At 46.1% G+C, this 115343-nt stretch carries 100 protein-coding genes, 1 other RNA gene and 1 other annotated feature (1 of these 102 only partly in view); of the genes, 29 read left to right on the forward strand and 72 right to left on the reverse strand.

From position 1 onward, the window contains the following. On the reverse strand, positions 1–1817 hold the start of the coding sequence (locus ACI3E1_RS02460; protein WP_405024103.1) for a PD-(D/E)XK nuclease family protein. 2008 nt of this gene lie to the left of the window's left edge; the window shows 1817 of its 3825 coding nt (coding positions 1–1817); it begins with the start codon at positions 1815–1817; its stop codon lies off the left edge, out of view. 206 nt (positions 1818–2023) lie between these two features. On the opposite strand from ACI3E1_RS02460, the gene ACI3E1_RS02465 reads away from it, so the two are divergent. Beyond that, positions 2024–3580 carry an MFS transporter gene (locus ACI3E1_RS02465; protein ID WP_405024104.1) on the forward strand — a complete coding sequence of 519 codons (1557 nt, stop codon included), beginning with the start codon at positions 2024–2026 and terminating at the stop codon, positions 3578–3580. A gap of 145 nt (positions 3581–3725) precedes the next feature. Then, positions 3726–5090: an MFS transporter gene (locus ACI3E1_RS02470; RefSeq protein ID WP_405024105.1), complete on the forward strand. Its 1365-nt coding sequence runs from the start codon at positions 3726–3728 to the stop codon at positions 5088–5090. A gap of 170 nt (positions 5091–5260) precedes the next feature. Here ACI3E1_RS02470 and ACI3E1_RS02475 read toward each other — a convergent pair whose 3' ends face one another. Together ACI3E1_RS02475 and ACI3E1_RS02480 are read right to left on the reverse strand one after the other, a co-directional pair. Next, positions 5261–6025, reverse strand: a complete 765-nt coding sequence (locus ACI3E1_RS02475; RefSeq protein ID WP_405024106.1) for a DUF1003 domain-containing protein — start codon at positions 6023–6025, stop codon at positions 5261–5263. A 44-nt stretch (positions 6026–6069) separates the two neighbouring features. Next, positions 6070–8205, reverse strand: coding sequence for a putative ornithine decarboxylase (locus tag ACI3E1_RS02480; RefSeq protein ID WP_405024107.1), 2136 nt, complete (start codon positions 8203–8205; stop codon positions 6070–6072). A gap of 244 nt (positions 8206–8449) precedes the next feature. Between ACI3E1_RS02480 and ACI3E1_RS02485 the strand changes: the two genes are divergently transcribed. Continuing rightward, positions 8450–9895 carry an APC family permease gene (locus tag ACI3E1_RS02485; protein ID WP_405024108.1) on the forward strand — a complete coding sequence of 482 codons (1446 nt, stop codon included), beginning with the start codon at positions 8450–8452 and terminating at the stop codon, positions 9893–9895. Positions 9896–9947: 52 nt separating this feature from the next. Here ACI3E1_RS02485 and ACI3E1_RS02490 read toward each other — a convergent pair whose 3' ends face one another. The 7 genes from ACI3E1_RS02490 to ACI3E1_RS02520 form a co-directional block, all read right to left on the reverse strand. Further along, the gene (locus ACI3E1_RS02490) at positions 9948–10460 is read right to left on the reverse strand and encodes a hypothetical protein (RefSeq protein WP_405024109.1); all 513 of its coding nucleotides are present in this window, start codon (positions 10458–10460) and stop codon (positions 9948–9950) included. Between the two features lie 338 nt (positions 10461–10798). Further along, entirely contained in the window at positions 10799–12451 is a 1653-nt protein-coding gene (locus ACI3E1_RS02495; protein ID WP_405024110.1) for a formate--tetrahydrofolate ligase, read from the reverse strand. Between the two features lie 96 nt (positions 12452–12547). Next, positions 12548–12967, reverse strand: a complete 420-nt coding sequence (locus tag ACI3E1_RS02500; protein ID WP_405024111.1) for an EbsA family protein — start codon at positions 12965–12967, stop codon at positions 12548–12550. A gap of 2 nt (positions 12968–12969) precedes the next feature. Next, entirely contained in the window at positions 12970–13818 is an 849-nt protein-coding gene (gene ylqF / locus ACI3E1_RS02505) for a ribosome biogenesis GTPase YlqF (RefSeq protein ID WP_405024112.1), read from the reverse strand. Between the two features lie 55 nt (positions 13819–13873). Further along, on the reverse strand, positions 13874–14101 hold the full coding sequence (locus ACI3E1_RS02510; protein ID WP_405024113.1) for a YozE family protein: 228 nt from the start codon (positions 14099–14101) through the stop codon (positions 13874–13876). 12 nt (positions 14102–14113) lie between these two features. Continuing rightward, a complete protein-coding gene (locus ACI3E1_RS02515) occupies positions 14114–14725 on the reverse strand; it encodes a DUF2140 family protein (protein ID WP_405024114.1) in 612 nt (203 codons plus the stop codon). Next, positions 14697–15626, reverse strand: coding sequence for a GDSL-type esterase/lipase family protein (locus tag ACI3E1_RS02520; RefSeq protein WP_405024115.1), 930 nt, complete (start codon positions 15624–15626; stop codon positions 14697–14699). The genes ACI3E1_RS02515 and ACI3E1_RS02520 overlap by 29 nt, the downstream gene beginning before the upstream one ends. Positions 15627–15798: 172 nt before the next feature. Between ACI3E1_RS02520 and ACI3E1_RS02525 the strand changes: the two genes are divergently transcribed. Together ACI3E1_RS02525 and ACI3E1_RS02530 are read left to right on the forward strand one after the other, a co-directional pair. Next, positions 15799–17214 (forward strand): DHA2 family efflux MFS transporter permease subunit, encoded by a 1416-nt coding sequence (locus tag ACI3E1_RS02525; protein WP_405024116.1) that lies wholly within the window; start codon positions 15799–15801, stop codon positions 17212–17214. 232 nt (positions 17215–17446) lie between these two features. After that, complete coding sequence (locus ACI3E1_RS02530; protein ID WP_405024117.1) at positions 17447–17734, forward strand: chromosome partitioning protein ParB; 288 nt, start codon at positions 17447–17449, stop codon at positions 17732–17734. 85 nt (positions 17735–17819) lie between these two features. Here the strand turns inward: ACI3E1_RS02530 and ACI3E1_RS02535 are convergent, their stop codons facing one another. The 7 genes from ACI3E1_RS02535 to ACI3E1_RS02565 all read right to left on the reverse strand — a co-directional run bounded on the left by ACI3E1_RS02535 (position 17820) and on the right by ACI3E1_RS02565 (position 23654). After that, positions 17820–18587: an alpha/beta hydrolase family protein gene (locus ACI3E1_RS02535; protein ID WP_405024118.1), complete on the reverse strand. Its 768-nt coding sequence runs from the start codon at positions 18585–18587 to the stop codon at positions 17820–17822. Positions 18588–18649: 62 nt separating this feature from the next. Beyond that, positions 18650–19408 (reverse strand): phosphate signaling complex protein PhoU, encoded by a 759-nt coding sequence (gene phoU, locus ACI3E1_RS02540; RefSeq protein WP_405024119.1) that lies wholly within the window; start codon positions 19406–19408, stop codon positions 18650–18652. Between the two features lie 12 nt (positions 19409–19420). Next, a complete protein-coding gene (gene pstB, locus ACI3E1_RS02545) occupies positions 19421–20176 on the reverse strand; it encodes a phosphate ABC transporter ATP-binding protein PstB (RefSeq protein ID WP_405024120.1) in 756 nt (251 codons plus the stop codon). Between the two features lie 12 nt (positions 20177–20188). Then, positions 20189–20974: a phosphate ABC transporter ATP-binding protein PstB gene (pstB, locus tag ACI3E1_RS02550; protein WP_405024121.1), complete on the reverse strand. Its 786-nt coding sequence runs from the start codon at positions 20972–20974 to the stop codon at positions 20189–20191. After that, a complete protein-coding gene (gene pstA / locus ACI3E1_RS02555) occupies positions 20974–21873 on the reverse strand; it encodes a phosphate ABC transporter permease PstA (protein ID WP_405024122.1) in 900 nt (299 codons plus the stop codon). The genes pstB (ACI3E1_RS02550) and pstA overlap by 1 nt, the downstream gene beginning before the upstream one ends. Continuing rightward, positions 21870–22775 carry a phosphate ABC transporter permease subunit PstC gene (pstC, locus tag ACI3E1_RS02560; protein ID WP_405024123.1) on the reverse strand — a complete coding sequence of 302 codons (906 nt, stop codon included), beginning with the start codon at positions 22773–22775 and terminating at the stop codon, positions 21870–21872. Before pstC ends, pstA begins: the two co-directional genes overlap by 4 nt. Further along, a complete protein-coding gene (locus ACI3E1_RS02565; RefSeq protein ID WP_405024124.1) occupies positions 22776–23654 on the reverse strand; it encodes a phosphate ABC transporter substrate-binding protein in 879 nt (292 codons plus the stop codon). It lies immediately after the preceding gene. A gap of 153 nt (positions 23655–23807) precedes the next feature. On the opposite strand from ACI3E1_RS02565, the gene ACI3E1_RS02570 reads away from it, so the two are divergent. Then, entirely contained in the window at positions 23808–24632 is an 825-nt protein-coding gene (locus ACI3E1_RS02570) for a DNA-binding response regulator (RefSeq protein WP_405024125.1), read from the forward strand. Positions 24633–24743: 111 nt separating this feature from the next. Here ACI3E1_RS02570 and ACI3E1_RS02575 read toward each other — a convergent pair whose 3' ends face one another. The 4 genes from ACI3E1_RS02575 to ACI3E1_RS02590 form a co-directional block, all read right to left on the reverse strand. After that, positions 24744–26426, reverse strand: coding sequence for an alpha-keto acid decarboxylase family protein (locus ACI3E1_RS02575; RefSeq protein ID WP_405024126.1), 1683 nt, complete (start codon positions 26424–26426; stop codon positions 24744–24746). Between the two features lie 29 nt (positions 26427–26455). Continuing rightward, on the reverse strand, positions 26456–27427 hold the full coding sequence (locus ACI3E1_RS02580) for an AEC family transporter (RefSeq protein ID WP_405024127.1): 972 nt from the start codon (positions 27425–27427) through the stop codon (positions 26456–26458). Positions 27428–27485: 58 nt separating this feature from the next. Next, positions 27486–28631: an NADP-dependent malic enzyme gene (locus ACI3E1_RS02585; protein WP_405024128.1), complete on the reverse strand. Its 1146-nt coding sequence runs from the start codon at positions 28629–28631 to the stop codon at positions 27486–27488. Positions 28632–29140: 509 nt separating this feature from the next. Then, entirely contained in the window at positions 29141–30070 is a 930-nt protein-coding gene (locus ACI3E1_RS02590; RefSeq protein WP_405024257.1) for an alpha/beta hydrolase, read from the reverse strand. Positions 30071–30230: 160 nt separating this feature from the next. Between ACI3E1_RS02590 and ACI3E1_RS02595 the strand changes: the two genes are divergently transcribed. The 6 genes from ACI3E1_RS02595 (at position 30231) to ACI3E1_RS02620 (ending at position 37451) form a co-directional block, all read left to right on the forward strand. Then, a complete protein-coding gene (locus tag ACI3E1_RS02595) occupies positions 30231–31529 on the forward strand; it encodes an ammonium transporter (RefSeq protein ID WP_405024258.1) in 1299 nt (432 codons plus the stop codon). 68 nt (positions 31530–31597) lie between these two features. Next, a complete protein-coding gene (locus ACI3E1_RS02600; RefSeq protein WP_405024129.1) occupies positions 31598–32323 on the forward strand; it encodes a gamma-glutamyl-gamma-aminobutyrate hydrolase family protein in 726 nt (241 codons plus the stop codon). Positions 32324–32367: 44 nt separating this feature from the next. Beyond that, positions 32368–33654, forward strand: a complete 1287-nt coding sequence (locus ACI3E1_RS02605) for an APC family permease (RefSeq protein ID WP_405024130.1) — start codon at positions 32368–32370, stop codon at positions 33652–33654. 183 nt (positions 33655–33837) lie between these two features. Beyond that, positions 33838–35505: an adenine deaminase gene (gene ade, locus ACI3E1_RS02610; RefSeq protein ID WP_405024131.1), complete on the forward strand. Its 1668-nt coding sequence runs from the start codon at positions 33838–33840 to the stop codon at positions 35503–35505. A 75-nt stretch (positions 35506–35580) separates the two neighbouring features. After that, entirely contained in the window at positions 35581–36801 is a 1221-nt protein-coding gene (locus ACI3E1_RS02615) for an MFS transporter (protein WP_405024132.1), read from the forward strand. 2 nt (positions 36802–36803) lie between these two features. Then, positions 36804–37451: an HAD family hydrolase gene (locus ACI3E1_RS02620; RefSeq protein ID WP_405024133.1), complete on the forward strand. Its 648-nt coding sequence runs from the start codon at positions 36804–36806 to the stop codon at positions 37449–37451. Between the two features lie 77 nt (positions 37452–37528). Here ACI3E1_RS02620 and purD read toward each other — a convergent pair whose 3' ends face one another. The 10 genes from purD to ACI3E1_RS02670 all read right to left on the reverse strand — a co-directional run bounded on the left by purD (position 37529) and on the right by ACI3E1_RS02670 (position 49267). Beyond that, complete coding sequence (purD, locus tag ACI3E1_RS02625; RefSeq protein WP_405024259.1) at positions 37529–38800, reverse strand: phosphoribosylamine--glycine ligase; 1272 nt, start codon at positions 38798–38800, stop codon at positions 37529–37531. 10 nt (positions 38801–38810) lie between these two features. Beyond that, entirely contained in the window at positions 38811–40355 is a 1545-nt protein-coding gene (gene purH, locus ACI3E1_RS02630) for a bifunctional phosphoribosylaminoimidazolecarboxamide formyltransferase/IMP cyclohydrolase (protein ID WP_405024134.1), read from the reverse strand. Then, positions 40356–40937 (reverse strand): phosphoribosylglycinamide formyltransferase, encoded by a 582-nt coding sequence (gene purN, locus ACI3E1_RS02635; protein WP_405024135.1) that lies wholly within the window; start codon positions 40935–40937, stop codon positions 40356–40358. It abuts the gene before it with no gap. Positions 40938–40948: 11 nt separating this feature from the next. Then, positions 40949–41989: a phosphoribosylformylglycinamidine cyclo-ligase gene (gene purM, locus ACI3E1_RS02640; RefSeq protein WP_405024136.1), complete on the reverse strand. Its 1041-nt coding sequence runs from the start codon at positions 41987–41989 to the stop codon at positions 40949–40951. Next, complete coding sequence (purF, locus tag ACI3E1_RS02645) at positions 41982–43445, reverse strand: amidophosphoribosyltransferase (RefSeq protein ID WP_405024137.1); 1464 nt, start codon at positions 43443–43445, stop codon at positions 41982–41984. Before purF ends, purM begins: the two co-directional genes overlap by 8 nt. Further along, positions 43430–45646, reverse strand: coding sequence for a phosphoribosylformylglycinamidine synthase subunit PurL (purL, locus tag ACI3E1_RS02650; protein ID WP_405024138.1), 2217 nt, complete (start codon positions 45644–45646; stop codon positions 43430–43432). The genes purF and purL overlap by 16 nt, the downstream gene beginning before the upstream one ends. Continuing rightward, complete coding sequence (purQ, locus tag ACI3E1_RS02655; RefSeq protein ID WP_405024139.1) at positions 45643–46314, reverse strand: phosphoribosylformylglycinamidine synthase subunit PurQ; 672 nt, start codon at positions 46312–46314, stop codon at positions 45643–45645. The genes purL and purQ overlap by 4 nt, the downstream gene beginning before the upstream one ends. Further along, complete coding sequence (gene purS, locus ACI3E1_RS02660) at positions 46314–46565, reverse strand: phosphoribosylformylglycinamidine synthase subunit PurS (RefSeq protein WP_405024140.1); 252 nt, start codon at positions 46563–46565, stop codon at positions 46314–46316. The genes purQ and purS overlap by 1 nt, the downstream gene beginning before the upstream one ends. Continuing rightward, on the reverse strand, positions 46565–47287 hold the full coding sequence (gene purC / locus ACI3E1_RS02665) for a phosphoribosylaminoimidazolesuccinocarboxamide synthase (RefSeq protein ID WP_405024141.1): 723 nt from the start codon (positions 47285–47287) through the stop codon (positions 46565–46567). Before purC ends, purS begins: the two co-directional genes overlap by 1 nt. A gap of 237 nt (positions 47288–47524) precedes the next feature. Then, entirely contained in the window at positions 47525–49267 is a 1743-nt protein-coding gene (locus tag ACI3E1_RS02670) for an MFS transporter (protein ID WP_405024142.1), read from the reverse strand. Between the two features lie 165 nt (positions 49268–49432). On the opposite strand from ACI3E1_RS02670, the gene ACI3E1_RS02675 reads away from it, so the two are divergent. Further along, positions 49433–49996: a TetR/AcrR family transcriptional regulator gene (locus ACI3E1_RS02675; protein ID WP_405024143.1), complete on the forward strand. Its 564-nt coding sequence runs from the start codon at positions 49433–49435 to the stop codon at positions 49994–49996. A gap of 279 nt (positions 49997–50275) precedes the next feature. Here ACI3E1_RS02675 and ACI3E1_RS02680 read toward each other — a convergent pair whose 3' ends face one another. Genes ACI3E1_RS02680 through ACI3E1_RS02690 form a run of 3 tightly spaced genes read right to left on the reverse strand, consistent with a single transcriptional unit; the run spans position 50276 to position 52466 of the window. Then, the gene (locus ACI3E1_RS02680; protein WP_405024144.1) at positions 50276–50566 is read right to left on the reverse strand and encodes a hypothetical protein; all 291 of its coding nucleotides are present in this window, start codon (positions 50564–50566) and stop codon (positions 50276–50278) included. A 49-nt stretch (positions 50567–50615) separates the two neighbouring features. Next, positions 50616–51494 carry a LysR family transcriptional regulator gene (locus tag ACI3E1_RS02685; protein WP_405024145.1) on the reverse strand — a complete coding sequence of 293 codons (879 nt, stop codon included), beginning with the start codon at positions 51492–51494 and terminating at the stop codon, positions 50616–50618. 27 nt (positions 51495–51521) lie between these two features. Next, on the reverse strand, positions 51522–52466 hold the full coding sequence (locus ACI3E1_RS02690) for an AEC family transporter (protein ID WP_405024146.1): 945 nt from the start codon (positions 52464–52466) through the stop codon (positions 51522–51524). Positions 52467–52833: 367 nt separating this feature from the next. Here ACI3E1_RS02690 and ACI3E1_RS02695 point away from each other — a divergent pair, with 367 nt between their 5' ends. Continuing rightward, a complete protein-coding gene (locus tag ACI3E1_RS02695; RefSeq protein WP_405024147.1) occupies positions 52834–55194 on the forward strand; it encodes an FAD-dependent oxidoreductase in 2361 nt (786 codons plus the stop codon). Positions 55195–55503: 309 nt separating this feature from the next. On the opposite strand, the gene ACI3E1_RS02700 is transcribed toward ACI3E1_RS02695, so the two are convergent. The 6 genes from ACI3E1_RS02700 to ACI3E1_RS02725 form a co-directional block, all read right to left on the reverse strand. Continuing rightward, the gene (locus ACI3E1_RS02700; RefSeq protein ID WP_405024260.1) at positions 55504–56898 is read right to left on the reverse strand and encodes an APC family permease; all 1395 of its coding nucleotides are present in this window, start codon (positions 56896–56898) and stop codon (positions 55504–55506) included. A gap of 324 nt (positions 56899–57222) precedes the next feature. Beyond that, on the reverse strand, positions 57223–57732 hold the full coding sequence (gene msrA, locus ACI3E1_RS02705) for a peptide-methionine (S)-S-oxide reductase MsrA (RefSeq protein WP_405024148.1): 510 nt from the start codon (positions 57730–57732) through the stop codon (positions 57223–57225). A gap of 318 nt (positions 57733–58050) precedes the next feature. Continuing rightward, a complete protein-coding gene (lepB, locus tag ACI3E1_RS02710; protein WP_405024261.1) occupies positions 58051–58632 on the reverse strand; it encodes a signal peptidase I in 582 nt (193 codons plus the stop codon). Positions 58633–58683: 51 nt separating this feature from the next. Continuing rightward, complete coding sequence (locus ACI3E1_RS02715; RefSeq protein WP_405024149.1) at positions 58684–59118, reverse strand: hypothetical protein; 435 nt, start codon at positions 59116–59118, stop codon at positions 58684–58686. A 73-nt stretch (positions 59119–59191) separates the two neighbouring features. Further along, the gene (locus tag ACI3E1_RS02720; RefSeq protein WP_405024150.1) at positions 59192–60022 is read right to left on the reverse strand and encodes a sugar phosphate isomerase/epimerase family protein; all 831 of its coding nucleotides are present in this window, start codon (positions 60020–60022) and stop codon (positions 59192–59194) included. A gap of 19 nt (positions 60023–60041) precedes the next feature. Then, a complete protein-coding gene (locus tag ACI3E1_RS02725; protein ID WP_405024262.1) occupies positions 60042–60905 on the reverse strand; it encodes a DegV family protein in 864 nt (287 codons plus the stop codon). A gap of 169 nt (positions 60906–61074) precedes the next feature. Here ACI3E1_RS02725 and ACI3E1_RS02730 point away from each other — a divergent pair, with 169 nt between their 5' ends. Then, on the forward strand, positions 61075–62796 hold the full coding sequence (locus tag ACI3E1_RS02730; RefSeq protein WP_405024151.1) for an NFACT family protein: 1722 nt from the start codon (positions 61075–61077) through the stop codon (positions 62794–62796). Next, positions 62793–63452, forward strand: a complete 660-nt coding sequence (locus ACI3E1_RS02735) for an HD domain-containing protein (RefSeq protein WP_405024152.1) — start codon at positions 62793–62795, stop codon at positions 63450–63452. The genes ACI3E1_RS02730 and ACI3E1_RS02735 overlap by 4 nt, the downstream gene beginning before the upstream one ends. A 74-nt stretch (positions 63453–63526) precedes the next feature. Here ACI3E1_RS02735 and parC read toward each other — a convergent pair whose 3' ends face one another. Together parC and parE are read right to left on the reverse strand one after the other, a co-directional pair. Beyond that, positions 63527–65917, reverse strand: coding sequence for a DNA topoisomerase IV subunit A (gene parC / locus ACI3E1_RS02740; protein ID WP_405024263.1), 2391 nt, complete (start codon positions 65915–65917; stop codon positions 63527–63529). Between the two features lie 63 nt (positions 65918–65980). Beyond that, positions 65981–67999 (reverse strand): DNA topoisomerase IV subunit B, encoded by a 2019-nt coding sequence (gene parE, locus ACI3E1_RS02745; protein WP_405024153.1) that lies wholly within the window; start codon positions 67997–67999, stop codon positions 65981–65983. Positions 68000–68167: 168 nt separating this feature from the next. Between parE and plsY the strand changes: the two genes are divergently transcribed. After that, complete coding sequence (gene plsY / locus ACI3E1_RS02750) at positions 68168–68803, forward strand: glycerol-3-phosphate 1-O-acyltransferase PlsY (RefSeq protein WP_405024154.1); 636 nt, start codon at positions 68168–68170, stop codon at positions 68801–68803. Positions 68804–68875: 72 nt separating this feature from the next. Here plsY and hslU read toward each other — a convergent pair whose 3' ends face one another. The 7 genes from hslU to ACI3E1_RS02785 all read right to left on the reverse strand — a co-directional run bounded on the left by hslU (position 68876) and on the right by ACI3E1_RS02785 (position 76305). Next, positions 68876–70300 carry an ATP-dependent protease ATPase subunit HslU gene (gene hslU / locus ACI3E1_RS02755; RefSeq protein ID WP_405024155.1) on the reverse strand — a complete coding sequence of 475 codons (1425 nt, stop codon included), beginning with the start codon at positions 70298–70300 and terminating at the stop codon, positions 68876–68878. A 12-nt stretch (positions 70301–70312) separates the two neighbouring features. After that, on the reverse strand, positions 70313–70855 hold the full coding sequence (hslV, locus tag ACI3E1_RS02760) for an ATP-dependent protease subunit HslV (protein WP_405024156.1): 543 nt from the start codon (positions 70853–70855) through the stop codon (positions 70313–70315). 26 nt (positions 70856–70881) lie between these two features. Continuing rightward, a complete protein-coding gene (gene topA, locus ACI3E1_RS02765) occupies positions 70882–73020 on the reverse strand; it encodes a type I DNA topoisomerase (RefSeq protein WP_405024157.1) in 2139 nt (712 codons plus the stop codon). Between the two features lie 64 nt (positions 73021–73084). Further along, on the reverse strand, positions 73085–73942 hold the full coding sequence (gene dprA, locus ACI3E1_RS02770) for a DNA-processing protein DprA (RefSeq protein WP_405024158.1): 858 nt from the start codon (positions 73940–73942) through the stop codon (positions 73085–73087). 62 nt (positions 73943–74004) lie between these two features. After that, positions 74005–74769 (reverse strand): ribonuclease HII, encoded by a 765-nt coding sequence (locus ACI3E1_RS02775; RefSeq protein ID WP_405024159.1) that lies wholly within the window; start codon positions 74767–74769, stop codon positions 74005–74007. Further along, the gene (gene murI, locus ACI3E1_RS02780) at positions 74753–75532 is read right to left on the reverse strand and encodes a glutamate racemase (protein ID WP_405024160.1); all 780 of its coding nucleotides are present in this window, start codon (positions 75530–75532) and stop codon (positions 74753–74755) included. The genes ACI3E1_RS02775 and murI overlap by 17 nt, the downstream gene beginning before the upstream one ends. Further along, positions 75529–76305: a DeoR/GlpR family DNA-binding transcription regulator gene (locus ACI3E1_RS02785; RefSeq protein WP_405024161.1), complete on the reverse strand. Its 777-nt coding sequence runs from the start codon at positions 76303–76305 to the stop codon at positions 75529–75531. Before ACI3E1_RS02785 ends, murI begins: the two co-directional genes overlap by 4 nt. Before the next feature lie 233 nt (positions 76306–76538). Here ACI3E1_RS02785 and ACI3E1_RS02790 point away from each other — a divergent pair, with 233 nt between their 5' ends. The 3 genes from ACI3E1_RS02790 to ACI3E1_RS02800 all read left to right on the forward strand — a co-directional run bounded on the left by ACI3E1_RS02790 (position 76539) and on the right by ACI3E1_RS02800 (position 79484). Next, on the forward strand, positions 76539–78032 hold the full coding sequence (locus ACI3E1_RS02790; RefSeq protein ID WP_405024162.1) for an MDR family MFS transporter: 1494 nt from the start codon (positions 76539–76541) through the stop codon (positions 78030–78032). After that, positions 78029–78766, forward strand: coding sequence for a DUF4811 domain-containing protein (locus ACI3E1_RS02795; RefSeq protein ID WP_405024163.1), 738 nt, complete (start codon positions 78029–78031; stop codon positions 78764–78766). Before ACI3E1_RS02790 ends, ACI3E1_RS02795 begins: the two co-directional genes overlap by 4 nt. Before the next feature lie 208 nt (positions 78767–78974). Continuing rightward, complete coding sequence (locus ACI3E1_RS02800) at positions 78975–79484, forward strand: hypothetical protein (RefSeq protein WP_405024164.1); 510 nt, start codon at positions 78975–78977, stop codon at positions 79482–79484. A 43-nt stretch (positions 79485–79527) separates the two neighbouring features. Here ACI3E1_RS02800 and ACI3E1_RS02805 read toward each other — a convergent pair whose 3' ends face one another. The 4 genes from ACI3E1_RS02805 to ACI3E1_RS02820 all read right to left on the reverse strand — a co-directional run bounded on the left by ACI3E1_RS02805 (position 79528) and on the right by ACI3E1_RS02820 (position 82094). Then, positions 79528–80661: a class I SAM-dependent RNA methyltransferase gene (locus tag ACI3E1_RS02805; RefSeq protein WP_405024165.1), complete on the reverse strand. Its 1134-nt coding sequence runs from the start codon at positions 80659–80661 to the stop codon at positions 79528–79530. 77 nt (positions 80662–80738) lie between these two features. Then, positions 80739–81114: RNase P RNA component class B (gene rnpB, locus ACI3E1_RS02810), an RNA gene on the reverse strand. A gap of 26 nt (positions 81115–81140) precedes the next feature. After that, positions 81141–81476, reverse strand: coding sequence for a cell division regulator GpsB (gene gpsB / locus ACI3E1_RS02815; RefSeq protein WP_405024166.1), 336 nt, complete (start codon positions 81474–81476; stop codon positions 81141–81143). Positions 81477–81527: 51 nt separating this feature from the next. Then, on the reverse strand, positions 81528–82094 hold the full coding sequence (locus ACI3E1_RS02820; protein WP_405024264.1) for a DUF1273 domain-containing protein: 567 nt from the start codon (positions 82092–82094) through the stop codon (positions 81528–81530). Positions 82095–82209: 115 nt separating this feature from the next. Here ACI3E1_RS02820 and recU point away from each other — a divergent pair, with 115 nt between their 5' ends. Further along, positions 82210–82809, forward strand: a complete 600-nt coding sequence (recU, locus tag ACI3E1_RS02825; RefSeq protein WP_405024167.1) for a Holliday junction resolvase RecU — start codon at positions 82210–82212, stop codon at positions 82807–82809. Positions 82810–82847: 38 nt separating this feature from the next. Beyond that, on the forward strand, positions 82848–85070 hold the full coding sequence (locus ACI3E1_RS02830) for a transglycosylase domain-containing protein (RefSeq protein WP_405024168.1): 2223 nt from the start codon (positions 82848–82850) through the stop codon (positions 85068–85070). 65 nt (positions 85071–85135) lie between these two features. Here ACI3E1_RS02830 and ACI3E1_RS02835 read toward each other — a convergent pair whose 3' ends face one another. The 11 genes from ACI3E1_RS02835 to ACI3E1_RS02885 form a co-directional block, all read right to left on the reverse strand. Then, on the reverse strand, positions 85136–86029 hold the full coding sequence (locus ACI3E1_RS02835; RefSeq protein WP_405024169.1) for an EamA family transporter: 894 nt from the start codon (positions 86027–86029) through the stop codon (positions 85136–85138). An 84-nt stretch (positions 86030–86113) separates the two neighbouring features. Continuing rightward, positions 86114–88525: a phenylalanine--tRNA ligase subunit beta gene (gene pheT, locus ACI3E1_RS02840; RefSeq protein WP_405024170.1), complete on the reverse strand. Its 2412-nt coding sequence runs from the start codon at positions 88523–88525 to the stop codon at positions 86114–86116. Positions 88526–88529: 4 nt separating this feature from the next. Next, positions 88530–89576, reverse strand: coding sequence for a phenylalanine--tRNA ligase subunit alpha (gene pheS / locus ACI3E1_RS02845; protein ID WP_405024171.1), 1047 nt, complete (start codon positions 89574–89576; stop codon positions 88530–88532). A gap of 48 nt (positions 89577–89624) precedes the next feature. Beyond that, positions 89625–89838 (reverse strand) — a binding site (T-box leader). Between the two features lie 44 nt (positions 89839–89882). Then, entirely contained in the window at positions 89883–90212 is a 330-nt protein-coding gene (locus ACI3E1_RS02850; RefSeq protein WP_405024172.1) for a winged helix-turn-helix transcriptional regulator, read from the reverse strand. Between the two features lie 16 nt (positions 90213–90228). Beyond that, complete coding sequence (locus ACI3E1_RS02855) at positions 90229–90726, reverse strand: HD domain-containing protein (RefSeq protein ID WP_405024173.1); 498 nt, start codon at positions 90724–90726, stop codon at positions 90229–90231. A gap of 98 nt (positions 90727–90824) precedes the next feature. Continuing rightward, on the reverse strand, positions 90825–91604 hold the full coding sequence (locus ACI3E1_RS02860; protein ID WP_405024174.1) for a TrmH family RNA methyltransferase: 780 nt from the start codon (positions 91602–91604) through the stop codon (positions 90825–90827). Positions 91605–91629: 25 nt separating this feature from the next. Further along, complete coding sequence (locus tag ACI3E1_RS02865; protein WP_405024265.1) at positions 91630–91950, reverse strand: hypothetical protein; 321 nt, start codon at positions 91948–91950, stop codon at positions 91630–91632. A gap of 67 nt (positions 91951–92017) precedes the next feature. After that, the gene (gene lepA, locus ACI3E1_RS02870; protein ID WP_405024175.1) at positions 92018–93853 is read right to left on the reverse strand and encodes a translation elongation factor 4; all 1836 of its coding nucleotides are present in this window, start codon (positions 93851–93853) and stop codon (positions 92018–92020) included. A 451-nt stretch (positions 93854–94304) separates the two neighbouring features. Then, positions 94305–95564: a peptidoglycan bridge formation glycyltransferase FemA/FemB family protein gene (locus tag ACI3E1_RS02875; RefSeq protein ID WP_405024176.1), complete on the reverse strand. Its 1260-nt coding sequence runs from the start codon at positions 95562–95564 to the stop codon at positions 94305–94307. A 15-nt stretch (positions 95565–95579) separates the two neighbouring features. Then, positions 95580–96845 carry a peptidoglycan bridge formation glycyltransferase FemA/FemB family protein gene (locus ACI3E1_RS02880; RefSeq protein WP_405024177.1) on the reverse strand — a complete coding sequence of 422 codons (1266 nt, stop codon included), beginning with the start codon at positions 96843–96845 and terminating at the stop codon, positions 95580–95582. A gap of 14 nt (positions 96846–96859) precedes the next feature. Continuing rightward, on the reverse strand, positions 96860–98122 hold the full coding sequence (locus tag ACI3E1_RS02885) for a peptidoglycan bridge formation glycyltransferase FemA/FemB family protein (protein ID WP_405024178.1): 1263 nt from the start codon (positions 98120–98122) through the stop codon (positions 96860–96862). Positions 98123–98258: 136 nt separating this feature from the next. Here ACI3E1_RS02885 and ACI3E1_RS02890 point away from each other — a divergent pair, with 136 nt between their 5' ends. From ACI3E1_RS02890 to ACI3E1_RS02915, 6 genes are all read left to right on the forward strand, one after another. After that, positions 98259–99611: a hypothetical protein gene (locus ACI3E1_RS02890; protein WP_405024179.1), complete on the forward strand. Its 1353-nt coding sequence runs from the start codon at positions 98259–98261 to the stop codon at positions 99609–99611. 280 nt (positions 99612–99891) lie between these two features. Further along, a complete protein-coding gene (locus tag ACI3E1_RS02895) occupies positions 99892–100023 on the forward strand; it encodes a helix-turn-helix domain-containing protein (protein WP_405024180.1) in 132 nt (43 codons plus the stop codon). A 21-nt stretch (positions 100024–100044) separates the two neighbouring features. Further along, on the forward strand, positions 100045–100221 hold the full coding sequence (locus ACI3E1_RS02900) for a hypothetical protein (RefSeq protein WP_405024181.1): 177 nt from the start codon (positions 100045–100047) through the stop codon (positions 100219–100221). Positions 100222–100244: 23 nt separating this feature from the next. Further along, positions 100245–100499, forward strand: a complete 255-nt coding sequence (locus ACI3E1_RS02905; RefSeq protein WP_405024182.1) for a hypothetical protein — start codon at positions 100245–100247, stop codon at positions 100497–100499. Positions 100500–100696: 197 nt separating this feature from the next. Beyond that, entirely contained in the window at positions 100697–100867 is a 171-nt protein-coding gene (locus ACI3E1_RS02910; protein ID WP_405024183.1) for a DDE-type integrase/transposase/recombinase, read from the forward strand. Between the two features lie 161 nt (positions 100868–101028). After that, a complete protein-coding gene (locus ACI3E1_RS02915) occupies positions 101029–101118 on the forward strand; it encodes an IS3 family transposase (RefSeq protein WP_405024266.1) in 90 nt (29 codons plus the stop codon). A gap of 57 nt (positions 101119–101175) precedes the next feature. Here ACI3E1_RS02915 and ACI3E1_RS02920 read toward each other — a convergent pair whose 3' ends face one another. Next, complete coding sequence (locus ACI3E1_RS02920; protein ID WP_405024184.1) at positions 101176–103260, reverse strand: peptidoglycan D,D-transpeptidase FtsI family protein; 2085 nt, start codon at positions 103258–103260, stop codon at positions 101176–101178. A 250-nt stretch (positions 103261–103510) separates the two neighbouring features. On the opposite strand from ACI3E1_RS02920, the gene ACI3E1_RS02925 reads away from it, so the two are divergent. Continuing rightward, a complete protein-coding gene (locus ACI3E1_RS02925) occupies positions 103511–106090 on the forward strand; it encodes a YfhO family protein (protein ID WP_405024267.1) in 2580 nt (859 codons plus the stop codon). Positions 106091–106174: 84 nt separating this feature from the next. Here the strand turns inward: ACI3E1_RS02925 and ACI3E1_RS02930 are convergent, their stop codons facing one another. The 7 genes from ACI3E1_RS02930 to ACI3E1_RS02960 all read right to left on the reverse strand — a co-directional run bounded on the left by ACI3E1_RS02930 (position 106175) and on the right by ACI3E1_RS02960 (position 115139). Continuing rightward, entirely contained in the window at positions 106175–106702 is a 528-nt protein-coding gene (locus ACI3E1_RS02930; RefSeq protein WP_405024185.1) for an adenine phosphoribosyltransferase, read from the reverse strand. Between the two features lie 15 nt (positions 106703–106717). Further along, on the reverse strand, positions 106718–109048 hold the full coding sequence (recJ, locus tag ACI3E1_RS02935; RefSeq protein WP_405024186.1) for a single-stranded-DNA-specific exonuclease RecJ: 2331 nt from the start codon (positions 109046–109048) through the stop codon (positions 106718–106720). Positions 109049–109058: 10 nt separating this feature from the next. Continuing rightward, positions 109059–109328: a lipopolysaccharide assembly LapA domain-containing protein gene (locus ACI3E1_RS02940; protein WP_405024187.1), complete on the reverse strand. Its 270-nt coding sequence runs from the start codon at positions 109326–109328 to the stop codon at positions 109059–109061. A gap of 11 nt (positions 109329–109339) precedes the next feature. Continuing rightward, positions 109340–110149, reverse strand: a complete 810-nt coding sequence (locus ACI3E1_RS02945; protein ID WP_405024188.1) for an SDR family NAD(P)-dependent oxidoreductase — start codon at positions 110147–110149, stop codon at positions 109340–109342. A gap of 11 nt (positions 110150–110160) precedes the next feature. Further along, the gene (gene rnz / locus ACI3E1_RS02950) at positions 110161–111108 is read right to left on the reverse strand and encodes a ribonuclease Z (protein WP_405024189.1); all 948 of its coding nucleotides are present in this window, start codon (positions 111106–111108) and stop codon (positions 110161–110163) included. A gap of 168 nt (positions 111109–111276) precedes the next feature. Further along, entirely contained in the window at positions 111277–112737 is a 1461-nt protein-coding gene (locus ACI3E1_RS02955; protein ID WP_405024190.1) for an NCS2 family permease, read from the reverse strand. Positions 112738–113258: 521 nt separating this feature from the next. Beyond that, complete coding sequence (locus ACI3E1_RS02960; protein ID WP_405024191.1) at positions 113259–115139, reverse strand: acyltransferase family protein; 1881 nt, start codon at positions 115137–115139, stop codon at positions 113259–113261. Between the last annotated feature and the right edge of the window lie 204 nt (positions 115140–115343).

Genomic DNA, 115343 nt, shown 5'->3' on the forward strand with positions numbered 1-115343 from the left:
TACGTTGCGGTCGCAAAACCATCCGTGAACAACTGCGCAAAGACCGATACGTCAAATTTTCGCTCTCCCAACGTAGCCACGTATTCATCCAGTAACCGGCATAGTTGGTTCCACACCTGCTGTGGCCGGGTTGGGTCCGCAGTGGCGCCCCCAAATCCAAAATGTTCTTCGGTGGTAGTCGTCACGTATTCCGCCGTATGCTGCCATCCTTCCAGTTGCGCCTGTACCCCGCTATCCACTAAGAAATCCATTAGGGCTTGGGCAAACGCATTCCCGCTCTTTGCTTCCTTAACCCGGGTAAAAAATGGTAACAACCAATTCACTACTGCCTGCCGGATAACATTCGCATTCCGGTTAATTCGGTCAGCGGCCCGGCGGTCTGCCGGATTCATCCCACTCCCTACCGGAACAACCATCCACTCCTTTTGCCAAGCTGCCAAATGGTTGATCCCCCGGGCTAACAGGTAATTTTCGACAACATCCAACGTTGCCCGAAATGTCCCAAGATTATGCTGTTTTACCGCATCATCACCGCCAAATTTCGGTACCAGTAATTCGGTTTTTAACAGCCGCATCATCGCCGAAAGCGTAAAATCATAATGCTGACCATCGTTATATATCGCTAATAGAGTCGTAATCAAAGCAACAAGGGGGTGCCCCCCCATCTGATGCTGCTGATCAACGAAAACGGGAACGTCCTGTTGCGTAAAGAAGGGTTCAATGAGATTAGCGTACGGAGCCATCGACGGCACAAACACTGCGATATCGCGGTACCGCAGGTGCTGGGTGGCAACCAGCTGACGAATTTGGCCGGCGACCCACTTAACCTCATGGGCACGATCCATCAACTGCGTTACGGTAAAGCCACATTCAGTCGCTGACGCATTACCCGCTGACGGTATTTGTCCCGTATAGCGCCGCTCCCACTGTTGAGCAATCTGCTGGAGCACCGGTGCCAGAGATCTGCCAGGAGCTACCTGCCAGGTAACCGTCACGTGGGCCTGGCGCGCACTTGCCCGAAGCCGCCGGGCAATTCGTACCGGCTGATAATACAGATAATTTGATGCCACCATTTCCTGGTCTTCCACTAATTGTCGGGCTGCCGGTGACATTACCAAACTAACAATTACTTGTCGCGTGCGGGATAGCAGCACCCGAATTAGTTCGTGTTCCACAGCTGAAAAATGATCAAATCCCAAAAAGGCAATGGTAGTCTGCTGAAGATTAGTTTGGTGCCGGAGGTGATCCACCAGCCGCTGCGTCACCGTCGTTGGGTCAACGTAGTTTTTCAGGTCAACGTGAACAAATGCAGCGTATACGGCCCCCAGATCTGCCAACTTCGCTTGAAGTGCTGGATCCGTTACTTGAGATTGGAGGGCTTGTAAGTCAGCGGGCGTAAAGCCCCCTTGTCGTAGTTCAATTAACTGGGTGGCAAGCTGCTTCGCAAATCCCGGATGGTTACGTTCCCCCGCAAAAACCCGTAGCTGGGTTGCCGGAATTTGTTGTAACAGATCGCTAACCAACATGGTTAATCCCGCATTGCTAAACATTGATCGTTGCATTGCCGGATCGTTCCGTAAAAAATACCACGCTAGCCGGCTTACCGAAAAGACTTGAACGTTCCCCGATGCAAACGGCTCCCCGGAATTTCCCGCAAGTCCCTGTAAAAAATGAACCTCCGCTTCAAACTTTACCTGGTCAGGTACCACGATAAACACCTGGCTTTGCGGATGGATTGTTCGTTCCCGCTTAATCATCGCCAATGCCGCGCGGTCATGGTCCCGGGTGGCATCACCATATACTACCGTTAATCCCACCAAAAAACCCCCTTCATTAAGTTTTTCTTTTAGTATACTATTTCCCTGCTGAGCCTCCCATTCCCGCGGCCAAACTTCACGAAAGCTTTGCCTGTATTCTTCCTATCATTTTTGTTGACTAGCAACAAAACAATAGGTATTATGGCTAATGAGCCGTGAGCGATGTTGACTTTTGCGGCTATTTTTTCAGAGAGAAAGTGATTATTATGCATAACGAAGATGTTATAAAACCGTCCCCACCCCAACAACCCCGTAAAGCTAGTTGGTTAATTCTTATTTCAATCGGATTGGGAGTTTTGATGGCAATGCTTGATGTCACCATCGTTAACGTGGCCCTCCCAACCATTCAGAAGGAATTTCACGCAAATTTTATCAGCACCCAGTGGATCGTAAACGCGTACACCGCCACGTACGCCATCAGCATCCTCATGATCAGTAAGCTTGGCGACCTCCACGGAAAGAAGCGCTTCTTTCTCCTTTCGATGGCTGTCTTCACGCTGGGTTCATTTATGTGCGCTGTAGCTCCTAATAGTTTATTTCTTAACGTTTCTCGGGGGATTGAAGGTATCGGCGGCGCCGGGATTCTTGGCCTCTCGATGGCTTTAGTCGGTGACAACTATGGGGGTAAACAGCGGACCTTCATCCTCGGAATTTGGGGGAGTATCGTTGGGTTTGGCACCTCGGTTGGTCCACTAGTCGGTGGAGTTTTTGTACAGTACTTTAACTGGCGGGCGATTTTTCTGATTAATATCCCGGTTGGCCTGATTGCAATGTATTTAGGGATTCGCCACATTACCGAAAAGTTTCACACACAAGACCGACACCTGGACTTCTTAGGGATGATCCTTAGTACCCTCACCGTTGCCTGCATCGTAATTGGCCTGCTTAATAAAGAAAACGATCTTAGTAAAAGTTGGTTCACTTTCCAAATTACCGGATGGCTGGTCGCCGGGGGCGTTTTACTGGGGATTTTCATCCTATGGGAGCTTCACGTTACCTATCCGATGATGAACCTTGCCCTCTTTAAGGAACGAACCTTTGTTGGTTCGTGTGTTGCGGCTGCCACAATTTCCTTTGGGTTATTCGCCTTCTACACCTACATGACAATTTTAATGCAGGATTACATGGGTTACTCGCCACTGGCAGTCGGATGTCAACGGTTATTGATTAGTGCCTTTCCTCTGATCCTCGGGGCGTTTGTCGGTTACCTGGTAGGACGCATTGGAAACCGCCTAATTGCGTGTGCCGCTCTTTTTCTTGAAGGAATTGGCTTTTTCCTAATGCATATAATGCTGGGGTACCACCTTACCTGGACGATTTTAATTCCCGCTTTCATCTTTATGGGATTAGGAAACGCCGGAATCAATCCCGCCATCTCAAATGCAGCGCTGGAAAACATTGCGCCACAAAACATGGGAATGGCTTCTGGAATTAACAGCGTGTTTCGCCAACTCGGAAATTGCTTTGGAATCGTTGTTCAAGGGCTGATTCTAAGTGCTGGTTACCAAAACAGCATTATGAACGGCCTGCACCATTCCGCCCTCGCCTGGCACATCGTTAACGCCGGTCCGTTTGCCGGAATGGCACTTGCCAAGCACCTATCCCGTATGCCGAATATTTTACTACTCATTCAGCACGCTTACTATGACGGAATTCACCGTCTTTTGTGCGTTATTACGGTAATCTTTATCCTGTCAACGGTAGGCTGCTGGTTCCTCTTAAAGCGGAATCCAGCAAATGACCTGCCCCTTGATCAGCAATAGGTTGCCTCGGAGCGCTATTATTGGTAGAATAACCGTGACAATTACGCGGTTACACGATGTTATCCACAAATTTCTAAGAACGCATTCACTTTTGTGTAGATGGGTTCTTTTTTGTGCTTAACACCTTACCGAGAAAGGATTTATCATGCAAAAAACAATCAGCAAACAAACCCGGATTATCGTGGCGGCAATTCTGTTGACTGCAACCTTCTTTAGCCTCGCAAGCCAGACAATGATGGTTACCGCCCTCCCGGTAATTCAACACCTCATGCACGTTACCCTTGATACCGCACAGTGGTTAACAACGGGGTACACCCTGGTAATTGGGATTGTTACTCCCCTCTCGTCCAATCTCTACGAAAAATTCACAAACCGCACCGTATTTCTCGGGATTATTGGAACGTTTATTATCGGAACCACTATGGGCTGTGGGGCCCACCAATTTTGGCTGCTCCTGTTAGCCCGCCTCGTTCAGGCCAGCGCGAGCGGCATCTTAATGACGTATACCATGACGGCCCTCATTTCGATTTATCCTTCGGAGAAACGGGGAACGATCATGGGAATTTCCAGCCTCATCATCTCCACGGCTCCGGCAATCGGCCCGACGGTGGCAGGGCTTATCCTCCAAGTCTTATCGTGGCGCTGGTTATTTATCATCGTACTACCCGTTATGGTAATCGTGTGGGTAATTGGATTCGTGAAGTTGCCCAACTTCTCCCCTACCCAAAACATCAAGATTGACATTCTTTCCGTTGGATTAGCCCTGGTTGGTGCCAGCATGGCCCTTACCAGTATCACAACGTTTACCACCAACGCTCATCAGGCGTGGTTTCTCCTGATTGGCGGCGGGATCCTCCTAAGTATTTTTGCAATCCGACAGTTTAAATTAACAAACCCGGTGCTGCAGCTTCGAATTTTTAAGTACCACTCCTTTTCAATTATGACGGCAATTTGCATTCTTGCATTCATGATCCTTCTAGGAACCGAACAGCTCATTCCGGTTTTTACTGAGGGGGTGACAGGCACCTCAAGTTTTGTCGCGGGCCTCGTAATCCTTCCGGGAGCTCTCGTTAACGCAACGGTTGCAGTTTTTGCCGGACGGTGGTATGACCATTCTGGACCGCGGTATCCCGTACTCCTTGGCGCCACGTTGATTTTGGTTGCAACGCTCCCCCTTATAGGAATGAACAAATACACGCCGCTCTGGTTAATCACGATTGATTACGCGATCCGGTTAGCAGGAAATTCCCTGATTTTCTCACCAGCCATGTCTGAAGCATTTAGGGACCTAACGCTGGAAGAAAATAGCCACGGAACCGCATTGAACAACACTCTCCGGCAAGTCGCCGGGGCCATTGCCGTTACCTTGTGCATTGTTCTGGCGGGAATTCCTCACTCTCTGACCGTGGGCACCCACCTAGCAGTGACAATAATTAGTAGCCTTGCAGTCGGGATTATCGTGCTTTTCCTGTGGTACCTACTGCAAGAAAAAAAGGCACAATCTAATTAATTAAACAGAAACATAAACAGGAGGTTGTGGCGTAGCCGCAACCTCCTTGTTATTCTTATAACCTGGCGCCAAAACAAACAGGCTAAGCGAAAGGCCACACCCTCCCGCATATCCGTACGGGTTACTCTTCCATCAAGCCCGCTTTCTTCGTTTTGGCACACCTTTTTTACCTATTCGCGTCTGCTCCGGTGCCGCGTTTGCCTTTGCCGACTCCGGACTAATTCGTCTTGGCGAACCTTCAACTGCTGGATTTCCAGTTCGATTTCATTTAAAACCTCAATCTCTGTTTTCTGAATGTCCAACAGGTGCGGCCACTGTACTTCATTCAACTGGTTAATTTTTTCGTGTAAGTTGCGAATTTCCATCTCTGATTTCATATTTGTCCGGTAGTCGTTTTCAGCGTCATACCGATCACGTTCAGCCTGCCGGTTCTGACTCATCATGATGATGGGAGACTGAAAAGCCGCCAAACAACTTAGGAACAAATTTAACAAAATAAACGGATATTCATCAAAGTGGATTCCAAAAATATGCAGCGTATTGGCTGTCATCCAACAGAACAAGAAGACACAAAAGCCGATAATGAACCACCATGATCCACCGTACTTCGCAATTAAATCAGCCAGTTTATCACCAAGAGTAACCTTCATTTCGTTGGTGTTTTTAATCACGTAGGTATTACTGTTAAGTTCCTTTTCAAGTTTATCGTTAATTTTTCGGTTTGAATCCAGATCACGGTTGATGGTTTGTTCCATCTTATGCAACCGAATCCGTTGGAGATCATTCAGGCAAATAAATGAAGACGGACGTACCTGTGGATTACGTTCCTTAATTGCTTCCACCAAGTCCCCTCCCAGACTCTTGATGAAAAAGCCTTCCAAAGCTGTATATGATTTGCCACACATTACACAGGTGGCACGGTTCTTATTTGCCATTTTCTCACCCTTCTCCTATCCGTTTTCCGCTAACCATCTTATCATCAGTCAACTGAATTGGGTAGCACTTCCCCCTCGGTCAAAACAGCACACTGGACATTAATATGCCCGTCTGGTTGCATCCGGTAATGGACCCCCTGAATTTCGGGCACAAAACCAGCAAACCGTTCCATTGCGCCGACTAATACCTGAAAGTACTGCTGATCAACCGGCCGCCACCGTTCTCCTGGCGCCACAATAAACACTCCCGGCGGATACGGCAACGCCCCTTCGGCTGCAATCCGCCCCACAACCTGGTCAAGCGTAACCAGTTCGTCGTGATTCCGTCGAAACTCCAGGTCTGCCTGTGCGGGTGTTCGGGCATATTCCTGCATCTTCTCCTTGCTAAACAATCGCTGCTGCAGGTTAAACGTTTGGTGGTCCCGGTAATACGCGTGCATTTCATCACATAGTTGACGAAGCGAATACCCCACATACCGTTGCGGGTAACGAGCCGTTAACCGCGGAAGCACCTCTTCGAGCGGTGCATTTTCATTGTACAACCGTTCAAAGGCCAACAAAGCATCAACAAGTTGATTCAAATCCACGGTTGTATCGCCAGGAGTTAATAAAAACAGGAGGGAATTGAGGTCTGCCTTCGCTTTTAAAATTCCATGTTCCGTGAGATATTCCGCTACAATATCCCCCGCAATTCCAAAGGGCGTGTACGTCTGCGTGGCCTCGTCAATTCCTGGCGTGGTAATCGTCAATTTAAGGGGATCAATCCGAGCTTGTCCTGCCGCCACCTTCTTAAAACCGTGCCATGCTTGACCCGCTGGCGTTAGTTCCCAGCATTGGGGGTCGTGCAGGAGCCGATCATCAGTAATCTGCTCCCACGGCTGGCCGTCAATTGTTGCAGGAATCAGCGGTTTAAAAAGCGTCGATTCCCGCAACAACCTCTTCCGCGCCGCAATCCCCCGCTGCATCACCGCCTGCCACCAGTTACGATTAGCGGAGCTCCCCGCTACGTACGGATTAACCGTCATTGAGGCGTAAAGCGGATAATTATAGCTCGATGTTACGTACTTTAAGTATGCGTTATTGAAATGCGTATGATCCACGTACCGCTTTTGACCCTTAATGTGCGCATCCTTCTTTAAAATTTGGGAAGCCTGCCCCATCCCAAGTTGTTGTTTATGCAGTGACTGAGTAACGAGGATTCCCGGATCTTCGGGACCAAACGTCCGTGATAGCGGTGTTAAATCTGCTAGTACATCAACAAATTGTTCGTAACCGCCCCAGGCACAATCAAATAATACATAGTCACATAACTGACCGATGCGATCAAGAAGCCACTGGGCGTTCGCAAACACCCCGTCATACGTTTCGAGTTGAACAACCGCCATCCGGAACGGGCGCGGTTGTTTGGCTCTTTGCGGATCAACTTGAGCAGCCGCAGCCCGTAATTTTTCTGGCGTCAGCAACGTCGCAACCATTCCCCCAATCAACCCGTGTGCATTCCGGTCAGTGGGAACATAAACCGGACGAGCTCCGTTCATCACCAATGCCCCGTTATACAGTGATTTGTGGTTGTTCCGGTCAAATAGAACCAGATCACCAGGCCGTACTACCGCACTCACGCAAATATCATTTGATCCGGTTGTCCCATTAGGTACAAAGTACGCCTTGTCCGCGCGGTAAACCGCCGCCGTCTTCTTCTCCGCCTCTAACGGTGTTCCCGCGTGCGTCATCGTATCACCCAGCTCAGTCACCGTGTCACTCGTATCGGCATACAGCATGTTTTGCCCAAAGAACCGATTAAAGACAACCCCGGCCGGATGAAGACCGTAATACCGCCCATTATGGTGTCCCGGCGTGGTAAAACTTACAGGCCGCCGATCAGCAAACGCCACAAGATCACGTAAAAAGCCCGGCACATTTTGATGAACATAGTTATCCGCAACGGTCGCAACCCGTTGCTGAATGGTAGCTGGTTGCGTTGCTGCATTAACCCGGACAACCGGAATGGGTAATCCCGTCTGGTTAGTTAACTGTCGAGCTGTAATAATTGAATCTTCATCCGAAACAATAATCGCTGCTAACTCCGCGGGATTAAGCGTTGGTGCTAACGCCACGGATTCCCAATCGGGAGGCACAAGCCGTTCTAACCCGGGGGTTACCGCAATCTTAAGGTACTTCATCCTTTACCCTTCTTTCAGCAAGCTACCTTTATCTTACCGCACTTACCTGCTCGTAAACCATTTCAACCGTTGCGATAGGCAAAACCATGCCGTAAAATAGGCGTTGTTTATTTTATAATCAAATTTTATTAAATAAAAAAGAGAGTGAGGAGAAGACATTGAACTGCTCGTTGTCGCGGTTTAACCACCATCCGCCCTGCATGGTTCTATTTATTCGTTACTAGGAACCATGAAAGGAAGGAAAATGGAAAACACACTACAACCTAAAAAGCATTATATGAGCTGGCCGGTTCTTGCACTGCTAGACTTCGTTACTATCATTAGCTTTGAAAACATTTTTTATCCGTTTCAAAATCAGGGATTATCAGTCGTTATCTCATGGCTGTTCCTGCTATTTTCATACGTTATTCCCTACGCCCTGATTGCAACGCAACTTGGCTTAACGTTTGATAATCAATCGGGGGGACTCGCCTCATGGATCCGCCGGGGAACCCACAGCGATCTGTTCGGTTACATTACGTCCTGGATGTATTGGACCCAAACAATCCCGTACCTGGTAGACGTTTCCAACTCCGTCGTCGTATCCATTAGCTGGATTATTCTTGGAAATAACACCCTGAATAAACACATGTCGCCAACGATGTTTGGCCTGATGACCTTCATCATCATTCTGGTATTTATCCTCTTTGAAAATAAGGTTAAAAATTCTTTGGAGATTCTGTCACTCATTGGTGGTGGTGCAATGTTCCTAATCTCAATGCTGTTCGTCTTCATGACGGGATGGGCATTACTTCACGGTGCGCACATCGCAACCCACTTCAGTTGGGGGGCATTTAAGCCCAGCTTTAGCCTCCATTACTTCTCAACAACCGGGTTATTAATCTTTGCAATGTCCGGGGCTGAACTAGCTGCACCGTACATTATCCGCCTTCGCAATCCAAAGTCAGAGTTTCCGAAAGCCATGTGGGCGTTAGCACTGATGACAGCGTTCCTAACAATCTTTGGAACGTTAGCACTAGCCGTTTTCTTCAACGCCAACCACATTCCGCACGATTTTAAGATGAACGGGCCATACTACGCCTTTCGTCTTCTCGGAGAACAGTGTGGGCTTGGAAAGTCCCTCATGTACGTCTTTGCCGTTGTTCAATTGTTCTTTATGCTTGCCCAACTGGCAATTCTAATCGATGCAGCAGCTCGGGTCTTTGCAAGTGACACGGCTAATAAATACATGCCAACGTGGTTAACAAAAAAGAATAAGAACGGCAAACCCATTAATAGTTACATTCTGACTGCGGGAATTAGCCTGTTAATCCTTCTTCTGAGCGGCACCCTCCCAAGCATTAACTCGATTTATAACTGGCTACTAAACCTCAACGGAATCGTCTCACCATACAAGACGGCCCTGGTCTTCGTAGCCTTCCTTGCTATTCGGTGGCATGAAAAAGAATTTCACTCAGATTATACCTACATCAAGAACCGAACAGGAGCCCTTGCAATGGGACTGTGGTGCTTCACCTTCACGTTTGTGTGTGCTACCCTTGGTTTTATCCCGCAGGATGCGAACCCAGGAACAGCCGCCTTCAATCACCAACTAATTATGAACTTTATAACCGTTGGCTTCCTGATTATCCTGGGATTCCTGCTGCCATTTCTGCGAAAACTGGAACTTCACCGAAAAGCAGCTAACTAATAATGTTATTATGTGACCTAAGCATCGCCGGAACTACTTCCGGCGATGTTTTTTATTTTGTCCTAAACAACTGCCGGAACATCTGTAGGTCAGCGGCACCCATCGCCAGCGTATCGCGTAACCGCCCTGCCCGTTCGCTCAATGCCATAAGCACGTCCTCATCATGATGCATAAACTGGTAATCAATGGCACCCCAAACAAGGCCAATAAATGACCGGCATAAATCAACGACAAGGTCGCGTTGGTAATGCCGACAAATTCGCTTTCCGTACGGCTGCAGGTAAGGAATTAGGCGCTGCCCCCAATCGCTAACTTTATTCACTGGGGTTAACTGGTAAACGGTAATCACCCGTTTTTGTGTAAGGTTCACAACCGCAATACACTGTTCCCGACGAAATAACCGTACCTTAGGATTATTACTTGTTGGGTCATCAATAGCCGTTGCATCCAACATAAACCGTCGCACCCACCGGTGAGCATCACTCTTAGGCACGTTAAATCGTTGATTAAGCCGCTTAACCGCGTGCTCCGTTGGGATAAATCCAGCCGCATTAATCTTTGTCATTCCGGTCCGCTCCCCTTTCATCCGCCTTTTCGTCTGGAAAAAGCATCAGCGCTAAATCGAACATACGTTCTGATTTCAGTATACCAATTAGCAAAACCCTGTCAACGAGTAAATTAGAAGAATAACATTTCTGCCATAATTTAAAAAACGTTATTATAGATCAACAACGGAACGGGTAGAAAGAATTAAAAGGTATACATTATAAATGCTTATTCGTTTTAGCAATTTAACTGAACAGCTACAGCCTTCCGCCACTAAAACCAAATCATTAAAAAAGTGGAATTTACTCTTCATCAGTAAACCCCACTTTGAACATTATTCAGTTTAACCGTCCTTGTTTAGTACAACCCACTAATCCGACCATCATTATCCACGTCAATTCCGTTTGCAGCCGGCACCTTTGGAAGACCTGGCATTGTCAAAACGTTCCCGGTCAAGGCAACAACAAAGCCCGCCCCCAGCTTTGGCATGAACTCCCGTACATGAAGCGTAAAATCAGTCGGCGCCCCGAGTAACTTCGCGTTATCCGTAAACGAATACTGCGTCTTTGCCATGCAGACCGGCAGGTGATCCCACCCATGGGCCGCAAACTCACGGAGTTGGCGCTTAGCCTTCGGCCCGTACTCAACCGCCGCACCATGGTAAATCTTCTTCGTGATCTTTTCAATCTTTGTTTGCAAATCGTCGTCAGCTGCGTAAACCGTTTCAAACGAATGCGGTTGTTCGCACGCTTCAATGACCGCCTGAGCAAGTTCCTGTGCGCCAGCACCGCCCTTGGCCCATACGTCAGCAACATGGGCCGTTGCGCCCAGTGAAGCACAAGCATCCTGAACGGCCTTGATTTCATCTGGAGTATCACTGGTGAAGCGATTTAGCGCAACCACCACGTTTACCCCATACTGCTGCATGTTCTTAATATGACGAATGAGGTTGCTGCTTCCCTTTTCAACGGCAGCCACATTCTCGGTTTCAAGCTGATCCTTAGCAACGCCACCATTCATCTTCAGTGCGCGAACCGTTGCCACAACAACAACGGCATCCGGCGTCTTTCCGAGAACCGGCACCTTAATATCACAGAACTTCTCAGCCCCGAGATCAGCACCAAATCCGGCCTCCGTAACGGCGTAATCGGCGTACTGAAGAGCTGTCCGCGTTGCAATCACACTGTTGCACCCGTGTGCAATGTTGGCAAATGGTCCCCCGTGAACCAACGCCGGCGTATGGGCGATGGTCTGCACAAGGTTCGGCTTGATGGCGTCCTTCAGGAGCGTTGCGATCGCACCAACCACGCCAAGCTGCTTAACAGTAACAGGTTCCCCATCGTAGGTGTATCCAATCACAATCCGCCCAATCCGCTTCTTCAAATCAGCCATATCAGTAGCTAAGCACAGAACGGCCATCAGTTCGGAAGCAACGGTGATTTCAAACCCGTCTTCCCGTGGAATCCCCTGCTTAAGCCCACCGAGGCCAATCACCGTATGCCGTAATGCCCGGTCGTTAATATCAAGCACCCGTTTCCATGTCACATTCCGCGGATCAATGTTTAATTCGTTACCCTGGTAAATATGGTTATCAACGAGCGCCGCTAACGTATTATTCGCCGCCGTTAACGCGTGCATGTCACCCGTAAAGTGAAGGTTAATATCATCCATCGGAAGCACCTGGGAGTAGCCTCCACCAGTGGCGCCTCCCTTCATTCCCATTACCGGACCTAAGGAAGGTTCCCGCAGAGCTAACATGGTCCTTTTCCCTGCCAGCTGTAAGGCGTCTGCCAACCCGATTGAAACGGTTGATTTTCCTTCACCTGCCGGCGTAGGGTTAATGGCAGTTACCAGGATCAACTTCCCCCGAAGCGGCCGGGTCGGATCAACCGTTAACTTTGCCTTGTAGTTACCATATTGCTCAACCTGTTCAGGTTTAAAACCAGCTCGATCAGCAATCTTCGTGATTGGATCCATCGTGGCCTGTTGCGCAATTTCAATGTCATTCATGTGCGTTCCTCCTCGGTGTGTTCCTCAACGTAACTTTATCATCACCATTAGCATACCATGATTTTAATCCTTATGTTGTATTTTTTCCGAATTTATTTAGTATTGATTGGTGATATTGTTCGTGATTTTGATAGATGGAACATGTTCGCGGATCCCATCAACAAGTTGCTGCCGGACTTTTTTATAAGCAAGCACCTTAATCGTCTGGTACCGGCCCGCAATTATAACCTGGGTCCGTAACACCGTTACCTCTTTAATCTGATCATACTTAATCCTCTTGGAATTAAAACCAATTACGGTGTGAACAGTTAGGATATCTTCACCCAAAACGACGTATCGCCCTCTAATTTGAACAACAGCAACGGCAATAAACAACAAGAATGTCAGCACTGTCCACACCTGAAAAACCGTAATTTCAAGCCACAGTAACAAACTCGTATCAAGGATCATCAACGAAAAGGCCCAACAAATTATGCTTGTCGGCCAATCTGGTTGAACATACAGCTTCTTTGTCATTTTTATCCCTTCTTTGCAGGAATTTTGTCAAGCGTGTACCGGCCCAATTTTCCCTTCCGGCAATCAAAAATTAACCGTTCACTGGCACGATCATAATCAGCCCGAAAACCCATCCGTTTGGTAAGTGCTAACAGCACCTCCACGGTTGGTTGATCCAGTTCTTCTGGCGTTAAGTGATAAACCTTTTCAAGCAACTGGGCGTGGTGGTTGACGAAATGTTCGAGCGCATACAATGCAACGTCGTCCTTAGCAAATAACGTGTCCTTAATTGCCCCGGTTAAGGCCAACTTTTTACCAACAACCGGGTCCTCGAACTTCGGCCACAGGATTCCCGGCGTATCCAAAAGTTGCAGGTTATCCCCCGCCTTTAACCATTGCTGGGACTTCGTGACTCCGGGCCGGTTCCCAACCTGAGCGATTTTTTTATGAACAAGGTGGTTTAATAACGTTGATTTACCCACATTGGGAATTCCCAGACACATCACCTTTACCCGCTGGGACTTAATTCCCCGTGCAGCCCGCTGAGCCAGCTTATCGGCTAATACCTCGCGGATCTTGGCTTCAAGGGACTGGAGGTTATCCCGGATACTATCAAACGCCATGGCTGGTTGCCCGTGTTGTTCGTAGTAATCAACCCACCGTTTTATCATCTGGGGATCTGCTAGGTCCCGCTTTGTAAGCACAATGATACTTGGTTTATTTTTTAACACCGATGCAATCTGGGGATTCCGGGAAGACTCCGGCAGCCGTGCGTCCACTAGTTCAAGTACGATGTCGACTAGCCGTAAATTTTCCTTTACCTGCCGCATCGCCTTTGCCATGTGACCAGGAAACCACTGAATACTTGCCATGCTAACCACCCTTTCTCCTTAAATGTAGATAATCATCCGCGTCCGGTAACGTTCACTACTCCATCTGAGCGAGATACTGCTGCCAGGCCTCGTCAAAAACCGTCATCCCGGAAAGATAGCTTCCGTTTAACTCAAGGTACTGGGAGAGTTCGTCATAATCGCAGGATTGCTTGGGAAAACTTTGATCATAGAAGGCCTGGTTAGCAAATTCCGCCACTGCCCGGTGATCGTCTGGATTACGCTGAGTCATCAGGTACTGATAAAAACTTTGCCGATACTTCATTAACATCCTCCTTTAATTCCGTGGTAATCCAATCAAAACGCGGTACCGACCATTCTTAAGGTCTATGTGCATTAGCCGCACACTAAACCGCTGCTTGGAGGTAAGGTGGTTTAGATTAAGGATTACTTGTTTTTTAGCCGGTTGAACAGTAAGACATGTTGGAAGAGCAATATTATTTTTAAAATACTGCATCGTTAGCTTAACGGGAACTGCTACCTGGCCAAACGTAATCTGCCTAACAACCAGCCGTAGATTTCCCTGCGGGGTTGTTATTGGAACCGTCGTAATCGTAAAAGTTACTGTCTGTCCCATCACCTTAGTGTGCCCCGTAATTAATGCTTCATTCGAAGTTAGCCGAACATGATACCGGACATCCCCAGTTGCTTGCTGATTTAAGAAATAATCTAAAATCGCCGTAAGCTGGTTATTATTCAGCGTTGTTGATAATGAAGTCCCCGTTGTCGGGACACTGGTTTCAATTTTACTTTGCGGGACACTTGGAGTCGTAATTCGCCAAAAAAGGAGGGCTCCCCCCGCAATAATCAACGCTACCAAAATGGTAAACGCCCACTTCCACGGGTTCACCTGCCGGGATTTACGGCCTTGTTGTCGTCTTTGTTCCATGATGAAGCCACCTCCTTTGTTCTTGGTTAATCCGATGGGTAACCTGCTGGGCAATATAACGATATCCCCGCTCATTAGGGTGTAATCGGTCTGTAGAGGACAGCCATGCATTCTTCCCCTGAGCGGTTACTAGCAACTGTGAAACACTCGCACTGGAAAGCAGTGGTGTATTGGCCGCTGCAAATTGGCGTAATTGACGGGATGGCTGTGTTTGCCCGTACTGACCATACCCTATCCGACTAATATTAACGTAGTACATGTTTGGTTGCTGCCGTGTAACCCGTCGAATTGTGTAATTCCAGGTTGTTACCCCGGTATTTAAAACCGAATTCGTTGCTAGTTCAACATAAAACGGGTTGTAAATTCCCAGCACAAAAACGGGAGCGGTCCTATTCAACTGCCGAATTCTTTCTAAAAGGGCCCGCAAATGTTCAGTATATGTTGCAGCTGCCGGGGCAATTAAGCGCTTAGCATCCGTCCGGGAAAGATCTTTACGAGCGGCACTAATTGCACTTAACGCATCGTTTCCTCCCGCCGTCACGGTAATAATATCTGCTTGCCGGAGGTGCCGTTGCAACTGCGGATTACCGTTGATTCGATCCATTACCCGCGAAGTTATATCACCGGCCTCCCCAGCATTCACCGTGCTCAGCCGAACCGACGCACTGTGAGAAAGAGAGCGCGCAACGAGTGGCACAAAGCCTCCGGCTGTTTGCGGATCGCCAACACCCTGGGTAAGAGAATCACCAACAGCTACCAGGCGAACCAAGCGCCGGCTTGTAGGGTGCACTGGTTGGGAATGTTGAACTGACCGCATTAGGAACCATCCAAGTGCAAAGAAAACTGCTGCCATCCCCCCGAGGATTCCTAAATATTGAGCTGCTCGTTTTACCAGCCGCATCCCGTTTCCTCCAATCAAATTATTTCCATTATAGTGGGAAAAAAACTCCTTGACTAGCCAAAGCCAATTATTTTTAAATCACCATCAAAAAACTTACATCACTAATTAATTTTTGTTATGCTAATCACCGTTGTTTTTTACGGCATAACTCGAGAAAGGAGTTTCACATAAAATGAAAAACCAACACAAACTAACTACTCACCCATGGCTTGCCCTGTTTGGGCCCATGCTGGGGGCGTTTGTTGGGATGCTTTCCGAAACATCCCTAAATATTGCCCTTCCCCAATTTTCGCGGAGTCTGGGGGTGGGAAACGACCTTCTTCAATGGATTATTACAGGTTACATGCTCGTTATCGGAATCGTTCTTCCGTTGTCTAGCCTTCTTACTAAATGGCTAACAACTCGTCAGATCATCACAACCGGACTGAGCGCCTTCATTGGGGGGGCCGTAATTTCAGCGCTTGCCCCTAACTTTTCCCTTCTCCTTGCTGGGCGGATGATTCAGGGGATTGGAACAGGAACAATTTTACCCCTCATGTTTACCGTTGCAATGAACATCTTCCCACCTGAAAAAATGGGAACGGCGATGGGAGCCTGCTCACTGGTCATCATGTTTGCCCCAGCGGTGGGCCCCACACTGACGGGATTTATCTTGGCTAAACTTTCCTGGCACTGGATTTTTTGGCTTTTCGTACCGTTCCTGCTAATTGCCCTGTTCTTTGATCTTAAGTTCTTACCCAACATCAGCAAATTAACCCGCGAGCCCGTTGACTTTATCGCAGTTATCCTCTCCGCTTTAGGGTTTGGCCTGGTTGTTATGGGCTTTAGCTTTGCCGCCCAGTTTGGCTGGACCTCCATCATTGTTTTAGGGTGTTTACTGGTAGGAATCGTGGTGCTGGGATTGTACACGCACCGGCAGCTAACCCAACAACACCCGGTTTTAAACCTACGAATCTTTGCTAACAGTGCGTTTACTAAGGGAACCCTCCTAGTAATGATTAACTTCGGGGTAATTTTATCTGCAATGTACCTGTTGCCCCAGTATATCCAAAACGGACTACTCCTCCCAGTTGCTCTCACGGGGATCATCATGCTTCCTGGCGGAATCGTTAATGCATTGGTTTCAGGATTAGCTGGTCGTCTCTTTGATAATTATGGTGCTAAGTTACTAACAACAATTGGCTTCCTGATTGCCGCGGTGGGGGCCTTGATGCTTGCTTGCGTTACTCCTCATTCCGCCGTTTGGTATGTCATTACCGCCCACGTCATCTTGATGCTTGGCTGTCCGTTAGCGATGTCACCCGCCCAAACGCACGCGCTTAACGCCCTGCAACTATTTGAATCTGCGGATGGAAGTACAATTATTAATACTCTCCAGCAAATTGTCGGCGCCATCGCCACGGCGTTAGCAACAAGCTTTCTGGGGCTGGGAACGGCAGCTTACCACGGCGTTAACCACGCTGCGGCATTCACTAATGGGGTTCACTTTGGGATGATATTTACCGTTATTTTAACGGTGATTGGGGTTTTGATCGCCCTTTCACTAAAGAGAGAACCAAAAAGTGCGGACATCCCACTTAAAAAGTAATAATTCCTTAACTAAGGAAAGAAATATAAAATTTATATTCATCGTTTCTCACAGATGATCCGCTCCTAAAACAAAATGAACTCGATGAAAATTCGTAAACCTTCTAATCCGTATTATACGATTCATTCAGTTTACTACTTCAATTACGTTTATTTTCCTTGTTTTTACACTCCATTCCCAATGGAGTGTTATATTATATGGTAGAAAGCGGTTACTGAAAGGACCTGATTACATGGAAAAATTCTATAACGTTAAGTTCCACACCGTTGATGGCGCAATGATCATTAAGCGGGGCATTGTTTCTGCCAAAACTGGCGCGGACATTTGGCACGATGCCGTTGAAAGCTACGATGATGACTTTATTTGCCTTAAAATTAATGATAAGACCCTCGTTGACCTTCGCCGCACTAACATTGTCCGGATTGTAATGACGGAGGTTGATGGTCCAATTACCAAACGTGAAAAACAGCGTGACGAGATTCGAGCTGCGGTTAACACCCTCGCTGAAATCGGACTGTAAGGAGACTATCTCCTAAATAAAGAGGAATTCGAGAAATAAATTTTCCCGAGTTCCTCTTTTATTTTTCGCCAAATTGACAATTAGTTTATTTATTTTTCTCCACAAACTTTTCAAGCAACCGCAGTGCTTCTTTCCGAGCCCCAGGAGCATGAAACCCATGGTCGCCTCCCGGAATTACGTGATACTCAGCGTGTTGGTATCCCGGCAAGTAACGCTCTGAGGCACTCCGCGGAACAACCGGGTCCGCATCACCGTGCAAAAGCAGCACTGGTCCTTGGTACTGCTTAGCCACCTCATAAATTGGCAACGTTTGCGCTGTTCGAAAATAAAAACCTCCCACCGAAAAATCGCCGTGATCCGAATGCCACACCTGAACGGCAGGAATCTGTCGGGGATCATAGTGGAGCCCCTGCATTTCACCGTGCTGGGCATCATCCTTAAGCGTGGCAGCCGGGTACATTAATACTAACTTATCAATCACATCGTGGTAATAACCGGCCAGCATGCTGGCAACCACAGCCCCCTGGGACATCCCCACTAGCATAATTCGCTGAACACCGGGTTGCTGCTGGACAAACTGAAGGACCGCCCGCGCATCATCCAGCTCGTTTAAAACCGTCATGTCCTCAAACCGCCCGTCACTCTCCCCATGACCATTAAAATCAAACCGCGCAACCGCCATCCCAGCGTTGAGTAATGTTTGGGCTGCCTGGTATTCAATGCGGTCCTTCTCCCGGCCACAGTTCCCCGTAAATCCGTGAAAAATAACTGCACAATCAAACGTTGTTTTTCCCGCAGGAACATCGAAAAAGCCACGTAGCGTTAATCCATCACGTAAAACCATCGCTTTCATTTAAGATAATTCCTCCTTCTAATTCCTAATTAGCCGTTTTCATTCATGTTAATTTTAAATGCCTATTTCTGATTTTTCCGTTTCAGCCGGGCCTTTTTCCGTTCATGTCGCATAACAGCCTCTTGTTCCTCAACCTTTAAATACTCATCCCGGTTAACTTTTCCAGGATTTAATTCCTGAATCTTCCCCGTTGTTTCATATACAACCCATTCACATAGGTTAACAATATGATCACCAATTCGCTCAAGAATTCGCGCAACCATCAAATAACTTGTTGCCGCAACGGCCGTACTTGTTTCGCGCTTCATGATTTCAACAATCATTTGATAAATATGGTAATATTGCCGGTCAATTTCAGGATCCATCTTCGCAATTTTCCGGGCGGCTTTTTCATCATCCCGGATGGCGGCATCCAACGACTGCTCTAACATGTTCCGGATATCCGCCGTCAAAGCTGAAATTAACTCTTCAATTTCCGGGATCCGGTTATTTCCCTTTAAACGAATGGTTTCCCGGGCAATTAAAACCGCATGATCACCAATCCGCTCCAAATCGGAACTTGCTTTTAAAATGCTGATAATTTTCCGAAATTCATGCGCAACTGGTTGCTGTAATGCAATTAAATCTAACGCTCGTTCTTCAAGCGCAATCTCATTATCATTAATTGCCTTGTCACGTTCAATGTTTTTTTCCGCCAGTTGCTGGTTATGGTCGATAAACGACTTAGTTGCTTGATAAATTTGCTCGCTAATATCAATCCCCATTTCGTTAAACCGGCCGTTCAGCTTTTTCATTTCATCCTTAAAAATTTCATTTACCATTTTTAATCCCCCTTAACCAAACCGGCCATTCAGATAGTCATCTGTTAATTTTTCCTTCGGTGTCATGAACAATTTTTTCGTCTCTCCGAACTCTACTAAATCACCGTTTAGAAAGAATGCGGTTTGATCTGAAATCCTAGCAGCCTGTTGCATATTATGCGTCACGATAATAATCGTATAATCCTTCTTTAATTCTACCAGCATATCTTCAATTTGAGCATTTGAAATTGGATCAAGGGCGCTCGTCGGCTCATCCATTAAAATAACTTGCGGGTGAACAGCCAGTACCCGGGCGATACAAACCCGTTGTTGCTGCCCCCCGGAAAGTGCAAGGGCACTTGTTTTAAGGTTATCCTTCACTTCATCCCAAACGGCTGCTTTTCTAAGACTCTCCTCAACTTCCTGATCAATCGTCTGCTTATCTTTAATCCCGTTTAACCTTAATCCAAAGGCAATATTATCATATACTGAAAGGGGGAAAGGGTTTGGTTGTTGAAACACCATTCCCACCTCTTTCCGCAACTTCACAACGTTCATCCGAGGACTATAAATATCCTCCCCATGCAACCGGAAACTTCCCGTGATCGTCACATTTTCAATCAAATCATTCATTCGATTCAAGCATCGTAAAAAAGTCGACTTCCCACACCCTGATGGACCAATCAGCGCCGTAACCTGTTTTTCATTAAAACCAATGTCAAACCCCCGGAGGGCTTCCTTCTTCCCGTAGTACAGGTGAACGTTTTTTGCTGTAATAATTTGTGGCATCTAACATTCCTCCTAGCCAAAGTTCCCCGAAACATAATCTTCCGTCATCTGAACGTGAGGCGTCGTGAAAATTTGCGCAGTTTCATCAAATTCAACAATTTGCCCCCAATTAAGAAAAGCGGTATAATCGCTGCTTCGAGAAGCTTGTTGCATGTTATGCGTCACAATGATAATCGTATATCGTTGCTTTAATTCCTGGAGCGTATTCTCCACTTTACGCGTTGAAATTGGATCCAACCCACTTGTTGGCTCATCAAGGAGCAAAATATCAGGTTCCATCGCAATCGCCCTGGCAATGCAAAGGCGTTGTTGCTGCCCCCCCGAAAGCCGCCTACCGTTTTTATCAAGTGAATCCTTCACTTCATCCCATAAAGCAACTGCGCGCAAACTTTCTTCCACCTTTTGCTCCAAAACATCCTGTTCCCTAACCCCGTGGTACTTAAGAGCATACGTAATATTCTCCCGAATTGATTTATAAAAGGGGTTGGGGTGCTGAAACACCATTCCGATGTGCTTACGAAGCTCATAAACGTTAACCGCAGCGGTATTTATATCCAAGCCGTGGTACATAATCTGTCCTTCAACCCGCGCAACTCCATCATTCATTCGGTTAAGCGACCGTAAAAACGTTGATTTACCACACCCAGACGGACCAATTAGCGCGGTAATCCGGTGCCGGGGAAATTCAATCGTCCCCCCAGTAAAGGCCTGTTTATCTCCATAATATACCGCTACTTCATTAGTACTTAACGCCACCGGAGTATCAATTTTTCTAATGTATTTTTCAGTAATTTTCATTAACCCTCTCTCCTATCCGTTGCCGTCATTTTTCGGTAAACAACGTTTCCCAACCACCGTGCACTCAGATTAAAGAGTAAAATCACAATAATTAATACTGCCGCAGAGCCGCTTGAAACTTGATGAGCGTCTGGCAAAATCGATTCGGCGTTAACCTTCCAAATATGGACTGCTAAGGTTTCTGCTGGACGAAAAATATTTAACGGGCTGGTTGCCGAAAACGGATTCCAATTAGCATAATTAATTGTCGAATTACTTTGCCCCGCCGTATAAATCAAGGCAGCCGCTTCCCCAAAGATTCGCCCTGCACTTAAAATGACCCCGGTGATGATTTTAGGAAGCGCACACGGAAAAACAATTCCGGTTATCGTCTTCCACTTTGAGATCCCCAGGGCTACCCCGGCCTGCCGTTGTTCAACTGCTACCGAGCGAAACGCATCTTCAATACTCCGCGTTAGGAGTGGCAAGTTAAAAAACGTTAGGGTGATTGCCCCAGAAATAATTGAAAACCCAATTTGAAATTTCACCACAAACAGAAGATAACCAAAAAGTCCTACTACAATCGATGGTAATGAACTTAACAATTCAATAATTGTTCTTAGCAAGCTAGTGAACCAGTTATCCTTTGCATATTCGGCTAAGTAAATCCCCACTCCTAACGCAATCGGAAATGAAATTATCGTTGTTAAAATGAGAATATAAACGGAGTTAAAAATTTGATCACGAATTCCGCCCCCTGCTTTAAAAGATTGACTAACGCTTGTTAAGAAATGCCATGAAATTCCTGGGAGTCCCGTAACCAAAATATAGCCTATTAAGAAAAATAATAGTAACAGTAACAACCCAACCGCCCCATAAATAACCTCTTTGGCAATACGATTCGCTTTCTCTGGGTTCATTTTTTAATCGCTCCTTTCCGGGTAATTAACCTGATTAACAAGTTAAAGGCTAGAGACATTACAAGTAACACTAGCGCTAACGACCACAATGCATTATTTGATACGGTTCCAAGAACCGTATTCCCCATTTGACTAGTTAATTGGCTAGTCAACGTGGCTGTCGGTGAACCCAATCCCCGCGGCATTAGAACCGCATTTCCAATTACCATTTGAACAGCAAGTGCTTCCCCAAAGGCGCGAGTCATCCCAAAAATAACCGCCGTCAGAATTCCCGGTAACGCCGCGCGTAAAACAATTTTGTAGATTGCCTGCCATTTTGTTGCACCCAGTGAAAGAGCCGCTTGCCTATAATCAATAGGAATCTCCTTGAGGCTGTCAGCCGTCAATGAAATGACGGTCGGTAAAATCATGACAAATAAAACAACCGTTCCGGCTAAAATCCCAAATCCGGTCCCACCAATCATTCTCCGGACTAGTGGAACAATCACTACTAGTCCAATGTACCCATATACAACCGATGGGATTCCAACCAATAGTTCGGTTACCGCCCGGAGTGCCTGCGTTCCCTTTTTAGGAGCGTATTCAGTCATAAAAATGGCTACCCCAATCGCAAACGGAGTTGCAAGACACGCTGCTAAAACCGTTACTAGAAAAGACGTTAAAATCATTGGCAACGCCCCAACCTGATGATGCCCCGGGTTCCATTGTTTGCCTGTAAGAAATTGAATAAGGCTTAGGTGATCCAAAGTAAAAGTTGCAATTCCCTTGTTAATAATGAAATATAAAATTGCAACAATTAAAACAATGATCAACCCAAGACACGTAAAACATAATAGTTTTCCCCACCGGTCTTCCACCGTTTGTTTTGATTTACTTAATAACTTTTGTTTAATTTCATCCATTTAATGCTCCCCCCTTACCGGAGTGACCTTACCATTAACGTCCTTTTTTACTTGCATGTTATGAATACTGATGTACTTCATTTCCTTCACCATTTTGTGTTGAACGGAAGAGGAAAGCATATACTTCAGAAAGCGCTTCGTCGTTCCGGTTGGTTTTCCCCGAGTATACATATGTTCATACGACCAAATTTTCCACCTATTGGTCATTACGTTCTTGGCAGATGGCTGCACCCCATTAATTTTCAATGGATGAATTCCCTGACTCTGAAGATATGAAAAAGAAATATAGCTAATTGCACCTGGTGTATTTGCAACGATCTGCTGAACCGTCCCGTTAGAGTCTTGCTCTTGAGCACTCATCATTTTTTGCCCCTTCATTACGGTATTTTGAAAAGTAAGTCGTGTTCCACTCCCCTTCGCCCGGTTAATCACTACAATCTTTTGATTTCGCCCCCCAAGTTGTTTCCAGTTTGTAATTTCCCCCGTAAAAACCTCCCGTAACTGTTGCATTGTTACATTACTAACCTTAACTTTACGGTTAACAATGGGAGCCATTCCCGTCACTGCAACCCGATGATCAACCAGTTTATTTGTGTGAATCCCACTTTGTTGTTGCGCAAAAACATCCGAATCGCCGACTTGAACGGCTCCTTCCTGAACTTGACTTAATCCTGTTCCAGACCCTCCTCCTTGAACGGTCAGGTTACCACCATGTTCCTTTTCAAACTCAGTCGCTGCCTTTTCAACTAACGGTTGTAACGCAGTCGAACCAACAATGGTAATTTTATTCTGGGCGTGATTCGCACACCCGCCTAAAAGCAAAAGGAGGCCGCCAAAACAAATCCCTTTTACGATCTTACCCTTCTTCACCTTCATCATTCCTTTCATTCATCGGCCTAACCTTAATGTACTGACGGAATGTAAACTTCGGATCAATTTCGTGTAAAGGCAATGTAAATATTTTGTAAATCCGTTCGTTTTTATTGGTTTATATGGAATAATGTTTATTAGATATTAATGGAGGTGGAATTTGTGAAAGAACGGCTGATTTTAATTACCAAACAACTTCCGCTATTTATGAAACTAAATACTTACTGTAACGACCACGGTTGGATGGTTTATAATACTACTGATCCTGAAGAAGTGTTAGCCTTTGTTAAACATCGTCACGTTGCGGGAATTATCTGGGATTTAGCGGTAGCATCTTCAACAATCACCCTTCCTCTTATTAAAAAAATCCGGACAATCTTTAATCGCCCTATCATAACACTAGCGACTACAAAAAACTTTGAATATGAAATGCAACTTTTTGCCCTCCATATTGATGATTACGTTACTCAACCATATGAATACGAAGAAATAATTATTCGAATGCAACAATGCCTATGGAGCCGAACTATCCAAACATCCCACAATCCTCCTAAACTTATTCACCAGTCCGTTATCACTACTGAGGAACCAGCTTCCCATCCTAAGTCCGAAACTGAAAGTCTCAGCCATTCATCTCCAAAACATTTTCAACTTGATAATCTTGTATTAGATATAGATCACTATCGGGTTTTAAAAGATAACGAAAATTTAGGATTAACCCCCAAAGAATTTAAACTACTTTTTTATTTAATAAAAAACAAAAATCAGGTTCTTTCCCGTGAACAACTCCTTCGCGGCGTGTGGAATTACGGGAACGACTTGGGAACATCCCGGATTGTTGATATCCATATCAGTCACCTTCGTGATAAGATTGAACCAGATCCCCATCATCCTAAATACGTCAAAACAGTCCGCGGGTTTGGTTATACATTCGAGGGGCACAAACTAAAAGTCATTGAAAAGAGAGCTACTAAAAAAAGCAATTAAAAAATAATTTATATTTTTCATATTAAGGATAATACGCATAAAAAAAGAGCGCATCTTAAAAATTAAGCTGCGCTCTTTAATTTGCTAATTATTCTTAACTATCTTTAAAAATTAATCCTCTTCGCCGTAAAAATGCGACTTGTCAATCAAACTCATTGACTTCCCAATCTTCTTAACTAACTCTGGTGCGTCCAACGGCTTAGTCTTAACAATTACGAAGTGAGCCTTACTCCGATCGCCCGCGATTTCCTTCATAACGGCATTCAATTCATCCTTCGTTGTTGCCACGTTTACGTCCATCACGTCCGGTGTAATTCCAAGCGCAGCTGGTAACTTCGTATAGTCCCATGCAGCAATATCATTGTACTGAGCATGCGCTCCATGAATAACCCGTTCGATAGTATACCCATCGTTGTCCACCAGAAAGATAATTGGCTTTAGATGGTGCCGCTGAATCAGGCTTAATTCTTGAACCGTCATCTGGGCAGAACCGTCTCCAATCGATAAGATGTGCCGTCCTTCCGGATCAGCGATCTGACTTCCCAGGACAGCTGGCAGAGTATACCCAATTGAACCCCACAACGGTTGTGCCTGGAAGTCCGTGCCTTCACGCAGATTCATAAATGACAACCCATACTGTGACGTTCCCGTTTCAGTATAAATCGTGTCGTTTGGCTGCATAAAGTTCTTAAAAGCGTACATGTACTGACCAAGGTTCAACTCAGCGTCGTCATTGTCCTCGTACTTAACGTCCGGCTCAACGTTTTGTAATCCGGTACTATCGAAGTCGAACGGTGTTGCCTTCTTAGTAACATCAGCAATCAGGTTATTGATGTTAACTCCCCGACTCTTCGTACCGAAGAAATCCGTATTATCCGAATTTAAAACAACGGTATGATCCTGGGTGAAGCACTGGGTAAAACTTCCAGTGTTAACGTCAATTAACTTACTTCCAAAGATAACAACGAGGTCACTTTCATTGACGTAATTCAAAACCCGCTTATCACCATACTGTGGATAGTACGTCCCGATGAAGTATGGGTTTTCTTCGTTGATTGATGACTTTCCTAACAAAACGGTTGCTACTGGCAGGTGCAACTGATTAATCATCTTTTCAAAGGCTTCCCGTGCCCGGAACGTCATAATTTCGTTCCCAGCAAGAATAACTGGTTTTTTAGCCTTCTTCAATTCATCAGCAAGTCGTTGGGCGACCCGTTCCGTGTGGTCGGTATTTTCAACCGTTAAGTTCAACGGTTCAGCCGGAGCATCAATTTTACTGTGAGCAACATCTAGTGGTAATGAGATGTAAACCGGCCGACTCTTAATAATCGCCGTCGTTAAGACGCGGTCAATCTCCCGCCCAGCATTTTCAAAGCCTAACAGTGCTTGAGCCTCCGTAAACTGCTTGTATGCCCGGTATGAACGCTTGAAGTTTCCCGTAGCATCCGTATGGTGCATCAGCATCTTGTTTTCCTGAACCTTCGTCGTTGGGGCTCCAGTAATAGCAATCACTGGAATGTGTTCAGCATAACTTCCAGCAACCCCGTTCAAAGCACTTAATTCACCAACATCAAATGTGGTAATCAAAGCCCCGACACCCTTCTTCCGGGCATATCCGTCAGCTGCATAAGCTGCGTTCAATTCATTACAATCGCCGATCCAGTTAACTTGATCACTCTTTTCAACGTCATCCAAAAATGACAGGTTATAATCTCCTGGCACCCCAAAAATATCATCAACGCCAATCTCGTGAAGACGTTCGATTAAATAATCAATAACCGTAATCTTAGCCATTTAAATTCATCCCTTCGTTTAATTTTTAATTAAAGATAACTCATCATCAACATAATAACTGGCACAACAACCACGAATAACACAGATGTTGCCACAACCAAGTTCGTCGCGAACTTAACATCACCATGATACTGATCAGCTAAGATCGGTAGCACAGCAAGTGACGGAGTGGCGGCCTGAATAATTAACGTCTTGTGGAAAATCGGCGTTAACGTAATTCCAGCATGTAGCCCGATCGTAATAATCGCAAACATGATTAACGGTGATACGATGAACCGCCCAACCAACGATAAGTTTAAGCTCTTCGTAAAGCGAATATTGCTGATTCCAAAGTCCCGTAACATAATCCCGATGTACATCAATGATAATGGCGTAACAAGCCCACCAATATCCGTCAATGTCCGCGTAATAAACGGCGGTAATTGCGTTGCAGCATTGGGCATCCATAATAAGAACGGCAGCGCAATGATGAAGCCCCAAATCGGTGCTGGTAAGAAGTGCTTCCAGTCGATGTGCGCCTTTCCTTGTTCCGTTGTTGGATCGTCAGCAGCGATAACCCAAACACCAAGTGTCCAAATAATAATCGTGTTAACAATGTAGTAAACCAGTAGGTACGGAATTGAAACGTTTCCGAACAAAGCAACGTTTAAGGGTAATCCAATGAAAACAGTATTAGCACCGTTAATTCCGGTCATCATTAATCCCCGCCGACCCCGTGGAATCTTAAAAATCCGCACAACAATCCAACTGATTACATAGCCAATCAAGATTGCAAGGATCGTGTAAATTAATCCCTTTGAAAGGCTTCGTAACTGATTAAGGTGAAACCGTTGCAACATTGACATGAAGATAGCGCAAGGTAACGCAATCTTCATGATAACCTGAGAGAGTCCCTTAGAGAATTTGTCACCAAACCAACCCTTCGCCCGGCAGAAGTACCCCACTGCCATCATAATTACAATTGATAAAACACTTTGAATTGATGTCCAAAAAACACCCATTTAAGGTCACTTCCTTAATAGAATTTTTCTCTCTTAGCCCGGGCAGAGCCCACATGTTTTAGTGTGCAAACTGAATAACAGCCTGCGTTACGGTGTCAACCACTTTACTATCAAAGACACCTGGAATAATTTCTTCCGTCTGTGGTTGAGCAACCAGCGCACTTAATCCACGCGCAACGGCAACCTCAAGTTCTGGGGTAACCTTTTTAATGCCTGAACGGAGTAATCCCCGGAATAGTCCCGGAAAGACCAACACATTGTTTACTTGATTCGGATATTGACTCGAACCCGTTGCCATTACAGCCACTCCTGCATCGTGAGCAACCTGCGGATCAATTTCCGGCCGCGGGTTTGCCAGTGCAAAGACGATCGGCTTATCAGCCATCTTCTTAATCTGATCAGCCGTCAAAATATCGCCAACGGATAAACCAATAAAGACATCTTGGTTTTCGATAGCATCATCCAATGACGTAAAGCGCTTTGTTACTGCGCTTCGTTTAGCCAATGCCCGCTGAAATGAATTGAACCGATCATCGTCTGCCGTAACTGGCCCGTCAACATCAACTAATGTGATGTTCATAATTCCGGCGTCCATCAATAACTTAGCAGTCGCGTAACCAGAAGCTCCAACTCCATTTACAAGAACCCGTAAATCTTTCAGATTCTTCCCAACAACCTGAGCGGCATTCATTAAAGCAGCAAGTACAACGATTGCCGTTCCTTCCTGGTCATCATGGTAAACCGGAATATCAACTGCCTGAGCAAGTTTTTCCTCCAATTCGAAGCATCGCGGCGCCGCAATATCTTCTAGATGGAACCCGGCAAACGACGTTGAAATGTTCTTTAACGTCGTCACCAATTCATCAATTGGAACCTGATTCAGCGCTAACGGCACCGCATCAACCCCAGCAAGATCCTTATACAACAAAGCCTTGCCTTCGATAATTGGCAATCCACCAGCTTGACCAGTGTTCCCCAAACCAAGAACCGCCGTCCCATCCGTTACGATGGCAACCAGCTTCCCGCTCATTGTGTACTTGGCTTTTGCTTCCGGATGAGCCTGAATTAACTTTGCAATCTCAGCTACTCCTGGTGTATAGGCCTTTCCAAGATCAGCCTTACTAGTGACATCAAACCGGGGTTCCATACTTAAAACTCCGGGTTTAGCACCCCCATGCATTTTCAAAATTTCATCTTCTGCCATGCGGAATGCATCTCCTTTCGTTTTTTGTTATAGCGCAAATCACAATGCTTGTGAAATAAAAAGGGCTTTGTTATTTTTCGGAAAATGCTTAATTGACGATGTTTGTATGCGAATACACAATAATAGTTTTCACAATCTTTGCGTTAAATAGCAACTATAAACGCCGAATCAACGGCGATTAAAAGCGATTAACCCCGTCTCATAATTTTTATTTTGCAAAATTCATTTCTTGTTTTGTGAAATTAAAAATTATTCCAAATTATTTTTTGGGTCCACCCGGGTGAACCGATTAAAACAAAAAAGCGAGTACCGCAAATTACACACTACCTTAATTACAAAATAATGATTCAGTGATCTACCCATATTCACTTCACTCATTAGTTTTAGTTTGAATTAGTTAAAATAAAACAACGGAACGCCACTTTCATTCAGCTCGTTTATCTTGACACCGAACTACGCAAAAGTAGCAAGAAGGCTGTGACCTAAGTCACAGCCTTCTCCAAAATCATTTAATGTACATACCTATTCAAAAATTGCCGCACATGGTACTCATATTCCTTAGGGTGGGTCCGGTATGAATGTGCATGGTTGGCATTAGGGCAAATCCACAACTCTTTTGGTCCTCGATCCGCCCGGTAATTTTGATAAACCATCCACGTTGGAACAAACGTATCCCTCGCTCCATGAATAAAGAGCATAGGACGATGGTTATGGTATAACATCCGAATTGAGCTCGCCTCACCCATAAAGTATCCAATTCGTAATTTTGCCATCAGACTTAAGACTGGAATCAATGGCCAGCGCGGAACAACAGGCATGTGGTACATATCCTTTGCTTCATGCGTAATTTCAGCCTTAACGCTGGTGTACCCACAATCCTCAATCATTGCAACACACTGCTTAGGCAGCTGAATGCCACTAGTCATCATCGTGGTTGCCCCACCCATGCTGACCCCAAACATCACAATTTTAACGTGTGGTCCAAGATGGTGGACTAACCGCTTCATCCACTTTCGCTCGTCATACCGTTCCGGCCAACCAAACCCCACGTATTTCCCTTGGCTATCACCCATTCCGCGGGCATCTGGCAGCAAAACATTGTAACCTAACTGATGGAACATGGCCGCGTAAGCCCCCATATCATTCTTATTTTGCATGTAGCCATGGCAAATTAACACCGCTTTATTAGAATGGGCCGCCGGAATATAACTTGCATCCAGACGATAGTGCCCGCTTGCTGATTCCATTGTCCAATGCTGTTTAGGAGTATCATGGTACCACAATCGTTGGTGATACAATGCCGTCCCGGGTTTAAGGGGAAGCGGCCTTTCAAGAAAATCCTTTTTTGCCGGAACAAACGCAACGTGGAAGAAATATAAATCTGCCACGATAATGGCAATCACCACTGCACCAACCAGGCAGCTCCCCCACCGAACCATCCGTTTCCATGTTTGTTTACTAATCAATTCAATTCCCTCTCTTACTATATCAATCGGTGTTTAGCATACCACGCATTAAAAATAGGCGCAATTAGGAGGCCATTTACTCGCTTTTATGTTAGAATATCTAACATACGAAATCCAAAGGAGTTTCCTTATGATTAATATTGCTAATACGGCGTTCGTCCTTAGTGCCACCATCCTTGTTTTCTGGATGACTCCGGGGCTGGCGTTTTTTTATGGCGGCTTAGTCAGCCCCAAAAACGTTGTTAATACAATGCTTTCTGTTTTTATCATCTGTGGAATTGCCGTTCTTTTATTCATAACGTGCGGGTATGAACTCTGTTTTGGGCCCAACATTGCTGGCATCATCGGCAGTGTCCGCCATCTGCTCCTTCACGGTGTGAACTTCATGCGTTCAACCGCGACAACCCACATTCCCATGGTAAGCTACCTACTCTTCCAATTAATGTTTGCCCTCATTACTCCCGCCCTTTTCGTTGGCGCGGTTGTGGGGCGCATGCGGTTTAATTATTTTCTACTTTTTTTATGTGCCTGGACATTTTTAGTGTACTATCCACTTGTGCACATGGTTTGGACCCCGCACGGCCTTCTCGCCCGTACCGGTCTCCTCGACTTTGCTGGGGGGACTGTCGTCCACATTAACGCGGGAATTACTTCCCTTGTCCTTTCCGTCATTCTCGGTCGGCGCCTTCCCGCCATTCATCAACATTACAATCTACCATGGATTCTTTTAGGAACATCCATCTTATGGATTGGGTGGTATGGCTTTAATGCCGGCGCTGCCCTGGGAATCACCTCCGTGGCGCTGCAGGCGATTCTTACAACAACGGTAGCTACCGCTGGTGCCATTACTACGTGGATGGTGTTAGAAATTATTACACATGGTCATCCAACCCTCGTCGGTACCTGTACCGGCACCCTCTGTGGCCTTGTCGGCATTACCCCGGCCGCCGGTTACGTTTCAACCACCGGCGCCCTTTTCATTGGATTTTTGTGCACGTGTGCAAGTTTTACCTTTATTAACTGGGGCAAACGATTCCTCCCAATCGACGATCCCCTTGATGCGTTCGGGTGCCATGGCGTTGCCGGAATTTGCGGATCTATTTTAACCGGTATTTTCGCTACCCGAACAGTTAACCCACACATTCCTGCTAACGGGCTTCTTTACGGGGGTGGTTGCCACCTCTTAGGAGTCCAGGCATTTGGAACGATTGCCACCATCCTCTTTGTTACAATAGTAGCGAGTGGACTTGCCCTTCTCCTTGCCCGATTTATACCAATGCGGGTCAGCAAACAAGCTGAACAACGTGGTTTGGACCAAAGCGAACATGGCGAACAGGTCGACTATACCATCCTCCCAGGATACGACGTTCGCCGTTATCAAGACGAATTTCGGGGACAACTCGGGCAACTATATCATCATAAAAAATTTTGATTTACACTCAAAAAATGAGTCACATAGAATTAACTTATATTTTGTAAGCTTGATTGGAGGGTTTTAAAATGACGAATAAATTAATTGGTGTTTCCGGCAGTTGGATTACTGATCCAGACGGAATGTTCCCGGGATACCACCGCTCCTACGTTAATGATGATTACATTGATAGCGTTGTCCAAGCGGGTGGTACCCCAGTGATTATCCCGGTCACCACTAACCCGGCGGTAATTAGCGATCAGGTCGCCCACCTCGACGGATTAATTTTAAGTGGGGGACAAGACGTTAACCCCCTCGAATACGGTGAACAACCCCGCCAAAAATGTGGACCGACTTTCCCGGATCGTGATCAGTTTGAACTCCAACTAATTAAGGAGGCTGAACAACGCCACCTTCCAATTTTAGGAATCTGTCGGGGCGCGCAGATTCTTAATGTTTATCATGGCGGAACAATTATTCAGGATTTGAGTTACGCCGACCATGAACTCATTCGGCATGCACAACCAAACCAACCAACGTTGCCAACTCACTCGGTGCGAGTCAGCGCCGATAGTCCGTTTGCTTCCATCTTTAATCAGCGTGATTTTACGGTGAACTCATTCCATCACCAGGTTATTGGTGAACTTGGCGCTGATTTACAAGTCGGCATCACTGCCCCTGATGGTGTAGTAGAAGGATTTAGTAACTTTGCTTACGACGGTTTCGAAGTTGCTGTCCAGTTTCACCCGGAAATGCTGCACCGAACGCATCACCAAGCACAACAACTTTTTAAGGCATTCATGGAAAAGGCATAAACTGCCTTTTATCGCATAATTATTTAAATGAGAGGACTGATTTAATGGCAACACACAAAAATAAACTAGGCTTACTCAGTATTATTCTTCTCGGAATAAACGCTATTATTGGTTCGGGAATTTTCCTGCTTCCCAATAAGGCCTATGCTCTTGTGGGAACAAAAAGTATCTTTGTTTTTATCTTCGATGCCCTCCTCGTAATTACGATTGCGTTGTGCTTCGCGGAAGCGGCAGGCCTTTTTTCGAAAGATGGTGGGCCATACGTCTATACCCGAGCGGCCTTCGGCGACTTCGCGGGATTTGAAGTGGGATTCATTAAGTGGATTGTCAGCATGATTGCCTGGGCAACCATGGCAAACGGGTTTGCAACGGCGCTAGGACAAATTTTCCCGGCATGCAGTTCCCGGGCAGCCCAAATCATCGTGATGACCGTTATCATTGTCGGACTTACCCTCATTAATCTGTGCGGCGTTAATTCGTCCAAAATCATCAACAACCTTGCTTCGATTGGAAAACTCGTCCCACTAGTTATCTTTATTATCGTTGGCTTCTTTTTCGTACACGGGAAAAACTTCCATCCTGCAACGCCCATTCCCACAACAAGCCATGGATTTGGAGCGGCGTGCTTGGTAATTTTTTACGCGTTTACGGGCTTTGAAGCCATCGCAGTCGCCGCAGAAGATATGCATAATCCTCAAAAGACACTCCCCCGCGCGATTTTAATGGTAATGGGGGTTGTGTCTATCTTTTACCTTCTCATTCAGGTTGTTGCCATCGGGGTCCTTGGAAACCACCTTGCAACCGCAACAGCGCCCGTTCAGACCGCCATGGAGCATTTCCTTGGACGAGGAGGATTTGCTCTGGTTGCTGCGGGTGAGTTGATTTCCATCGGGGGCATCAACATTGCTTCGTCATTTATCACGCCTCGATGTGCGGTGGCACTCGCGAATGATAACCTCCTCCCCCGCTTCATACTAAAACGTAACCGATACGGGGTAGAATATTGGGCAATTATTATCACGGGAATCATTACCTTGCCGATTGCCCTTTCGGGATCATTTACAACCCTTGCCGCAATCAGCGTGGTTTCCCGGTTTGCCCAGTACCTGCCAACGTGCTTAGCTATTTTGGTATTTCGCCGCACAATGAAGGATGCGTCCCGACCGTTTAAGATTCCCGGTGGACCAATTATTCCGCTCATTGCCATTGTGGTAAGTATTTGGTTACTCATGCAGGCAACCCTCCACGAGTTAATTTGGGGCTTTGGCGGTTTGGTAATAGCAATTCCGTTCTACTTCCTTATGAAGTGGACGTGCCGTCGCCCAAATTAAACACAGGTAAATTGAGGACCGTAACGAAAAGTTACGGTCCCTTTGTTATCCTTGAATAACTAACTGTTCGGTTTTTAATTTAAACCTTGACAAAAAAACACGAGCGACCGATACTAATTGACAATATCTACGAATACATTACGGAATTTTCATCATAATTAATCGGATAAAGGAGTCCTTATAATGCAAACCGTTGACCTCTGCGTTACCAGCAACCACGTGCTCAACGTCTTTAACCGGGCGTTCGAACCAAACACCCTATGGATTAATAACGGAACCATTATCGCCACGGGAGAACACTCTGGTGAATATACCGCCAAAACAACCATTAACGCCACCGACCAATACGTCGTCCCGGGGTTTATTGACGCCCACGTCCATATTGAAAGTTCGCTCCTCGTTCCGCATGAACTAGCACGCGTCCTTCTTCCCCAAGGGACCACTACCATCGTGACAGATCCCCACGAAATTGCAAACGTCTGCGGCACAGCCGGCCTTGACTTCATGCTTCAAGACGCCGGCCGGGTTCCCCTTGATATCATCACCATGTTACCGTCGTGCGTTCCGTGCGCTCCCTTTGAGCACAACGGCACCACCCTCACAGCTAAAGACCTCAAACCCTATTATGCTAATCCCACAGTTGGGGGACTCTCTGAGGTAATGGACTATCCCGCCGTTGCCCAGCATGACCCCGATATGATGACTAAACTCCAGGATTGCCGCACTGCTCACCGGCAAGCAGACGGCCACGGAGCGGGGTTAACCCGGGAACAACTTGATGTTCTTGTTCAAAACGGAATCACTACCGACCACGAATGTATGACCGTTGCTCAGGCCCAAGACCGAATTAATGCGGGGATGTTCCTCTTCTTACGTGAAGGAACCGTTGAACGGGATTTAGAAAACCTAATTTCGGTTGTGACCCCCGCTAACGCTCAACGGTGTGCATTTTGTACCGATGATAAACTAATAACCACCCTCCTAGACGAAGGTGGGATTAACTACTGCATTAAACGCGCCATCCATCACGGGATTAACCCCGCCACCGCATACGTAATGGCAAGCTACAACGCCGCCCAAGCTCACCATCTCACCGATCGGGGTGCCTTAATTCCTAACCAGCAAGCAGACCTCGTTATCCTCGACTCTGCTACTACCTGCCAGGTTGCCCACGTAATCAAAGCGGGCATCCTTGATCCAACCATTACGGCACCGCATTCCCAGCCAACTTCCAATACCATGCACGCCAAGTTTGACCCCACCCAACTCACACTGTCCCTTAAGCGTGATCGGGTTAAGGTCATCACCGTTCAGCCTAACCACATTGAAACGACAACGAGCGTGGAACAAGTCACCCTCAAGAATGGGATTTTTGTTCCTAACCCCCAAAAGGACCAGCTAAAACTCGCAGTAGTAGAACGACATCATGCCCGCGGAACGGTCGGAGTAGCCGTTGTTAAGGGCATGCATCTTCGTCATGGTGCCGTTGCAATGTCGATTGCGCATGATTCCCACAACATCATCGCGCTTGGAACAAACGATGCTGATATGATCGCTGCCATTCACAACCTGTGCCAAATTGGCGGGGGAATCACCATCTTCAACCACGAACAAGAGGTTGCCAGTATGCCCCTGCCTGTTGCGGGACTTATGACCGCAGCTCCCGCTGAAAAGGCGGCCGCCCAACTACGTACCGTTACTGCGGCATACCATCAATTAAGTGCTCCGCTTAACTTTGATCCGTTTCTTACCCTATCGTTCCTCGCCCTTCCGGTTATCCCAACCCTTAAACTAACCGACCAAGGCGTATACGATTTTAATCAACAGCAGTTTATCCGAATTGATGAATAGAATCCCGGCTTTTCCCTAATTTTACGGTACGGTATAATAGAGGTAATTACTAAAAGTCAGTTAGGAAGGATTCCAATGCAACACCGGGCACTTCCTCAATGGCGTAAAAACCTGTACGTTCTTGCTTTTGGGGACTTCGTCTCAGGAACAGGGTTTAGTATGAGTCTCCCGTTCCTACCACTTTTCATCGGTCAACTTGCCCACTTTTCTCGCGTTCAACTTACCTTTTACGCGGGGCTAGCATACGCCATTTCATTTATTAGTCAGGCCATTGTGTCCCCGTTATGGGGAAAATTAGCCGATCGCACCGGCCGCAAACCAATGATTCTGCGGTCCGGGTTTGGCATGTGCATTATCGGGTTCCTGTGTGGAACAGTCCCAAATATCTGGTGGTTACTCTTTTGGCGCTTTTTATACGGATGTTTTTCGGGATACAACAGTAATTCCCAGGCACTCATTGCCAGCGAAGCCCCGGATGATTTCGGCGGAAAAGCGATGGGAATTCTCACCACCGGCCGGGTAGGTGGCCAGCTAACCGGACCAATCATCGGGGGAATCATTGCAAGTATCGCCGGTTACCGAATGACATTCTATGTTTTTGGGGCCATTATGTTGGTGGCAAGCTTGCTCGCTCTTTTCTGCGTACACGAAGATTTCAAGCCTCTTCCAGCAACGGATTTCACCCAGCACGGCTCTGCGATGAAACAACTTGAGCATCCTGGATTAATCATTGCAATGTTTATCACAACAATGCTAGTAATGGCCGCCACTAAGGCGATTAACCCCATCATCAGCCTCTTTGTTCAGCAACTTATGCACCACCACGGTGACGTTTCCCTTGCTAGTGGCATCATCACCGCCCTTCCCGGGTTTGCCACGATTTTTACGGCTAACCGCCTGGGAGCTCTAGGCGATAAGGTGGGTGCCGATAAGGTATTGATTTCTGGACTAATTTTCTGCAGTTGTGTGTTTGCCGCAACCAGTTTTGTTCACTCGGTGTACACCCTCGGAATCTGCCGGTTCCTTATTGGGATTTCAGATGCGGCTTTATTACCACTGACCCAAACGATTGTAATGCTAAACAGCCCTAACGCCGTGGTCAGTCGGATATTCAGTTATATGCAATCTTTTCAGGCCATTGGGAGTATCATTGGCCCAATGATTGGCTCAATCGTTGCCGGTCACTTCCCGTACGCCACCGTATTTATGGTGACAGCGATAATGGCAGTTGTTAACTTAATCATCGTAATCATTAGTCTTGCCGCAAAAAAACAAGCCTCGAAAGGAGCTTACTAACTATGCAAAACTACCTTTTTGATTTTGACGGAACCATCGTGGACTCCCGTCAAGCAGTCCTAAACAGTACTCGGACAATGTGTCAAAAGATTGGCCTCCCCGTTCCCACCAACGATGTAATTCTCAATTATATGGGAATTCCCCTGGAGGCGATGGTACCTGATATGGTAAAAAAAGCGGGGAAGACGTTCAGTCCTGCCGATTATGACCGCGCGTACGCCATCTTCCGCAAGGCTTACCGAGCACACGAATTCGAGTTAACCACCGTTTTCCCACACATGAAAGCCACCCTCGCCAAACTTCAACAACATGGTCACCAGTTATTCATCGTTACCAGCAAAAATTCCCACTCGCTTGCACTAGGCCTTCAAAAATTTGGGTTAGCGCAATACTTTGCGGGAACAGTTGGTTCGGACAACGTAACCCACTTTAAGCCGGCACCGGATGGCGTTTTGAAAATTTTAAGTGAATACCACTTAAAGGCGGATGAATCCGTCATGATTGGGGATGCCAAATACGATTTGCAAATGGGCAACGCAGCTGGTGTCCACACCTGTGGATGTACGTGGGCAGCGTTCAGCATTGCCAACCTTAAGCGGGAGCACCCAGATTACTTGATTGATGATCCAGAAGAGCTTCTTAACATTTAAATTCACATTAACCTAACAAAAAAACGGTGTCTCCTCAAAGGAAAAACACCGTTTTTTCATTACTGACCATTCTTGTCCTATTCCATTGTCTTTCCGGTTGCCCGGAATCCAATGTCCTTCCGATAGAAGCACTGCGGACACGTCAATTTATCAAGGTAAGCGTACGCTCGTTTTTGAGCTGTCATTACATCAGGACCGCGACCAATCACAGTTACCAACCGTCCACCAGCACCCGTCAATGTTCCCGGTTTACCAGCGACGTTTGCATAATCAAGGGTTACATCTGTATTCTGCGGAAAAGCCGGTAGCGTTTGCCCGTGCACCGGACTTTGCGGATACCCGTTTGCTGCCAACGTAATTCCCAAATAGGCATCGGTGCTCACCGTAATTGAGGGAAGTGTCGTCCCATTGATTGCCGCAGCAAACAGATCAACGAGATCCGTTTCAATCCGTGGAAGAATGACCTGCGTTTCCGGGTCACCCAGCCGGACATTGTACTCGATAACCTTCGCACCATCACGTGTTAGAACCGCACCAATGTACAGAATGCCGTGGTAGTCAAACCCTTCGGCTACTAGCCCTGCAATTGTTGGGGTCACAACCTCCGCCTTCATTGTCCGAACTATATCCGGTTGTAACTGAGGAAGCGGACTGTACGCCCCCATTCCTCCGGTATTTGGCCCCTGATCACCATCAAAGGCCCGCTTATGGTCCTGCGCTAACGGTAATAGGCAGTACTCATTCCCGTTAACCAGTAAGAAGAGCGAATACTCCGGACCAGCAAGGTACTCCTCTAAGACCACTTTTTGGTCGCCGTGAGCAAAATGCTCCTCCAGCTGCTGCTCAGCTTCAGTCGCGGTTTGGGCAATCGTTACGCCCTTTCCCCCGGCAAGTCCATCCGCCTTAATAACAACAGGCAGGGCAAATTCTGCCAGTCCCGCCTTCGCCGCTGCTAAATCGGTATACGCATGGTACTGGGCTGTGGGAACATGATGTTGGTGCATAAATTTAAGGGCAAACTCCTTGGAGCCTTCCAATTGAGCAGCCTCCGCAGTTGGCCCTAAAATTTTAAGACCCGCGGCGTGAAAACGGTCAACAATTCCCGCGCATAAAGCATCTTCTGGCCCAACCACCGTCCAATCAATGGCGTGATCCTGCACAAAGGTAATTAACCCATCAAAGTCGTTTTCTTCAATTGCCACCGGTTGGATTCCATCAACCGTCATTCCGGGGTTCCCCGGGGCACAGTATACCTGCGCTACCTGGGGACTATGCTGCAATTCCTTGGCAATGGCGTGTTCTCGCGCGCCGCTTCCAATCACTAACAGGTGTAATTTTCCCACTTTCATCATCCTCCGCTTAGTGCCGGAAGTGCCGCACGCCAGTCATTACCATCGTAACGCCATATTTATCAGCCATATCAATCGATTCCTGATCCCGGATAGAACCGCCTGGCTGAACGATAGCCTTAATCCCGTGCTTAACGGCGTATTCAACGCTGTCACTGTACGGGAAGAAGGCATCACTTGCAAGAACCGCCGTTTCATCAATCGCGTCTCCTGCATGGTTGACAGCTAGTTTAGCCGCGTCAACCCGGTTTGGCTGACCAGCTCCCACACCTAACGTGCGCTCCGGGTTTGCTACTACAATCGCATTCGACTTGACGTGCTTAACCGTCTTCCAGGCAAACAACATGGTCTTTAACTGCTCCTCTGTCGGCTGCTTCTTAGTAGCCACCGTCCACGTGTGCGGATCCTCAGCTAGAATATCCTGGTCCTGGACAAGCACCCCGCCCAGTACAGAAACAACTTCCTTCGCCGGCTGCTCGTTAATCTTATCAAAATCAAGCTGTAACAGACGTAAGTTCTTTTTCTTAGTAGTTAAAATCTTCAGGGCTTCGTCTGAGTATGATGGCGCAATGATAATTTCCAGGAAAATTTTGTGGAGTTTCGTTGCCGTTGCCGCATCTACTTCCCGGTTCAAGACAACTACCCCACCGAAGATGGATACCGGATCGCCTGCATATGCCCGGTCCCAAGCTTCCTCAATCGTCCGTCCGTGTCCAATACCACACGGATTCATGTGCTTCAATCCGATTGCTGTTGGCTCATCTTGGAAATCACGCGCAATCCGAATGGCAGCGTCTGCGTCCTTAATGTTGTTGTAAGACAACTGCTTTCCGTTAAGCTGCTTGGCACTAGCAAGTGAGTACCCCTTAGGTAATGCGTCCCGGTAGAACAGAGCATCCTGGTGACTGTTTTCCCCGTACCGCATCTCCTGCTGGAGATCATAGGTTAATGATAATTTCTCCGGTTTGGTCTCCCCGACCTGCTCCGTCAGGTAAGTAGAAATCAACGTATCATATGCAGCCGTATGCCGGAACGCCTTGGCGGCTAACCGGGCCCGCAACTCAAGCGATGTTTCCCCGTTAGCAGAAAGTTCAGCTAAGACGTCATCATAATCTGCCCGGTCAACCACTACGGTTACATCGTGATAGTTCTTAGCCGCCGACCGTACCATACTTGGGCCCCCGATATCAATGTTTTCGATTGCTTCGGCCAGCGTAACTCCCGGTTTTTCAATTGTTTCCTTGAATGGGTATAGGTTAACACACACCAGGTCAATCGGCGTAATCTGATGTTCCTTCAAGGTTGCCATATGGGCCGGTAAGTCACGCCGGGCAAGGAGACCTCCGTGAATGTACGGGTTTAAAGTCTTAACCCGCCCATCGAGAATTTCTGGGAACCCAGTAACATCCTCAACGCTAATTGTCTGAATGCCCGCTTCGTCTAACACCCGCTTTGTGCCCCCCGTTGACACAATCTCAAATCCGTTTTCGACCAATCCCTTCACAAAAGGAACAAGGTTTTCCTTATCTGATACACTTACTAATGCTCGCTTCATTTAATTATCCTCCTTCATTTTAGTTGCCAACACCCGTGCTAACACCTGCGGATAGAGCCGGTGCTCACACTCATGAATTCGCTGCTCAAACGTCTCTTCAGTATCATTATCCTGAACCGGAACGTGTTCCTGCTGGATAATTGGCCCGGTATCAAGCCCCGCATCAATGTAGTGAAGCGTCACCCCAGTCCGGGGTGACCGGTCCGCAAACGAACGCTCAATAGCGTGAAGTCCTTGATAATCCGGTAACATAGCCGGGTGCAGGTTAATAATTCGGCCCTCATACCGCGTTAAAATTGGCGCACCAACTACCCGCATATACCCTGCAAGAGCAATGAAATCAATTTGGTAATCAGCCAATACCGTCGCGATCCGTTCTTCATAAGCCTGCTTTCCCCCGCACTCCTTAACGGTAAAAGTTACCACCGGCACGTTCAGCCGACGCGCTCGCCGGACGACCGGCGCGTTCGGGTGATCACAAAATAAGAGTGCTAGGGTTCCCGGAATCTGCTTACCTTGAAACTGCTTTGCCAGCACCTCAAAGTTTGTCCCGTTTCCTGATGCAAAAATTGCAACGCGCATTCACTCACCCCCTACTGAATCACAATCTGGGGGGCGTCCTGCGCTGGCCGTGCCCGTAGTTGGCCAATTTGGAGTGGCTCTTCGCCTGCCAGCCTGAGTTGCTGTTTGGCTGCCACCACGTTTTCTGGGGCCACTGCCAGTACCATACCAACCCCCATATTGAAAGTCTGCCAACAATCATCCAACGCCAGCTTCCCAACCCGAATTAGGTAGCGAATTAACCCTGGTACCGGAATGGTTGTCTCATCAATAACCGCCTGTAACTGGTCACCAAACATCCGCGGGACGTTTTCGATTAACCCGCCTCCCGTAATGTGGCTCATCCCGTGAACCAGGTGCTGTCGAACTAGCGGCATGACCTTACGCACATAAATTCGCGTGGGCTGTAACAGCGCGTTTCCCAAGGGTAACCCTTCAAGCTCAGCCGGATGATCCTGTAAATCAACGTGGTGATCCTTAAACAGGATCTGGCGTACAAGGGAATAGCCATTGGAGTGCAGTCCGCTTGACCGTAATCCCAATAACACGTCACCTTCCTGGGGACCATCCGTTGTTAAGAGCTCGGCCCGCTCAGCAACTCCCACGGCAAACCCCGCAAGGTCGTACTCATCGGCAGGATACATATCTGGCATTTCAGCGGTTTCCCCGCCAATAATAGCTGCTTTAGCCTGCCGACATCCGGTGGCAACTCCCTTTACAACGGCGGCCATGGCTTCGGGATCCATTTTCCCGGTTGCAATGTAATCAAGGAAAAACAACGGCGCCGCTCCCTGTGCCACGATATCATTCACGCACATTGCTACACAATCAATTCCAATGGTTTCGTACTCGTGCATCCGCTGAGCAACGAGAAGCTTCGTTCCCACGCCGTCTGTTCCGGCAACAAGTACCGGATGTTTAACGTGAAGTGTTTCGAGATCAAACGTCCCCCCAAAACTACCCACCTGACCGGTTGCTCCGGGCCGCTGAGTCGAGGCAATGCTTTCTTGAATTCGCCGCACCATCTCATATCCGGCAGTAACGTCGACGCCCGCTTCTTGGTACCTATTCATTCCACGCATCCCCCATCATTCTTTGCTGCTTGTGTAGCGACGCTAAGTATCCTGCTTCATAGTCGTATAACGGCGTGGGGTATTGCCCGTCAAAGTAAGCAACGGTTAGCCCGCCATTCGGCGCATCCCCAGCATCTGGTAACCCGATTGCCTTAATGAGACTAGCTTTGCTGAGAAAACCGAGGCTATCTGCCCCAATTGTCTGCCGCATTCCTTCCAAATCGTAGTTGGCTGCCAGTAATTCCGCCCGGGTCGAAAAATCAATCCCATAGAAACACGGGAACCGAAAGGCCGGCGAAGCAATGCGCATGTGAACCTCTGCTGCTCCTGCATCCCGGAGAAGCTTAACAATCCGCCGGGAAGTGGTCCCGCGCACAATCGAATCATCAATCACCGCAACTCGTTTGCCGGCAACCACCCCGCGAACCGCCGACAGCTTCATCTTTACACCCATGTCTCGCTGGGTTTGGCTCGGCGCAATAAATGTCCGTGCCACATACTGATTTTTAATTAACCCCATTTCATACGGTAACCCCGCAGCTTCGGCGTATCCCGATGCCGCCGAAAGCGATGAATTGGGCACTCCTACAACGATGTCGGCGTCCACCGGTTGTTCCTTAGCAAGCATCCGCCCCATCTTTTTGCGGGTCGTGTGTACGTTAATTCCGTGAATGTTAGAGTCCGGCCGGGCAAAGTAAATAAATTCCATTGAATCAATCGCGAGTTGCGTCTCCGTAGTGAAGTGGTCAATGTGCATTCCGTCCCGGTCAATAATGATAATTTCTCCTGGCAAAACGTCACGCACCAATTCCGCACCTACCGTATCTAAAGCACACGATTCGCTGGCAATGACGTACGCCCCTGACGGCATTCGCCCAACCACCATTGGCCGAAACCCGTTTGGATCAAGGGCCGCAATCATACTGTCCTTTCGTAACATCAAGAAGGCAAACCCACCGTGCACTTCATTCAAACTGGCCTTTAAGGCATCAATAAACGCCATGTCCCGTTTCTTCCGAATTAGGTGAATTAAAATTTCAGTATCGGAATTTGACTGGAATACGGCCCCCTCGTCTTCCAACTGGCGGCGAAGAGTTCGCGCATTAGTCAGATTTCCGTTATGAGCCAGCGCAATATTACCGTCATGGAACCGGAACAAGAAAGGCTGAATGTTTGCTAAACTTCCGTTCCCGGACGTACTGTACCGGACATGACCGATAGCTGAGCGTCCGTGCAGACCGTTAAGGGTACCCTCCTTAGCAAATACTTGTGAAAGAAGTCCTGTATCCCGGTGCTGGTAAAACTGCTCGCCGTCCGTGGTTACAATTCCGGCCCCTTCCTGTCCACGGTGCTGCAGGGCATGAAGACCAAAATAGGTTAGATGGTTTGCCTCGTTCGCATCAAACACGCCAAAGATCCCACACTCTTCGTTTAATCCCTTTATTTCATGCGGCATGGTAAGGCCTCCTCCCATTCATGTTGTAGACTGGCAACTTCGAGTGTCGCCTGCCCATTCGTCGTTGCTAATTCAAGCGTTGGTTCAGCGGTTACTGTTCCAACCAATTGAGCAGCCTGACCCAACCGTTGTTCGAAGGCCTGCTGGTGTTCTGGTGTTACTGTCACTACCAACCGCCCCGGTGTTTCACTAAAGAGAAGTTCACTTGATAAATCAAAGTCAAGCCGGGCACCGTACCCGGTATTAAACAGCATCTCAGCGACACTCACAGCCAACCCACCTTCACTGGCATCGTGGCAACTAGCAACCTCGCCGGCCTCCATCGCCTGAAGAGTTGCCATTAAGCTGACATGAATGCTTGTTAGATCGCAATCATTCAGGGTACCTGCACACTTCCCGGTTAACATCTTTTGTAACTCACTGCCACTAAAATCGCTGGTTGTTTTTCCCACCACGTAAACGCGGTCACCTGCATGCTGGACAAATGATGGGATAACCCGATCGATATTCTTGATGAGTCCGACCATTCCAACCATCGGGGTCGGGAAAATAGCCTCCCCATTGTTTTCGTTGTACAGGGACACGTTTCCTGAAATAACTGGCGTATCAAACGTCCGACAGGCTGCCGCCATCCCACTAATTGAACGATGTAGTTCCCAATATACTTCCGGATCGTTTGGATCACCGTAGTTTAAGCAGTCCGTCATGGCCAGTGGAAGGGCGCCGCTCGCAATTACGTTAGCGCATGCTTCAACTACGGCCCGCTTCCCTCCAACCTCAGGATCAAGGTAAACGAACCGCCCATTACCGTCCGTCGTCATCGCAAGGCCCTTCCGTGTTCCACGTATCCGGATAACCCCGGCATCACTGCCCGGCCGAACAACCGTATTGGTTTGCACCATTGAATCGTACGTATCGGTAAACATCCGCTTGGAAGCAATCGTTGGCTGGTTCATCATTCGGGTAAGGGTGGTTGCCAGATCCGGAACTTGCGGCTGCCAATTAGTTTCCGCTGCAGCTTTAGCGATTCGTGCCGGCTGTTTTTCAGGCATCCGCTCCTCAGGCACATCACTAGTCAGGGTCGATACCGGAATGTCCGTGACCACCTGACCGTGGTGCCGTAAAACGTACTGGTGCCCCGCCGTTACCCGGCCAATCACAACAGCGGCGAGGTCGTACCGCTGAAACAGTTCCTTAACGTCATCTTCGTGCCCACGCTTAATGCACAGTAGCATCCGTTCCTGCGACTCACTCAGCATAATTTCGTAAGCCGACATGCCTGGCTCCCGTTGGGGAACGTCATCAAGGGTCATGTCCAACCCACTCCCAGCTTTAGCGGCCATCTCACAACTAGACGAAACCAACCCGGCAGCTCCCATATCCTGGATTCCAACTAACCAATCTTGATGGTCGTTAATGAGTTCTAAACAAGCTTCCATGAGGAGCTTTTCCATAAACGGATCGCCCACCTGGACGGCCGACCGCTGTGTTTCCTTATCATCTTCAAAATCCGCCGAAGCAAACGTGGCTCCATGGATTCCGTCTCGGCCGGTCTTGGCCCCAACATACATTACCGCGTTACCGACCCCAGTCGCCCGGCCCTGTTGCATCACGGACTGGTCCATAATTCCCACGTTCATCGCATTGACTAAGGGATTGCCGGCATAGCACGGATCAAAGGTCATTTCTCCGGCCACCGTCGGAATTCCCATGCAGTTTCCGTAACCCCCAATCCCCGCGACAACGTTATTGATCAGGTATTTAGTATGTCCGTCCTTAATTTCACCAAAATGGAGTGAATCAAGTGACGCCACCGGCCGGGCACCCATACTAAAGATGTCCCGGAGAATGCCACCGACCCCGGTTGCAGCCCCTTCATAAGGCTCAACCGCGGATGGGTGGTTATGGCTTTCCGCCTTAAAGACCACGGCCTGATGATCGCCAATATCCACGATTCCAGCTCCTTCACCGGGACCTTGCAACACGCGGTCGTTCTTATTCGGGAAAAGTTTAAGAAGGGGCTTTGATTTCTTATATGAGCAGTGTTCACTCCACATCACCGCAAACAACCCGGTTTCTGTGTAGTTTGGCAGTCGTCCAAGCAACTGATCACAGATATAGTCATACTCCTCTTCCGTTAGACCCCACTCGAGATACGGCTTTTGTTCCTTAATTTCGGCTGGTGTCATCTCTGTACTCATTTCGTCGCCTCCTGGATTCCCAAAAACGCTGTCAACACGCCCTGACCATCAGTATTACCTAAAATAGCTTCCGCCGCCCGCTCTGGGTGGGGCATCATTCCCAAGACGTTTCCCTGTTCGTTAACAATCCCCGCAATGTCATTTACGCTCCCATTGGGGTTATCATCATACCGGAATACGACCTGGTGCTGATCCTCGAGGCGCTGAATAGTCGCTTCATCCGCATAATAGTTTCCGTCGGCATGGGCAATCGGCAGGTGAATATGCTGATGCGCCGTGTAGTTCCGGGAAAACCGCGTCTGGTTATTTACCACCGTCAACGGCACCGTTTGACAAATAAACTTCAGGTTATCATTTTGTTTCAATGCACCAGGAAGCAACCCCGCTTCCGTAAGAATTTGGAACCCGTTGCAAATTCCCAAAACAGGTTTCCCTTCACGGGCAAAACGCCGCACTTCCGGCATGATGTTTGCAAACCGGGCAATTGCCCCGCACCGCAAGTAATCCCCGTACGAAAAACCGCCAGGAAGAACAACCGCATCGTACCCCACCAGACTGTGCTCATAGTGGGGAACTAAGTCCACGTGTGCACCGCCCATCATTTGCAGAGCCTGCGCAACGTCGTGGTCGCAATTTGATCCCGGGAAAACAATTACCGCAATCTTCATTAGGCTTCCTCCATTACTTCATACCGGTAAGTCTCCAAGTTAAAGTTCACCAGAAGCTGCTCAGCAATTTCCTTCACCGTCTGATCAATGACCGCCTGCTCCGTAACGTTCAACGAAACATCAAAGAACTTGCCGACCTTTACCTCAGCTACCTGGTTATATCCCAACGAATGCAGGGAGTTCGTAATCGTCTCTCCCTGCGGGTCAAAGACGGATTGCTTGTACGTGACGTAAATTCGAACCTTTGTCATTACTTTTCCTCCTGTCCAAGAACTTGCTGTAGGCGAGTAAGCACTTCTTCGTAGACCGGTGTTAAGTTCCCCAGATCCCGCCGATAGACATCCTTGTCCATGTGGTGGTGCGTTTTTGCATCCCACAACCGGCAATTATCCGGTGAAAACTCATCCGCTAAAATAACATGCCCGTTTGGTAACCGTCCAAACTCGAGCTTAAAGTCAATTAATTCCAACCCCGCCTGTTTAAAAAGTGGGATTAACAGCTGATTTACCTTCCGCGAGATGGCCCACATCTGGTCGAGTTCCGTCGCCGTTACAACGCCGAGGGCCTCCGCTTGGGAAGCATTAATTGCCGGATCATCTAATTCGTCACTTTTCAGGCACATCTCCTCAACCGGGGTGTTAAATTGCTTTCCTTCTTCCACTCCAAACCGGGTGGCAAAGTGACCTGCCGCCACATTCCGGGTAATCATTTCGAGCGGGATAATCTGCACCCGCCGGACCAGTTGCTCAGTAGCACTTGTCTTTTCTAACAGGCACGTTTCAATTCCGTGCTTCATCAGGTACCGGAAAATCAACGTTGAAATCGCGTTGTTAACCGGCCCTTTTCCCTTAATCTGATCCTTCTTTTTCCCGTTCAATGCCGTTGCTTGATCCATGTAAACAACCCGCAACACTTGCTCGTCGTCCGTCGTCCACATCTGCTTTGCTTTCCCAGCGTAGATTAACTCACCCATTTTACTCATCCTTTCGCTAAATACGAACATGAATTTAAATGCTGCTATAATCATTCGTCATTTATAGGGTACGCCCGTTTTGTTCGTTCGTCAATTAAAAACACAACTTTAACCGGATATAGTCACTATATAGTTCGCGTTTTATAAAAATGACGGTGAAGCAAAGCATCCACAACCATAAAAATAGTGATATTTACGGATAACCATTAGATTATCCGTAAATATCACCGTGCTTAACTACTTTTGTTTTATATTATTGTTCGACTTTTGCGAACGGCGCGGAAAAATTACAGCCCACCCCATTCCGAAAAATGCTACTGGAAGAAGGAGACGGTAAATATGAGTAAAGGCGGCACACAGTCGCGTTTGGGCTTCTCGATGAACCCGGCGCACCACCCGGGTAACCTGCCACTGTATCCGATTAACCCGTACCACTAACTGAGCCGTTACTTGGGGCGTAATTGCTTGCACTACTGCTTGCCGTTGCTGCGCGGAAAGACGACCCTGCCGCTTTTTTTGAGCTAAAGCCTGTGCTATGGCGCGGTGTTTCATGGCGGATGTCACCGTTACTTGAGGCACTTTAAACTGTGTGTTTTTTTCCTTACCGGCACCCAGCCGCTTAACGTGCGTTTTTAGTTTATTCCGAAATTGTTGGCGTAGCCGGGGAGATAGCGTACACTGGTTAATTTGAGAATCACCGTAACGTTGGACTTGGGTTTTAGCCGTCGCTAGGTTAGCGTTAAACAGTGACATGCACACCGCTACTGCTAACACCATTCCAACCTGCCGGAGAACGTTAATCACACTTTGGCTAACGGTTAAGCGGGAACCAGTAAAATCAGCAGCCGCCCACACCATTGCCGGCCCAGCAATCACACCGAACCCTAAGCCGACCAGAACCGAACCAACCAGTAAATTATGGTACCCACTAAGTTCCATATGACCTAAGAACCAGTATGCCAATCCGATACTGCCAAAGCCGCCCACAACAATTATCCGGGGATTAATATGCTTCATCCCTAACGACGCCACAACGGTTGTTGTAAACACAACTCCCGAATACGGGAGGATATGCAAGGCAGCCTGTAATTCTGTAAGGCCGTGCAACCGAACCAGGAACGTGGGCACTAAAATAACAAATCCCGCCAAGAAAAAGCACGCTCCCACCATTGCACCAGCCGCCGCATTAAAATTGCGGCTTCGGAATAAGCCTAAATCAACCATCGGATGGGCAACACGACACTCAACCCCGATAAAGGCACAAAATGTGATACCCGCCGTGAATAACAATCCTAAAATTACCGGTGAACACCAGTGCCAATCCGGGCCCTTCACCAATCCAAGCGTCAGGCTTAAAAGCATTAGCATACTGAGCGCTGCTCCAGGAACGTCAATTGCCCGTAAAGTCAAACGTGAGCGAGTGGCTAAGACCATCCAAACTGGGATTAAGAGAAGTATAACCGCTAACAGGGGGACGTTGACGAAAAACACCCACCGCCAGCCCCACTGTTCGGTGATCCACCCGCCAACAACGGGACCAACCGCGGTTGCCAGGGCCTGACAACCACCAAGCACGGCCACAACTTGATTCCGCCGGTCCGGACTAACAAGTTGCATTCCGATAATTGTTCCTAACGGAAGAATAACGGCCGCTCCCAATCCCTGAACAACCCGACTAACATATAACCAGGCCAATGTTGGCGCGCACCCGCTGGCAAGCGATCCGCAAAGAAACAGGACAATTCCCCCGAAAAGTGCCCGGTTTTCACCCCATAACTCTGCAATTCTGGCGGCCAGGAGGGCCGTCGTTGCAAATACAATCATGTAAAGGTTCACCGCCCACGAAACCTGTCCTAGACTCGCGTTGAACGCTCCCTGCAAACGGGGGACAACGATGGTCATAATCGTTGTATCCAGCATACACAAAAAATTAACGACGCATAAAATTACAAGGGCGCCACCACGATTTTTAATTTTCATTTCATAATCCTCCTTCTATGACACTTGACTTCTTGTGGTACACTTGTACCAGAAACCACTCTTATCATACGAGAACTTCCTTTCCAAAGGAACGGTTTCCCGCTAATCTTAGATATCAGGACACATTCACCCAATGCGTCCTCTAATATTACAGGAGATGATTAAATGTCACGTCGAATTGCCCTTCAAACCCGCCAATGGATTATTGATGCCCTATTAGAACTCCTTGTTACACAGGCGTTTTCGCAGATTTCAGTTGCCCAAATTTGTCACCAAGCCCAGGTCTCCCGCAATACGTTTTACCGTAAATTTACGGACAAACGGGCTGTCGTGCGGGCCTATGCTGAACAACTCACCAGTGAGTACGAATACCTTGTCCGGGAAAATAAGCCCCAAACATTTAACGCATTAGTGCGCCTGCCGTTTAAATTTGCGGACCAGCACAGGCCCGTTTTACGTCTTCTTCAGCAAAATAACCTCCTTGAAGTTGTTCAAACCGCGTTCACCCAACTGGGACCCCGGCTTTACACAGCCGTTGATCTCCCGTGGCACACCGTTGAGTCACCGGAAGCAGTTTCAATCATGATGCAGTTTTTCACCGGGGCATTCTGGAACGTTGTCGTCCACTGGCTCGATGATTCAGCCCATTCAGTTGACGAGATGACCAGCCTTGTCGCCTCCGGGCTAACTGCCGTTACGCCGTTTATTACTGGAAAAAATGAAGGATAAAAAACGCCACCGATGAATCATCTTCATCGACGACGGTTAGTTCTTAAAGTATTTAATTATCTATCCTCTATTAGTACTTGATTTTTCCCCGTTATCAACACTATTTTTCTTCCCGATCACTCGCTTTTTAAGCTTACAACAAAGAGGCTGTAACCCATATATAGGTCACAGCCTTTTTATATTTTCGAATCTGGTGCCAATCAAAAACGAGCTGGACGGAATTTGTCTTACCGCCACTTCCAACCACAAACGTTACCGGTATTTGGGTATCCTCCTTGATTATTGGTTATTATCGACCCGTAAGAACGTTGTCTTCCGGTTGACTTTTCCCTGCCCCGCCTTTGCGATTTGGTAGGTAAAGCTCCGAGACGTAAACTTGTTCTTCGTTGCTAAAATGGAATTATACTGCCACTGGGAAACCTGTTTTCCGTTGACCTTGGCCAAGGTTAACTTGCTTCCTTTGGCTTTATATTCCCACTTAGCGTTCTTAGATTGCTTAGCATACGCCTCATTAAATGCCGTTTGACTCTGATCAGCACTCTTAGCGGCCGCTTCAGTGCTACTAGGCACAACTTTATTTCTCCGCGGATATCTTCATCCCAAAGGAGCCTAAAATTACTTAGTCAAAACGAACCTGTTTAAGAATGGTTAAACATCTACTTTGGATTTCATTTGGAATAAACGATCGCCGCACGGCAAGCTTAATAAAGTAGTGAAGTTGTTCATCCTGTCGAAGACGGACTTTTCGGATTCGGGGATTTCCCTGAACAGTTACGTCCATTAAAAGGGCAATTCCTAAATTTCGCTCAACCAAATGAGTAATCATATCCATATCACGCGCCTCATAAATAATTTTAGGATGAAAGCCACCAAAACTACAGTATCGCTCTAACGCACTTCGAACTAAATGCCCCTTTCGCCGGGTAATAAACTGTTCATTTCGTAACTCACTCGCCGTTACTGACTCGTGGTTACTAATTGGGTTACGCGTACTAACAATAATACTAAAATCCTGTCGTTGTTTTCGAAGCACCTGCATATTCCGCTCAGCATCCGCTACCAGCGACGAATAAACAACGGCATCTAATTTACCTTTGGTTAGCATACTCCATAAATTCGCCGAATAATCATTAACCGTATGCACACGTTGAATCAATCCATTTTGAATAAACGTTGTCAAAATTGCTGGCATCCAAAGATTGCCCGCGATTGTCGAGTAACCAAGACGAAGAAGTTGCTCACCTGCATGCCGAACTTCCTGGTTTGTTTCGCCCACCAGCGAAACAATTTGCTTTGCCCGTTTGTACAAAATTTTCCCTGCATCTGATGTCACAACGCCGCCCCGATGACGGGTTAACAGCTCTGTTTCATACTGTTTAGTAAGCCGCATAATTGCCCGCGATACGGCTGGCTGCGAAATCCCATAACGTTGGGCAACCGTCGTATAACTTCCAGTCTCAACCAAACTGATATAATACTCTAAATCAGCGAGTTGCATTCCACCACCGTCTTTTCAAAATCCAGATTACAGACTAATTCCCCGAAGAATGATAAAGCACATTAATGCGAAGAAAGAACCAATGGTCGTTAAAAACATTGCGGATGGCATTTCCTGCTCCCCTTCACCATATTGCTGACTAAAGATTGTCGGAAAGATCATTTGTGAAATCATCATTGTCATCGTCATTTCATTAATGAACATCCGTGATTCCCCGCATAACATCATAATCATCATTACCGATAATGGCATCACTAGTTCCTTAACAATCACATCAAACCACACAATTCCGGAAAAACTTGGCTTATTAAACCACAAAATTAATCCAATTGAAAATAACCCTAAGCCCGCAGCTGCCTTTCCCAGCTCTTCAAACGTTGGGGCTGCTAATGCTGGTAAACGCCAACCAAGTAACGCCGTAACTAACCCAACAAACGCTCCGACAATGACCGGTTTCTTTAATCCATTAATTACTACTTGTCCAACGTTAACTAGTAAATTATCGGTCTTCTTGGTTGTAGCCAACGTCAGTGCAAACATTGTTAATGGTAATTGAACTGCATTCATCATTAATCCCCCGATTGAAATTGCAATCGCTGCATTCCCCGGAAATAATGGTGTCAAAAGTGCTGGGCCAACAAATAAGATTGCTGGTGTTGACAGTGCCAACGCCCTAATAATCGACAAGATGGTTGATGAACGTAGCACGTATTTGCTGAAAAAATAAACCCCAAACCACCATCCAACCATCATTACAAACTCCCACATAACAATCCGCCAATTAGCAAAAATCTTTTCCTTTGGCATTTGATTTAAGGCGAAAAATAAACTTAGCGGCAACGCATAGTTCATTACAACCGTATTTAAAATTGCTGGCACCTTTTTATCGAACGATTTAATGTAACCACTAAAAAAACCAAACATGATTGTAAAAATAACAGGAATTAATGCAGCAATTAGCGCTTTAGCCATAATATTCACGTCCCTTTGCTAATATCTGCAATTTAATTCCTCAATCACTTATTAATAATACACGTTCATCATCATAATTCAATAATAATTTCACAAGTATTATTAACGATATTTATGGTGTTCACATTTTAATTTACTTTGTAATTAAAGTATTTCTTGGACATATTCATTACTATTATTCATTTTAAAATGATAATTTATTATAATCTTGTTTTGTTATTCACTATTATAAAGCAACTCTTCCTCCGTTTCTCCCTAATATCATCGTGTTTTAAAAAAGCGCTTGCAATTAATTCTCTCATGCATATAATCAGCCCCGTAATTTAATTCCTCAATCTTAAAATCATAAATAAAGGTCGTGTCACTAATGAAATACGTTGCAATTGTTGGAACAAACGCAGCTAAATCATACAACCGCAAACTACTGTATTTTATGCGCACTCATTTTGCTAATAAGGCTACAATCGATATTCAAGAAATTGTAGACTTTCCCTTATTCAACGAAGACACATCTGAATTGCCACAGGTCGTCACTGATTTAGCCGCTAAAATCACAGAAGCAGATGGGGTAATTTTCGGCGTTCCTGAATATGATCATAGTATTCCGGCAGCACTCAAAAGCGTGATTGAATGGCTATCCAATGACATTCATCCGCTTACCGATAAACCAATCATGATTGTAGGAACTTCACTGGGCAGTTTAGGGACTTCCCGCGCACAGGATACTTTTAGAAACATCCTTAATGCTCCTGGGGTTGATGCGTGCGTTCTTTATAGTAATGAATTCCTTCTTGGACACGCCGCTGATCAATTTGATCACCAAGGAAATTTAAGAAACGAGCAGACCGTGCATTTTCTCGATCAATGCTTTGATAATTTTCAAATCTTTGTTAAAAAACAGGCCGGAAAAGCCAGTCTTGATAACAAGTGGGACCGTGCATATGACGTAGTTGTTTTAGGATTTGGCGGTGCTGGAGCAACGGCGGCACGGTTTGCTGCTGATAATGGTGCACATGTTCTACTAGTCGATAAGGCACCGTTTGGCCATGAAGGAGGAAACACACGTTATTCTGCCCAGCACGTTGGAATGGGCCATGATGAAAAACAACTAAACACGTATTACCATCACCTTGCTGCTCCAATGGAACTGCGCGAAGATACCCTTAAGACTTACATTCATGGGATGAGTAACATCCCGACCTATTTCAAAAAATATCTTGGAATTACTCCGATTAGTTGGCACAATGACATTCATAAAGGGGATCCGGTTGTTCCAAAAGACCATATGGCTGAATACCCCGAACTTCCGGGAAGTGAGACCTTCGACTTTGCTCTCGTCCATAAGCGTGATAAGGATGCCGCCTTGTGGAAGGCGCTTCGACACGAAGTTGTTAAACGTTCTGAACAAATTGATATCTGGTTAGATTCTCCCGCAAAACACCTTATTCAGAACCCTGAAAACGGGGCAATCGTTGGCGTCGTGATTAACCGTAATAACCATAATTACCGAATTCTTGCTCGTAACGGTGTTGTTTTAGCAACCGGCGGGTTCGAAAACAATCCGTCAATGGTTCAAACATTTATTAAACGTTCTAAACTAACCCCAATTGGAACGCTATACAACCAAGGAGACGGCATTAAAATGGCCCAGGAAGTCCGCGCCCGCCTTTGGCACATGGCTAATTACGAATCCCATGGAATTTTAGCTGGATTAACCTTTAAGGAACAATCTAATGTTCAGGGGCGGCAAATTAATGGTTGGCGGCAGTTAAATCACGGTAGCATCTTCGTTGTTGGTGATGACGGTACCCGTTACTTTGCTGAAGATCAAAAAGCACGGCATGGTCATATTTATATCCATGGTGCATGGCGCCTCCCCCTTCAGCAAGAACACCCCTACCTTGTCTTTGATCATCGTCAAAAAGACGACTTTGATAAGCAAAAAAAGGAGGAGGGCTGCCTGCCATATCCTGAATTCACAAATAAACTTATTTCAGCGTCTACCCTTAGCGAACTAGCTACTAAGATTAATCTTCCAGTTTCTGGATTAGAACAAACAGTTAAGGACTTTAATACAGCGGTTAAAAATCAACGTGATGTTTTATGTGGTCGCAACCCACAAACCATGCGGGCATTCACCGACGGTCCATACTACGCTATTGCACTCGCGAGCGATGTTCTTAACACCCAAGGAGGACCTGAACGGACCGGCGAAGCGGAAATCATTGACGTTAATGGTAAGCCGATTTCTAACCTTTACGGCGCTGGTGAACTCGGCGGAATTTGTGCCAATAATTATCAAGGTGGGGGTAACCTTGCAGAGTGTCTTATCTTTGGCAAAGTTGCCGGTGAAAACGCTGCTAAGAAAAAAGAAACATCGTACGACCAAGCAGTTACTGCAACCATTGGTAAAATTAACGATATTCTAACCAACGAACAACTCTCAAACGTTCAGCTCAATTCTCATGAATACCTGGGATCATCTGAACAAGGAATCGGTGGTACAATTACCGTCAAAGTTAAATATGAGAACCACCAAATTGAAAAGATTGACGTTATTCAACAGCATGAAAGTGCTGAAATTGGACAACGGGCAATTGAGATTCTTCCGCAACGGATGATTGATGAAAATACCGTTGAAGTTGATGCTGTTTCAGGAGCATCCTCTACCACACGTGGGCTTAAGGATGCCGTTAATAAAGCAATTGCAAAGGCAAATAACAAATAAGCCAAAGATATTAAAAAGGAGCTTACTTAATTTAAGTGAGCTCCTTTTTTGCACGTTTATTAATTCTTACTACCGCATAGAGTGACTTAATTCCCCCTAACTTACGTAGCCAAAGCCATCTCCTTAATTGCCTGTCTTTAACATAGTTATGATAACCCTTATAACTTAACAGTTACCCTCCAAGCTTCACGATAGTTCCCGTTACGTTAACCTGGTGAAATTCCCAACGCCGCTTACCTTAGCTCCAAAATATACAAAAACAGAGGCTGAGACACACATCCCAACCCCTTAAATACTAATTGATTATTGTTATCCCCGTTGTGTCATTCGCCGCTCAATCCATGCCCAGACCGGCAAAATTAAGCCCGCCACAAATAATGCAAAAACAGCAAAAAGGTTTAACAGCAACTGATGATCCCACGCATGGGTTGCCACTGCAACGTCCTGCGGCAGGAAGCCCATCATTGCGCAAACAAATGAGAAGATAAGGCAGAACCATCCTACTCCAAGGGCTGCCCACCGTTTCTTGATAAACACAAACCCGGACCTAAACTCATTTTGGTGCCACCGGATCAGGATAAAGGCGATAAAAATCCAACAGTTCTTAAACGGAAAAACAATCCCGTTTAGGTTCAACAGCCAATTAAAGATGGAATTAATGCTTGGTAGCGTTCCACTTAACAACAGCAGCAACAAGCACAATCCACTCGTAATCACATAACTATGCAACGGCCGGCCGTTCTTATCCCGCTTAGCAAACCACTTGGGAATAAACTTCTCCGAAACATCACCGGCGATCACCCATGAAACTGAATCAAGCAGCACCGCAAGCTGAGCCAACATATATAACGTTTGAACAACCGCAAAAATGTACATGAGACTCTTTCCTAATCCCATCCGCTCCCCTAACATCCGGAAAGCGTAGAACGAACCGTTCATCTTCAAGTCATTTGGCAGGTGGTTAGCGTTAAAAAACATTGCCAGTGCCAACGTCCCAAAAATTGCAAGAAAGGCCGTCATAAACGCCAGCATCCACATCGACTTCGGAAAATCCCGGTTCGGGTGCTTCATCCGCTTGAGGTACGGAATTACGATTTCCGCCCCACACGCCGCAAACATCAACAATCCCGTTGTTGACCAGTATTGCGATGAAAATGATGGGATAAAAGCATGCAGGTTGAACGGTTGCGTTGCAATGTGACCGCCGTGTAACAATGACCACACCGTCATGACAACAAATAAAATAGTCATGAAAAACATCGCAAACCCGCCTAACGTTGACATAACTTCCAAGGAACGCTGGAAAAAGTTTTCAAACACAACAAAGATGAGGATAACCGCAAACGTCAGAAAGCCAAACATGAAGTTTGACATCCGGTGACCTAATGAATTGTTCCCCAAAATCAACCAACTCAGCGCAACGATCGTTGAATTAGCCACGTCAACAATGTACGGAAGACATGCTGCCCAGTACATCCAGGCCGTCGCATATCCCAAAACGTCACTGTGGCTTGCCCGGCGAACCCACGAAGCCAACCCACTATCCTGACGGTCCCCAAAGGTCGCCCCAAGCTGGGTAACTGACATTTCGTACGGAATAACAAACAGAAAGATCATTGCAACCCAGGTAAAGACAACCGCAAGTCCCTGATTTTGCAACGGGTACATTAAGTCATCAAATCCCATAATCGTCACAAAGTCCATTAATGCAATGACAGGCCAACTTATGTATTTTTTATTGGTAGCCCCTAATTGATTATCCAATTCTCTCCCTCCAATCAGGCAATTGCCCGTAAATATTCTACCAAAAATTAACGAAAAATAAAGAAAAGGGGCCGGTGTTAACTGACTATATTAGCAAACACACTATTACGTTATAATTATCCAATATTTACAACCTTCTTTTAATGAATTTCCGTTTACACAGTAAAAAACAAATATGGCTTAACCCCAAATATCCCCAATCAAATCCTTATCGTTGTTATAAAACTAATTAGATAAACTGCAAAAAACATTACCTAATCAAATTTACTGCCAATTTTTCTTTAAAAAAGCATGCCTAATTGCACTACTTTGAGCATAACGTTCCGGATTTTTTCTATAAAATCCCTGATGGTATTCTTCTGCCAAGTAAAAAGGCTGCACAGGTTCAATTGCAGTTACAATTGGTTTTTCAAAGTGACCAGATGCTTGTAACTTGGCCTTTGATTCCTCAGCAATCTTCCTTTGACGTGCGTTACTATAGAAAATAACCGGACGATAGTTATCCCCACGATCCTCAAATTGCCCCATTGCATCCGTAGGATCAGTCTGCATCCAATAAATCTCCACTAACTTAGCGTAAGAAATTTTCTTCTCATCAAAAATAATTTCAACTGCTTCCGTGTGCCCCGTTTTATGTGCCTTAACTTGCTCATAAGTAGGATTTTTAACAAATCCTCCAGTATAACCAGAACGGACTGATAAAATCCCGTCCAGCTCCTCAAATGGCTGCACCATACACCAAAAACACCCTCCTGCAAAAACCGCGCGTTCCATGTTATCACTCCTAAAAGATATAGTAGAGACATTATAACTCTATTAGTAAGCCTAAATCAGAAAATTTTAGTACAGCGCTTCAGGTAATAGCACCTGGTAAAAAATGTTTTATTACGTTGCGGCTACGTACTTATAATAAGTTATCGCCACTCATTTAAAGCCCGCATTTTTTCGATCATCTTTATTTCAACCGCTCAAATAGAAACATTCCCTTTTAGAGCCGTTTCTTCTATCCCTAATGAATTTACATTAAGCATATCCATAAAAGCCACCATTAATTCTACGCCCATGAAAGTATATAAAAACGGGTAAACCCCGCTATTCTTGGTATACCCGTTTCCAATAATTATTTATAAGATTTGCTCTTGCATTCCAAAAAGGCACTTTTACAACGCCGTCAATCTTTTTCCGGGGAACAAACCCATAATATCGACTGTCATTAGAGATCGCGCGGTTATCGCCAAGAACAAAGTATTTCCCGGCAGGAACCTTAAAAGACTTCCCGGTTCCAATCCGCACACCCTGGGCTTCAGGTAAATTTAAGGTCGTTGTTCCACTCGTTCGCTGCTTATGCGAAATGAAGGTCTGCGAAACATATTTTCCATTCACGTACAACTCTCCGTTATTTTTATATGTAACGGTATCTCCCGGTAAGCCAATGACCCGCTTAACGTACTTAGTGTCCTTAGCCACCGGTTGGCCTGTATTGTCAACGCCGTACGCGTTAAAAACAACCACTGAATCCCGCCGAATCTTTGCTTGTTTTAAAAGCATTACCCGTTCTGTGTTGTGGAGATTGGGGGCCATTGACGCACCATCAACCTTAACAAACTGGAACAACTCTGTCTTGATGAAAAGCCCTAGGACCACCGCTAAAACGATTGGGATGACCCACCCCATAATCTTTTTAAACTTCTCCACGATTAAAAAGCTCCTTTACATTTCGTTCTATTAGAACATAAGATTTTGGTGGTGTCCGGATTTCCGAACCGCCAGCATATGGCCATAATGTTTAAGAAAGTAGCCACCCAACACACCAAATACAACCTCAACAGCCACAAACCACCAATTCATAGTATGCACGAATGGCAAAAAAATGGCACCTAGATTCAAAATAATCCGTAACCACCAGTTCACGGCATCATGATGAATTACGTTACTAATGAACGTCATTGTTCCAACTATCCCCACAAGAATTGTCACGCCATATGCTGCGTAAAATAATAAGTGATGGTAGTCCGCAACCTCCTCCGCCTGAGTCAAGGAAAGTCCCTTTCGTTCATTATATGTAATCGTAACCCGAAAAATTAAGTCCGCTAACACATAGACCATTCCAAGTACAATTGTTACTGCATTTAATCGTCGGTTCCATCGCATTCGTTCCATTTACCCCAGTCTATCAATTATGCCGTTATTGTAAGTCTTAATAGACCCGCTACAACAGTATTTTAAAGGTGGTTTAATATTTTTTCAATCCAAGTTTAAATAGCCGGCGTAAATATGCCGCGCTTTCCCGTTGCGGCCCCGAATCATCCGGATCATCCATTGCAATTTCATAAATATAACTGGCCTGAGGATTCAACAACGGCATAACCTGCCGCCAATCAATCCGCCCTTTTCCTAACGGAAGACTATCATGCTGTAATCCCATCGAATCAACTAAATGATAATGTACAACCTGGGGAGCCAAGCGCTTAAGTGATGCTGCTAGTCGTTCATTTGAGCCGTGCTCGTGAATAAAGCAGTGAGACGTATCAAAGGCTAGCCGCCAATGATGCGTCATGATCCGCCGATCCATTTGAGAATCCCCATAAAAAAAGATGGGTGAGATCGAATTTTCAAACATGATATGATCCTGCCCCATCCTGGCAAACCGGTCCATCCTGTTCATCGCAACTTCCCGCGCCGCCGCCAATGATCGGTACTGGGCAAGAAACTCGGGAACCTGACGGCTATACGAACCGTGGACTAAAATCTGAACATCATGATCAAACGCGATTCGCAGGAGATTTTCGGTTGTTTCCTCAATAAAGCGGTATAACCCCGGCATGTAATCCTCCGGCGCAATGAGTTCAGTGTAGTTCACCTTGTGATACCGCATAGGTTGGTGAATAATAATCCTCTTGGTAACCGCTTGCACCCGTACTACGCCCTCCTCCAGGCGTTTCAATCCTTGAGAAGTCATATCTTCTTCTGTTGTATAAAATTCAAATACATCGGGTCGGTATTGAAGCCGCTCTTCCATCTGCTCAGCGGCCGGACTAGCCTTTAATCCGAGTAATACCTGCACATGTATCGCCTTCTTTTAACTACTTATCAATATCACGCATCCATGTTAACGCCAATGCTTTTTCTCCTAGATGAGTCCCGATTACCGGGCCGAAGTAACTAATGTCGACTTGATAGTTCGGGTATTGTTTTTGGAGACGACGTTGCCACTTTTCGACAGTTTTTGGATCATTCGCATGAATTACAAAGAGGTGTAGCGGATAATCCACATTCTTAATCCGTTCTGCAAATAATGATTCTGCCCGCTTTAACGCCTTTTTCGTCGACCGCACCTTTTCAAAACCAACGATCTCGTCAGTTTGTTCGTCAAACGTCAGGAGCGGCTTAATTTTCAGTACGCTACCGATAAAGGCCGCTGTGTTTGATAACCGCCCGCCCCGAACAAGGTTTTGGAGGTCATCAACCACAAAATACTCTCCAATGGTGTCCCGTAATTCCGTCAAAGCCGCAATAATCTCATCAGCAGACTTACCTGCATTTGCCATCCGGGCCGCTTTAACAGCTAACATTCCCATTAGAATTACGGTAATACGCGAATCAAACGGGATCACCCGCACACCAGGAACCTGGTCCTTTACACTTTCAAGCGTTGCGATTAATCCCGAAATCGTCCCCGCCAAATGGATACTAATCACCGTATCGTATCCTTGTTTTCCTAATTCTTCGTAGAGGTTCAACAGTTCGCCTACCGGCGGCTGTGATGTTTTGGGAAATTCGCGGGCCGTCCGTAGTTTTTTATAAAAGTCCGCCGTAGTAATGTCAATACCTTCCCGGTACGTTTGCCCGTCAACTGTAAACGGAATCGGTACGACGTGAATATTATTTTCTTTCACCTGTTCTGCCGAAAGGTATGCTGTACTGTCAGTGACAACAGCAATCTTCATTCCCTTCACCTACTTATCCTCAATAATCGTCCGTTTCATCATATCATAGATAGCCCTAAAAGACACGGAGAAGTAATCATTTCAGCAGCAAAGAAACCCCGTCATTGCGGGCAAAACAGCCTTTGTTGTAAAATGAATAAGACAACAAGAACTGAAAGGAGCGTTTATTATGGCCTTTGACGGCATGTTTACCCACGCAATGACCCACGAACTCAATGCACTTCTTCAGGGAAGCCGGGTCATGAAAATTTCTCAGCCGTTTCCTAATGAAATTATTCTTACCATGCGCGCACACCGGACAAACTACCCGGTCCTCTTATCCGCCCACCCAAACTATGCCCGGGTGCAGGTAACAACGATTCCATATACGAATCCACCGGTCCCAACAAACTTTACAATGGTTCTACGAAAGTACCTTGAAAACGCGCACCTTGTGACTATCGAACAGCCTGCAAACGACCGCGTAATGAATTTTAAACTCCTAACTCGAACCGAGCTTGGCGATCAGTTACCCCTCGTCTTAAGCGTTGAAATTATGGGGCGGTACAGTAATATTATCTTGGTTAACCAGGAAGAAAACCGAATTATCGATGCCATTAAGCACGTTGGAATGGATCAGGACCGTTATCGGACCATCCTTCCCAACGCCGAGTACCGCGTGCCTCCCAAACAAAATAAAATAAATCCATTTTCCCTTGCAGCAATTGACATTGTGGAAAACACCGTTCAAACAATGCCGCAATCAGAATGGCGTGCTCAACTTCAGCGCACTCTTCAAGGACTCAACACCGCTTCAGCAAGGTTACTCGTGTGCTATCTCCAACAAGACGGCACGGCTGCCATGAACCTGAACCGGTTCTTAGCAACAGCCGACCATCCTACACCCGTAATTATCAGTACGGGAAATCAGATGGCTTTTAGCTTTACTTCACCGTTAACGGATGACCCCACCATTAGCCGTTTCGCCACACTAAGCGCGATGCTTGACCAGTTCTACCAGGAAAAAGCTACCCGGGACCGGGTAAACCAACAGGGATCCCGGTTAATCCATGTGGTCAAACAAAATCTAAAAAAGAACAAGACAAAGCTTAAAAAACTACAGCGGGAACTTGCAGCCACCGATAATGCGGATAATTTCCGGATTAAGGGGGAATTACTAACCACCTACATGAGACAACTTCGCCCCGGGATGAAACAAGTTACCGTCCCGAACTTTTACGATAACAACCGGGATATTACAATCTCCCTCTCCCCAGAACTCAGCCCGTCCCGTAACGCCCAGAAATACTTTAAGCGGTATAACAAGCTTAAAAACGGAGTAAAGTACATTACCCACCAGATTGAACTCACTACAACAGAAATTAATTACCTGGATAGCATTGCCACCCAGGTTGAACTAGCTACACCAGGAGAATTACCGGATATTAAAATGGAACTCCAACAACAGGGTTATCTCCGGCCGGAAAAGCGGCTTAAAAGTGGAAAACGGCGACGACAAAAGCTTAGTCGTCCGGACCGGTATATTGCAAGTGATGGGACCCCCATTACGGTTGGAAAGAATAACCTGCAAAACGATCAACTTACCCTCAAAACCGCCCGGAAAAGCGACATTTGGCTCCACGCCAAAAACGTCCCGGGATCACACGTAATTGTGAGTGCCGCTGATCCCAGCGAAACAACCCTGACGGAAGCGGCCCAGTTAGCCGCCTACTTCTCAAAGGCGCGCACTTCCGCGAACGTTCCGGTTGACTATGTTGCTGTTCGGCACATTCGAAAACCCAACGGTGCTAAACCAGGGTTCGTCATTTACGAAGGACAGCACACCCTCTTCGTCACCCCCAACAAAACGATTATTAACCAGTTAAAAAAACCTTCGGGAGGACCAAAATGACTTTAATTTACATTGCTGACGACGTAGCCGCCCTTACCAAACAAGTATTAGGGAATGATGCTACCGGTCATGATGTTTACCATGCTGAGCGGGTTGCGCGGAATGCTGTTCGCTTATACCAGGATGATTTCCCTGCGGCTTCAACCACCATCCTTCGGTTAATTGCTACGATGGGATACCTGCACGATGTTGTAGACGAAAAGGTGACAGCAACCCCCACCACTCAGTGGCACCAAATTATGACGTTGCCAACTATTCGCCGGTTCTCCCATAAGAACCAAGAAATCCTCCACACAACCATCACTCACATGTCGTATGCAGCTAACCTTGAGCATCACTTTAAACTTCCCGTTCCCGGTCAATACGTTCAGGATGCTGACCGGTTAGATGCCCTCGGGGCGATTGGAATTGCGCGAGCGTTTGCCTATGGTGGTGCGCATCATCAACCAATTTATGACCCGACCGTTCCCGTTGTAATGAGTACTAATAAGGAAACCTACCGACATCATAAGGAAACCAGTATTAACCACTTTCATGAAAAACTACTCCACTTAGAGGCAACCATGAACACCGCTGCCGGGAAGACAATGGCGCACGCCCGCACTGCGTACATGCAGGCATTTCTAACCGAATTTATGCGCGAGTGGAATAAATGATCGTTTAATTAGCAGTTATACTAAATTAGTAAGAAGGCCGTGACTTCTCGTCACGGCCTCCTTTCCCTAATAATCTATTCTTCTTTCTGTTTTCCCGCTTGGAGTCGTTTGGGGGTTCCATCCGCGACCGGATCAAGAATAAATGACCCGTTAGAGTATCGATCCCCTACCGGAAAGGCTTCCGGATCAACTGGGAGAACCTGTCCCGTTGCTGTAACCACTTCCAATTGCATTTTGTTAGAAATAACCATACCCGCAACAATTCGGTGAGGGTTCCGCTTTAATTCGCGCAGGATTTGCACTCCACGACGGGCCCGGGATGTCAGCGGCACTTCCGCTACGTTCATCCGCTTAAACGCACCCCGCTGGGTAATCAATGCTACCTGATCATTCTCATGGACAAGCAGTACCGCACTTAAGCGTCCATCCCGCAAATCCATACACTTTACACCGGCAGCCCGTGCTCCGCTCACAGGAACTTCGCTTAATGCATACCGCAAACCATACCCTCCATGAGACATACAGAACACTTGCATTGCTGGATCCTCAGCCTGCTGGTACGCTGCTAGGAGTACTTCATCACCCGCTACTTTAAGTTTCATGAAGACACTTGCCCGGGAACGATATGTCCGCCCTGGTTTCAGGGCAGCAAAATCGGTCCGTTTAATCAATCCATTCTGGGTAGCAAATACAAATTGGCCTGTCTGCTTCAAGTCAGGGAAACACAGCGCTTGAATTACCACTTCATCTGCGTCCAACCCAACGCTTTGAGACAGGTGTTCCCCCGTCTCCTTCCAGCGGGTTTCAAGAACTTCGTGAACCGGCCGGTAAATTACGTTTCCCTTATTCGTAAAAATAAAGAGATGATCAAGCGTGCTGACGGTTTGCTCAAGTACCGGGTAATCATCTTCTTTCAACCCATTCTCATCCCCCGAGGCCTTGTAAGAACGTAGCGAAGAACGCTTCACGTATCCCGTCCGTGAAACCAGAAGTTGAACATCTTCCTTGGCAACAGTCACTTCGGTCTTCACGGTCAGGGACTGAATCTCATCTTGAATTTCCGTTAGCCGTGGCGTACCATACTTCTTCGCTACGGCCATCAGTTCCCGCTTAATTACCCGATCTAATTCTTTGGGACTCCCTAACACCTTCTCATAACGGGCAATCTGCTTGGCCAGCTCGCCCGCTTCTTGTTGCAATGCCGTCACATCCGTATTCGTTAACCGGTACAGTTGCAGGGAAACAATGGCTTCTGCCTGCTTTTCCGTAAAGTCATATTGGGTAACCAAATTATTCTTAGCGTCCTTTTTATTTTCCGAACCCCGAATCGTTTTAATCACCTGATCAAGGATTGATAACGCCTTAATTAAGCCGGCCACAATGTGCTGCCGGTCCTGGGCCTTTTGAAGGTCAAACTGCGTCCGCTTAGTGGTTACCTGTCGTTGATGATCCAGGTACGCTGTAAGGATGGTCTTTAACCCCACGTGTTCGGGCCGCTTATTATTAATGGCCACCATGTTAAAGTTGTAGGTTACCTGCAAGTCCGTATTCTTAAACAGGTAATTTAAAATTCCCTGCGCCTGCGCATTCTTTTTCAGCTCAACAACGATGCGTAATCCTTCCCGATCGCTTTCATCACGGACCTCGCTGATTCCTTCAACCCGTTTTAACAACCGTAGTTCATCAATTTTCTTAACAAGCTGTGCCTTATTAACCTCATACGGAATTTCAGTAATAACAATTTGTTGTTTGCCACCACGAAGCGGTTCAATGGCCGTCTTGGCCCGCAAAACCGTTTTACCACGGCCGGTTTTATAGGCTTGTCTGATACCGTCACGCCCCTGCATAATACCACCAGTCGGAAAATCAGGGCCCTGGACAAACTGCATCAAGTCAACAAGGTCTGCGTTTGGATGTTCAATTAAATACACCAGTGCATCAATGACTTCCGTTAGGTTGTGGGGGGGAATCTCCGTCGCGTACCCGGCAGAAATTCCCGTCGCCCCATTAACTAATAGGTTGGGAAACCGCGCCGGAAGAACCGTGGGCTCGTACTCCGTATCATCAAAATTGAGCACCATCGCCACGGTCTTTTTATCAATATCTTTCAGCATCTCCGCAGCAATCTCAGATAACCGCGCCTCAGTGTATCGCATTGCAGCCGGAGGATCGCCGTCCATTGAACCGTTATTTCCGTGCATTTCAATTAACGGCATACGCAGCTTCCAATCCTGGCTAAGCCGCACCATCGCTTCGTAAATTGAACTATCACCGTGCGGGTGAAAATTTCCCATGACGTTCCCCACGGACTTAGCCGATTTCCGAAACGCCTTATCGTGGGTATTTCCATCCTGGTTCATTGCAAACAAAATTCGGCGCTGAACGGGTTTGAGCCCATCACGAATATCCGGTAACGCCCGTTCCTGAATAATGTACTTTGAATAACGGCCAAAACGTTCACCCATTACTGCTTCCAGTGAAAGTTCTTGAATATGACTAGCTTCCTTGGTCGTCAAAAACACCCCTCCTTAATCTAACTCATCGGTAAATAACGGGACGGATTCGCCAGGATTAGTTGCCGAGGAAGGTGTCCCGTGAGCGCCTTCAGCTGCAATTGTATCTAATAAACTGCCATCCTCTTCCAATGAGAACTGTACGTTCTTTTCAATCCATTTTCGGCGCGGTGCAACCTTATCACCCATTAGCGTTGTAACCCGCTTTTCGGCAACTTGAGCGTCGTCAATTCGCACACGAACCAGTGTCCGGGTTGCCGGGTTCATCGTTGTTTCCCACAACTGATCGGCGTTCATTTCACCAAGTCCCTTAAAGCGTTGCAGGGAATACCCCTTCCCCATTGCGGCGGTTACCTGGTCAAGCTCACTGTCCGTCCATGCGTACCGAACCTGAAGTTTTCCCTTAACCTTCTTTTGGACCTTATACAGCGGCGGCAACGCAATGTACACGCGCCCGGCGTCGATCATTGGCCGCATGTACTTGTAGAAAAACGTTAAAAGTAGAATTTGAATGTGGGCCCCGTCGGTATCCGCATCGGTCATAATAATGATCTTGTCGTAGTTTGCATCTTGAATGTCAAATTCCGGGCCAACCCCCGCACCAATCGTATAAATCATGGTATTGATTTCTTCGTTTTTCATAATGTCCTGGAGCTTTGCCTTTTCAGTGTTTAACACTTTCCCCCTGAGAGGAAGAATCGCCTGAAACTTCCGATCGCGCCCCTGCTTAGCCGACCCACCGGCAGAATCCCCTTCCACTAAAAAAAGCTCATTCCGCTTGGCGTTCCGGGACTGCGCTGGAGTTAATTTTCCGGATAATAAACGGTCCTTTTTCCGCCGCTTTTTACCACTCCGGCTTTCATCCCGGGCTTTCCGAGCAGCTTCCCGGGCATCCCGGGCTTTTAACGCTTTTCGGACCAACTCCTGGGCAAAATCACCGTTTTCCATTAGGTAGTACCCAAGTTGTGCGCCTACCACATCAGCAACCGCTGTCCGGGCTTCTGGGGTCCCAAGCTTTCCCTTGGTTTGGCCTTCAAATTGCAGCAGTTCTTCCGGAATTCGCACGGAAATCACTGCTGATAATCCTTCCCGGACGTCACTTCCATCTAAATTTTTACTTTTTTCCTTTAACAAGCCGACCTTTCGTGCGTATTCGTTGAACGCCTTAGTCCACGCCGCCTTCATCCCAGCTTCGTGGCTTCCTCCGTCCTTAGTACGCACGTTATTAACGAATGAAATAATGTTTTCGGAGTACCCATCGTTATACTGGGCAGCAACTTCCACTTCAATTCCCTGTTGCTTCCCCTCAAAGTACATCACGTCCCCGAGAACGTCCTTTTCCTCATTTAAGTACGTGACAAATTCCTTAATTCCTTCTTCAAAGTGGAACGTATCGCTAGTATTTGTCCGTTCATCGGTAAGGGTAATCTTAACACCCTTCAACAGGAAGGCCGCCTCCCGCAGGCGCTCCGCTAGAACGTCGTACTTGTAATGAGTTGTCGAAAAAATGGTCGGATCCGGTTTGAACGTCACGGTCGTTCCTGACCGACGCTTCGCCTTGCCGAGCTTTTTGAGCGTGCCAACCGGATGCCCCCCGTTTTCAAAATCTTCCTCATACTCAATCCCGTCCCGAACAGTATTAACCGTTAGCCTACTTGACAGGGCGTTAACAACCGATGCCCCCACGCCATGAAGCCCACCAGAGGTTTTATAGCCCCCCTGACCAAACTTCCCGCCGGCATGCAATACGGTGAAAATAACCTCCACCGTTGGAATTCCCGTTGCGTGCATCCCAACCGGCATGCCCCGGCCATAGTCCGAAACAGTAATGGAATCATCTGCGTGAATGGTTACGTCGATTTGTTTTCCGTAACCGGAAAGGGCCTCATCCACCGCATTATCAACAATTTCATATACAAGGTGATGAAGCCCCTTTGAATCGGTCGAGCCAATGTACATCCCGGGGCGTTTCCGAACGGCCTCAAGCCCCTTGAGCACCTGGATTGAATCATCGTTGTACTTGGTTTGTCCCATTTACCGCAGCACCTTCCTATCACTTATTTCTTGGTTTAGCCTGATCTCAGTGGCGAATTGCCATAGCACAGATGATTATATCACACCTTCGCTCTTTCCCTGAATTTCGTGGTACTTCCCGCTTTTCCATGCTAGAATGAAAGAGCATAAACTGAGGAGGAGTTATAAATGCTTACGGTAAAGGTTATTTTAATTCTGCTATGCGGTTATCTCCTAGGTTCAATTCCATCGGGCGTATGGATTGGAAAGATTTTTTACAAAAAGGATATTCGCAACTTTGGGAGTGGCAACATGGGAACAACCAATGCCTTCCGGGTGTTAGGAAAACGGGCTGGAATCATCGTATTTTTGATGGACATGCTTAAGGGATCCGCAGCGGTGGCGCTTGCCATTGTTTTGCACGCTCCGTTCAATCCCCTGCTTGCCGGAATCGCTGCAATTATCGGCCACGTCTTCCCACTTTTTGCTAACTTTAAGGGCGGAAAAGCCGTTGCAACCAGTGCCGGTGCCCTTTTTATTTATAATCCGGTGCTGTTTGTTATTGGATGTGCTCTCTTTGCCTTAACGTTATACCTTACCAGTATGGTCAGCATAGCAAGCCTAACGTGCTTTGTTGTCATTACCGTTCTCGCATTCCTCATGCATGACTATTTCTTAGGCGTAATCGGATTACTAATAACAGTCTTTGTTTTTATCCGGCACCGGCAAAACATTAAACGCATTGAAAACGGCGCCGAAAACATGGTCTCCTTCGGGCTTGGTTATCAGCGGCGGCAACGGGAACGAAAGAAAAATAACAATTAAATTTCGACAAAAATCCGGTGATTCGCTAATCGGAAGTGAATCACCGGATTTTTATTATTCATTTAATTGCTATTATAAAATATATCGACTTAGATCTTGATTTTTCGCAATCTTTCCAATCTTTTCGTCCACGTATGCTGCGGTAATGGTAACCTCGCCGACTCCCATATCTGGCCCTTCATATAACAGATCTTCAAGTAGTCGTTCCAGAATGGTGTGCAACCGCCGGGCTCCGATATTATCCGTATCATGGTTAACATCGTATGCAATTTGAGCAATTCGCTGAATAGCTTCAATCGTAAACGTTACTTTGACATTATCTGTTGCGATTAATGCCATGTACTGTTTAACCAACGCGTTTTGCGGTTCAGTGAGGATTTTTACGAAGTCATCAACTTTTAGATCATCAAGTTCAACCCGAATCGGAAAACGCCCCTGAAGTTCCGCAATCAGATCACTTGGCTTACTTTCATGAAACGCCCCTGATGCAATGAACAACATATGGTCCGTACTTACCATTCCATATTTGGTTTTAACCTGCGAGCCCTCAACAATTGGCAAAATATCACGCTGTACTCCTTCCCGTGAAACCTCACCAGAATTACGCTGGCCAGTTGCCGTAATTTTATCGATTTCATCAATAAAAATAATTCCCGTGTTTTCTGCTCGTTTAATAGCCGCCTCTGCAAGGTCAGCATCATTAACTAGCTGTGCTGATTCCTCCCGGATAAATACCTCCCGGGCTTCCGCCACAGGCATTGTCCGGGTTATTCGGCGTTGGGGAAGCATTGATTGCACCGCGCTCAAATCAATTCCCATCTGACCAAGCATATCGTTGTTTCCTAGATTTTGTCCCGGATCAGTTACCTGAATGGTAACGTCTTGATTTTCAAGTTCACCGTTTTGAAGCTGTTGCTGCACCTGCTGCCGTTTAGCCTGAATCTCCGGTGAGAGGTGGTCTTCTTCCGTCCCTTGTTGCATTGTCTGACTAAGATCGGGCATCTTTCCGTGCTGCAAATCACGCATCATTGCCATAAACCGTTCCTGCGTTTGCTTTTGCTGGTCTTCGGACGGTTTAGCAGGAACAAGTGTCCGCACAAGGTCCGCATCAGCTCGCTGTGTAGCCTTATCCCGTACTCGGGCAAAAGCCGCATCCTGTTCCATCTTATATGCCACTTCGACAAGATCCCGCACCATTGATTCAACATCACGCCCAACATACCCTACTTCTGTGAATTTTGTTGCTTCAACCTTAATGAAGGGAGCATTCACAATTTTAGCAAGCCGGCGGGCAATCTCGGTTTTCCCCACCCCTGTCGGCCCAATCATCAGAACGTTTTTCGGGGTGATCTCATCCCGCATTGCGTCCGGAACTTGCATCCGTCGATACCGGTTGCGTAATGCCACGGCAATTGACCTTTTCGCCGCATCCTGGCCGATTACATACTTATCCAGTTCAGCAACAATTTGCTTGGGCGTTTTATCCATTTCATCCATTTTGATTGCCCCCTATAGTTCCTCTGCAATGATGTTATGGTTAGTAAAAATATCAATCCCGCCAGCAATATCAATGGCAGCTCTAGCAATATCAACGGCGGTCATATCCTTGGCATGCCGCGTAAGGGCCTTTGCTGCCGCAAGGGCATAATTACCTCCCGAACCAATGGCGAGAACGTCCTCATCAGGTTCAATTACTTCACCCGATCCTGAAACAAGCAACAAGTTATCCTTATCCATTACAATCAACAGTGCTTCGAGTTTTTGAAGTGCTTGATCCGTCCGCCACTCCTGGGCGAGTTCAACAGCAGCACGTTGCAAGTTTCCACTATACTCTTCAAGCTTCTTTTCAAACCGTTCTTCTAGGTTAAAGGCATCGGCAACACTCCCGGCAAACCCAACCACAACCTTATTGTGGTAAATTCGCCGTACCTTCCGGGCGTTGTTCTTCATAATTACCTTTTCGCCCATTGTTACCTGTCCGTCCCCCGCCATTGCAGTATGACCGTTATGCCGCACAGCACAAATTGTCGTTGCATGAAAACTAGTTGGCACGATTACTTCCTTCTTTCCTTAATTCACTACTTCGGCTGGAGTTTTTCAGCATAATCACAACTACTACACTTTACCTGGAGCCCCTTCCGCGACTTCTTCTCTACCAGGTATGCTCCACATTTTGGGCACTTCCGGCCAACTGGTTTATCCCATGAAACAAAATCACAGTCCGGATACCGGGAGCAACCATAAAACAGCCGGTTCTTTTTGGACTTCCGTTCAAGTACATCGCCCTTTCCACACTTTGGACACGTTACCCCGGTTTTCTTTATGATTGCTTTGGTATTACGACAGTCCGGGAACCGACTGCAGGCGTAAAACTTACCGTACCGTCCCATCTTAATCACCATTGGTGCTCCGCACACATCACAGTCAATCCCAGCCGGTTCATCCTTAATCTTAATCGTTGCAACCTTCTTTTCCGCGGTCGCCACCTCTTGGGCGAAGGGCTGATAAAATTCGTCAATCACCTTAACCCACTGCCGCTTTCCTTCCTCGATATCGTCCAGTTCCTGTTCAAGGTTGGACGTAAACTTAACGTTTAGAATATCCGGAAAGCAATCTTTGATAATATTATTAACAATAATTCCCAGTTCGGTTGGCGTAAATTTCCGGGCCGCCAATTTAACGTAGTAACGCTTTTGGATTGTACTCAACGTTGGTGCATACGTTGATGGCCGCCCTACACCATTTTCTTCAAGTGTTTTGATTAGAGCAGCCTCCGTATACCGCGCAGGTGGTTGCGTAAAATGTTGGTTCGGTTGGTTACTTACCAAAGTTACCGCATCTCCTACTGCCAAATCAGGAAGCTGGTTATCCTTTTGCTTGGCATCCTTATACACCTTCATGAACCCCGGAAACTTCATCTTTGAACCGGTAGCACGGTACTGTACGTGGTTTTGTTCTAGCGTAACCTTCATCGTATCAATAATCGCCGGCGTCATTTGACTTGCTACAAACCGGGACCAAATTAACGTATATAACCGAAGTTGATCCTTTGTTAGATACTTCGCAATTGAGTCTGGCGTCCGTAGCACCGACGACGGACGAATTGCCTCATGCGCATCCTGTGCTCCCTCCGGTAACTTCCCCCGCCGTGGTTTTACAGCTGCATATTTTGCACCGTACTTATCATTAATTAGCTGTGCTGCTTCATGCTTAGCCACTGTTGAAATCCGGGTCGAATCGGTCCGCATGTACGTAATTAAACCAACCGCACCTCCGCGTCCAATATTAATCCCTTCGTATAATTGCTGAGCCACCATCATCGTTTTAGCAGTACTAAACCGGAGGGTGTTATTCGCTGTTTGCTGCATTGTTGACGTGGTAAATGGCAAAGCAGGAAACCGCTTCCGTTCCTTTTTCGTGACGTTAGTGACAGTAAACGATTGCTTTGAGTTAACCCGTTGCATTATCTGCTGAACAGCTTCACTGTTAGGGAGTGTTGTCTTCTTTCCGTCAATCCCATAAAAAGCAGCAGCAAACGTTGACCGGTTTTTCTTAAACTCAGCATCAATTGACCAGTACTCCTCAGGCTTAAAGTTTTTAATTTCTTGTTCCCGCTGAATTATCAGGTTAAGTGCAATGGACTGAACACGGCCAGCTGATAACCCCCGCTTAACCTTCGCCCACAGCAACGGCGAAATTGAATATCCCACAAGTCGGTCCAGTACCCGGCGTGCCTGCTGCGCATCAACCAAGCTCATATCAATGGCACGGGGGGTTTTAAAAGCACTTTTAACCGTATCCTTCGTAATTTCATTGAAGACAACCCGATTTTTATCTTTAGGATCAAGCCCGAGAAGATAGGATAAGTGCCAAGCAATCGCCTCCCCTTCCCGGTCGGGGTCAGAAGCCAAATATACGTGGTTGGCTTTTTTTGCTTCCTTCCGTAACTCTTTAATTACCGGACCCTTTCCCCGAATTGAAATATAATGCGGGGCATAATCATTTTCAACGTCAATTCCCATCGTACTTTTAGGAAGATCGCGAACGTGCCCGAGACTAGCCATTACCTTGTACCGCGATCCAAGATATTTTTGAATAGTCTTAGCCTTTGACGGTGATTCAACAATCACGAGGTTCTTCTTCACCCGGCGTCGGATCGTTTTCCGCTTCGTTGTTTTCTTTGTGGTTGTCGTTGTTGCACTCGCCGTTTTCGGCATCGTCACCAACTCCTTTTCGCATATCAAAATCGCTTTTCATCATATGCTACCACAATTATTACTGTCAAGTTAAACCAAATTCTTCCATTATACTTACAGAATTTAACGCTGGGGTGGCCCCCGCTTGAATTAACTCGTTTGTTCCCATTGATGTTGGTGCGGTAATTGGTCCGGGAACTGCCAACACGTTCCGATTGGCCTGTAACGCAAGGTTGGCAGTAATCAGACTCCCACTCCGTAACTGTGCCTCCGTTACAAGGGTAGCTGAACTTAATGCCGCAATTATCCGGTTTCGTTCGGGAAAATGATGCCGTCGTGGGCCCGTTCCCGGTGGATATTCACTTAACAAAACACCGCTACGCGCAACACTTTCCTGAAGCCCGGCATTCTCTCGGGGATAAGCTTTATCTAACCCTGTTCCGATGACCCCAATTGGCACTCCCCGAAAACGACAGGTTACCTCATGAGCAATCCGGTCCGCTCCCTTAGCCAGCCCACTCACAATTCCAACTTGCCGGTTAATTAGCGGCGGTAACAGTTCGCCTAACACCTCCCGGGTATAATTTGTGCACCGTCTGGCACCAACTACCGCCAATAAAGGCCGATGTAATCGCACCAAGGATCCCCGATAAAATAGCACAACCGGCGGCCTGTAACTCTCCCTTAAAAGTGCTGGATATTCATCATCAATAATTGTCACAATCTGCCCTGTTTGTCGGCACCTTTGCCACCGTTTTATCAGAAGCCGTTCCCGCAACTCAGTTTGCCACCGCCCAGTCTGGATATTAGAAAAACCGAGTAATGTTGGAATTACTGATAACACCGGAACCTGATGCGTGCGTCGAATAATGGCAATCAACCGCCATTCTCGTGCTAATGTCCGTAAACTGCTCATATGAAACATAATTAACAAATTCCGCACAAAAAGACACTTCCTTTACGTTCTTCCTCATTGAATAAGTACGCAAAGAAAGTGTCATTTTTTCATTTACTAAGCCGCTTCGCAACCGGGGCAAAGGTCCGCCGGTGAATTGGGGTCACTCCCAGGCTATCAAGACCTGCCAAGTGTTCCTTTGTTCCGTAGCCAGCGTTCTGTTCAAAACCATAACCCGGATAAACTTCGTCATAAAAGCTCATTAACCTGTCCCTGACAACCTTAGCTACGATACTAGCTGCCGCAACCGAGGCTGACTTCGCATCGCCCTTAATTAACCGTTCCTGGGGAAGCGTAACCGGTACTTGCATCGCATCAACAATAAGATGGGTTGGCGTCACAACAAGATGATTCACCGCCTCTCCCATTGCAATCCGAGTTGCTTCATAAATATTAACTCGATCAATCAATTTATTCGATGCGGTTCCGATTGCTACAGCAACGGCCTGACTTAAAATCTGACCGTAAAGCTGCTCACGTAGTGCAGCGCTCAATTGTTTCGAATCATTTACCGCAACTAAATTAAAATTATGCGGCAAAATAACTGCCGCCGCAACAACCGGTCCAGCTAAGGGACCCCGACCAACTTCGTCAATCCCTGCGACGTACTGGTCCCCCGCCTGCCACAAACGGCGTTCAACCACTAACCGGCGTTCAAAGGCCTCCTGAGCATGATGCTTCTTTTCTTGAAGGCGATCATATTGGGCAACCAACCGCTGAACGCCCTTCCGGGAGTCCGCTCGCAGGGAAGCCACCTCTACTTCAGTCAATCCTGTTTGAAGCCATTTTTTGATTTCACTAATCGTCTTTTTCATTAAATAACCGCTCACTTAACTGAATCATCGCCGGAGTTGCCGTACTGTTTTCAAATGCGACCTGTCCTGCTGGCTGCTGGAGGTTAAGCAGATTCTTAGCTTCTAACTGCCGCCGCAATTCCCGGGCTGTCCCGGCACCGCCATCAATAATTGGAATCCCAGGACGCATCTCCTGCGCAATTGCCGCCCGAACGAACGGAAAGTGCGTACAACCTAAAACAACGGCTGCAGCTGTCGCGGCGTACGGCGCAAGTAATTTATGGAGGTAGTCATGCACCGCAGGCGTGTCCATTATACCAGCCTCAACAAACTCAACTAAAGCCGGCGCCGCCAGCGGGATAATAGTTGCTTGTTGGCGATAACGTTCCGCCAGCTGAGTAAACTTCTCTTCCCGCAGCGTTAACGGCGTCGCCATCACAATAATCTGTTGCCCGGGATGTTGCTCAACCGCGGGCTTCACTGCCGGTTCAATTCCGATAATCGGAAGCGCTGCGTACTTTTGCCGCAAAAGCGCCGCTGCCGCGCTAGTTGCCGTATTACATGCAATAACAATTGCCTTAACTTTCCTTGCCAATAGATGCCCAACAACCGCTTCGCTTAAACGTTGCACCTCCGCCGTTGGCCGGGGACCATATGGTGCATTCGCAGAATCACCAAAATAACAAAAATCCTCATGCGGAAGTTCCCGCACAGCCGCACGCAATACAGAAATTCCACCAACTCCCGAGTCGAAAATGCCAATCGGTTTATCCTGTTGCTTCATCCCTGTTCTCCTCCCTGTTCATTTCCAACGATCCGAATTTCAGTCTCACGCGGAAAAATCGCGCGCTGTTCCGCAGTTAAGCGCTGATCCGTGATAAAGAGGGATACCTTTGCCGGGGAACAAATCCGAAAATATGACTGGTTCGTAAACTTCTGATGTTCCGCCACCAAAATGACCTTTCGTGCCCGGCGAACTGCCATCCCAACAATTTGCGCATCTTCTTCATCTAGTAAGTACAATCCATGCCGATCAATTCCTGAGGCCGCAATAAACGCGGTATCAAAGGCAATATTACTGAGCTCTTCAATGGCATCATGAGAGTAAAAAAACCGGTTATCATGGTTTAACGTTCCACTTAGAACCTTCACCGTCACCTTACTGCGTTCCGCCAGCGCAACGCAATTATCCAGCGAATGGGTCATAATTGTCACGGACATATTAAGGTTCTGACAAGTCTTAAGCAAAATCGTTGATGAATCGATAAAATAAACATGATGAGGTTCAAAATACTCTGCCGCAGCCACCGCAATTTGCGTTTTCTGCTTGGTAAAACGCGACAATCGGCTTTGAAAATTAGGAACACTCCGCCCAAAATCCAACGGTAAAATTCCTCCATGTGTTCGCCGCACTTCACCCCGCTTAGTTAGTAAAACAATGTCCCGCCGGGCGGTGTCTTGCGACACACCAAACTCATGCATAATATCCCGCGTTGATAATTCCTGTCGTTCCTCTAACAGTTGTTTGATTAACGCAATTCTTTTTTCCTGACTCACCTGATGCCACCCCAAGACTTTTTTCTCAATTATACCCCATTTTACAATCTAACCGCAGATGATGAAAAAATGATCCTTTCAATTGACAATCACTTCCACCCGGCGTAAAATGACAAGATGTCACATGACATACCGTCATGTTGGCTGCTCGCGCAAAGAATATTTTTAGCACTTCCAATGTTTAAGTGCTAAAATAGAAACCAGTTTAAAAAGATCAATTCGAGGTGAATTACATGGCAAAGATGAAACCTGCAACCGATGTTCACGGTAAACCGTATAGTCGGTTTCTTCTTTTTATAACCCTAATTATTGGCGGGTTCGTTGGTTTTCTTGCCGGAACAATGCTGGGAACGGCATACCCAACTTTTATGAGTAAATTTGGAATTGGGGCTTCGACAGTTCAATGGCTTTCAACCGGATTTATGCTGGTAACCGGGGTAATGATTCCGATTACCGCCTGGTTAATGAACCGCTTCAGCTCAAAACTCCTTTACATCGCCGCAATGATTCTCTTTACGGTGGGAATTACAATTTCATACTTTGCAAATAATTTCGGATTACTGCTAACAGGCCGGCTTGTTTCGGCCGTTGGTGCTGGGGTGATGACATCCCTCATGCAATCCATTGCCTTAACGATTTTCCCGGTTGATAAACGGGGAACAATCATGGGGATTGTCGGTCTTGCTGTTGGAATGGCCCCAGCAATTGGCCCAACGCTTTCAGGATGGATCATTGACACCTTTAATTGGCGGATGATTTTTGGAATCTTAATTCCGATTTCAATTATTGACATCGTCATGGCGTTCTTCTTTATGCGAACCGTTCTGGAGTTATCCCACCCTAAGATTGACGTTCTCTCTGCCATGCTTTCCGTAGTTGGATTTGGTTCGTTTCTTTACGGAACATCCGAAGCCGGAACGGATGGCTGGGGATCATTTCAAGTTCTTCTAAGCTTAATCATTGGAGCCATCTTCATTGCCCTCTTTTGCTGGCGGCAGATTAAGCTTGGCGATAAAGCCTTCTTGGATATTCGACTGCTTAAAAACTGGCACTTTACGATTGCTTCCATTCTTGGGTCAATCGCCCGGATTGCCCTAGTTGGGGTCGAGCTAATTCTCCCAATGTACATCCAAATTGTTCGCGGACAAACTCCGTTCCATTCCGGATTAATGTTACTTCCTGGAGCACTGATGATGGGGCTAATTAACCCAATTTCCGGGTTCTTATATGACCGAATGGGTGCTAAAAAACTTGCAATGACCGGATTAGCAATTCTTACGCTGGGAACGTTTAACTTTATCACGATTTCAACAACTACCCCAATGATCGAAATTATCGTTCTTTATGCCGTCAGGGTTGTTGGGGTTTCGTTCGTAATGATGCCGGTTAATACGGCCGGAATGAACGCCCTGCCACTGGCAAAAATCAATGACGGAACGGCCGTCAACAACACCCTCCGGCAAGTTTCTGGAGCAATTGGCACAGCAATTTTTACAACAGCATTGACTAATGTTCAGGATCATATGGAACCGGCTCACCACCTGCTTTATACAGCTCCGCTGAAATACAAGCACCAGATGATTAGTGCTGCTCTTGGTGGGTATCATATGACGTTCTTCCTGGCATTCCTCTTCGGGATACTTGGAATTATCATTGCGTTTTATTTCAAGGATGTTAAGCGGAAAGTTGACCTTCCTCTTGATTCAAAGGATGGTGAAGAAGCATGATTTTAGTTATTCTTGTTGTCGCACTGCTACTATTCTTAGTGCTGTCAATTCTATGGCACCACGGACACCTGCTAAAAGTGGTTATTTGTGCTGGATTTTTTTTGATTGCGGTTGCCTGCTCCCTCACACTGATGCTCAATGACGTCAGTCACCTGGGAATGAAAGAAGTAGCGGTAACTACTACTACAAAGTTACAGCCAACCATCAACCCTAAAAAGTTACCGGTTAACCTATTAATGTACAAACAGTTAGGAACGGGAAGTGAAAAGGTTTACCTATACAAACCAGCCGTCACAACTAAGGTCAGTCACACTGATGCAGATGTTTCTGCGTCAACTCAGGTTATTCATTCTTCCCGTGCTAAAACTGCAACGGTCACAATTACAAAAACCAAATACCAGGCAAAAAATTCATTTTGGCGTGTCCTATACTGCGGTCTTGGCTTAGAAAATCAGGTTAAACAACGTCATTATCGGTTTACCATTCCGGTTAGCTGGCAGGTCGTGAGTGTTGCACAACTTAAGCGGGCACAGCAACGGTTAAAACACGATAAACCTGCCATTGCTCAAGCAATGAAACAGCAAGTACCACTGCTTGTTAAACAGCAAGTTACCCAGGCCATGCAAAAGAACCCCACAATGAGTTCACACCAACGAGTTCAAGTAACGCAGCGCGCAGAACAGCAAGCTAAGCAACAGATAATGCGGCAATTCATTAATAAGGCGTTTCAATAACCTAATTGGTATTGTGCCATAAACCAAATATCTATAATTCAGCGCTTAAACAAACAGACCGAGTAGAAGCTTCTAATCCCCCACTCCTTGCTCCATGATGCACTCAGCTTATTACTCCTGCAGCGTTGGTTTTCTTTACTTACTTTTTAAGAATGGTAGCCTTATGTTATACTAACTCTATGACTAACTAAAGAAAGGAGCGTTTTGAATGGTACCGGGAATGCCGGAGTGGTTGTTAGTAGTTAACAGTCTTATCATTATTCTTATTACAACCAACTTCATCATTCAAACAACACTCCTTATTATTAAAATTTACCAGGGGAAAGTGGCTGTAATTCCTCACGGGCGGGTACGACTACGGTGCAGCGCATGCACAATTGAATATAATATCGATTTCATTACTACTCACCGGTACCGAATTAACCGGGTTCCTACAAACGATCCTAACATTGTTAGTTTTACTGAAAACTGCCCCTCCTGTCGTCAGTACTGCCCACAAGAGGTAATCGCTGATCCCCAAGGGGTTGTCCCAATGGCCGCCGGGCGCATTGATCCATCCTTTAAGCGGTTTTTCCTTTATGGCGCTATCCCCCTCCTTTTCTTAATGTACTCGTCTGGAGGATGTTGTGTAACGTTTACATCCCTGTACGTTATTGGAATGACTGCCATCACTGTTAAACATTGGTGGGAAAAGCATAAAGTAAGTAGTGGGAAGTAAGCCATAAATGGCTTACTTTCCACTACTTACTTTATTACGAGGCTTACTTTACTTTTTTCCCCCAATACTGAAAAAGGTCTGTTCGTAACCGTCCGTTATATAACTTTCTACGCTTAGTGGCAGGTTGACCATAAAAGCGTTCAAATTCCATGTCACCAGTCAAAATATACTTACTCCAACTCGCCAATGGCCGGTAAACCGCCCCCATTTGTGCATACAGTTTTCTAGCTGCTTGGCGGTCCCCTAACCGTTCGCCATACGGTGGGTTAGCAACAATTACACCATTTTTTTTATCGGTTTTAAAGTCCTTCGCTGCCATTTGCTTAAAGGTAATACTATGAAATAACCCTGCTTCCTGCGCATTTTGCCGGGCAATTGCGACCATCCGCCCATCAATATCATAACCAGTAATGTCTAATTCCCGATCGTAGTCCGCCGCCGCATCTGCGGCCGCCCGTTCATTGGCGCTGACCTGCTGGGGTAACCATTCCCACTGTTCGCACGTAAAATCACGGTTAAACCCCGGCGCAATGTTATGACCAATCATCGCCGCCTCAATCGGGATCGTTCCTGACCCACACACTGGATCAACAAACGGCATCTCTGGATACCAGTGCGCTAGTAAAACTAACGCGGCAGCCATATTTTCCTTTAACGGTGCGGCACCTTTATTAATCCGATAGCCCCGCTTAAAAAGGCTCGCCCCAGTTGTATCAAGGGTTAGAAGTACTTGATCCTTATTAAGAGCTACCTGAACGGGATATTGCGCGCCAGTTTCCGGAAGACGCGTCCGCCGATGAAAAACAACCTGTAACCGGTTAACGATTGCTTTTTTGGTGATTGCCTGAATACTCGGAACGTTATGAAGAACCGATTTTTGTGACTTCCCAGTAACAGGAAACGCAGCATCAACGGGTAAGTACCGCTCCCATTCAACTGCATTAACGTGATCAAATAATTCACCAAACGTCCGGGCGGAAAATTCGGCAATAACAATCCGTACTCGGTCCGCCGTTCGTAGCCACAGGTTTGCTCGAATAATATCCTGAATGGTGCCACTAAAACGAACCCGACCGTTCTCCACCCGTACATCATTGTACCCGAGATGGCGCAGTTCATTTCCAGTTAACGCTTCAATTCCTGCCGCACACGTTGTAATTAACTGATACCGTTCCACCAGCAATTCCTCCGTTATTTATTAACCAATAATAAAAGGGCCGTGACAACAGTCACCGCCCTCCTGAAGATGTAGGCCTCTATAAGCCACGTTCCGTACGTCATCCAGTCTCAGGAAACTGAAATCGGTGGTAATCATCTATCTCCGAACTGTTAACCAATTCGCCCCCATGATTAGTTCATTTCCGTCATGAAGCGCCCCTACCAAAATTTGGGTTACCTGCTCGCAGGGTTTACCGCGTTCCACAATCGTTGTTTCCAACGATCCTCGTCTCTGTGGCACTTTCAAAACTACTTAAGCATAGCCTTAACGACCGTAGCCCTTTCGTTTGCCGTCACCATTAAGGTGCCCCGCCTTATTTTTTCAGCGAGTACGATCACTACGGGCATCGCAGCCCGTGCAAGCTTGGACTTTCCTCAGCCTACTCAAGGTAGACCGCGATTACCAGAAACCTACATCAGGATTAACACTAACTAAACCTAAAAGTGGTTCCCCTGAGAATCATTCATCTGGGAACCAAACACCCGCCGCTCAAGGTTTGAAAGGCGCTTAAGAATGTCCATGTTAGTGGCCCCAGCCGTTGGTCGAACAGTCTGGCCAGACTGACCAACCGCAACCTGCTTGGTAAGATCATCAACTTTCTTTTTCAAGCGGTCGTTTTCTTCTTCAAGTTGCCGGGTAACCTTATTAAACTTCTCATAGTCCTGAATCACCTGATCCAAAAACTCATCGACGTCTTCCGGGTCATATCCCCGCATTTTGGGCTTGAAGTGCTTATCATAAATTTCTTTCGGCGTAAGCTTAATATCGTTCATTCGTCTAACACTCCATTGTAAACTCATTAACGCCTATATTATAGCTACAATTTACCATGATTGCAAATCATTCTTCACCGCTGCATACTCCGTTACGGCACTCTGCAGTTGATCCATATCAATCAACGTGCACGGATAATCATGTTGTTGTTGCCACCGTTTAATTGCTGCGTAATCGTATTTTGGTTTTCCTGGATACTCCTGATCATACACTAAAAGGGCTGCATCCGTATGAGACAACATAAAACGCTGATAATTTTGTAATTGGGCTGGTGACTGGTAAGGTTGGTCACTGACGTTCGCATGAAAGTCAACCTGTTGTTGGAGAGTAGCTAACTGCAGCTGTTTATCCTCTTTCCACCGATGAGCAAACTCTGCGTACGGGAACATCATTGAAACATGCAACTCGGGATATTCATCCCGGAGAGTAACCGCCGTCATTGCCGCCCATTGTTCAACGCCCAACTGTCCTCCGGTAATTATCCATTCCAAACCGGCATCAAAAGCGTTAATAAACGCTTGTCTTAGCGCAAAACGGATCACCGCTATCCGGGGATCATCATTATTAAAAATCGGAAACTCATAGCTCCGATAACCCGTTACCCATAGCCGCATAATGTCCCCCCTTAATTAATGCACCCTTATCCTACCGCATTCTCCCGCCAAAAGCCACTTCCTTTTGCTTCCCCCTAACGTCCTTGCTATAATAGGTGAGATAAGAAGGTGATGTATTGTGGCGTTGAAGTACCCTGACGGACGATCATTCCAACAATCAACCCCATTATCGCAGTCCAAGCACACTTCGATTCAATATGGTAATCGCGGAATGACGCTTGAACAAGAAATTAATGCAACAAATAAGTATTATCGTATCAACGGGATTGCCGTTATTCATAAAAAGCCCATTCCAATTCAAATTGTGAACGTTGACTATCCCAAACGGAGTGCGGCTGTTATCCGGGAAGCATATTTTAAACAACCCTCAACAACCGACTATAACGGCGTTTATCAGGGGCACTACCTCGACTTTGAAGCTAAGGAAACCCGCAACAAAACAGCTTTCCCGTTGAGTAATTTTCACGCTCACCAGGTTGAACATTTAAAGGCTTGTATGGCACAAAATGGCATTTGTTTTACAATTGTTCGCTTCACCATTTTAGATGAACTGTACTTGATGCCAGCAGCAACGCTTTTCCGCTATTGGGATCAGCAAGCAAATATAACAGGCCGCAAATCGATCCCCCGAAAAGTAATCGCTACCGAAGGGATTAGCCTGCAATATGGTTTAAATCCACGCATCCCGTACTTGAGTGCCGTTGATCAACTAATTTAGCAATGTAAACTACTTATAAAGGAGTATGGTACCTAATAATGACTGAACAAGATCCACATTATTCAAGAACATCTCGCCACCAGACCCGAGAAAAAGAGGAACACCAACGGCATTCTCATTGTAAGCACCGTTTTTGGGGATGGGCGCTTGGAATTATTGCTTTCCTAATCGTTGCTGGCGGGTTTCTTTTTGTTGCGTACGCTAGTACTGCCCCCAAATTATCAATTTCCCGACTATCAAGTCCAGAAATGACAACGATTTATGCAAGTAACGGGAAAAAAATCTACACGTTAGGAAGCGAAAACCGCCAAGTAGTTAAGCAAAACCAAATCCCTCAGCAGCTAAAAGACGCAATTGTTTCGATTGAGGACCGCGGTTTTTATAAACAAAAAGGGATTGATCCGCTCCGGATTGTTTCCGCAGCATTTTCTAATATTTTTCACCCAAACGCTATTCAAGGGGGAAGTACGCTTGACCAACAGCTGGTTAAACTTTCATACTTTTCAACTAGTAACGCTGATCGAACGCTTAAACGGAAAGCGCAGGAAGCGTGGCTAGCCATCCAGCTCGATAAACATTACAGTAAAAACCAAATTATGACGTTTTATGTCAACAAAGTTTATATGGGATCTAACTGTTACGGAATGCAAACGGCGGCCCATTATTACTATGGAAAGCCGCTTAAAGACCTGAATCTGGCCCAGACCGCAACAATTGCCGGGATTCCTAACGCTCCGGCATCTTACGATCCGTTAATCAATCCTAAACTAGCAACCCAGCGGCGGAATCTTGTTTTAGACGCAATGGTTCAAAACAAAAAGATTTCTTCCGCTCAAGCAGCGGCGGCAAAACAACAAAGTATTACTGCCGGACTTATTACGGACCATGCAGCCCAAAATGATGAAAACTCTAAACGTGAACTTGTAGCGGACGCCTACATTCAACAGGTTTTACAGGAAGCTAAGCAACAAGGTTATGATCCGGACAAAGGAAATCTAAAAATTTATACAAATTTGGACTGGAACGCCCAGAAAAGGTTATACAACATTGTTAATACCAATAACTACGTAAACTGGCCAAATAGTCGTGTTCAAATTGCCTCAACCGTTATTAACCCCCATAATGGAAAAGTTATTGCAATGATTGGCGGACGTGAAAAGCAAACTGCCTTTGGTTTGAACCGTGCTGTTCAAACAAATAGATCAAACGGTTCAACTGCAAAACCTCTTTTTGATTATGGTCCAGCCGTTCAGTATCTTCATTGGGCAACATATCACCCATTAGATGATGGCCCATTTAAATATCCTGGTTCAAATACAAACCTATACGATTGGGATCACAAATATAAAGGCAAAATGACGATGCGTCAAGCACTTGGTCAATCGCGTAATATTACAGCAGTTAAGGCTCTCCATGCTGTTGGATTATCACAAGCTCAACAATTTATTTCAAACCTAGGATTTAACGGCAGCAAATTTAATAATTACACGTACGGAATTGGAATTCCATCGTCAACATTGCAAAATGCTGCCGCATATGCTGCCTTTGCAAATGGCGGCACTTACTATAAACCTCAGTTTATTAATGAAATAAAGTCTTCTGATGGAAACGTTAAAATCTTTAATGCAAATGGGAAACGTGCAATGAGACCAGGCACAGCGTACATGATTACAGACATGCTAAAGGGCGTTCTACAAGATGATGGTACCGCTACTGATGCAAAAGTACCTGGCTTGTACATGGCCGGGAAAGACGGCGAAACATCCTACCCGCGTGACCGTGATACAGGTTTCCCTTCTAATGCATGCATGGACGGATGGATGAATGCATATACTAAAAATTATTCTATTTCTGTGTGGGTCGGTTATGATCATCCGTTCAATCCTGGATGCTACCTGACAACCGATGCACGGTTATCACACTATGTTGCTAAAAGCGAACTTCAATATCTTGCAGAGTTTACTACAAACACAGATTGGATTCGGCCATCCAGCGTTGGTACAAAGACCTTAAATGGAGTCAAACAACTCTACTGGATTGATTATCCTGATCCTGATATTTTTGCGGGGAATTCATCATCCGGATTATTTTCACACAGTGGGCATGATAATGATCATTCATTCAGCATGAATTTTAGCATCGATATGGGGCATTCTAATAGCACGAATAACAATAATCCCGACGTTTCTCAGGCCGTTAATAACGATAATAACAGTCAACAAAGTGGTAATACCCCAGCTCAAACTAACTCCAGTCATTAATTTCGGAATTGTCAACTCCCCCACGCATTATGCGTGGGGGAGTTTTTGTCTTAATAATTATAAAATTACCCTTCGTTTGGCTGATAATTCAGTCCAATTACAGCAATAATAATTATCAGTGAACCAACTACCGTCGCTAAACTCAAATGCAAGCCCAAAACAAGCACCGAACCCACAGTGGCTGTAAGGGGCTCGAAGGCGTCTAGCATGCTGGCAATCGTGGGAGAAATGTACTTTAACACGGTTGTAAAAGCAATAAACGGAATTACGGTTCCAATAACAATAATCATTAAAAACATTACTAATACCTGAGAAGTTAGCGCAAACGTTATTCGGGTTGGTGATACAACTTCAAGCCCGATCCCCGCGATAACTAGCCCCCACCCCGTGATTTCCATGGATGAAAAAGTCTTTAACAATGACCGTGGAATCAACGTATTTGTTGCAACACCCACAGCTGAAATAAGGCCGTAAATTAAAACTAACGGTGTGATTGCCAGTTGCGTAAACCGGCCATTAGTTGCTACTATCACCACCCCGATGAAGGCAGCAACCGCACTAATCACCTCTAACCGAGACGGAATTTCATGGTGGCGAACTGCCATGTATAACATAATGAAAAACGGGCCGATAAACTGTAAAATTGTTGCAATCGACGCATTTCCAATTTTCACCGTCATAAAGTAAAACAATTGGACGGGAATCAACCCTAAAATTCCGTAGCTGACGATTATTCCCGCATCATGCCACCGATACCAAATTTTTAACGGCTGTCGGCCCACTAACCATCCGATAAATAAAATAGTAATTCCCCCGATAATCATACGCACTTGCGTCACAGTCATCGGCGAAATGCGCGGACTAATCGCGAACAATATCTTAGCAAAGACTCCGGAAATTCCCCAGCATGTCGTTGACATAATGCCCAGAAGAACCCACGGCCATTTACGCCCTTTCATAACCATTCCTCCCGTAATTTATACACTAAAAAGGTCATAGCCACCGTGCGCTACGACCTTACTTTATTTATCCTTATGCTAATTCTACCGGACCTCAGCGGCAAATTCATCCTGAAGCTTCCGGACAATTTTATTAAACGACCGGTTAACATCCTCATCAACCAGCGTCTTGGTCGGATCCCGATAAACAAGCGTATATGCCAGCGACTTCATCCCTGGCGCTATCTTATCGCCCTGGTAAACATCAAAGAGCCGCACATCTGCAAGATGTGCTCCCCCGTTTTTAATAATGCATTGCGTCAGCTGTTCATTCGTCACGTCTGTCCGAACGGCTAATGCAATATCCCGCGTTACCTCAGGGAACTTCGAAACAGCTACATAGCGCTGTTCATTCTTCGGAAGATGATAGAGCACATCCACATCAAGTTCAAAAACATACGCTCGTTTAAGATGATTTTCCTTAGCAATGTCGGGGTGAACCTCACCTACAAAACCAACAAACGTTTCACCCACGTATACGTCTGCAGTCCGGCCTGGATGCATTTCAGCATGAGAACTAACCGGAACATACCGTTCCCCGCTAATTCCTAATTGCCGAAGGAGGTGTTCAACAATTCCCTTTGCAACGTAAAAATCAACCGGTTGCTTGGACTGGTTCCATCCCGATTGGCGGAATAACCCAGTTAACACCCCGGCCACGTGCTCGACTTCCCGCGGCCGAACATGTTCGCCATCACCAAGGAAAACTCGGCCCTGTTCGTACAGTGCAACGTCTTGTACCTTTCGGTGAACGTTATACGCCGCATCATCTAGCAACCCGCTCAAAAGGTTCATCCGGGCCGTGGTCCGATCAGAACTCATCGGAAAGGCGAGCTCAGTTGCCGTTGCTGGCGCAAACATAAACCGTTGTGCTTTGGTTGCAGTTGTTAAGCCATAAGAGATCGCTTGATTCAGTCCTGTCTCCTGCAATGTTTGCCGAATTATCCGGATAAACCGTTGCTTATGTGTCCGGACACCCGGGGTTGTTACTCCAACCGGGAGCGTCGCTGGAAGGTTATCATAACCATAAATCCGGGCAACCTCTTCGATTAGGTCAGCTGGTAGACTAATATCCCACCGAAACGGTGGCACATTTACGGTAAACGTCCCCGCCTCCTCCGCAACGCCAAACCCTAACCGCTTAAAAATCGCAGTAACTTCGGCTGCCGTTAACTTAGTTCCCAGTACGTCATTAACGCGCTGCAGTGAAATTTTCACGGTAACATCGTGTACGGGGTGGCGAGTTGCCTCTAAAATTCCCTGGGCGACTTGCCCGCCAGCGTTAGTTGCAATTAACTGTGCTGCTGCATCAAGAGCCGCCACCACTGCATCCTGATTAATTCCTCGTTCAAACCGCATTGCCGCTTCAGTGTGCAGATTCTCCCGCCGGGATGTCTTCCGAATCGCAGTTGGATTGAAAACTGCTGCTTCAAGAACAACATCTGCGGTATCAGCCGTAACCGCCGTTCGAACTCCTCCCATAATTCCAGCCAAGGCAACCACCTCATTAGCGTCTGCAACAACCACGTCGCCAGCCGTTAACTTTCGTTCCGTTCCGTCAAGCGTCGTTAGGCGTTCCCCTTCTTGCGCCTGCCGCACCGTCAACTGCTTTCCCGCAATTTCATTATAATCAAAGGCATGGAGCGGTTGACCGTATTCTAACAAGGCATAATTAGTCGCGTCAACAACGTTATTTACTGGCCGAATTCCCGCATTCCACAGTCGGATTTGAAGCCATAACGGACTCGCAGCAACGCGAACGTTTCGAATAACGCGGGTCATATACGTCGGTGCCACCTGCTCATCAGCAGCAACACTTAGTAACGAATCAACCTTAACATCGTCGGCTTCCTTAACGCTTACTTCCGGCAAATTAACCGGTCGACTGTACATTGCACCAACTTCCCGGGCAACTCCACGCATGCTTAACATGTCCGCCCGATTGGGTGTAATGTCAACATCGATGATATCCTCGTCCATTCCCAGGTACTTAAAAACGGGTTCCCCCGGGACGGCATCATCTGGTAACACATAGATTCCATTAACGTATTCTTGCGGAACAACCGCTTCCGGAAAACCAATCTCTTGCAGGGCACAAATCATCCCCATTGAAACGACCCCGCGCATTTTCCCCTTCTTAATTTTTTCGTTACCAGCAATACGCGAATTTGGGAGCGCAACAATTACTTTTTGATCAGCAGCGATATTCGGCGCACCGCATACAATTTGGTACGGTTCATCCTCACCAACATCAACTTGGCAAACATGCAGGTGGTCTGCATTAGGATGCGGCTCAACCTTTAGGGTATGGCCCACCACAATCTTCTTCAGTCCTGTTTCCCGCCGGCTGGTTTCGTCAACCTCAACGGCCGTCCGCTCAATTTTTTCCGCTAACTCTGTCGGCTTAAGGTCAGCGACATTCACGTATTCGTTTAACCACTTCGTTGAAACTTTCATTTGTTTATCCCTTCCATGCAAACTGCTTTAAGAACCGCTCATCATTCAGGTAAAAGTTACGGATGTCATCAACCCCATACTTCAGCATTGCAAAGCGGTCCGGCCCTAATCCAAAGGCAAAGCCACCATATTCTTCCGGATTAACACCTGCCATTGACAAAACATTAGGATGAACCATTCCGGCCCCTAACACTTCAATCCAGCCGGTTTGCTTGCAAACGGCACATCCCTTGCCGTCACACTTAAAACACGAAACATCAACCTCTGCTGATGGTTCAGTAAACGGAAAATAGCTCGGCCGCATCCGGATATCCCGGTCCGCCCCAAACATCTTCCGGGCCAGAAGTTGGAGGGTCCCTTTAAGGTCAGCCATGGTAATGTGTCGGTCAACCACAAGCCCCTCAATTTGGTGAAACTGATGTGAATGGGTCGCATCATCCGTATCCCGCCGGTAGACCTTCCCGGGAGAAATCATCTTAAGTGGTCCCTGATTAAAATCGTGTTTTTCAAGGGTTCGTGCTTGAACCGGGGACGTCTGGGTCCGCATTAAAATATCCTTCGTGATGTAGAACGTATCCTGCATATCGCGGGCCGGATGATCCTTTGGTAGGTTCATCATCTCAAAGTTATAATGCTCCTCTTCAACTTCGGGACCATTTATTATCTGGTAACCCATTCCCAAGAAAAGCTCCTCAATCTCGTCAATAATCTGCTGCAAAACATGCGCCGTTCCGGTTTTAACAGGTGTTCCTGGCAAGGTCACGTCCAGGGTTTCCTTTTCAAGTTTAGCCGCCATCTGAGCAGTTTCAAGTTCATCTTGCTTTGTAGCGATTGCCCGTTGCAATGCATCCCGCACCTCATTGGCAAACTTTCCAACCCGTGGTCGTTCCTCCGGGTTAATTTCCTTCATTCCCCGTAAAGCCGCCGTAATCGGCCCCTTTTTTCCAAGAAAATGAACCCGAATTTCATTTAACTGCTTAAGTCCTGTCGCTTCTTGAATTGCGCCAAGTCCTTCATCCCGCAATTGTCCCAGTTGTGTCGTTAAATCCATCAGTGTACTCCTTTCCCACAGATAAAGGCAATCAAAAAGCCCCGTCCAAATAGGGACGAGGCTTCGCGGTACCACCCTAGTTTTAGTGACACACGGCCACCAACACTCTTTACGGATAACGGGCGTCCCGAACTGTTTTTCATTCATTAATTCCCAACAGTAGCTCCGGAAGTGAACTTCATCGTTTATTGAGGGGACACTTCCAGCACCAGTCCCTCTCTGAACTCTCCAAACGATTACTTTTTTCCATCATTGCCTTTAAAATCTTCGCCTAAATTTTAACCTGTCAGCCCAGTAGACGTCAAGCTACTCACAATCAGTAGTTGTATACCATTTATCTGCCCACTCATGAAGGGCAATCATCATTGCTTGGAGGTCTTGGCCCCGCTCGGTCAGCCGATATTGTTCCCGGCAACAGCCATCAACTGCCACCTTTTCAACAAGTCCCTCTTTAACCAATTCCTTTAACCGTTCAACCAAAACACGGTCGCTACACTTATTAATTTTGGCCGCTAAATCGCGAAAACGTTGCGGCCCCGCCGTTAAGAGAACATCAATGATTAATCCGTTCCACTTCTTACCAAGAATACTAAAAATCTTCGTAAATTTTGGACATAATTGAAAATCAGCCTGCATCATATATTCCTTTCAATTATTTAGTTGTTAACTGTTGCTGAACCAGGTGTTTAGTATCAGTTAACACATGGGTACTGTACTCCTCAATTGCAGCATACTTATCAACAAGTGTTACCACATAACCCTCAGGATACTTCGGCGGAACAAGGGTTGCCCCCCACATATGCTTAACAATGATATCACGTTCCTTTGCGGTCAATGACGTAATTTTTTCCGCATTGCGAAGTGCAATCCGGGGATGAAACCAAGCGTGCGTCCCCAGACTAAACTTGGTTGTTCGCCAATCATAGTAAAATAAATCATGTAATAATCCCGCTCGCGCGGTTGCCCGGGCATCAAGATGGAGCCGCCGGGCAATTCGATAACTCTCGTACGAAACCGTAAGACAATGCTCCAACCGCGTCGTTGCGTGGTGCTGAACAAAGTTTGCTAACCGTTGAACTTCCGGATGTTCTAATAAGTCACGGACGTATCCAACATATACTGAATCAGTTTTCCATTCTCCCTGTTTCATGCATGACTACCCCTTTGTCAGCAAAATAACCGCTTCAATGCGTATCGTAGCCCGGACCTGGTAAAAATTCAAGCCTAAACTAACAGCCTTATTAATTCTTAACCGTCAATTAACTGAAACATCAAAATTCCGGCTGCTACCGCAACGTTCAATGATTCTGCTTGCCCAGCAATTGGGATGTATAGGTTCATCGCTGTTTGGTGAAGTAAATCAGCGCTCATGCCGTTCCCTTCATTTCCCATTACCAACGCAAAATCTTGGTGCTGACCAACGGTCCGATAATCACGAGCATTCACGTTTAGTTCACTCCCAAAAACCGGTATTTTACGGTCCCTAAACGTCGTGACCCACTCTCCTAAATTTAACGTTGTCACCAGATGCAGATGAAATTGACTACCCTGCATTGAACGCATAATTTTCGGCTGATGGTAATCAGCCGTTCCGGGTCCAAATACAACCCCGCTAAATCCGGCCGCATCCGCCGTTCGTACCATTGTCCCAATGTTTCCTGGATCCTGCACTCCGTCAAGGAAGAGCCATGCTCCCTGAGCTTGGTTGGGAGTTACGGGCTGCTGATCAACAAGGGGAGCCACCGCAAAAACACCCTGCGGACTGGGCGTTGAACTAATTTTTTGGGCAATCTCCCGGGTAATCATCACCACTTCACAGTCATTTGGAATTGATAAATCGTCCAACAAGCTAGTTTCATCAGCGACAATAATCAGTTCATTAATGACAACTTGGGCTGCTAAGGCTTCTTTCACCAGGTGCCACCCTTCCAACAGGTAACGGTGCTGCTTTTTACGCCCCCGACTAGTCTGTAATTTAGCCCAATCCTTAACCCGGTGATTCCCCGGGGCAGTAATTTCTTCTACCATAAGCTTCCTCCGTCTCTCACTCCAATTAATGCCGCACGCCGCGGTAATTATGACTTCCCTTAATTTTATGAACGTGTTGCTTAAAGTGCAGGCCACTATTAGTAACTAACTTAAAATTCTTCATTTTACCATTAAATGGCCGCCCACTTACCCTAATTTGGCGCCATGTCTTCATCGCTTGAATCATCGTTCCCAACTGTTTCTGCTGCACGGAATTATTTTCCCGCAATGCCGCAACAAAGATATCCGACTGCAGCCGCTGAATAAGCCCATCATGGTAGTTTAACAGTTCAGGAGTTACGGGGGCATGACGGTACTGGTTAAACAAATCCTGAATTACTGTCATCGCTTCACGGACACTCTTCGGTTGTATGTACCGTTGTGCCGGTTGCTTTTTCACTGTTGTTCGCCCCTTACTTATTATCGAGTTCCTCGTCAGTCTTTAAAACCGCCATAAAGGCTTCTTGCGGAACATCCACCTTACCAATGGCCTTCATCCGCTTCTTGCCCCGCTTTTGCTTTTCCAATAACTTCGCCCGCCGATCTGGGTCACCGGTATGAATCCGCGCCGTAACGTCTTTCCGGTAAGCCTTAATATTGGTCCGAGCAATAATTTTAGCACCAATTGCTGCTTGAATGGGAACTTCAAAGTTTTGCCGCGGAATAATCTTTTTTAACTTCATCACAATTTCACGGCCGCGTTTTTCTGCGAATTCCTTGTGAGCAATGAAACTCAGCGCATCAATTTTATCCCCGTTTAGCAGAATATCGATTTTTACAAGCTCACTTGGCTGCGTGCCGTTTAACTCATAATCAAGCGACGCATATCCTCGGGTGCTCGACTTAAGCTTATCAAAGAAGTCAAAGATAATCTCCGATAACGGCATGTCATAAATAACATTTACCCGGTAATCGTCAAGGTATTCCATCGTACCAAATTGTCCCCGCTTTCGTTGGCACAACTCCATCACCGCTCCAACATAATCATTGGGGACCATAATCGTTGCTTTCACGAAGGGCTCATTAATCTGCTTAATTTCCGTTGCTGGAGGCATCTCCGCCGGATTAGCCACAGCCTTATGCTGCCCGTTTGTTAACGCAACGTCATAGGTTACCGATGGTGCGGTGGTAATCAAACTCAGGTTAAATTCCCGCTCCAGTCGTTCCTGAATAACGTCCATATGCAGTAATCCAAGGAACCCGCACCGGAATCCAAAACCCAGTGCCTGGGAAGTTTCGGGCTCGAATTCAAGCGCTGCATCATTTAACTGGAGCTTTTCTAAGGCATCCCGTAAGTCGTTATACTTTGCGTTATCTGTCGGATATAACCCAGAGTACACCATCGGGCTCATCTCCCGGTAGCCGGCTAACGGCTTATCGGTTGGGTGATCCGCATTGGTAACGGTATCCCCTACCCGAGTATCCTGAATATTTTTAATACTAGCGGTAATGTAACCAACATCTCCGGCAATTAGCACATCCCGTTTTAATGGTTTCGGGGAGTTCACTCCTACTTCGGTTACTTCGTATTCCGCTTCGCTGTTCATCAGCTTAATTCGATCGCCGGCCTGAACGGTTCCTTCCACAATTCGGACACTCAAAACAACTCCGCGGTAATCATCGTAGACAGAATCAAAGATCAATGCCTTTAATGGGGCTTGCAAATTTCCAGTTGGTGCGGGCACCTGGTGAACAATTTGTTCAAGGATCTCCTCAATTCCAATCCCCTTCTTGGCACTCGCTAATACCGCATCGCTAGCATCAAGCCCAATTACATCCTCAATCTGCTGGCGCACTTTTTCGGGTTCAGCTGACGGGAGGTCAATTTTATTAATCACGGGTAAAATTTCCAAATCATCATCAAGGGCTAGATATACGTTAGCCAACGTTTGCGCTTCAACCCCCTGCGCTGCATCAACGACCAACAGTGCGCCTTCACACGCTGCTAGGCTCCGGGAAACCTCATACGAAAAATCCACGTGGCCGGGGGTATCAATTAAGTGGAAAATATATGTTTCTCCATCCTTCGCTGTGTAGTGTAATTCCACCGCGTTTAACTTAATCGTAATTCCCCGCTCCCGCTCGAGATCCATTGAATCCAACAATTGATCTTGCATCTCTCGTTTGGAAACAGTGTCGGTTAGCTCAAGAATTCGATCAGCAAGCGTCGATTTCCCATGATCGATGTGGGCCACAATTGAAAAATTACGGATATGACGCTGGCGCTCCTGCATTGCTTTTAAGTCCATCGTGCTCCTACCTTCCGTTCAGTCATCGTTGCCCTTATTATAATAAGTCCGGGGGAAACCAGTCAATTTCTCATTGCAAACAAAAAGCTACCGCCACAACGGTAGCTTTCTGCTTGATACGAAAATGGATAATTTTTGGTTTAGTTCCGCTTCTTCCGCTCAGCTAAACCAAACACACTTAGAACTCCGGCTAATCCTAACCGCTGAAGCAGCACTATTTGGAGTGTCCCCGGCATCTGGAAGCAGCTTACTTGTTAACCCCGCGTCCAACGTACACGTTAGCTACAACCGTAACCGCTTCAAAGGCAGTTGCTGTTATAAATGCTTCTTCATGAGAATATCTCCGAATAATTCCAACCTATGTAATTTCTATCCAACACGTCCAGCATAACAAATGGGAGAATACTCCCTCCATTACATTTTAGTTACAATTTTCGTTGATTTTTCTAAATTATCGTTCGTCGTTGTGTCCGATAAGCGTTTTAATCACCTGGTTAACCCTGTACAATATTGGTTTTAACGGCTTTTCGAACCAGCCAATCGTCCGGTACGGCGTTCCGCCAAACGATTGTTTAAACTTTAACACCCCATCACTGCCATCAAAATTTCCCGTGACCATGTAAAAATTGTATGTTGGAATATGTTTTTTTAATGCGATTTGCATCACATAGTCTTGAAGAAGATATTGCCCATGGTAGTTACCAAACTGCTTATTATTAAAGCTGAACAGGTACGCCAACTCCTGCGGATGGGTACAAAACATTCCACCCGATAACGTCAAAACATTTCCGTACGCCTTCCGCTCATCCTCGGCCTGGGTAATATTTCGCTGCTTACCCTTGATTTGTTGCAAAAATTCGTTTTTGCGCCGTTGTAATTTAGGCGTATTCTTCTTCTCAAGGCGCGCATCAACCTTGTCAATGCTCTGTTGCAGCTGCTCAATCTCTTTTTTATTCCGTGCGATAAAATCATCCAAGTTCAAACGTGCCATTAGGTAGTAAACATCATCACCGTATTCCTGGTAGGCACTTTGGTAAAAATGAAGCGTCTTATCTGCAAAAGAACGCCGTTCAGCCGTTGCAGCCGTTTGCTTTTTAAATTCAGGCAATTCATCGTAACTTAACCGGTCAATATATACCCCCAGCTTCTCGGCCCGCTTAATATCATTTCGTGCTTGTTTGCTGTACGTTGCCCGTAATTCATCGACCGAATGAATGGGCCGTAAATCCTTTCGGTACTCGTACCCTAATCCGATTAGCGGAATCCGATTATCCGTGACGGGATGCTGCTCAACGTGCTTATATCCACTGTTCACCATCAGCTCAACAAACGACTGATTAAACTGAGCAACCACCTTCCCCTGGTTATCAAGCTGTTCCGCATCAAGTGGCGGCGTCACCCTAATAGCAAGTGCCCCCTGCTGTTTGAAAAAGCGTTCCGCTTCGCCGAAGAAAAAGCTAACCAGTTCCTGGTTAGAATAATCCATCAGCGGGCCTGCCCACATCGAATAAATGTCCCCCATCCGGGCATGGTCAACAAAATAAGTCGAACCAGCAACTAAGCGGCCATCTTCCTTAACACCGATACACCCAACCTTTTTAGATTGCTTATTCATATTGTATTGGCCACGTAACTGCATAAACCGCCCGAGGGGATGTTGCTTCCCGAACAGTTCGTACTCATCTAGTGATAACTCTGAGATAAACTCCATCACATGTTCCTCCCACTACTTTACGTCGTTTCCGTGACCCAAAATTGTCTTAATAACATGATCAATTCCGTACTTGAATGGCTGCAAAGGCTTTTCAAACCAGCCCATCGTCCGGAAAATTGCTCCCTTAAAGAGCTGTTTAAACTTCAACACTCCGTCCGTACCATCAAACTTTCCAGTCACCATGTAGAAATTATACGTTGGGATTCCCCGTTCAATTGCCACCTGCATCATATGATCCATCAAGTAATGTTGACCATAATAATTGCTAAACTGTTTATTAGTAAAACTAAACATGTAACTAATTTCTTGAGGCTGAATATAGAACATCCCGCCGGATAAAGTAATCACATCACCGTTTTCATTTTGTTCGTTCTTTGCACGGGCAAGTGCCTTATTTAGGCTTTTAATTTGCTGCTTTCCCTGACTCAGCTTGGTCTTAAGCTTCTTTGAATTAATATCTTGTAACTTGGCGTTTAGTTCGTCTACCTCTTGTTGGATCTTCACTAACTCTTGTTCCTTATTAGCAATAAAGTCAGCAAGATTCAAACGTGCTTCAATAAATACCACGTCATCTTTAAATTCCTCGTACGCATGCTGATAGAAATCCAGTGTTTGGTCACGATATTCGCGCTGCTCAGCCGTATCCTCCGTATGTTGTTTAAATGCAGCCAAATGATCATAGTCAATTTGTTCAAGGTAGACGCCAAACCGTTCTGCGCGCTTAACATCGTTCCGCGCGCGTTTATCATAGGTTGCCCGAAGTTCCTTTACGCTATTAATTTTACTTAAATCCTTCCGGTACTCATAACCCAAACCAACCTTAGGCATCCGGTTATCCGTAACGGGATTTTGGGGAACATTCCGGTATCCCCGATTAATTAAATGCTGTCGGATACCTGCATTATATTCGGCAACGACTTGACCTTGATCATCCAGTTGTTGAACATCCAGAACTGGAGTAAACCGAAAAGCCAACGCCCCCTGCTGCTTGAAAAAGCGTTCTGCGTTGTCAAAAAAGAAGTCTACCAGTTCTTCATTATCATAGTCCATTAAAGGACCACCCCACACGGAATAAATATCCCCCATCCGGGCATGATCAACAAAATAGAACGCCCCTGCAATAACATGTTCGTCATCGTCAACAACACCAAAACAGCCTGTTTTCTTAGAAAGTTTATTCATATTGTATTGCCCACGTGACTGCATATACCTTCCAGCTGGACAAGACCGCTCAAACTCTTCATATTCATCAAATGACAAATTAGCTACAAATTCCATTTATTTCTCCTCAATTACCGGACGTCACTGCGTCCTAACAGTTTCTTCATCCACCGATTAAGCTGATATTTAACCGTGTTTAATGGCTTTTCAAACCATCCAATCGTCTGATACGTCTGACCACCAAAGGACTGTTTGAATTTTAAGATTCCATCAGTGCCATCAAAATTTCCTGTAACCATGTAGAAGTTATACGTCGGAATTTTTCGAGCAACAGCCTCATTTAACATGTAATCCTGCAGTAAAACCTGGCCGTGATAGTTCCCAAATTCCTTATTATTAAAACTAAACATATACGCAACTTCCTGGGGCTCCGTATAAAACATTCCACCGGAAAGCGTAATAACATCACCGTACTTTTGTTGCTCAGCCTGCGCTTGATAGATATTACGTTGCTTACTTTGAATTTGCTGTTCAAATTCAGCTCGCCGCCGATTAAGCTTCTTTATCTGTTTTACCCTCAACTTATTATCAATCTTAGCAATTTCATCAGATAAGGCAGTGATTTCGTTCTCGTTGCGTTGGATAAAATCCGCTAAATTTAACTGAGCCATTAGAAACTGAACATCATCACCAAACGCCTGATAAGCATGTTGATAGAAAGCGAGCGGTTTATCAGCAAAATCACGCCGATCTGCCGTCAATGACGTTTGTTTTTTAAATTCACTTAATTCGTTATAATCTAACCGCTTAACGTAAACGCCCAATCGTTCTGCCCGCTTAACGTCATTCCGTGTTTGCTTGGCGTACGTTGTCCGGAGCTCATCAGTCGAATGAATATTAGTTAAGTCTTTTCTGAACTCAAATCCCAATCCAACACCTGGATATTTATTATCCTTAATTGGCTTCTGTGCAACGTGCCGAAATCCAAGATGGTTAAAGTGATTAATCAGTTCATTGTTCATGGTTGTCGTTACATGACCCTGTTCATCTATAACGGCAGCATCTAATGGAGGGGTAATCCTAAGCGCTAATCCTCCCCGTCCACGGAAAAAACGCACACACGATTGAATAAAAAAGTCCACAAGAACACCGTCAGAATAATCTAACAACGGTCCTCCCTTAATTGAATAAACATCCCCTAATTTGGCATGATCAACAAAATAGTATGCCGCCGCTATAAGATGTCCATTACTGCCGTAAACCCCCATACAACCAACAGGTTTATTGTGTTTAGTAACCGCTAATTGTGCAGAAGTTTGCATATATCTTCCCAAAGGATGTTGCGTTGCAAACTGTTGAAACTCTGAGAACGACAAATCACTCTTAAATTCCACGGTATATCACCTCACGTAGACATTGACCTATTTATTATATAATATCTTTCCCTAATATCCACTCCCTGGATTAATCTACTTTCCATTGTATTTTATGATAAGCTATAAATATTAGATGATTAGGAGGTATCTCGTTTTGCATTCAGTAGTACATAATAAAAAAAGGTCTTCTCTTTTTAAGCTATTATTAATAGTTTGTATAATCTTATTATTAACATGGTCCCTTCGCCTAAACCTGGCAAATACAGATGAAACATACTCACTAGAATTAATTAAGCATTCTTTTTGGGATGTTATTCAGTTAGACGCTCTTGATGTCCATCCTCCTTTATATTACCTTGTATTAAAATTGTTATTTAAGGTCACATTTATCAGCCATTGCAGTCCGTTTATTCAAATAGTTGCTGGCCGCTTATTTTCTGTTGGCTGTTTCTTTTTAACAATCTTAATTCTTAATTCATTAATTTCTTCCCTGTTAAACAGACATACTTCTCCATTTGTGCTTGTACTTACCTTGCTTATGCCTTCGGTCCTTTGGTACTCAACAAACATCAGAATGTATGCCTTAGCCGCATTATTTATTAGCTGCGAATTGTTCTTCATTTACCAGTTTGAGACTATTGGAAACTATTCATTCATAATTTGTGCCACCATTTTTGCTGGTGCTGCTGCCTGGACCCATTACTTTGCGGCGGTTAGTGCGGGTCTTCTTTTTATGGTTTTTTGGTTTTACGCCCTTTTTCATAGTCACTGCTTTAAAAAAGTTTGGGCATACACCATTGCTGGAATTGGCCTGATTGTTCTCTTTATCCCATGGTTAACAATCGCTTACAGCCAACTTAAAAGTGTTCATGGAAATTATTGGATTAAAAACTCACTTTACGATTACATCGGGACTTTCTACTACGTTCATCTGGCTGACGTTGTAGGCCTCCATGTGTTTTCTATTTTAGCTGTTCTCTTCCTAATTGTTCTCGCATTCGTTTTAACTCGCGGAATTAAACTACTTAATAATTCAGCGTTTAATTTATACTTTATGGCAATAAGCGGAACAATGCTCGGAACAATTGGCCTTGGCTTTTTGATTTCTATCCTTATGCGTCCAATTTTCGTTCCACGTTACGTTTATCCGATTTTCTTCCCATTTATCTGCTTTTCAGTACCACTAATTACGCTATACTTCCAGCAACAACCGAAATTTAATGGGAAAGTACTCATAGCTCTTGCTGCTTTAGGCGTTTTAACTAATACAGTTAAGGGTGTTCATGGACTAAAAGAAGATATTACTGCTGTTCGAACAGTAAATATTGATAAGTCATTTAAAGCAACGGTTAAGTGCAATCGTGATACGGATGCGCAGACTCTTTTCTTAGCCTACTGTCTTCCGAAACATCGGATTACAACCACACAATATAAAATTAGAACCAGAACAGTTCAATCGGAAAAACTATTTGATGAAACTTTCCCGAACGTCGTAACTCATAAATAAATAGACACTTAATACTATTTAAACGTATAAAAGACCGGAAGTGCCCTACACATTGTTAGACAAAAATTAATGATTGTGAGGCACTTTTTGTATGGTTAAATATAAGCCTGATAGAGGTGCAGATTATTCACGAATATCTTTCAACTGCGCAAAGTACTAATGATTTAAGTAAGGAATACCACATTAGACTGAGTGGATTCAAAAATACCGGCTGAATGGTCCTGCTGCTCTCAAGCGGCGACGGCATAAACGGAATTTTACTGCTGATTTCAAATTAAATGTGATAAACTGCTATCAAACTCATGAGGATTCAACGACTGAAGTAGCGATGCACTTTAATATTTTACCATCGCAGGTTTCTACCTGGCGTTTAATATTTGAACGGGAAGGAATTACTGCCTTGAATCCTTAACCGAAAGACAGGCCGCCTCAAGTGAACCGTCCTAAAAAACAGCGGCATCAGCCCGTGCATCAAAGTGAGCTTGACCGCTTAAAAGAAAAATTAGCGAAGAAAAATCAGGAACTTTATGAAACTAAGGTGGAGCGCAACATCTTAAAAAAATCGCTGTCCCTGTTCGGACCCTTAAAGCCCGGAAGAAAACGCAAATAGTGGATCAAATCAGGGACGACCAAATGGCACTACCTAAGAGGCAACGCTATAAAATTGGCGATCTACTCAAGGCTATTATGCTTCCCAAGGCAACTTATCACGATGAGCGTAAACGGATCGTCAATTCGCATGATAAATACGCCAAGGCGAAGAAAATGATTCTTCAAATCGCGCAACACTTTCAGGTTCGAGGACGTTGGACGACGGACTATCGTCGGATTCAAGTCGAAGTAGATAAACTGAAATTACATTGGCTGGCGATACGATTCGGAATCTAATGGGTGAACTGAACATTCAAGTAAGTCTCCATAACCGCCATCATAACGGTAAATATTCGTCCTATCACGGCACGGTAGGTAAGATTGCGCCTAATAAATTGAACCAAAAATTTAATGAACACCAACCTTACCAGGTTATTCATACTGATGTTACGTAAGTTCGATTGGCTAACCGGCACTGAACTTATATTTCAGTAATGATTGATGAAGCTAGTCAAGAGATCCTGGCCTTCCAGCTTAGTACTAGCCCGAACAAAGAACTAATTACGCACACCCTTAAAGAATTAATTGATAACTTACCTGATGGTGCCCAGCCAACCATCCATTCAGACCAAGGCTGGCATTATCAGTTAGCTTACTATATCTAAAAATTTTCAGATTATCGCTTTATTCAAAGTATGTCCCGCAAGGTAAACTATTTAGATAATGCCTCGGTGGAAAGTTTCTTTCACCTGTACAAAACAGAATCACTGGCTGGATTGCCACCATGTAAGGATATTACAGAATTAAGGAAATTTTTCAAAATTATATTCAGTATTTTAATAATGTTAGAACGACTTTAAAAACAAAAGGCATGACTCCGGTTGAATACCGAAATCACGCCTTAGTAGCTTTATAATTTAATCCTGTCTAACTTTTTTCTTGCACTTCAAAACGTGGTTTTTTTATTTACAAGCTAAAAACCATCACTTGACTGAACGTCATCCCAATATGCTTTATAAATAGCCTTTGTCGTATCCATTTCTGCCGTAAAGTTATTAACGTTAGCTGAAATTCCCGGATATACAACAACCACGGCAACCTGTGGATTCTTGTAGGGTGCATATGAAATCGCATCATAAGTATAAGTATCTTGACCATCTGTAACCGTCTGTGCTTGTCCAGTTTTAGCTGCAACAGCTGGTTTAATATCCCCAAGCGGTTTCCCCGTTGTATACTGGCTTGAACCATGCGCAACCGCCCACATTCCTTCCTTCAGGACATTCCATTGAGCAGATGTTGCTGAAATAACATTCAACACTTTAGGAGAATATTTATACTGAATTTCTCCCAGTTTACCGTCATTTGTTGGTTTCCTAATAGTAGAAACAATATGTGGTTGCAATCGGTATCCGCCGTTAGCGATTGTTGACACATACTGCGCCAGCTGTATTGTTGTGTATGTGTCGTATTGTCCGAATCCCATATACAATGCCTGGCCAATATGTTTTTCGCCGCTTTTTCCTTTCATTCCAGTAGTTTCACCCGGAATATCGACCCCGGTTTTTACACCAAGACCAAACTGGGCAAAATTATTTCGCAACCGACCGAAAATCGAAACAGGCATCTGTAACCTCTTCCCCGGAGCATATCTAAATCCTCCCATTCTCATAATCAACTTAACCATGTAATCGTTTGAAGATATTTGCAGCGCTTGTTGCGCAGTTAAATCCATGTTAATGGTTTGTCCTTTTTGGTCAAACCAAGAAGCAATTCGTGCAATTCCCTGCAAAACTATTGGCGTATCCTCAATTGTATTATTCTCTGGCGTAATAACCCCGCTCTGAAGTCCTCCCATTACCATCGCAGGCTTAACAGATGATCCCATCGCAAAGGCTTGATTAATTGTTCCAAGCGCATCCGATGATTGCTTCCCTGTTTTAGGATTACGATGAACACCAGCAATGCCAATTATTGCCCCATTATTTGGATTAATCACAACGGCATATCCTCCTTGGCATTGCGGGCTAGCTCCGGAAAGACTATTAACCTGCTTTTGGATAATCCCCTGCAAATCATTCTGAAACTTAGCGTTAATCGTTAACTGAAGGTCACTTCCGTTTTGCCCGCTGTACTCTTCGACTTCTTTCTTGATCTTGTTGTTTTGAGTTTCAACCTTAATCGTCTTTCTGGTTCCTTTAAGAACGTTCTCGTACTCCGATTCGAGGTAACTAGAACCAACACTATCGTTCCGGGCGTACCCTTCGGCCAATAGTTCATTTACCTGGTTCTCGGGAAGCCCCTGTTTTTGAGTCGTTACCGTCCCGACGATACTCTTAATCGAATCCCCATTTGGATAATTCCGACTCCAACTCGTTCCCACCTGAATTCCGGGTAACTGGGCCATGTGCGCGCCGACCAGAGCCATTTCCTTATCACTGACATCCTTCGTCTTGATGTACACAGTTGATAACGATAAGGCTCCGTTCATTTTATTAAAAATCACTGCGGCATTCTGCTGCGCTGCCGATAAATTTTGTCCCAAATGATGCTGCTGAACATAATTTAATTCCGTTTTTGTCAACTTTCCGCCAGTCATCGTATTAGCACCACTAATTTTCTTCACTAGACGGGCATTATTTCTGGGATTAGCTAAGTAGTATTCAGCCTTTTGCGCGGAACTTAACGTATTTGTTTCCACGGAAAGAAACTTTCCAAGCTCGTTCGCAACCTGATACATCTGAGCACTCGTTACGTCTAATGGCTTTGTATAGGTGATTGCTCGCGAAGAGTCATTTCCTACAAGCACCTTTCCGGTTGAATCAAAAATCATTCCCCGCTGGACATTCTGGGTTTCAACCTTGGTTGAATTATTCGTTGCTTCCGCCGCAAACCGTTTACCCTGCATAATCTGTAAGTGCGCCATCTGAATAATTAGCATCACAAATAGCACAAAAACCAAAAAGAATAGAAGATTTAACCGGAACGGGACAATTGACTTGTTATCCCGCGGACTTCTCTTCCGTTGCTTAAACTTAATTTTACCGAGTGATTTCCTCATTCCGCTCTTCTCCCTCTTATCAGGGAGCCTTAAACACCCTGATTTCAGACGTTAGTTCAGAATCAATCTTACCATATTTTCATGTAACGAGTAGAACGAATTCCGATGCCTCATCCCCTAGTTAACGGAATCTATTTTTCCCTAACGTGGTAAACTAAGGAAGAATATCATCGGTAATAAACTGGAGGTTTTTACAATTAAGCGCATCAAACAGACTTTAACAGATCACTACCAGCTGATCCTAAGTTTCCTGTGCCCCGCAGTTATCATGTTGGGCTATTTCATTTATCGGCATATGGCTCCCTTTGGTTCCCAAACAATTTTAACAGTTGATTTAGGAGAACAATACGTCGATTTTTTCCGCTACTTTAAGCACATCCTGCTGCATCCAAGCGGCTTCTTCTACTCCTTCAGTAAGGCCATCGGCGGCGGGATGTTCGGTGACGTTGCGTACTACCTATTAAGCCCGTTTAACCTGATTTTGCTCTTCTTTCCAGGCAACAGCATTGTTGCAGGAATCTTATGGCTCACGGTTCTCAAATACGGTTTAGCTGGATTGGCTCTTGGGTACCTACTGAAAAAACGTAACCTACAAAGAGGCGTGTTAATCCCCGCCTTTGCAACCAGTTACGCCCTAATGGCATGGTTTGTGGCTAACCAGCTTAACTTACTTTGGCTCGACGCTGCCATTTTTCTACCACTAATCGTTTTAACCTTAATGAACATGTTAGAGGGAAAAAACAGGTATGCGTATTCCTTGATACTTGCGTTAATGCTGATCATTAACTATTACATGGGATACATGATCTGCATCTTCTTAGTGCTTTTCTTCTGCTGGTTTGAGGCAACCCGCCACATTTCACGCCAACAGTTTTTTAAGGACAGCTGGTTATTTATTAAGCGTTCCCTCCTTGCTGCCGCCCTCGGGGCAATTACTCTTTTACCAACAGCCTACTCCCTGCTTAACAGTAAGGGGGCGTACACCCAGGCAATGACTACTAAGTTCCAGTTCTTCCTGCCAAAGATTATGTCCAAGATGATCCTTGGAGCCTACAGCTTTAACCAAATGTCATGGGGATTACCCAACGTCTTTGTCGGAAGTTTGGCCCTCTTTGGAACCATTATTTACTTCCTTACAACCCGTTTTAGTTGGCAACAACGGCTGGTTGCCTTGGCAATAAGTACGTTCCTTGTAGTCTCAATGACGTTTGATCCCCTCGTACTCTTCTGGCACGCTTTCCAATTTCCTGTTTGGTATCCGTGCCGGTTCTCATTCGTAATTAGCTTCTGGATGGTCTTTCTGGCAGCGGTAACGTTTAAGAACGAACACCTCACGGTCACGTGGTGGCAAGCGGGCGTTGGCGCGCTCTTATTCGGGGGGATAATTACCTATAACTTCGTTAATATTAAGAAATTTGGTTACGTTAACTCCACTGAGCTTTACTTTTCACTAGCATTTGGAATTGCGATTCTTCTGCTTCTATTTATTCAACCGACTGATCGGTTCGTTCACCTCCGGAACATCTTGCTTTTCTGTACGGTTTTAGGCGAAATGGGAACTAATGTTATCTTCTCCCTTGGCAGTATTACGTACCTTTCAAAGAGCGACTATGACGTCCCCGCAACCCAGTTAGCCATTGATAACCGCCAACTACATGAACTTGATAATGGATTCTACCGGGTAAGCGAGCTTTATAACCGCGACCGCAACGATGGGCTTGCCTTTAACATGAACACCGGTTCATACTTCAGCTCCGCCCTCGAAAAAGCTATCCCCGATTTCTACGGCAAAATTGGGGACCTTGATGGGGACAATAACGTTTCTTACAGTAATGGAACGGTAGTATCGGACGCGTTACTCAACATGAAGTACGCAATTGCCCCAACAACAAACCAAACCACGCCTCCGCTCAACCAGTTAACTGAAATTAACAACCTGTCGCTCTACGACCGGGTAGGCTCAACTACACATACGGCAATCTTTAAGAACCCGTATGCCGCAGGAATTGCATACGCAGCTGGTGATAAGATCAAACACATGCCAGCAATGTATGATAACCCAATTGCATACCAAAACGAGTGGCTAAATGCAGTTTTAGGGAATAAAAAGCAGCGTAGTTACTTTAAGGTTGCTGACTTTAACGGCGTTCGATACACCAACTCAACTGGCGGGAACACGCTCACTAACCGGGTCTTCTCGAAAAAGAACCAGGGTAATGACGGTAAGATTGACCTGAGTTTTGTCCCTGATTCTAATGATATTTACTACCTGACACTAGGAGCAACACTGGCGAGCCAAAATAATAACGCTACTATTTCGTTAAATGATCAACCACTTTGCCAGGATGGGAATTTCCGGCACACAGTGATTGCGAACGTTGCAAGCAAGAATAAACACCAGCAGGTGGGGGTCTCAATTGACTACACTCAACCAAGTATTCAACTCCAAAACTTTGTTCTGTACCAGATGAATAACCGTGCTGTCACCCAGGGACTTAAGGATGTTCAAAAGTATTCTCTCCACGTTACGTGGTTTAACTCCCGAAAAATTATTGGAACAATCACTGTTCCACACGATAAGCACATCGTAACAACTACCATCCCGTATTCAAAGGGTTGGCACGTTCGGGTTGATGGTCACCGGGTAAAAACCTTTAAAGTCCAACAAGCCCTCATGGCGTTTAACGTCAAGCCAGGAAAACACACTATCAAAATGACGTACACCCCACCGTTCTTCTATATGGGACTACTTGTCAGTTTCCTGGCAATCTTTTGGGTAGTATATCAACACCGTGATTCACTTAAAAGACTAAAACGGACACGTAGGTAGAAATAACCTTACAAGAAAAATAAAAAGGTGGCAACTGACTATTCAGTTGCCACCTTTTCAATATCCTTAATTAATGACATTCAACTATTCGCCAGCAAAACCCATTAATGCCAACGTGTCGTACCCCTTAATCCGCTCACGCCCCTTCAGTTGCGTAAGCTCGATTAAAAAGGCACACCCCACAACAATCCCGCCAAGTTGCTCAACAAGGTCGATCGTAGCACTAATGGTTCCGCCAGTCGCCAGCAGATCATCCGTAACAAGGACCCGCTGTCCTGGTTTAACCGCATCCTTATGCATATAAAGAGCGGAAGTTCCGTATTCTAAGCTATATTCCGCTTTCACGGTTTCACGGGGAAGCTTCCCCTTCTTCCGGGCGGGGGCAAAACCAACCCCAAGTTCATAGGCAACCGGACCGCCAACAATAAACCCCCGTGCTTCCGGTCCGACAATCATTTCAACCCCTTTGTCCTTAGCAAACTTAACAATCTGATCCGTTGCTTTCCGAAAAGCAGGGCCGTTAGCTAAGAGTGGTGAAATATCCCGGAAAACTATTCCCTTTTCCGGATAATCAGGAATACTTGCGACGTACTCTCTTAAATCTAATGACATATTTGTAATACTCCTTTACTGGGCAGCCTTTACAGCCAATTCTTGTACCAATGCCGTTAGGGCACTTACCGAACTATCCAGTAATTGATGCTCAAGCAACACCGCATCCGCCCGCGCTTTATACCGGGGTTGTACCGTCAAATCAACCGTTTGTACTGGTACTTGCGCGTCCATCAACCCCGCATTAATCGTCACTAATCCGGCATCTTGTAACACCTGAACCATAAACACCAGGTCGTTTTCCGGAAGGTGAAGGTACGCTGCCAACTCCCCGAACCGGTGCCGCACATCAACTTGGTGATGTTGCCGGGCGAACTTATAGAGTTTACCAAATTGTGCTCGACTTGGCAAACCCAGCCTCGCAGTCCCGTGATGGGCAAAAATCCGCACTACTGCTGGACACACTTCCCGCAGCACCCTTTGAAACTGATTCCGGTTAGGCGGGCAATCCACCACCGTTAGGGTTCTTACTGGATTAAGCGGCGCATTTGCCGAACAAACCGTCACGTTTTTTCGGGGTGGGAGGTGGGCTATCAGCTGGTTCGCCAACCGTTCATCAAAACACACGTAGGTCCCCGGGGTTGTAAACAATTTCGGACCCCACCGATGAATTCGGTTATCAATCACCTTAATTGGTCCAAACGACGCTTCACCAGTATCCGTCGTCATCATGTCTTTAATCATCACCTGCGGAGTAACCCGTCCCCGAAAAACGTTTTTACTCAGTTCGCCAACAATTCGAAGAGTGGCCCGTTTCCGTTTGAGCTGTGGGATTACGTCTCCAACAGAAAAGGCTACGGCATTCAGCTGCGTTTCCTGAAAAGTTACCCGAAGATGCTCTCGCTTTTTTCCCATCGCACTAATTACTGGCGGGGTTACCCCGGTAACTTCAAAGACGGGCTTAGGATTATCAGGGCCAAACGGCGCAAGCACTGCTAACTCATCAATTAGGTTTACCGTCACTTGTTGGGCCGAAAGGCGACCGCTAATGGTTAAAGGAGATTTTTCTGGCTGGGTAACTTGCGCAGAATATTCCTCATCAAGAACCGTTTGGAGATCCTGTAAGGCTTCCCTAGTACAAGCTAATCCACACGCCATATGATGCCCGCCAAAACTTGTCATCAAATCCCGGTGACCATCTAAAGCGGTAAAAAGGTTATAGGCCGCAACCGACCTCCCGGAGCCCTTCGCTTCGCCCCGCGTGCCATCATAATTCAACACCACCGTGGGGTTCCCGGTTTGTTCAACCAACCGACTCGCAACAATCCCTAAAACCCCTTCGTGCCAATCAGTTCCCCATACAACGTTTACCGCATGGGAATGTTTCTTGTGGGCTAAATACTCTCCTGCCTCGGTGGTAATTTGGTCGACCAGCTGTTTTCGTTGATCATTTAACTTCGTCAGGTGTTCTGCTAATTCCGTTGCCCGTTCTTGATCAAAGGTGGTCAGTAGTTCAACTCCCACCTGGGCTTGTTCCATTCGTCCCAACGCATTCAAGCACGGGGCTAACGTATAACTAATCGTTTCCTCATCAATCTCTTCAGGCGCAGTTTTTGTCGCCTTTAATAGCGCTTGCAAACCCGGCCGGGTGGTTGTCCGCAAAGCAGTCAACCCAAACGTCACGAGTGCGCGATTTTCGTCAATTAACGGCACAAGATCCGCCACCGTCCCCAACGCTACCAGGTCAAGGAGCTCAGCTGGTGGTTCTTCTAGGAGAGCAGAAGCCACCTTAAAGGCAACGCCTGCGCCGGATAACCCTCCAAACGGATAACGACCCGCGGGATGACGAGGATGAATGACTGCGCTTGCCGCGGGAAGCTCCCTTGGGAGTTCGTGGTGGTCGGTTACAACCACGTCCACCCCCTGCTTTGTCGTAGCCGCAATTACATCCTTTCCAGAAACACCATTATCAACGGTCACAATTAACTGCGCGCCCGCAGCAATCAACCGGTCATACGCTGCTTTATTCGGCCCGTAACCATCCTTAAACCGATCAGGAATGTAGGCTTCAACATTCGCGCCCAGCTGTTCAAGGGTTTCAACCATAATAGCAGTGCTTGTCAAACCATCAACGTCATAGTCACCGTATACCACGATTTTTTCGCCCGCGACGATAGCCTGCTTAATCCGCGCAACCCCTGCCTGCATACCATGCATCCGGAAAGGATCATGTAAATCAGTTTCCTGAGGGTGTAAAAAGTCATTAATTGCTGCAGGTGTGCGGTAACCGCGATCAACTAGAAGAGTAACCACTAACCGGCTTAGTCCCGTCTGCTGAACTAACTGCTCGTAATCAACAGCAGGATCTTCCCTTAGTGGCACCCACTTACTTTTTGCTTCAACCACAACTTACCACCTATTTATTTGTTTCCTGGGAGTTCTTCTTACTCTCCTGCTTCTTAAGCAGCTGCTTATTTTGCGTTTTCAGCCGCAAAATAGTAGGCATTGCCCCCATAAAGGTAATAATCATTCCAATAAAAAGGGTCCCCACAATAATCACCACTAACGGCAGCCGAACAGTTCCAAACAAAAAATTAACCGTTACCCGCTGAAAATTCACCATCGCAAAAATAACCACAATTAATGCAAGAAAAACAGCCCCAATCAATTTCAATTGTTGTTTCATTTTTATTACCCCTATTTCTTATTAAACACCGTTGCTGTCAACCGGTCAGCTATCCGAGGCACCCAATCATACACCCGGTGCGCCGCTTCAAATATCCACGGCGTATTCAACTCCCGTTTCCCGGTAAGAACAGCGCGGACCACCTGGCCAGCGACCTTTTCTGGCACCAGGGCTAACGGCCCTAACTGATCAAGATAATCACTTGCCACCCCTGCATGGGCAAAAAAAGACGTGCGCATCGGCCCAGGGTTAATCGTAAGCACGTGCACTCCTGTTTGCCGTAGTTCAAGGCGCAGAGCGTTTGAATACGCAATTACAGCTGCCTTGGTTGCGGCATAAACTGCCGCTTTGGGAGTCGCAATTTTCCCCGCGCTCGAAGCAACGTTCACAATCGTTCCGGAATGTCGGGTAACCATTAACCGCGCCATTTCCCGGCTAGCAATAATAGTACCAAGCGTATTAACCCGAAACATTTGCGTGGTAATTTCCGAAGACATTTCAACGGCCGGCATCATCTTGCCAACCCCCGCACAATTAATCCCAATCTCAATTGGCCCTACCTGCCGCTCAATCGTTGCAATTGTTTGCTCCACCTCACAGGAATCCGTAACATCAATAAGATACAGGGTGGCCGGTTGCCCAGATATCTGAGCACACTTTCGGGCTACCCGGGCTAGCTGCTCTTTCCTCCGGGCACAAACAACTATTCGGGCATGCTCACTAGCAAATGCATACGCAAGTTGCTCACCCAGCCCCGATGATGCTCCCATAATAAGAACGACCCGCCCTGCAATTCTTTGAGAATGGCGAAGATGATTCATCAGTTTTCCTCCTAACTGCCAGCGGAAAATGGCACCGGAATTACGTCAAAGTCCCTGACCACCCGGGTTGCTGGGAAAACATCCCGGGCATCGCGAATCAATTGCTTAATGGCCGGTCCCACGTACCGGGCAGAAATGTGCGTTAAAAGAAGCTGCTTCACCCCTTCTTCACGGGCAACCGTTGCTGCTTGAATACACGTTGAATGATAGTAGTTCCGCGCTAACCGCGCTTCCCCCTTTCCAAACGTACTTTCGTGAACAAGAACATCTGCCCCGTGAGCAAGCTGCCGGATTGTGGCTGTTTGGCGGGTATCTCCTAGAATCGTCACAACTCGGCCCTTCTTTGGCTCCCCAACGTAGTTCTTCCCTGAAATAACCCGACCATCCGGAAGCGTTACGGTCTTTCCGGCCTTCAGTTGCCCGTAGACCGGACCCGCTGGAATATTGTCAGCCTTGAGCCGCTCAACCTGAAGCTCTCCTGGATAATCTTTTTCAATCACCCGGTAGCCAACACACGGAATCCGATGGTCGAGCGGTGCATACTCCACCCGAAAATGCTCATCGTCAACGGCAATCCCCGCTTCGTTAGGCATAAATTCAACAAACTTAAGCGAATATCCTAGGTGCGTTTGGGAAACCCGCAAACTTGTTCGAACATATTCCTGAATTCCCCGGGGACCGTAAATTGTTAGCGGTCCCATCTGGCTTCCTCCCTGAAACGACCGGCTACTCAAGAAGCCTGGCAACCCAAAAATATGATCACCGTGCAGGTGCGTAATAAAGATTCGTGTGACCTTTCGCGGCCGAATTGTCGTCCGTAAAATTTGGTGTTGGGTGCCTTCACCAACGTCAAACAACCACACCGCATTACATTCATCTAACAGCTTTAATGCGGCAGCCGTAACGTTGCGGGACTTTGCCGGAGAGCCAGCGCCAGTTCCTAAAAATTCAATTTCCATTATTTTTCGTACCCTGTTTCTCTTTATTTGCCAATTAATGGCACACAAAGCTATTCTATCACGGATTTTGGCAAACCTCAGCCCGTCATAATCTTTCTCTTTATTTGCCACTGATTACTAAAAAATAACAAAGAGGTTAAGACGTCCGTCTTAACCTCTCATCATAAACTATTCGATAATCGCCAATACGACAAAATTAAGAATAAACAGGGCCGTACATATCCACATCATCGGATGAATTTCTTTCACCTTCCGCTTGGCCAACTTTACAAAAATATAGAAGATGAAGCCAGCCGCGATTCCATAAGCGATGCTATAACATAGCGCCATAAATCCCGCTGCAAAGAATGCTGGAATGGCATCTTCGAGGTTCGCCCACTCAATATTAGCAAATGACGCCATCATCATTATCCCCACAACAATTAACGCCGGCGCTGTTGCCGCATCTGGCACAATCGCAACTACTGGAGCTAGCAGGCTGCTCAAGGCAAACATCACGGCGGCGGTGAGACTCGTTAATCCCGTACGCCCACCAGCACCAATTCCTGAGGCACTTTCCACAAACGTTTCAACGTTAGATGTTCCAAAAATTGCTGCAATGATTGAACCGGCCGCATCGGCAATCAACGCACGGCTCATCTTGTTATTCATCCCAATTCCCTGATCAAGGGCCTGATGATCGGTTGTCGTAAAGATTCCTGAACGCATCCCGGTTCCAATAAACGTCCCAATTGCATCAAAAATATCGGATAAACTAAAGGCGAAAATTGTCATTACCGCGAGTAACAAACGCCCCGGATGGCTCCATAATGCACCCATTCCCTGAGCACCAAAGGCAGCCCCCATCGTACTTCCGAGCTGATGAAAGGCCGTTCCCAACGAGGCGCCGGCCGCAACGTGTAGGTTAGTCACCCCAAACGGGATCCCAATAATCGTCGTGACAATAATTCCGATTAAAATTGCCCCCCGCACGTTCCACATCAACAGTACTACCATGATTAACAGTCCTAATAGTGCAACCAGCGGTGCAGCGTGGTTGAAGTTTACCAGGGCAGGAGTAGCACTACTATTGGCCACAAAAGAATGCACCCCACCGGCGTAGTGGGTTACTGCTGGATGATATGGAACACCGTTAATGCTCGTAATCCCAGCTTTATCCACGATAAATTTGATAAAACCGGCGTTCTTTAACCCGATATACGCCACAAATAATCCAATTCCCCCACCAATCGCGTGTTGAAGAACCGGCGGAATCGCCTGAATAATCAGCTGTCGGATTTTAGTCACCGTAATCAAAACATCAATCACCCCGCACAGAAATACGAGGGCCAATCCCTGCTGCCAGGTAAATCCTAGCTGTAGAACCACGGTGTACGCAAAGAAAGTGGCAAGCCCAAGTCCTGGAGCCAACACGTACGGAACGTTTGCAAAAAATGCCATCACTAATGTGCTAATAACCGATGCAATAATGGTTGCCAGAAAAATTGCTTGACGTGGCATTCCTGTCGTTCCTAAAATATTAGGCGCAACAAATAATATGTACGACATTGCGAAGAACGTTGTTAATCCCGCAACAATTTCGGTGCTAACGGTCGTATTGTTCTCCCGCAATTTAAATAACTTATTCATCAATTCTACCCCTTATCTCACAAAACTAGTGCCATTATAGCGCAGATTCTTCGGAACTTTAAGGGAAAAAGATGCTTCGCTTTGGTATTTTAGTGTAGAACTAAGCTAATCACGAATTTTGAAAGAAGGGTCTCAAACGTTAATCCATGATTTTCTAAGCATAACCACTGGCGTCGCCCCCACAACCCCGGTCTATTACGATGCTACCCCAGCAATCCCAGTAACCCGGGGGCCCCTAATACACGACCACCTAACACTGGTTCCTACTTCCCAGCCCATCACCATTAAAGCACTCCAACACCAACTAAAGCATTACGCACCCACTTTTCACCTTGACTGGCGCGCCTCCTCGGAACAAGCCAATCAGCCAATTTTCGGTTACCGGATTGCCGCAGGAAGGTTACTTATTAAATAGCGTAAAGTAAACGGGTAAAATGAAAGATTGCAAGCCCTCGAATTAGGTAATTCGCTTGGCTTTCCCCTTCTATTCCACCCGTTTTTTGTTTGGAGTCACTATTTTACTAATTCACTGAATGATGCTTAAGAATTTGCTTAGCAACAAAGTTACTGAAGAAGTTTAGTCCATATGGATTCGGATGTACGTTATCGGCATAGAACCAATCAGTATGCCCATCACTGAACTTATACCAATTAATAATCGTCAAGTTCTTGTACTTCTTTTTGCTAGCCATTAACTTAGCATTCACTTCATTCTGCCACGATCGCGTTGGAACATGGACGTTTACCCAGTAAACGGGCCGACTCCCCGCTAGTTGCATGATTTGTTTCATTTGATCATCCGTAAACGGCCCGTTTGTTCCTTCAACCACCAGCAAGGGCCCGTTGAGTTTACCCTGCTTCTTTAGGTCTTGAAGAACCGGAATGGCCTGATCAACCTGACGCCCAACTTTCGCATTAATAAACATCTGCGGGAAAATCTTCTGCAGTGCGGCGGACGAATCCGCTAACACGGAATCACCTACTGCCGTTATTTTCATTTTTTGCGCTTGCTGTTGCTCAGCGACCGTTAACCGAATTGTCGGCGGCAGCTTAGGCCCAGAAGATTGTTGACTAGAGTTAACCGTCTGCTGACCACTCTTTCCGTGTGCCAAAGCCGCATTATGCTTATTTACCACCTGCTGGTTCTTTTGAATTGCCTGCTGCAATGCTTGACTTCCATTTTCTGGGTTAGGCTGCTGCGGTGCCGGGGAACAAAAGCCATATAGCCCCACTGCTAACAACGCAAGCACCGGGAGAACGGCTAAGCGATGCCACCCGTACCGGGAATGGCGTTTGCCGAATTCGTGAATTGACGCTCGAATCTGCCCCCACTTAATCTGAGCAATCGGCTTTTCAATCAAGTGGTAGGATAAGTCACTAACTACCAGAATAAGAATAATCTCAATCAACGCGTAACCTACCGGGTGAGGAGCAACGTTGACCTTTGCTTCAAACAAAACCATCACCGGATACTGGTACAGGTAAATCCCGTAACTCCGCTGACCAATCCACGTAAAAATCCGATTAGAAAGCGCCCGGTTCATATCCGCCCCGGGATGGGCAACCATTGCAATCAGGATGGCCGTTGCAATACAAAACAGCAACATCCCTCCCCGATATAACCATGGCCGCTCGTCGTCACAAAAACCACACATAACAACTACTACAACCAGTGCACTAAACCCTAAAAGATCAAACGTTGTCCGCCGTCCCCAATCAAGCCGGGATTTTAACCGGTTTAACGGCCAGATAACCGCCAAGGCCGCCCCAATAAAGACGGCAAAGATTCGGGTATCCGTCCCATAGTACACCCGGGATGGATCCTTTCCTGGTTGGTATAAAACAGCCATTAAAAGAGCTGATAACAACGCTAACCCCACTAAACTGAGAAACAGGGCTCCCCGCCGTTCGTGCAAAAACTTAAAGAGAAACACCATCAGGAAGGGCCAAATTACTAAAAATTGAAACTGAATCGCCATAAACCAGAGGTGGGTAAATGGGGACTGCACCCCAAACCGAGCAAAGTACGATTGATGGTGTGCAATCTCATACCAGTTATACACCCCGCAAAGATTGCTAATAACTGCTCCCCTAATATGAACCAAAAGGGACCGTTGGAAAAACGCAATATATCCCAGTGTCGCTGCTAGGACTCCTACTAAGGCTGGATACAGCCGGCGAATTCGCCGCCAATAGAAACTAAGCAGGTCGAACCGTCCAGTTGTTGTCCACTCCCGAATAATCGAGCTCGTTACCAGATATCCTGACAATACAAAGAAAATTAATACCCCCATAAAGCCACCCTTAAACTGGTAAACAAACAAGTGGTACAGAATTACAAACGCAACCGCCAGCGAACGTAACCCATCAAATCCCGTAATATACGTCTTTTTTTGCTCCATACTGTTCTCCTCACCCCGATTCAGTCTTCCAGAATCGGCTACCACCAGACAATTATAGCGCGTTCGCTTTTAGTTGAATATAACAACTTGCTGCAATTTACAGGATTTTTGTTTTCATTCTTTTCTCTAATCTCATCAAAAACTTCCAACATCATTTGACTAATAACAAACAAAAAAACGGGCAAAGAAAAGCCCAAAACCAGC

The sequence above is a fragment of the Ligilactobacillus sp. LYQ139 genome, assembly GCF_045033025.1.
Lineage (GTDB): Bacteria > Bacillota > Bacilli > Lactobacillales > Lactobacillaceae > Ligilactobacillus.

Bases quoted from the DNA above. Each gene is read 5' to 3' on its own strand.
- ACI3E1_RS02465 (WP_405024104.1), top strand. From the start codon at position 2,024: ATGCATAACGAAGATGTTATAAAACCGTCCCCACCCCAACAACCCCGT.
- ACI3E1_RS02470 (WP_405024105.1), top strand. From the start codon at position 3,726: ATGCAAAAAACAATCAGCAAACAAACCCGGATTATCGTGGCGGCAATT.
- ACI3E1_RS02475 (WP_405024106.1), bottom strand. From the start codon at position 6,025: ATGGCAAATAAGAACCGTGCCACCTGTGTAATGTGTGGCAAATCATAT.
- ACI3E1_RS02480 (WP_405024107.1), bottom strand. From the start codon at position 8,205: ATGAAGTACCTTAAGATTGCGGTAACCCCCGGGTTAGAACGGCTTGTG.
- ACI3E1_RS02485 (WP_405024108.1), top strand. From the start codon at position 8,450: ATGGAAAACACACTACAACCTAAAAAGCATTATATGAGCTGGCCGGTT.
- ACI3E1_RS02490 (WP_405024109.1), bottom strand. From the start codon at position 10,460: ATGACAAAGATTAATGCGGCTGGATTTATCCCAACGGAGCACGCGGTT.
- ACI3E1_RS02495 (WP_405024110.1), bottom strand. From the start codon at position 12,451: ATGAATGACATTGAAATTGCGCAACAGGCCACGATGGATCCAATCACG.
- ACI3E1_RS02500 (WP_405024111.1), bottom strand. From the start codon at position 12,967: ATGACAAAGAAGCTGTATGTTCAACCAGATTGGCCGACAAGCATAATT.
- ylqF (WP_405024112.1), bottom strand. From the start codon at position 13,818: ATGGCAAGTATTCAGTGGTTTCCTGGTCACATGGCAAAGGCGATGCGG.
- ACI3E1_RS02510 (WP_405024113.1), bottom strand. From the start codon at position 14,101: ATGAAGTATCGGCAAAGTTTTTATCAGTACCTGATGACTCAGCGTAAT.
- ACI3E1_RS02515 (WP_405024114.1), bottom strand. From the start codon at position 14,725: ATGGAACAAAGACGACAACAAGGCCGTAAATCCCGGCAGGTGAACCCG.
- ACI3E1_RS02520 (WP_405024115.1), bottom strand. From the start codon at position 15,626: ATGCGGCTGGTAAAACGAGCAGCTCAATATTTAGGAATCCTCGGGGGG.
- ACI3E1_RS02525 (WP_405024116.1), top strand. From the start codon at position 15,799: ATGAAAAACCAACACAAACTAACTACTCACCCATGGCTTGCCCTGTTT.
- ACI3E1_RS02530 (WP_405024117.1), top strand. From the start codon at position 17,447: ATGGAAAAATTCTATAACGTTAAGTTCCACACCGTTGATGGCGCAATG.
- ACI3E1_RS02535 (WP_405024118.1), bottom strand. From the start codon at position 18,587: ATGAAAGCGATGGTTTTACGTGATGGATTAACGCTACGTGGCTTTTTC.
- phoU (WP_405024119.1), bottom strand. From the start codon at position 19,408: ATGGTAAATGAAATTTTTAAGGATGAAATGAAAAAGCTGAACGGCCGG.
- pstB (WP_405024120.1), bottom strand. From the start codon at position 20,176: ATGCCACAAATTATTACAGCAAAAAACGTTCACCTGTACTACGGGAAG.
- pstB (WP_405024121.1), bottom strand. From the start codon at position 20,974: ATGAAAATTACTGAAAAATACATTAGAAAAATTGATACTCCGGTGGCG.
- pstA (WP_405024122.1), bottom strand. From the start codon at position 21,873: ATGAACCCAGAGAAAGCGAATCGTATTGCCAAAGAGGTTATTTATGGG.
- pstC (WP_405024123.1), bottom strand. From the start codon at position 22,775: ATGGATGAAATTAAACAAAAGTTATTAAGTAAATCAAAACAAACGGTG.
- ACI3E1_RS02565 (WP_405024124.1), bottom strand. From the start codon at position 23,654: ATGATGAAGGTGAAGAAGGGTAAGATCGTAAAAGGGATTTGTTTTGGC.
- ACI3E1_RS02575 (WP_405024126.1), bottom strand. From the start codon at position 26,426: ATGGCTAAGATTACGGTTATTGATTATTTAATCGAACGTCTTCACGAG.
- ACI3E1_RS02580 (WP_405024127.1), bottom strand. From the start codon at position 27,427: ATGGGTGTTTTTTGGACATCAATTCAAAGTGTTTTATCAATTGTAATT.
- ACI3E1_RS02585 (WP_405024128.1), bottom strand. From the start codon at position 28,631: ATGGCAGAAGATGAAATTTTGAAAATGCATGGGGGTGCTAAACCCGGA.
- ACI3E1_RS02590 (WP_405024257.1), bottom strand. From the start codon at position 30,070: ATGGTTCGGTGGGGGAGCTGCCTGGTTGGTGCAGTGGTGATTGCCATT.
- ACI3E1_RS02600 (WP_405024129.1), top strand. From the start codon at position 31,598: ATGACGAATAAATTAATTGGTGTTTCCGGCAGTTGGATTACTGATCCA.
- ACI3E1_RS02605 (WP_405024130.1), top strand. From the start codon at position 32,368: ATGGCAACACACAAAAATAAACTAGGCTTACTCAGTATTATTCTTCTC.
- ade (WP_405024131.1), top strand. From the start codon at position 33,838: ATGCAAACCGTTGACCTCTGCGTTACCAGCAACCACGTGCTCAACGTC.
- ACI3E1_RS02615 (WP_405024132.1), top strand. From the start codon at position 35,581: ATGCAACACCGGGCACTTCCTCAATGGCGTAAAAACCTGTACGTTCTT.
- ACI3E1_RS02620 (WP_405024133.1), top strand. From the start codon at position 36,804: ATGCAAAACTACCTTTTTGATTTTGACGGAACCATCGTGGACTCCCGT.
- purD (WP_405024259.1), bottom strand. From the start codon at position 38,800: ATGAAAGTGGGAAAATTACACCTGTTAGTGATTGGAAGCGGCGCGCGA.
- purH (WP_405024134.1), bottom strand. From the start codon at position 40,355: ATGAAGCGAGCATTAGTAAGTGTATCAGATAAGGAAAACCTTGTTCCT.
- purN (WP_405024135.1), bottom strand. From the start codon at position 40,937: ATGCGCGTTGCAATTTTTGCATCAGGAAACGGGACAAACTTTGAGGTG.
- purM (WP_405024136.1), bottom strand. From the start codon at position 41,989: ATGAATAGGTACCAAGAAGCGGGCGTCGACGTTACTGCCGGATATGAG.
- purF (WP_405024137.1), bottom strand. From the start codon at position 43,445: ATGCCGCATGAAATAAAGGGATTAAACGAAGAGTGTGGGATCTTTGGC.
- purL (WP_405024138.1), bottom strand. From the start codon at position 45,646: ATGAGTACAGAGATGACACCAGCCGAAATTAAGGAACAAAAGCCGTAT.
- purQ (WP_405024139.1), bottom strand. From the start codon at position 46,314: ATGAAGATTGCGGTAATTGTTTTCCCGGGATCAAATTGCGACCACGAC.
- purS (WP_405024140.1), bottom strand. From the start codon at position 46,565: ATGACAAAGGTTCGAATTTACGTCACGTACAAGCAATCCGTCTTTGAC.
- purC (WP_405024141.1), bottom strand. From the start codon at position 47,287: ATGGGTGAGTTAATCTACGCTGGGAAAGCAAAGCAGATGTGGACGACG.
- ACI3E1_RS02670 (WP_405024142.1), bottom strand. From the start codon at position 49,267: ATGAAAATTAAAAATCGTGGTGGCGCCCTTGTAATTTTATGCGTCGTT.
- ACI3E1_RS02675 (WP_405024143.1), top strand. From the start codon at position 49,433: ATGTCACGTCGAATTGCCCTTCAAACCCGCCAATGGATTATTGATGCC.
- ACI3E1_RS02685 (WP_405024145.1), bottom strand. From the start codon at position 51,494: ATGCAACTCGCTGATTTAGAGTATTATATCAGTTTGGTTGAGACTGGA.
- ACI3E1_RS02690 (WP_405024146.1), bottom strand. From the start codon at position 52,466: ATGGCTAAAGCGCTAATTGCTGCATTAATTCCTGTTATTTTTACAATC.
- ACI3E1_RS02695 (WP_405024147.1), top strand. From the start codon at position 52,834: ATGAAATACGTTGCAATTGTTGGAACAAACGCAGCTAAATCATACAAC.
- ACI3E1_RS02700 (WP_405024260.1), bottom strand. From the start codon at position 56,898: ATGGACTTTGTGACGATTATGGGATTTGATGACTTAATGTACCCGTTG.
- msrA (WP_405024148.1), bottom strand. From the start codon at position 57,732: ATGGAACGCGCGGTTTTTGCAGGAGGGTGTTTTTGGTGTATGGTGCAG.
- lepB (WP_405024261.1), bottom strand. From the start codon at position 58,632: ATGGGGTGGGTCATCCCAATCGTTTTAGCGGTGGTCCTAGGGCTTTTC.
- ACI3E1_RS02715 (WP_405024149.1), bottom strand. From the start codon at position 59,118: ATGGAACGAATGCGATGGAACCGACGATTAAATGCAGTAACAATTGTA.
- ACI3E1_RS02725 (WP_405024262.1), bottom strand. From the start codon at position 60,905: ATGAAGATTGCTGTTGTCACTGACAGTACAGCATACCTTTCGGCAGAA.
- ACI3E1_RS02730 (WP_405024151.1), top strand. From the start codon at position 61,075: ATGGCCTTTGACGGCATGTTTACCCACGCAATGACCCACGAACTCAAT.
- ACI3E1_RS02735 (WP_405024152.1), top strand. From the start codon at position 62,793: ATGACTTTAATTTACATTGCTGACGACGTAGCCGCCCTTACCAAACAA.
- parC (WP_405024263.1), bottom strand. From the start codon at position 65,917: ATGGGTGAACGTTTTGGCCGTTATTCAAAGTACATTATTCAGGAACGG.
- parE (WP_405024153.1), bottom strand. From the start codon at position 67,999: ATGGGACAAACCAAGTACAACGATGATTCAATCCAGGTGCTCAAGGGG.
- plsY (WP_405024154.1), top strand. From the start codon at position 68,168: ATGCTTACGGTAAAGGTTATTTTAATTCTGCTATGCGGTTATCTCCTA.
- hslU (WP_405024155.1), bottom strand. From the start codon at position 70,300: ATGGATGAAATGGATAAAACGCCCAAGCAAATTGTTGCTGAACTGGAT.
- topA (WP_405024157.1), bottom strand. From the start codon at position 73,020: ATGCCGAAAACGGCGAGTGCAACAACGACAACCACAAAGAAAACAACG.
- ACI3E1_RS02775 (WP_405024159.1), bottom strand. From the start codon at position 74,769: ATGAAAAAGACGATTAGTGAAATCAAAAAATGGCTTCAAACAGGATTG.
- murI (WP_405024160.1), bottom strand. From the start codon at position 75,532: ATGAAGCAACAGGATAAACCGATTGGCATTTTCGACTCGGGAGTTGGT.
- ACI3E1_RS02790 (WP_405024162.1), top strand. From the start codon at position 76,539: ATGGCAAAGATGAAACCTGCAACCGATGTTCACGGTAAACCGTATAGT.
- ACI3E1_RS02795 (WP_405024163.1), top strand. From the start codon at position 78,029: ATGATTTTAGTTATTCTTGTTGTCGCACTGCTACTATTCTTAGTGCTG.
- ACI3E1_RS02800 (WP_405024164.1), top strand. From the start codon at position 78,975: ATGGTACCGGGAATGCCGGAGTGGTTGTTAGTAGTTAACAGTCTTATC.
- gpsB (WP_405024166.1), bottom strand. From the start codon at position 81,476: ATGAACGATATTAAGCTTACGCCGAAAGAAATTTATGATAAGCACTTC.
- ACI3E1_RS02830 (WP_405024168.1), top strand. From the start codon at position 82,848: ATGACTGAACAAGATCCACATTATTCAAGAACATCTCGCCACCAGACC.
- ACI3E1_RS02835 (WP_405024169.1), bottom strand. From the start codon at position 86,029: ATGAAAGGGCGTAAATGGCCGTGGGTTCTTCTGGGCATTATGTCAACG.
- pheT (WP_405024170.1), bottom strand. From the start codon at position 88,525: ATGAAAGTTTCAACGAAGTGGTTAAACGAATACGTGAATGTCGCTGAC.
- pheS (WP_405024171.1), bottom strand. From the start codon at position 89,576: ATGGATTTAACGACACAACTGGGACAATTGCGGGATGAAGGACTTGGC.
- ACI3E1_RS02850 (WP_405024172.1), bottom strand. From the start codon at position 90,212: ATGCAGGCTGATTTTCAATTATGTCCAAAATTTACGAAGATTTTTAGT.
- ACI3E1_RS02855 (WP_405024173.1), bottom strand. From the start codon at position 90,726: ATGAAACAGGGAGAATGGAAAACTGATTCAGTATATGTTGGATACGTC.
- ACI3E1_RS02860 (WP_405024174.1), bottom strand. From the start codon at position 91,604: ATGGTAGAAGAAATTACTGCCCCGGGGAATCACCGGGTTAAGGATTGG.
- ACI3E1_RS02865 (WP_405024265.1), bottom strand. From the start codon at position 91,950: ATGACAGTAATTCAGGATTTGTTTAACCAGTACCGTCATGCCCCCGTA.
- lepA (WP_405024175.1), bottom strand. From the start codon at position 93,853: ATGGACTTAAAAGCAATGCAGGAGCGCCAGCGTCATATCCGTAATTTT.
- ACI3E1_RS02875 (WP_405024176.1), bottom strand. From the start codon at position 95,564: ATGGAGTTTATCTCAGAGTTATCACTAGATGAGTACGAACTGTTCGGG.
- ACI3E1_RS02880 (WP_405024177.1), bottom strand. From the start codon at position 96,845: ATGGAATTTGTAGCTAATTTGTCATTTGATGAATATGAAGAGTTTGAG.
- ACI3E1_RS02905 (WP_405024182.1), top strand. From the start codon at position 100,245: ATGGCACTACCTAAGAGGCAACGCTATAAAATTGGCGATCTACTCAAG.
- ACI3E1_RS02910 (WP_405024183.1), top strand. From the start codon at position 100,697: ATGATTGATGAAGCTAGTCAAGAGATCCTGGCCTTCCAGCTTAGTACT.
- ACI3E1_RS02920 (WP_405024184.1), bottom strand. From the start codon at position 103,260: ATGAGGAAATCACTCGGTAAAATTAAGTTTAAGCAACGGAAGAGAAGT.
- ACI3E1_RS02930 (WP_405024185.1), bottom strand. From the start codon at position 106,702: ATGTCATTAGATTTAAGAGAGTACGTCGCAAGTATTCCTGATTATCCG.
- ACI3E1_RS02940 (WP_405024187.1), bottom strand. From the start codon at position 109,328: ATGAAACAACAATTGAAATTGATTGGGGCTGTTTTTCTTGCATTAATT.
- ACI3E1_RS02945 (WP_405024188.1), bottom strand. From the start codon at position 110,149: ATGAATCATCTTCGCCATTCTCAAAGAATTGCAGGGCGGGTCGTTCTT.
- rnz (WP_405024189.1), bottom strand. From the start codon at position 111,108: ATGGAAATTGAATTTTTAGGAACTGGCGCTGGCTCTCCGGCAAAGTCC.
- ACI3E1_RS02955 (WP_405024190.1), bottom strand. From the start codon at position 112,737: ATGAATAAGTTATTTAAATTGCGGGAGAACAATACGACCGTTAGCACC.
- ACI3E1_RS02960 (WP_405024191.1), bottom strand. From the start codon at position 115,139: ATGGAGCAAAAAAAGACGTATATTACGGGATTTGATGGGTTACGTTCG.